Annotated in this window: 107 protein-coding genes, 12 tRNA genes, 1 pseudogene and 2 riboswitches (1 of these 122 running past the window's edge); of the genes and pseudogenes, 82 read left to right on the forward strand and 38 right to left on the reverse strand. The window is 37.3% G+C overall.

Translation table 11 applies throughout. From position 1 onward, the window contains the following. Positions 1-637 precede the first annotated feature (637 nt). The 4 genes from M3182_RS00005 to M3182_RS00015 all read left to right on the forward strand — a co-directional run bounded on the left by M3182_RS00005 (position 638) and on the right by M3182_RS00015 (position 4,139). Entirely contained in the window at positions 638-1,624 is a 987-nt protein-coding gene (locus M3182_RS00005; protein ID WP_251429834.1) for a ring-cleaving dioxygenase, read from the forward strand. 103 nt (positions 1,625-1,727) lie between these two features. Continuing rightward, a complete protein-coding gene (locus M3182_RS26040; RefSeq protein ID WP_285866467.1) occupies positions 1,728-1,856 on the forward strand; it encodes an RAxF-45 family protein in 129 nt (42 codons plus the stop codon). Between the two features lie 158 nt (positions 1,857-2,014). After that, entirely contained in the window at positions 2,015-3,895 is a 1,881-nt protein-coding gene (gene abc-f, locus M3182_RS00010; RefSeq protein WP_251555663.1) for a ribosomal protection-like ABC-F family protein, read from the forward strand. A 61-nt stretch (positions 3,896-3,956) separates the two neighbouring features. Then, positions 3,957-4,139, forward strand: coding sequence for a hypothetical protein (locus M3182_RS00015; RefSeq protein WP_251429828.1), 183 nt, complete (start codon positions 3,957-3,959; stop codon positions 4,137-4,139). 49 nt (positions 4,140-4,188) lie between these two features. Here the strand turns inward: M3182_RS00015 and M3182_RS00020 are convergent, their stop codons facing one another. Next, positions 4,189-4,350 carry a YbbN family protein gene (locus tag M3182_RS00020; protein WP_251429825.1) on the reverse strand — a complete coding sequence of 54 codons (162 nt, stop codon included), beginning with the start codon at positions 4,348-4,350 and terminating at the stop codon, positions 4,189-4,191. Between the two features lie 921 nt (positions 4,351-5,271). Beyond that, complete coding sequence (locus M3182_RS00025; RefSeq protein ID WP_251555664.1) at positions 5,272-5,907, reverse strand: hypothetical protein; 636 nt, start codon at positions 5,905-5,907, stop codon at positions 5,272-5,274. 282 nt (positions 5,908-6,189) lie between these two features. On the opposite strand from M3182_RS00025, the gene M3182_RS26045 reads away from it, so the two are divergent. The 4 genes from M3182_RS26045 (at position 6,190) to M3182_RS00040 (ending at position 8,682) form a co-directional block, all read left to right on the forward strand. After that, positions 6,190-6,312, forward strand: a complete 123-nt coding sequence (locus tag M3182_RS26045) for a hypothetical protein (protein ID WP_285866473.1) — start codon at positions 6,190-6,192, stop codon at positions 6,310-6,312. 258 nt (positions 6,313-6,570) lie between these two features. Continuing rightward, on the forward strand, positions 6,571-7,116 hold the full coding sequence (locus tag M3182_RS00030) for a helix-turn-helix domain-containing protein (protein ID WP_251555665.1): 546 nt from the start codon (positions 6,571-6,573) through the stop codon (positions 7,114-7,116). Between the two features lie 127 nt (positions 7,117-7,243). Then, positions 7,244-8,011 carry a YhfC family intramembrane metalloprotease gene (locus tag M3182_RS00035; protein WP_251429816.1) on the forward strand — a complete coding sequence of 256 codons (768 nt, stop codon included), beginning with the start codon at positions 7,244-7,246 and terminating at the stop codon, positions 8,009-8,011. 104 nt (positions 8,012-8,115) lie between these two features. Then, positions 8,116-8,682 (forward strand): chloramphenicol phosphotransferase CPT family protein, encoded by a 567-nt coding sequence (locus M3182_RS00040; RefSeq protein WP_251429814.1) that lies wholly within the window; start codon positions 8,116-8,118, stop codon positions 8,680-8,682. A 165-nt stretch (positions 8,683-8,847) separates the two neighbouring features. Here M3182_RS00040 and M3182_RS00045 read toward each other — a convergent pair whose 3' ends face one another. Together M3182_RS00045 and M3182_RS00050 are read right to left on the reverse strand one after the other, a co-directional pair. After that, positions 8,848-9,645: an HAD family hydrolase gene (locus M3182_RS00045; RefSeq protein ID WP_251429810.1), complete on the reverse strand. Its 798-nt coding sequence runs from the start codon at positions 9,643-9,645 to the stop codon at positions 8,848-8,850. 185 nt (positions 9,646-9,830) lie between these two features. Continuing rightward, positions 9,831-11,879, reverse strand: coding sequence for a peptidoglycan D,D-transpeptidase FtsI family protein (locus M3182_RS00050; RefSeq protein WP_251429806.1), 2,049 nt, complete (start codon positions 11,877-11,879; stop codon positions 9,831-9,833). Between the two features lie 53 nt (positions 11,880-11,932). Between M3182_RS00050 and M3182_RS00055 the strand changes: the two genes are divergently transcribed. Together M3182_RS00055 and M3182_RS00060 are read left to right on the forward strand one after the other, a co-directional pair. Further along, positions 11,933-12,697 (forward strand): TatD family hydrolase, encoded by a 765-nt coding sequence (locus M3182_RS00055; RefSeq protein ID WP_251429803.1) that lies wholly within the window; start codon positions 11,933-11,935, stop codon positions 12,695-12,697. Between the two features lie 51 nt (positions 12,698-12,748). After that, a riboswitch (Lysine riboswitch) is annotated at positions 12,749-12,933 on the forward strand. Positions 12,934-13,076: 143 nt separating this feature from the next. Further along, positions 13,077-14,657: a Na+/H+ antiporter NhaC family protein gene (locus M3182_RS00060; RefSeq protein ID WP_251429799.1), complete on the forward strand. Its 1,581-nt coding sequence runs from the start codon at positions 13,077-13,079 to the stop codon at positions 14,655-14,657. Between the two features lie 102 nt (positions 14,658-14,759). Here M3182_RS00060 and M3182_RS00065 read toward each other — a convergent pair whose 3' ends face one another. Continuing rightward, on the reverse strand, positions 14,760-15,656 hold the full coding sequence (locus M3182_RS00065) for a VanW family protein (protein WP_251429796.1): 897 nt from the start codon (positions 15,654-15,656) through the stop codon (positions 14,760-14,762). A 180-nt stretch (positions 15,657-15,836) separates the two neighbouring features. Between M3182_RS00065 and M3182_RS00070 the strand changes: the two genes are divergently transcribed. The 8 genes from M3182_RS00070 to M3182_RS00105 all read left to right on the forward strand — a co-directional run bounded on the left by M3182_RS00070 (position 15,837) and on the right by M3182_RS00105 (position 22,973). Then, positions 15,837-16,226: a GntR family transcriptional regulator gene (locus tag M3182_RS00070; RefSeq protein ID WP_251429793.1), complete on the forward strand. Its 390-nt coding sequence runs from the start codon at positions 15,837-15,839 to the stop codon at positions 16,224-16,226. After that, on the forward strand, positions 16,219-17,121 hold the full coding sequence (locus M3182_RS00075) for an ABC transporter ATP-binding protein (RefSeq protein WP_251429790.1): 903 nt from the start codon (positions 16,219-16,221) through the stop codon (positions 17,119-17,121). The genes M3182_RS00070 and M3182_RS00075 overlap by 8 nt, the downstream gene beginning before the upstream one ends. Next, positions 17,093-19,063 carry a DUF6449 domain-containing protein gene (locus tag M3182_RS00080; protein ID WP_251429786.1) on the forward strand — a complete coding sequence of 657 codons (1,971 nt, stop codon included), beginning with the start codon at positions 17,093-17,095 and terminating at the stop codon, positions 19,061-19,063. Before M3182_RS00075 ends, M3182_RS00080 begins: the two co-directional genes overlap by 29 nt. Before the next feature lie 362 nt (positions 19,064-19,425). After that, positions 19,426-19,947 carry an RNA polymerase sigma factor gene (locus M3182_RS00085; RefSeq protein WP_251429784.1) on the forward strand — a complete coding sequence of 174 codons (522 nt, stop codon included), beginning with the start codon at positions 19,426-19,428 and terminating at the stop codon, positions 19,945-19,947. 378 nt (positions 19,948-20,325) lie between these two features. Then, on the forward strand, positions 20,326-20,505 hold the full coding sequence (locus tag M3182_RS00090; protein ID WP_251429781.1) for a hypothetical protein: 180 nt from the start codon (positions 20,326-20,328) through the stop codon (positions 20,503-20,505). A gap of 110 nt (positions 20,506-20,615) precedes the next feature. Then, positions 20,616-21,707: a metallophosphoesterase gene (locus tag M3182_RS00095; protein WP_251429778.1), complete on the forward strand. Its 1,092-nt coding sequence runs from the start codon at positions 20,616-20,618 to the stop codon at positions 21,705-21,707. A gap of 154 nt (positions 21,708-21,861) precedes the next feature. Next, positions 21,862-22,344, forward strand: a complete 483-nt coding sequence (locus M3182_RS00100; RefSeq protein WP_251555666.1) for a hypothetical protein — start codon at positions 21,862-21,864, stop codon at positions 22,342-22,344. Positions 22,345-22,616: 272 nt separating this feature from the next. Next, the gene (locus tag M3182_RS00105; protein ID WP_251429774.1) at positions 22,617-22,973 is read left to right on the forward strand and encodes a hypothetical protein; all 357 of its coding nucleotides are present in this window, start codon (positions 22,617-22,619) and stop codon (positions 22,971-22,973) included. Between the two features lie 91 nt (positions 22,974-23,064). On the opposite strand, the gene M3182_RS00110 is transcribed toward M3182_RS00105, so the two are convergent. Further along, positions 23,065-23,712, reverse strand: coding sequence for a YwaF family protein (locus tag M3182_RS00110; RefSeq protein ID WP_251556005.1), 648 nt, complete (start codon positions 23,710-23,712; stop codon positions 23,065-23,067). 519 nt (positions 23,713-24,231) lie between these two features. On the opposite strand from M3182_RS00110, the gene putP reads away from it, so the two are divergent. From putP to menE (M3182_RS00230), 24 genes are all read left to right on the forward strand, one after another. Further along, positions 24,232-25,710, forward strand: a complete 1,479-nt coding sequence (putP, locus tag M3182_RS00115; RefSeq protein WP_251429770.1) for a sodium/proline symporter PutP — start codon at positions 24,232-24,234, stop codon at positions 25,708-25,710. A gap of 241 nt (positions 25,711-25,951) precedes the next feature. Continuing rightward, on the forward strand, positions 25,952-26,590 hold the full coding sequence (locus M3182_RS00120) for a TetR/AcrR family transcriptional regulator (RefSeq protein ID WP_251555667.1): 639 nt from the start codon (positions 25,952-25,954) through the stop codon (positions 26,588-26,590). Positions 26,591-26,701: 111 nt separating this feature from the next. Beyond that, on the forward strand, positions 26,702-27,844 hold the full coding sequence (locus M3182_RS00125) for an acyl-CoA dehydrogenase family protein (protein WP_251555668.1): 1,143 nt from the start codon (positions 26,702-26,704) through the stop codon (positions 27,842-27,844). 16 nt (positions 27,845-27,860) lie between these two features. Beyond that, positions 27,861-29,498: an AMP-binding protein gene (locus M3182_RS00130; protein WP_251555669.1), complete on the forward strand. Its 1,638-nt coding sequence runs from the start codon at positions 27,861-27,863 to the stop codon at positions 29,496-29,498. A 17-nt stretch (positions 29,499-29,515) separates the two neighbouring features. After that, complete coding sequence (locus tag M3182_RS00135) at positions 29,516-30,874, forward strand: acetyl-CoA carboxylase biotin carboxylase subunit (protein ID WP_251555670.1); 1,359 nt, start codon at positions 29,516-29,518, stop codon at positions 30,872-30,874. A gap of 13 nt (positions 30,875-30,887) precedes the next feature. Continuing rightward, complete coding sequence (locus tag M3182_RS00140) at positions 30,888-31,100, forward strand: acetyl-CoA carboxylase biotin carboxyl carrier protein subunit (protein WP_251429760.1); 213 nt, start codon at positions 30,888-30,890, stop codon at positions 31,098-31,100. Positions 31,101-31,112: 12 nt separating this feature from the next. Next, complete coding sequence (locus tag M3182_RS00145) at positions 31,113-32,030, forward strand: hydroxymethylglutaryl-CoA lyase (RefSeq protein WP_251429758.1); 918 nt, start codon at positions 31,113-31,115, stop codon at positions 32,028-32,030. A gap of 8 nt (positions 32,031-32,038) precedes the next feature. Further along, on the forward strand, positions 32,039-32,821 hold the full coding sequence (locus M3182_RS00150) for an enoyl-CoA hydratase (protein WP_432806680.1): 783 nt from the start codon (positions 32,039-32,041) through the stop codon (positions 32,819-32,821). 130 nt (positions 32,822-32,951) lie between these two features. Then, complete coding sequence (locus tag M3182_RS00155; protein WP_251555672.1) at positions 32,952-34,490, forward strand: acyl-CoA carboxylase subunit beta; 1,539 nt, start codon at positions 32,952-32,954, stop codon at positions 34,488-34,490. Positions 34,491-34,564: 74 nt separating this feature from the next. Continuing rightward, the gene (locus tag M3182_RS00160; RefSeq protein WP_251429751.1) at positions 34,565-35,254 is read left to right on the forward strand and encodes a CoA transferase subunit A; all 690 of its coding nucleotides are present in this window, start codon (positions 34,565-34,567) and stop codon (positions 35,252-35,254) included. A gap of 12 nt (positions 35,255-35,266) precedes the next feature. Then, on the forward strand, positions 35,267-35,920 hold the full coding sequence (locus tag M3182_RS00165; protein ID WP_251555673.1) for a CoA transferase subunit B: 654 nt from the start codon (positions 35,267-35,269) through the stop codon (positions 35,918-35,920). 342 nt (positions 35,921-36,262) lie between these two features. Further along, the gene (locus tag M3182_RS00170) at positions 36,263-37,621 is read left to right on the forward strand and encodes a sigma-54 interaction domain-containing protein (RefSeq protein ID WP_251555674.1); all 1,359 of its coding nucleotides are present in this window, start codon (positions 36,263-36,265) and stop codon (positions 37,619-37,621) included. A gap of 193 nt (positions 37,622-37,814) precedes the next feature. Then, entirely contained in the window at positions 37,815-38,585 is a 771-nt protein-coding gene (locus tag M3182_RS00175) for an enoyl-CoA hydratase/isomerase family protein (protein ID WP_251555676.1), read from the forward strand. 48 nt (positions 38,586-38,633) lie between these two features. Next, positions 38,634-39,776: an acyl-CoA dehydrogenase family protein gene (locus M3182_RS00180; protein ID WP_285866488.1), complete on the forward strand. Its 1,143-nt coding sequence runs from the start codon at positions 38,634-38,636 to the stop codon at positions 39,774-39,776. A 35-nt stretch (positions 39,777-39,811) separates the two neighbouring features. Next, positions 39,812-40,651 carry a 3-hydroxyacyl-CoA dehydrogenase family protein gene (locus tag M3182_RS00185; RefSeq protein ID WP_251555678.1) on the forward strand — a complete coding sequence of 280 codons (840 nt, stop codon included), beginning with the start codon at positions 39,812-39,814 and terminating at the stop codon, positions 40,649-40,651. 12 nt (positions 40,652-40,663) lie between these two features. Further along, positions 40,664-41,440, forward strand: a complete 777-nt coding sequence (locus M3182_RS00190; RefSeq protein ID WP_251555680.1) for an enoyl-CoA hydratase/isomerase family protein — start codon at positions 40,664-40,666, stop codon at positions 41,438-41,440. Between the two features lie 12 nt (positions 41,441-41,452). After that, a complete protein-coding gene (locus M3182_RS00195; protein ID WP_251555682.1) occupies positions 41,453-42,634 on the forward strand; it encodes a thiolase family protein in 1,182 nt (393 codons plus the stop codon). A gap of 187 nt (positions 42,635-42,821) precedes the next feature. Further along, the gene (locus M3182_RS00200; protein ID WP_251555684.1) at positions 42,822-43,604 is read left to right on the forward strand and encodes an enoyl-CoA hydratase/isomerase family protein; all 783 of its coding nucleotides are present in this window, start codon (positions 42,822-42,824) and stop codon (positions 43,602-43,604) included. A gap of 37 nt (positions 43,605-43,641) precedes the next feature. Further along, positions 43,642-44,688: a TRAP transporter substrate-binding protein gene (locus M3182_RS00205; protein ID WP_251555685.1), complete on the forward strand. Its 1,047-nt coding sequence runs from the start codon at positions 43,642-43,644 to the stop codon at positions 44,686-44,688. A gap of 81 nt (positions 44,689-44,769) precedes the next feature. Next, complete coding sequence (locus M3182_RS00210) at positions 44,770-45,291, forward strand: TRAP transporter small permease subunit (protein ID WP_251555687.1); 522 nt, start codon at positions 44,770-44,772, stop codon at positions 45,289-45,291. Beyond that, positions 45,291-46,604, forward strand: coding sequence for a TRAP transporter large permease (locus tag M3182_RS00215; RefSeq protein WP_251555689.1), 1,314 nt, complete (start codon positions 45,291-45,293; stop codon positions 46,602-46,604). Before M3182_RS00210 ends, M3182_RS00215 begins: the two co-directional genes overlap by 1 nt. A gap of 25 nt (positions 46,605-46,629) precedes the next feature. Then, positions 46,630-48,198 carry a class I adenylate-forming enzyme family protein gene (locus M3182_RS00220; protein ID WP_251555691.1) on the forward strand — a complete coding sequence of 523 codons (1,569 nt, stop codon included), beginning with the start codon at positions 46,630-46,632 and terminating at the stop codon, positions 48,196-48,198. A 13-nt stretch (positions 48,199-48,211) separates the two neighbouring features. Beyond that, positions 48,212-49,882 (forward strand): class I adenylate-forming enzyme family protein, encoded by a 1,671-nt coding sequence (locus M3182_RS00225; protein WP_251555693.1) that lies wholly within the window; start codon positions 48,212-48,214, stop codon positions 49,880-49,882. Between the two features lie 80 nt (positions 49,883-49,962). Further along, on the forward strand, positions 49,963-51,507 hold the full coding sequence (menE, locus tag M3182_RS00230) for an o-succinylbenzoate--CoA ligase (RefSeq protein ID WP_251555695.1): 1,545 nt from the start codon (positions 49,963-49,965) through the stop codon (positions 51,505-51,507). An 81-nt stretch (positions 51,508-51,588) separates the two neighbouring features. On the opposite strand, the gene M3182_RS00235 is transcribed toward menE (M3182_RS00230), so the two are convergent. Beyond that, a complete protein-coding gene (locus M3182_RS00235; RefSeq protein WP_251555696.1) occupies positions 51,589-52,755 on the reverse strand; it encodes a pyridoxal phosphate-dependent aminotransferase in 1,167 nt (388 codons plus the stop codon). An 86-nt stretch (positions 52,756-52,841) separates the two neighbouring features. On the opposite strand from M3182_RS00235, the gene M3182_RS00240 reads away from it, so the two are divergent. Beyond that, complete coding sequence (locus M3182_RS00240; RefSeq protein ID WP_251429706.1) at positions 52,842-53,630, forward strand: carbon-nitrogen family hydrolase; 789 nt, start codon at positions 52,842-52,844, stop codon at positions 53,628-53,630. Between the two features lie 260 nt (positions 53,631-53,890). On the opposite strand, the gene M3182_RS00245 is transcribed toward M3182_RS00240, so the two are convergent. Beyond that, positions 53,891-56,023 carry a sigma 54-interacting transcriptional regulator gene (locus tag M3182_RS00245; protein WP_251429703.1) on the reverse strand — a complete coding sequence of 711 codons (2,133 nt, stop codon included), beginning with the start codon at positions 56,021-56,023 and terminating at the stop codon, positions 53,891-53,893. Positions 56,024-56,347: 324 nt separating this feature from the next. On the opposite strand from M3182_RS00245, the gene M3182_RS00250 reads away from it, so the two are divergent. From M3182_RS00250 to M3182_RS00310, 13 genes are all read left to right on the forward strand, one after another. After that, on the forward strand, positions 56,348-57,133 hold the full coding sequence (locus M3182_RS00250; protein WP_251429700.1) for an enoyl-CoA hydratase/isomerase family protein: 786 nt from the start codon (positions 56,348-56,350) through the stop codon (positions 57,131-57,133). 20 nt (positions 57,134-57,153) lie between these two features. Next, positions 57,154-57,372 (forward strand): acetyl-CoA carboxylase biotin carboxyl carrier protein subunit, encoded by a 219-nt coding sequence (locus M3182_RS00255; RefSeq protein WP_251429697.1) that lies wholly within the window; start codon positions 57,154-57,156, stop codon positions 57,370-57,372. A 21-nt stretch (positions 57,373-57,393) separates the two neighbouring features. Further along, the gene (locus M3182_RS00260; RefSeq protein ID WP_251429694.1) at positions 57,394-58,758 is read left to right on the forward strand and encodes an acyclic terpene utilization AtuA family protein; all 1,365 of its coding nucleotides are present in this window, start codon (positions 57,394-57,396) and stop codon (positions 58,756-58,758) included. A 3-nt stretch (positions 58,759-58,761) separates the two neighbouring features. Then, positions 58,762-59,127 carry a nitrogen fixation protein NifZ gene (locus M3182_RS00265; protein WP_251555697.1) on the forward strand — a complete coding sequence of 122 codons (366 nt, stop codon included), beginning with the start codon at positions 58,762-58,764 and terminating at the stop codon, positions 59,125-59,127. Then, the gene (locus M3182_RS00270; RefSeq protein ID WP_251555698.1) at positions 59,117-60,265 is read left to right on the forward strand and encodes an acyl-CoA dehydrogenase family protein; all 1,149 of its coding nucleotides are present in this window, start codon (positions 59,117-59,119) and stop codon (positions 60,263-60,265) included. The genes M3182_RS00265 and M3182_RS00270 overlap by 11 nt, the downstream gene beginning before the upstream one ends. Before the next feature lie 18 nt (positions 60,266-60,283). Further along, positions 60,284-61,459, forward strand: coding sequence for an acyl-CoA dehydrogenase family protein (locus M3182_RS00275; protein WP_251555699.1), 1,176 nt, complete (start codon positions 60,284-60,286; stop codon positions 61,457-61,459). A gap of 35 nt (positions 61,460-61,494) precedes the next feature. Beyond that, positions 61,495-63,024: an acyl-CoA carboxylase subunit beta gene (locus tag M3182_RS00280; RefSeq protein ID WP_251555700.1), complete on the forward strand. Its 1,530-nt coding sequence runs from the start codon at positions 61,495-61,497 to the stop codon at positions 63,022-63,024. Positions 63,025-63,059: 35 nt separating this feature from the next. Further along, the gene (menE, locus tag M3182_RS00285) at positions 63,060-64,577 is read left to right on the forward strand and encodes an o-succinylbenzoate--CoA ligase (protein WP_251555701.1); all 1,518 of its coding nucleotides are present in this window, start codon (positions 63,060-63,062) and stop codon (positions 64,575-64,577) included. Between the two features lie 14 nt (positions 64,578-64,591). Beyond that, entirely contained in the window at positions 64,592-65,029 is a 438-nt protein-coding gene (locus tag M3182_RS00290) for a MaoC/PaaZ C-terminal domain-containing protein (protein WP_251555703.1), read from the forward strand. 20 nt (positions 65,030-65,049) lie between these two features. Continuing rightward, positions 65,050-66,597 carry an AMP-binding protein gene (locus tag M3182_RS00295; protein WP_251555707.1) on the forward strand — a complete coding sequence of 516 codons (1,548 nt, stop codon included), beginning with the start codon at positions 65,050-65,052 and terminating at the stop codon, positions 66,595-66,597. A gap of 88 nt (positions 66,598-66,685) precedes the next feature. After that, positions 66,686-68,041 carry an acetyl-CoA carboxylase biotin carboxylase subunit gene (locus M3182_RS00300; RefSeq protein ID WP_251555709.1) on the forward strand — a complete coding sequence of 452 codons (1,356 nt, stop codon included), beginning with the start codon at positions 66,686-66,688 and terminating at the stop codon, positions 68,039-68,041. 63 nt (positions 68,042-68,104) lie between these two features. Further along, entirely contained in the window at positions 68,105-68,881 is a 777-nt protein-coding gene (locus M3182_RS00305) for an enoyl-CoA hydratase/isomerase family protein (protein WP_251429669.1), read from the forward strand. A gap of 129 nt (positions 68,882-69,010) precedes the next feature. Further along, positions 69,011-69,084: transfer RNA gene (locus M3182_RS00310), tRNA-Arg, on the forward strand. Between the two features lie 78 nt (positions 69,085-69,162). Here the strand turns inward: M3182_RS00310 and M3182_RS00315 are convergent. After that, complete coding sequence (locus M3182_RS00315; protein ID WP_251429667.1) at positions 69,163-69,981, reverse strand: GDSL-type esterase/lipase family protein; 819 nt, start codon at positions 69,979-69,981, stop codon at positions 69,163-69,165. A gap of 224 nt (positions 69,982-70,205) precedes the next feature. Here M3182_RS00315 and M3182_RS00320 point away from each other — a divergent pair, with 224 nt between their 5' ends. Continuing rightward, on the forward strand, positions 70,206-70,622 hold the full coding sequence (locus M3182_RS00320; protein ID WP_251429665.1) for an acyl-CoA thioesterase: 417 nt from the start codon (positions 70,206-70,208) through the stop codon (positions 70,620-70,622). Between the two features lie 210 nt (positions 70,623-70,832). Further along, positions 70,833-71,546 (forward strand): RNA polymerase sporulation sigma factor SigH, encoded by a 714-nt coding sequence (gene sigH, locus M3182_RS00325; RefSeq protein WP_432806596.1) that lies wholly within the window; start codon positions 70,833-70,835, stop codon positions 71,544-71,546. Between the two features lie 73 nt (positions 71,547-71,619). On the opposite strand, the gene M3182_RS00330 is transcribed toward sigH, so the two are convergent. Then, the gene (locus M3182_RS00330) at positions 71,620-71,856 is read right to left on the reverse strand and encodes a helix-turn-helix domain-containing protein (protein ID WP_251429663.1); all 237 of its coding nucleotides are present in this window, start codon (positions 71,854-71,856) and stop codon (positions 71,620-71,622) included. A 339-nt stretch (positions 71,857-72,195) separates the two neighbouring features. Between M3182_RS00330 and M3182_RS00335 the strand changes: the two genes are divergently transcribed. After that, complete coding sequence (locus M3182_RS00335; RefSeq protein WP_251429661.1) at positions 72,196-72,432, forward strand: hypothetical protein; 237 nt, start codon at positions 72,196-72,198, stop codon at positions 72,430-72,432. A gap of 40 nt (positions 72,433-72,472) precedes the next feature. On the opposite strand, the gene M3182_RS00340 is transcribed toward M3182_RS00335, so the two are convergent. Beyond that, positions 72,473-74,158, reverse strand: a complete 1,686-nt coding sequence (locus M3182_RS00340; RefSeq protein ID WP_251429659.1) for a glycoside hydrolase family 55 protein — start codon at positions 74,156-74,158, stop codon at positions 72,473-72,475. Positions 74,159-74,239: 81 nt separating this feature from the next. Next, positions 74,240-74,341, forward strand: a riboswitch (TPP riboswitch). A 72-nt stretch (positions 74,342-74,413) separates the two neighbouring features. Here M3182_RS00340 and thiM point away from each other — a divergent pair. The 4 genes from thiM (at position 74,414) to M3182_RS00360 (ending at position 78,167) form a co-directional block, all read left to right on the forward strand. Continuing rightward, positions 74,414-75,223 carry a hydroxyethylthiazole kinase gene (gene thiM, locus M3182_RS00345; RefSeq protein WP_251429657.1) on the forward strand — a complete coding sequence of 270 codons (810 nt, stop codon included), beginning with the start codon at positions 74,414-74,416 and terminating at the stop codon, positions 75,221-75,223. Further along, positions 75,210-76,019: a bifunctional hydroxymethylpyrimidine kinase/phosphomethylpyrimidine kinase gene (thiD, locus tag M3182_RS00350; protein WP_251555711.1), complete on the forward strand. Its 810-nt coding sequence runs from the start codon at positions 75,210-75,212 to the stop codon at positions 76,017-76,019. The genes thiM and thiD overlap by 14 nt, the downstream gene beginning before the upstream one ends. A gap of 35 nt (positions 76,020-76,054) precedes the next feature. Next, positions 76,055-76,720: a thiamine phosphate synthase gene (gene thiE, locus M3182_RS00355; protein ID WP_251429653.1), complete on the forward strand. Its 666-nt coding sequence runs from the start codon at positions 76,055-76,057 to the stop codon at positions 76,718-76,720. 113 nt (positions 76,721-76,833) lie between these two features. Continuing rightward, positions 76,834-78,167, forward strand: a protein-coding gene (locus tag M3182_RS00360) for an IS3 family transposase (protein WP_432806679.1) whose coding sequence is annotated in 2 segments (ribosomal slippage) — positions 76,834-77,244 and positions 77,247-78,167 — 1,332 coding nt in all. Because the reading frame shifts where the segments join, the coding sequence is not laid out codon by codon here. Between the two features lie 70 nt (positions 78,168-78,237). Here the strand turns inward: M3182_RS00360 and M3182_RS00365 are convergent. From M3182_RS00365 to M3182_RS00380, 4 genes are all read right to left on the reverse strand, one after another. Continuing rightward, the gene (locus tag M3182_RS00365; protein WP_251429651.1) at positions 78,238-79,212 is read right to left on the reverse strand and encodes a bile acid:sodium symporter family protein; all 975 of its coding nucleotides are present in this window, start codon (positions 79,210-79,212) and stop codon (positions 78,238-78,240) included. 328 nt (positions 79,213-79,540) lie between these two features. Beyond that, positions 79,541-79,654: a protein YhfH gene (gene yhfH, locus M3182_RS00370; protein ID WP_251555714.1), complete on the reverse strand. Its 114-nt coding sequence runs from the start codon at positions 79,652-79,654 to the stop codon at positions 79,541-79,543. Between the two features lie 68 nt (positions 79,655-79,722). Continuing rightward, a complete protein-coding gene (locus tag M3182_RS00375) occupies positions 79,723-80,802 on the reverse strand; it encodes a DUF3231 family protein (protein ID WP_251429647.1) in 1,080 nt (359 codons plus the stop codon). Between the two features lie 57 nt (positions 80,803-80,859). Beyond that, complete coding sequence (locus M3182_RS00380; protein WP_251429646.1) at positions 80,860-81,744, reverse strand: YitT family protein; 885 nt, start codon at positions 81,742-81,744, stop codon at positions 80,860-80,862. Positions 81,745-81,966: 222 nt separating this feature from the next. Here M3182_RS00380 and M3182_RS00385 point away from each other — a divergent pair, with 222 nt between their 5' ends. From M3182_RS00385 to ppc, 3 genes are all read left to right on the forward strand, one after another. Continuing rightward, positions 81,967-83,721, forward strand: a complete 1,755-nt coding sequence (locus tag M3182_RS00385; RefSeq protein WP_251429644.1) for a SulP family inorganic anion transporter — start codon at positions 81,967-81,969, stop codon at positions 83,719-83,721. A gap of 20 nt (positions 83,722-83,741) precedes the next feature. Further along, positions 83,742-84,077: an ArsR/SmtB family transcription factor gene (locus M3182_RS00390; protein ID WP_251555716.1), complete on the forward strand. Its 336-nt coding sequence runs from the start codon at positions 83,742-83,744 to the stop codon at positions 84,075-84,077. A 294-nt stretch (positions 84,078-84,371) separates the two neighbouring features. Next, a complete protein-coding gene (gene ppc / locus M3182_RS00395) occupies positions 84,372-87,134 on the forward strand; it encodes a phosphoenolpyruvate carboxylase (protein ID WP_251429639.1) in 2,763 nt (920 codons plus the stop codon). A gap of 49 nt (positions 87,135-87,183) precedes the next feature. Here ppc and M3182_RS00400 read toward each other — a convergent pair whose 3' ends face one another. From M3182_RS00400 to M3182_RS00420, 4 genes are all read right to left on the reverse strand, one after another. After that, a complete protein-coding gene (locus tag M3182_RS00400; RefSeq protein ID WP_251429859.1) occupies positions 87,184-88,140 on the reverse strand; it encodes a DMT family transporter in 957 nt (318 codons plus the stop codon). A gap of 136 nt (positions 88,141-88,276) precedes the next feature. Then, positions 88,277-88,399 (reverse strand): DUF6254 family protein, encoded by a 123-nt coding sequence (locus M3182_RS00405; RefSeq protein WP_251429637.1) that lies wholly within the window; start codon positions 88,397-88,399, stop codon positions 88,277-88,279. 134 nt (positions 88,400-88,533) lie between these two features. Further along, positions 88,534-89,073, reverse strand: a complete 540-nt coding sequence (locus M3182_RS26050) for a UGSC family (seleno)protein (RefSeq protein WP_273701398.1) — start codon at positions 89,071-89,073, stop codon at positions 88,534-88,536. A gap of 63 nt (positions 89,074-89,136) precedes the next feature. Continuing rightward, positions 89,137-90,174: a hypothetical protein gene (locus tag M3182_RS00420; protein WP_251555719.1), complete on the reverse strand. Its 1,038-nt coding sequence runs from the start codon at positions 90,172-90,174 to the stop codon at positions 89,137-89,139. A 1,434-nt stretch (positions 90,175-91,608) separates the two neighbouring features. Between M3182_RS00420 and M3182_RS00425 the strand changes: the two genes are divergently transcribed. Further along, positions 91,609-92,271, forward strand: coding sequence for a CAP domain-containing protein (locus M3182_RS00425; RefSeq protein ID WP_251429856.1), 663 nt, complete (start codon positions 91,609-91,611; stop codon positions 92,269-92,271). A 79-nt stretch (positions 92,272-92,350) separates the two neighbouring features. On the opposite strand, the gene M3182_RS00430 is transcribed toward M3182_RS00425, so the two are convergent. From M3182_RS00430 to M3182_RS00440, 3 genes are all read right to left on the reverse strand, one after another. Next, entirely contained in the window at positions 92,351-92,545 is a 195-nt protein-coding gene (locus M3182_RS00430) for a hypothetical protein (protein ID WP_251429629.1), read from the reverse strand. A 105-nt stretch (positions 92,546-92,650) separates the two neighbouring features. Beyond that, the gene (locus M3182_RS00435; protein ID WP_251429627.1) at positions 92,651-93,568 is read right to left on the reverse strand and encodes an aldo/keto reductase; all 918 of its coding nucleotides are present in this window, start codon (positions 93,566-93,568) and stop codon (positions 92,651-92,653) included. Between the two features lie 97 nt (positions 93,569-93,665). Next, the gene (locus tag M3182_RS00440; protein ID WP_285866513.1) at positions 93,666-95,150 is read right to left on the reverse strand and encodes a potassium/proton antiporter; all 1,485 of its coding nucleotides are present in this window, start codon (positions 95,148-95,150) and stop codon (positions 93,666-93,668) included. A 398-nt stretch (positions 95,151-95,548) separates the two neighbouring features. On the opposite strand from M3182_RS00440, the gene M3182_RS00445 reads away from it, so the two are divergent. From M3182_RS00445 to M3182_RS00510, 14 genes are all read left to right on the forward strand, one after another. Beyond that, positions 95,549-95,624 (forward strand) — tRNA-Val (locus tag M3182_RS00445). A gap of 35 nt (positions 95,625-95,659) precedes the next feature. Next, positions 95,660-95,732: transfer RNA gene (locus tag M3182_RS00450), tRNA-Thr, on the forward strand. 10 nt (positions 95,733-95,742) lie between these two features. Beyond that, positions 95,743-95,818: transfer RNA gene (locus M3182_RS00455), tRNA-Lys, on the forward strand. A gap of 123 nt (positions 95,819-95,941) precedes the next feature. Beyond that, positions 95,942-96,016 (forward strand) — tRNA-Gly (locus M3182_RS00460). 21 nt (positions 96,017-96,037) lie between these two features. Beyond that, positions 96,038-96,114: transfer RNA gene (locus M3182_RS00465), tRNA-Arg, on the forward strand. Between the two features lie 7 nt (positions 96,115-96,121). Next, positions 96,122-96,197: transfer RNA gene (locus M3182_RS00470), tRNA-Ala, on the forward strand. A 27-nt stretch (positions 96,198-96,224) separates the two neighbouring features. Next, positions 96,225-96,301: transfer RNA gene (locus M3182_RS00475), tRNA-Met, on the forward strand. A 7-nt stretch (positions 96,302-96,308) separates the two neighbouring features. Then, a tRNA-Ser gene (locus M3182_RS00480) sits at positions 96,309-96,401 on the forward strand. Between the two features lie 106 nt (positions 96,402-96,507). Next, positions 96,508-96,584, forward strand: a tRNA-Met gene (locus M3182_RS00485). A 70-nt stretch (positions 96,585-96,654) separates the two neighbouring features. Then, positions 96,655-96,728: transfer RNA gene (locus M3182_RS00490), tRNA-Gly, on the forward strand. Positions 96,729-96,899: 171 nt separating this feature from the next. Beyond that, positions 96,900-96,974 (forward strand) — tRNA-Asn (locus M3182_RS00495). 213 nt (positions 96,975-97,187) lie between these two features. Next, a complete protein-coding gene (locus M3182_RS00500) occupies positions 97,188-97,946 on the forward strand; it encodes a YybI family spore inner coat protein (protein WP_251429625.1) in 759 nt (252 codons plus the stop codon). Positions 97,947-98,028: 82 nt separating this feature from the next. Next, positions 98,029-98,520: a staygreen family protein gene (locus M3182_RS00505; protein WP_251429623.1), complete on the forward strand. Its 492-nt coding sequence runs from the start codon at positions 98,029-98,031 to the stop codon at positions 98,518-98,520. 609 nt (positions 98,521-99,129) lie between these two features. After that, entirely contained in the window at positions 99,130-100,035 is a 906-nt protein-coding gene (locus M3182_RS00510) for a tyrosine-type recombinase/integrase (protein WP_251555720.1), read from the forward strand. Positions 100,036-100,081: 46 nt separating this feature from the next. Here M3182_RS00510 and M3182_RS00515 read toward each other — a convergent pair whose 3' ends face one another. From M3182_RS00515 to M3182_RS00535, 5 genes are all read right to left on the reverse strand, one after another. Continuing rightward, positions 100,082-101,554 (reverse strand): tyrosine-type recombinase/integrase, encoded by a 1,473-nt coding sequence (locus M3182_RS00515; RefSeq protein ID WP_251555722.1) that lies wholly within the window; start codon positions 101,552-101,554, stop codon positions 100,082-100,084. Positions 101,555-101,692: 138 nt separating this feature from the next. Beyond that, a complete protein-coding gene (locus M3182_RS00520) occupies positions 101,693-102,142 on the reverse strand; it encodes a hypothetical protein (protein ID WP_251555723.1) in 450 nt (149 codons plus the stop codon). Positions 102,143-104,201: 2,059 nt separating this feature from the next. After that, positions 104,202-104,402, reverse strand: a complete 201-nt coding sequence (locus M3182_RS00525) for a hypothetical protein (protein ID WP_251555725.1) — start codon at positions 104,400-104,402, stop codon at positions 104,202-104,204. 585 nt (positions 104,403-104,987) lie between these two features. After that, positions 104,988-105,182 carry a hypothetical protein gene (locus tag M3182_RS00530; protein ID WP_251555727.1) on the reverse strand — a complete coding sequence of 65 codons (195 nt, stop codon included), beginning with the start codon at positions 105,180-105,182 and terminating at the stop codon, positions 104,988-104,990. A 347-nt stretch (positions 105,183-105,529) separates the two neighbouring features. Next, positions 105,530-106,216: a nucleotidyltransferase family protein gene (locus tag M3182_RS00535; RefSeq protein WP_251555729.1), complete on the reverse strand. Its 687-nt coding sequence runs from the start codon at positions 106,214-106,216 to the stop codon at positions 105,530-105,532. Positions 106,217-106,306: 90 nt separating this feature from the next. Between M3182_RS00535 and M3182_RS00540 the strand changes: the two genes are divergently transcribed. Further along, a complete protein-coding gene (locus M3182_RS00540; protein ID WP_251555733.1) occupies positions 106,307-107,101 on the forward strand; it encodes a restriction endonuclease in 795 nt (264 codons plus the stop codon). 269 nt (positions 107,102-107,370) lie between these two features. Here the strand turns inward: M3182_RS00540 and M3182_RS00545 are convergent, their stop codons facing one another. From M3182_RS00545 to M3182_RS00595, 11 genes and pseudogenes are all read right to left on the reverse strand, one after another. Further along, positions 107,371-107,724, reverse strand: a complete 354-nt coding sequence (locus tag M3182_RS00545; protein WP_251555735.1) for a hypothetical protein — start codon at positions 107,722-107,724, stop codon at positions 107,371-107,373. Positions 107,725-107,756: 32 nt separating this feature from the next. Next, entirely contained in the window at positions 107,757-107,972 is a 216-nt protein-coding gene (locus M3182_RS00550) for a hypothetical protein (protein ID WP_251555736.1), read from the reverse strand. 74 nt (positions 107,973-108,046) lie between these two features. Then, positions 108,047-109,225, reverse strand: a complete 1,179-nt coding sequence (locus tag M3182_RS00555) for a phospholipase D family protein (protein ID WP_251555737.1) — start codon at positions 109,223-109,225, stop codon at positions 108,047-108,049. Between the two features lie 12 nt (positions 109,226-109,237). Continuing rightward, complete coding sequence (locus tag M3182_RS00560) at positions 109,238-109,675, reverse strand: hypothetical protein (RefSeq protein WP_251555739.1); 438 nt, start codon at positions 109,673-109,675, stop codon at positions 109,238-109,240. A 187-nt stretch (positions 109,676-109,862) separates the two neighbouring features. Then, positions 109,863-110,408, reverse strand: a pseudogene (locus M3182_RS00565) (histidine phosphatase family protein); the annotation flags it as partial. A gap of 261 nt (positions 110,409-110,669) precedes the next feature. Further along, on the reverse strand, positions 110,670-110,900 hold the full coding sequence (locus M3182_RS00570; protein ID WP_251555740.1) for a DUF4230 domain-containing protein: 231 nt from the start codon (positions 110,898-110,900) through the stop codon (positions 110,670-110,672). Between the two features lie 105 nt (positions 110,901-111,005). Continuing rightward, positions 111,006-112,502, reverse strand: coding sequence for a hypothetical protein (locus M3182_RS00575; protein ID WP_251555742.1), 1,497 nt, complete (start codon positions 112,500-112,502; stop codon positions 111,006-111,008). Beyond that, positions 112,495-113,355, reverse strand: a complete 861-nt coding sequence (locus M3182_RS00580; protein ID WP_251555744.1) for a hypothetical protein — start codon at positions 113,353-113,355, stop codon at positions 112,495-112,497. The genes M3182_RS00575 and M3182_RS00580 overlap by 8 nt, the downstream gene beginning before the upstream one ends. Before the next feature lie 216 nt (positions 113,356-113,571). After that, positions 113,572-114,690 carry an SAVED domain-containing protein gene (locus M3182_RS00585; RefSeq protein WP_251555747.1) on the reverse strand — a complete coding sequence of 373 codons (1,119 nt, stop codon included), beginning with the start codon at positions 114,688-114,690 and terminating at the stop codon, positions 113,572-113,574. Between the two features lies 1 nt (position 114,691). After that, positions 114,692-115,237, reverse strand: a complete 546-nt coding sequence (locus M3182_RS26055) for a Mov34/MPN/PAD-1 family protein (protein ID WP_349775409.1) — start codon at positions 115,235-115,237, stop codon at positions 114,692-114,694. Next, positions 115,164-115,343: the 3' portion of a ThiF family adenylyltransferase gene (locus M3182_RS00595; RefSeq protein ID WP_251555751.1), read on the reverse strand. 1,665 nt of this gene lie beyond the right edge of the window; only the last 180 of its 1,845 coding nucleotides appear in the window; the start codon falls outside the window, past its right edge — the gene reads right to left on this strand; the stop codon is at positions 115,164-115,166. Before M3182_RS00595 ends, M3182_RS26055 begins: the two co-directional genes overlap by 74 nt.

The following is a 115,343-nucleotide window of genomic DNA, read 5'->3' on the forward strand; positions in this document are numbered from 1 at the left end:
CTTAATGAAAAGGAATAAAAAAAGAAAAGGAAAAAGGCAATTTTCCGCTTGAAAAACAGGTGGAAAATTGCCTTTTTGTATTCATTTGAATTTGCAGAATAAAAAACGTAAGTTTTTCAGTGCCCTCATTTGGACGAGGCTAGATTTTAGTTGTTTTGCATAGTTTCCCATTCTTCACGCAAAAGACCAAATTTTACGTTGTAATAATGTTTCCCACGATAAAGACGACTATTAGGGATACGGCCTTCCAACATCATCCCAAAACCCTTGCAGATCGTTAGCATAGTTCTCCATTTAGTTTCATCCTGAACACCTCCAATTATGGAATTCTTTATTTTTCTACAAAAACAAAAAATTCACGAATAACGATATTTGGTGTTGACATTAGTTAACTATTTTAATACTTTATTTACTTATTAAAGCAGGGTTAAGGACCGAGAAGCTATAATTAGTAATTGAACACTGTGAGTGATTCTTACGATAGTATTAAAGAGTCCATAATATATGGATCTTTAAAAAAAGGCGAAACAAAATTAACTTAGTTTACAATTGAAAGTTAATAAAGAAGCATGTACCTATATCAGGAAACGATTCTAGATTCTAAAATCGTTAATCAATCCATATAGGAGGGCATCAAATGGAATTAAAATCACTAAAAGGACAACATCATGTTTCTGCAATTACGAAAGATGCAAAAAAGAATTATGAATTTTACACGCAAACACTAGGTATGAGATTAGTGAAAAAAACAGTTAATCAAGATGAAACATCAATGTATCATTTGTTTTACGCCGATGAAAGAGGGAATCCTGGCACCGATTTGACCTTTTTTGAAATACCAATGGCAGGGCGCACTTATCCAGGAACAAATAGCATATCGTTAACAACTTTACGAGTTCCAGGAAACGAATCGTTGCAATTTTGGAAAAAACATTTTGATAAACTTAACGTAACACATGATGATATCGTCGAACTGAATGGACGAAAAGCGTTGCCTTTTAGAGATTTCGAGGATCAAAGGCTTGCGTTAATATCCGATGAGCATAATTCTGGTGTGCCAGGAGGAAAGCCGTGGAGGGGAAGCCCAATTCCCGTGAAACATGCAATTATCGGCCTAGGACCAGTGATGCTGACGGTGTCAGACATTAATCCAACTAGGAAAGTTTTTACGGAACTACTAGGATTTCGAGACAGCGGGAAATATCGAATGCCAGGTAGTGATCATGAGGTCATTGTTTTTGAAACCGGAGACGGCGGCAATGGGGCAGAAGTTCATCTAATCGAGAGACCTGACCTACCACGAGAGCGACCAGGGAGGGGAAGTGTTCATCATGTTGCTTTTCGAGTGGATAATGAAGTGGAATTACAAAAGTGGGTATCCCTTTTAAAAGAAAAAAGAATTCCAAATACAGGTTTCGTTGAGCGGTTTTATTTTCGTTCTTTATACTTTCGTGAGCCGAATGGTATCTTGTTTGAATTAGCCACCGACGGTCCTGGATTTGAAGAGGACGAGGACTTTGAACATCTGGGAGAAACCTTGGCCTTGCCACCATACTTTGAAGATCAGCGAGATGCAATAGAAACGAGCTTAAAGCCATTAGATACAAAACTAAATAATTATTAGACTACCTCGTCAAAACTTGGCTTAAAAGTCAAAATCCGGGCTTGCAAATAATTTTCGGAACAATTAAACTATAAACAACTATATGTGAACGGAGGTGGAGAGGATGTTTAGTCTAGCTGTTTTAGTGCGCGGTTTCTGGAATGATTTTCTTTATTTTTACCGTGCGAAATTTGCGATTGTAGTTGTTAACGGGATAAGTATGCCCTTTTTTAACAACTCAATAGCAAGCTAAAACAGTGAAAACATCTTTTACCATTGTATAAATGTACGAAAAAAGAGAGCTTTTTCATGCTCTCTTTTTTCGTACCGTCTAAATGACTTTAATCATTTGCCATGGGAAGATATGTCTTCTCATGGCTTTTTTATATTCATTTTTAAGGAGGAATACTAATGATTACGTGTAGTGTGAACAAAATTGCAAAAATGTATGGTGGGAATATCGTATTTGAAAATATCTCATTTGAAATACATGAAAAAGACAGAGTCGGATTAGTTGGGCGAAATGGAAGTGGAAAATCGACATTATTTCGATTACTTGCTGGAGCGGAACAAATCGATTCAGGACAAATCCACTGGAGTAAGGGGTTGAAAATCGGTTATCTTGAACAAATTCCAAGTACTTCAAACAATATTATAACGCTGGATTATTTAAAAAGCGCTTTTCAGGAACTACTCTTATTAGCGGAAAGGATTGAAAAGCTAGAAGAACAAATGGGGCAGGTAAACCAAGACAATCAAATGCAAAACTTGATTGATGAATATGGCGCGCTTCAGGATCAGTTCATCGTAAACGGTGGATATGAAATTGATGCATCTATTGAAAAAATCGTTAACGGTTTAAAGATAACAGAGCTATTGTATAAGCCTTTCTCAAGTTTAAGTGGTGGAGAAAAAACAAAGGTTGGTCTTGCACATCTTCTTCTTCAATCCCCAGATTTATTATTGTTGGATGAACCAACGAACCATCTGGACATAATGGCTGTTGAATGGCTCGGTACCTTTTTAAAAGAATATAAGGGTCCGGTCGTCATTATTTCTCATGACCGTTATTTTCTCGATGAGGTTGTAACTAAAATCATTGATTTAGAAGATGGTGAAATCGATCTTTATCAAGCGAATTTCACTGAATTTCTGAAAGCCAAGGAAGAAAAGGTATTAAAAGAATTCCAAGCATATGAAGAACAACAAAAGAAAATGAAGAAAATGAAGGAAGCGATTAAGCGTCTCCGCGAGTGGGCAAATCGAGCCAATCCACCAAATGAAGGACTTCATAAGAGAGCAAGAAATATGGAACGAGCATTAGAAAGAATGGAAAAACTTGAGCGTCCAATCTTGAATCGCCGGAAAATGAATTTACAGCTAAACTCGTCTGAGCGAAGTGGAAAGGACGTGATCATGTTATCTGGGGTTTCAAAATCATTTAAGAAAAAACTTCTTTTTGAAGAAGTAAACATCCACATCCAACACGGAGAGCGGGTAGCCATTGTTGGAGAAAATGGATCCGGGAAGTCGACGTTAATTAAATTAGTTCTTCAGGAGTTCCATGCTGATAATGGGCATATTCGGATTGGAAGCAATGTGAAAATTGGTTATTTATCTCAACACACTTTCCCAAACCATCAAAATGAAAGTGTCATTAACATTTTTAGACAAGAAATAAAAGTAACAGAGGGAGAAGCAAGAAAAATTCTTGCCAGGTTTTTGTTTTTCGGTCATATGGTGTTTCGTAAAGTTTCTCAGCTTAGTGGTGGCGAAAGGATGAGACTTCGTTTAGCGCAACTGATGCATCAAGACATTAATTTATTGATTTTCGATGAACCCACCAACCATTTAGATATTGAATCAAGAGAGGTCCTTGAAGATGTGCTAGAAGATTATAATGGTACCCTTCTTGCGGTTTCGCATGATCGTTATTTCTTAAATAAACTTGTTGGGAAAATTTATTGGATCAGGGATAAAAAAGTTCATGCTTTTGTCGGCAATTATCATTATGCAAAAAAGAAATTGGAAGAGATGAAATCCATGCAAGAGGCAATTAATAATAAGAAAGTGGAAAAAAAACGAAGTATGTCTTTTTCTCGTTCAGATAAGAAGTCTAAGCAAGGTAGTATTAAAAAGGAGCTAGAAAGAATAGAAATGGAGGTTGCTGAACTTGAAGAAAAAATGAAAACTGTCAATAGGTGGGAAGAATTGCAACAATTGAACTCTGTAAAAGGAGACCTAGAACAGAAATGGGAAGGGCTATATGAGAAATTGGATAATATAAGCTAAAAATGACCGCGAATATTTCCCTATCAATAATAAATAATAACTTTGAAGGGGGGATTTAAGAATGGCAAAACGGACGAAAAAGAACGATGCGGCTCAAAAAAACAAGCAAGGATTTGATTCGAGTAAAACCGACTCAGAGTTTTCGAAAGAACTTGGAAGTGCTGCCGCTAATAGAGCGCATAAAGAAAAAGCAAAACAAAAGAAATCATCCAAAAACCAAGGGGAATGGAAAGGTATGCATTAATATAAGTAGAAAGAAGCCTTCGCTCATATCAGTGAAGGCTTTTTTGCTTCTATATCGCATGATAAATTTTATCGATTTGCTCATGGAACCTTTCTAAATGGACCATTCTTGCTTTTCGGAGAATTTCTTTTCCATCAAGATATAAAACAAGAACAGGGACTGTGAACGCCATTAAATAACCTGCGATTTCAGGTACATTCGCAGCATCCACGACTCCAATTTTAATTCTTGGGTACTCTTTTAAAATGTCCTCAACCTGAGGCAGTAAACCATGACAAACACTTCAACTTTCCATCAGTACATATATAAAACTGAGTTGATTTTCCTTGATAAAAGTTTCTACAGCCTCCATTGATGATAAATTCACGTATTTTCACCTCCATGTGGTTTTCAAAAATTACTATCATTGTACCTTTATAGTAACCGTTTGCCATTTAAGGATACATAAAAGGTCTTGTTAATAGGAAGTGTAATTATGGGAGGATTTAATGAAAAATCATTGGGATGAACGGTTTGAATCGAAAACTTATGTATAGGGTGAGGGGCCAAATTGGTTTATTAAGTCAAATATTCATTACTTAGACGGTATAAATAGAATAGTAGCTTTCGCAGAAGGAGAAGGGAGAAATGCGGTTCTTCTTGCTAGAAAAGGTTTTGAAGTGACAGCATGGGTTTATGCTAAAAATGGATTAAAAAACAACACAATTAGCTTCTCAACCTAACGTGCAAATCCAAACAGCGCAAGTAGATCTGATTCAGGATTTCATACCTACAAACAAGTTTGCTGGTGCCTTTATGGCCATTTTCCGAAAGAACATCAACAAAAGGTTTTTAATAAGTTGTTTCTACTGTTCGTCCAGGGGGAATTATTTTATTCGAGGTGTATTCAGAGGAACAGCTAAGCTATCAAACTGGGGGCCAAAAACAATAGACGTGTTATACAACCCACAAGATGTAATAAGTTGGCTACAAAAATTCAATTGCTTAGTAAAGCATTTTTTCTTTGGCGAACAAATCCGTGAAGAAGGAATTTTACATACTGGTACCGGGCATGTAATTCAGGGATCGTCAAGGAATTATAGTAATGAATAAAACCAAAAACATACTATAGTTGTTAAGATGTTTCTCGTTTTTATTTCAGCTTGAATTTGTCGAATAATTTACTCATTAGTGTTAGTCGTCGGTTGGTGGGTGAAGGATTGGTTCTTTCGTATTGGATAATCATCCACTGCTCGTTCAATTCAGTAACATCACTTAAAAGATCAACTTGAAAATGCAGGCAAAAGGACTGCATTTCATTGTAATCAAAAACATAGGAAGGCACTGAGTCAGTTCCGATATTTTTACCGATTGGTAATTTTTCAAAAGAAAACGGCCTTCCTTTTTGCTCAACTTCAACATTATCATCTTCATATGAGATTACCCTTAAAAGGATACCGTGTTGATAGACGCTTAAATAATAATTGTCCACCGTGCTTTGTCCGAGTGCATGAATTACCATTGTATTAAAGAAGTTCGACAGCATTTCAGTAAGTTCATTCAAATGGTCAAAGGAGTCATGAAGAACCGTAACCCAACCTTCGTGTTGTATACTAACCGCAAACATGGTCGGAATTTCATGCGTAAAGAAATTAATAGATGTTTTCTCAACTAATTGAATTATTACACTTCGATTATTGGTTTGTTGTTCAAGGTAATGAACCAACATCTTTTCAACTTTATCTTTTTCAGTCGTTTGGATATGAATTTGATATAGGTTAATCGACATAATCCACCTCGAAATTAGAATATATTTATTATAATCTTTTTTCTCTTCAAGCCACCGTATAATCAACAAAAAATTCAGACATAACTCATCTTAGTTGATTTGTTTGTTATATGTAGTGCGTGGTTAATTGATTTTCATTAATTACGAATTAATTTAGATATTAGCAAGCTTCAGTGTAGATGTATTTAGCATTGGGTAATAAGAATAATTAATCAAAAAGTTAGCAAACTAAAATCGGTGCTATGAGGCTGTACCAGCAGCATAATATATGGAGGTGAAAAAATGGCCAAAAATAAAAATAAGCAACAAAATAAAGAAAAAAACTTGTCCAAAACAGAGCCAGAGTTCGCTGGTGAGAATGGATTAGAAAAAGTCGCAGTTAGAGCTCAGGAGAAGTCGAAGTAAAGAAGTATATGCACTTGTTTCCCTCATTGAACTGGTTGCACTTTTCTCACATGTGTATTTTTGCAACATAAAAGGGAAAGTCGTCGAAGAAAACAGATGGTATAACTGTGTTGTTGACAATGAATGATAACGGGTATATTATCATTATTGATAATGATAATATACCCTTTTCCTATACCAAGAATGTGGTTTTTTTTGCAGAACTATTATCATTATTGATAATAATGATGATTTTATAAAGAGGTGATATGGAAGGTCATGAAGGAATCCAAAGCAGATCTTATTTTACATCCAGTCCGAATGAGAATCGTTCAAACCTTAATTAATGGAAAAACACTAACTGCACAGGAAATTGGGGAGAGACTCAAAGATATCCCCCAAGCAACGCTTTATCGGCAATTAAATAAGCTAACCGAGGGAAATGTTTTAGAAGTAGTAGCAGAAAATCCAATCAGGGGAACAGTTGAAAAGGTCTATTCATTAGCAGAACAATCGGCCACTTTATCAGAAACAGATGTAGAATCTTGGAGTAAGAATGAGCATCGTGAATATTTTATGAAGTTTATATCTACCGTTATTGCTGATTTTGAAAAGTACTTAACTCAACCCAAATTCGATATGAAAAAAGATGGTACAGGGTATCGTCAAGTATCTTTCTATGCTTCAGATGAGGAGTATCTAGAGTTTTTACAAACTTTGCAGCAGGGGATTCAAAAATTGCTAGAAAATGATGTTACTCCGACAAGACGAAAACGGACATTATCCACTATTGTTACATCCGAGAATAACAAGTCTAGCCTTTAGGTTTGATAAATAAAATATGATAACAACATGGGTGTGAATGTCGGGATTAAAGTAGAGAAATAACTATTTAGCACAAATGTTGCTATTTTTCGAGGGGTATATATTTGTTTATGGGGAGGAATCGAAAATGGTTAGCGATGTAATAATTGGTTCAATGATTAGTACGATCGTATTCTCAATTTTACTTTTCCCAGCGTTTATTTTATATTATCGGAAACGGGAGGGAATTGCGGTTAAGCCATTAATTATAGGGAGTATTGGCTTTATCATATTCACTCAGGTGTTAGAAAAGATTCTGCATGTCGTTGTTATTACGAATTTCTCCAATTATGCTGAACATCCTTGGGCATTTGGGTTATACGGGGGATTGGCTGCAGGTATCTTTGAAGAGATTGGCCGATTTATTTTATTTACCTGGCTGTTAAAGAAATACCAGGATTATAGAAGCGGCTTGTCATTTGGTATTGGATGGGGAGGTATTGAAGCTGTTGTGATAACATTGATGCTGATTGCACCTAATCTCGTTTTTGCATTAATGTTAAATTCCGGTACATTTGATACAGCGATGGCAAGTCAATTGCCGCCAGATCAAATCACAGCTATAAAAGACATGTTGCTAACGCAAGGACCAGGTAGTTATCTATGGGGAATTCCTGAACGCTTTTTCGCGGTTTTCATGCAAATCGCGTTCAGCTTACTGGTATTATTAGCTATAGTAAAAAGGAAATTTATTCATGTGATTTATGCGATTCTTATCCATGCGGTTATTGATTTTCCGGCTGTTTTTTATCAAACCGGCCATTTGAAAAGCCTCTGGATTATTGAATTATATTTTGCCGTAATTGGGATCTTATCGCTGTTTTTTATTCGCAGAATACGGGATCATTTTAATTAATCGCCAAACTTCCATAAATTTTGATTGAGTTTTTGGTTTTTAAAATGAAAGCCGGCTAGTAAACTAGTAAACTTACAATAGAAGAAATACCGGAGGGAAAATGGATGGAGAAAGGGAAAATAATTCTACTGAATGGGGTATCGAGTTCTGGAAAAACGACCTTATCAAAAGAATTGGTGAAGATATTACCGGACTATTTTCACTTTAGTGTGGATGAGTTCGATTTTTTGATTGAACAGATGGAAGACAGAGAGAATAATCGCTTAATACATGTTTCCACAGAATATTATTTTCATCAAAATATTAAAATGTTTTCTGATTCTGGGATAAATTTAATTGTGGATCACGTACTTCATAATGAGGAAACCTTATTAGATTGTTTAAATTCACTTAAAGACAATCCTGTATTCTTTGTTGGGGTTCACTGCCCAATAGTAGAGCTTGAAAAAAGAGAAAAAGCTAGAGGCGATCGTCAAATTGGATTATCTAGAAAACAATTAAACTATGTCCACAACCAAAACGAAAGCTATGATGTTGAGGTAAATACCTTTGATAATAGTTCTGAAGAGTGCGCTAAAAGTGTGATTAAAAAGTTGGCGGATGTTGAGCAGTGGGCAGGATGGTTAACGAGTATAAACAATATTAACCTTGCTTTTGAAGGAAAAAAATAAGTGGCGATGGTGCGTTTATAGGTGCGTTTGCCTTTAATAATTAGAATCATGGAAATAAACTGGAAGGTGCCAGGCACCTTCCAGTTTATTTCCATTTTTACGTTATATTGTTTCATGTGCCGATTACAAAAAATGTATGGAGATCCATTGCCTTTTTTGTGATGGTTACTTATTTAATAAGTGACGGATGGCGTGTGCAAACCCGTCTTCATCGTTTGTCTTTGTGACAATATCCGCTTTTTGTTGGATGTTTAATGGTGCATTACCCATCGCTACTGAAATATCTGCCACTTCAAATTGAGCGAGATCATTGCCACCATCACCGAAAGCAAAAATTTCTTCAAAGTTAAGATTCATTATTTTTTGATAGCGAAGAAGCGCTTTCCCTTTATGAGCTTCTCCAGAAGTAATCTCAATATTATTTGGAAAGGAAGAAGCCATTGTCAAATCAAACTTCCCAAACAAGGCTTTCTTCACCTTTTCAATCTTAGCGAGTTGATCATAATGTACCAGTGCAATCAATTTATAAATCTTAAGATTATCCTTTTCAAAAATAACATCGTAGTTGAAGTTGCTGAACATATCATCAAGTTCTTCCTTCGATTTCTCATGAAGGGGTGGGAGAGTAGAAGGAAGTCCTCCATCATTTGTATAAACTAAGATTCCTACTCCCATTTCTTTTAAAAAAGGGAATAGATCTTTATAAACTGGCAGGGGAATCGTGGCTTCATACAAAAGTTTTCCAGTGTCTGAATACAATACGGAACCGTTGACACAAAAGATTGGTAACTGCATCCTTTTGATGGCATCAATTTTAATCACATCTGCGTATGCACGTCCTGTGTTTAGTATAACAGTATGACCTTGCGCTATTAACTCTGTGAGTACTTCTTGATTGGCGCGTGAAATTTCATGGCTTGAATTTAATAAAGTACCATCTAAATCAATTGAGAAACATTTCATAGGTTGTGATATCCTTTCTACGTATCCTAAAATAATACTATATCAGAATTTTTTCATTCGTGTTAGTTCTCAGCTTACTTTAGAATAAGATCCTCTTTTAAGGGTTAAAAAATTAGAGGGAATAAAGAAACTGATTTTCCCAAAAACAATGAGGTTGTACGTTTTGAAGTACAACCTCATACAAATCAATTTTGAAAATAGACGTCTAGAACTCGACGGCCAATTCTAAGATTGGCTTTATGGTCTTCTTTCCCTTGGAAGGCCCACGGAACCATCACTGCCATCGCAACCTTAGGTGAGTGCGAAGGCGCATAAGCAACAAGGCTAAGATTTAACACTTCTGGTGGAATTCTTCCGTATTTATTTCGTAAAGGTCCATCGTAAAATGCTTCTGCAGTACCTGTTTTTCCCGCTGGAGAATACGGGGCACTTCCAAAAAAGTTATACCCTGTTCCTCCATGCTCCGTTAAAGCTTTTTTAAACCCAAGTTGTACACGTTGAAGCCATTCTGTTTTCACATCTATCGTATTGAGAACTTTCGGTTTAAAAGAAAAATAAACTGGTCCTTTTTCACCTAGAGCTACTTCAGGTTCTAAAATCTCTTTTACCATTCTAGGTTGGATTCGATAGCCACCATTTGCGATTGCAGAAACATATTGCGCTAATTGCATCGTTGAATAGGTATCATACTGACCGATAACGAGGTCAAGCGCATAACCTGGTAAACGACTAGTACCTTGATACCCGGATTGTTCGTTCGGAAGGTCAATCCCTGTTCTGACACCTAACCCGAAAGAAGCAAACGAATTTCGAATCGTATCAAATACATTGTCATCTAAATCAATCGGCTCGTTATATTGGTATTGGCCGTTGCCGATTTTAATTGCTGTATGAAACATATAGACGTTTGAAGATTTTTTTAACGCATCAACTTCATTTAATACTCCAAGGTATGCATAGGACGCTTTTACTGGTGTTCCTTTAATTTTCAAACCTTTATCGTCAAAAAAAGTACGAGGGTGAATAGCACCTGTCTTGTAACCAGTTAAAATAGTGGCACCTTTTACAGTTGATCCTACATTATAGGTCGTTGTAATGTTTCCGAGTGCATCATCGATGATTTCTCTTTTTCCGGTCTCTTTATCTGTGATGATTCGTTTACCAGACATCGTTAACACTTCTCCAGTATATGGATCCATTAACACTACATAGGCCCGATCAAGGAGGTGAGTTCCTTGCTTTTTTTTGGCCGACAACAACTCTTCCTCAATTATTTTATCTACTTTTTTCTGCAACTCCATATCAATTGCTAGGACAATATCCTTCCCGCGATCCCCAGAGTATGTCGTTTCTGTTTGGAGAAGATGTCCTTTCTTATCTGTAATATGTATCGTTTTCTCATCTTTTCCATGAAGGATGTCTTCATATTGGTTTTCTAAATAGCTCTTACCTACGCGCTCATTTCTACGATAGCCGCGTGACAAGAACGTATCGAGTTGATCAGCTGGCAGGCCTTCTTCAGTAGAACTTACGGCCCCTAATAGCGAGCGGATGGTTTTATCATATAGATAAGTCCGTTCCCAATCAATTGTTGTATTGATTCCCGGTAATTTCTCAAGATGTTCACTTACTGCAGCAAATTCTTCTCGGGTTACATTTTCATTTTTGATAATTTGTGGGGAAAACCTTGTTCCAATATTTAATAATCGGAAGATCGCAAGTTCTTCTAGATCTTCTTTTTTGAATTCTTCCAACTCTTTTTTAGTAATGCGATCTAGTTTTCGTTGATAAATTTGTTCATCAGTTAATTTCTTTTCTTTAAATAACTTTCTTTCTTCAGCGGAAATAAGATTTTCCGCTCGGTCTGGATTCTTTAAAATCCAGTAATCCTTCTTGTCCCGCTCGCGAATATGATCTGTTTCTTTATCAATTAATTTCGCCAATTCTTCGGCTATTTTAAGTTTTTGATTTTGATCGTGTCCTTCGTTCGTATAGGTAATGGCTTTTTTCGCTTCATTGTCAACAACGATCCTGTAGTCGCGATCAAGCATTCGGCCACGAGGAACAGGGTTATGTACAGCGTAATTTTCCTTCCGATTAATTTCCCGTTGATAGTCTTCACCGTGAACAATTTGGATGATTCCCAGTCTTAAAATCAACAAGGAAAAGAGGATAAACACCAGGAAGAATAGAATATTTATACGTATCATTAAGGGTGTTTTTTTAGGCGACATGTTAAACTCCTTCGAAACAATCAATATGAGTTAATAGTATGGAGGAACAAATTTTGAATAAAATAGTCGATTCTCATATACATTTAGATAAATATTTGGATGATGAAATCAAAAAGATAACGATGGATGCAGAGATGTTGATTTCCGTTTCTATGAACTTACATTCGTGTAAAAGAAATTTGGAGATTACAAAAGAATATTCTACAGTCTATTCAGCTTTCGGGTTTCATCCTGAACAATTGATTCCATCCGAGGTGGAACTTTCCAAATTATTTTCGTGGTTAACAGAAAATCACGAGCATGCAATTGCAATAGGGGAAGTTGGTCTCCCCTTTTACTTACGTGAGCAAGGCAAACTAAAGCAATCTTATGATCAATATATTGAGCTATTAGAAGGTTTTATCCAATTTGCCAAGCAATACAATAAACCAATAGCCTTACATGCTGTCTACGATGATGCCCATATTGTATGTGATTTACTGGAAAAACATACAATGGATAAGGCTCATTTTCACTGGTATAAAGGAGATAAACAAACAATTGAAAGGTTAATTAGTAACCGATATTTTATCTCGATTACTCCTGAGGTGCTTTATAAAGAGAAAATAAGAAAGATTGTACGTGAGTATCCGCTTGATTTAATGATGGTTGAAACCGACGGGCCATGGCCGTTTGAAGGACCATTTGTTGGAAAAAAGACAAGGCCAAGGATGATTCATAGAACGATAGCAGACATTTCGAAGATAAAAGGTTTACCGTTGGAATTCGTATATCAACAAATTTATTTGAATACGAATAATTTTTATGTTGTCAAATAGAATAAGAATTGATATATTAATATAGAAAATTTGATATTAACCTTATCATTCCGATGGGGTAGAGGCGCGGGCTTTAAAAGTATACTGTGTGAGGATGACAACGTTGAGCACAGTTGAAAGGAAAGACTGCCGAAGTAATTCTAACTAGTCAAGGTTGAATTATTGGGGTTACTTTTAATAGGAGTAACACTGTCATTATAGAGAGATACTTTCTATAATGAGGAGCTACAGATCGTGATGGAGAAATTAGTTGCTTACAAGAGTAACGGTAGATTTTCTCTATCGTTACTCTTTTTTATTTGGAGTTAAGAGCACTTAATAATTTATTCTCTTTCATGGTAGGTTCCCCCCTTCAAATATTAGGAGGAGGACAACAGGAATGGAAAACACAATTTTTTCTATCGTACCGCCAATTGTGGCGATACTGATGGTCATCATCACAAGACGAGTACTACTATCATTAGGAGTAGGGATTGTTGTCGCGGCACTACTTCTTGCAGAGTTTGAAATTGGTGGAACGATTGCGATTATTTGGGACGCTGTTAAAGGTATCTTTGTTTCTGAAGAGGCCATAAATACTTCAAGTGTTTATATTATTCTCTTTTTACTTTTGCTTGGGGTCATTACGGCGTTTATTTCGATTTCCGGTGGAAGTAGAGCTTTTGGTGAATGGGCGATGAAGCGAGTTAAAACACGAGTTGGTGCACAATTCGTCGGGTTTGTACTAGGAATTATCATTTTCATTGATGATTATTTCAATGCGCTTGCCGTTGGTCAGGTTACTCGACCTATTACAGATCGAAAAAAAGTATCTAGAGCGAAGTTAGCTTATATTATTGATTCTACATCCGCACCAATTTGTGTTGTTTCACCGGTTTCTAGCTGGGGGGCAACAATTATTGTGTTAATTGGAACCATCCTGTCTACACATGGTGTAACCGAAATTAGTGCATTTTCAGCGTTTATGCAGATGGTGCCTATGAACTTTTACGTATGGGCAGCCCTTGGAATTGTACTCATTGTCGTATTGAAAAATGTAAACCTAGGACCAATGAAGGCTCATGAAGAACGAGCAATGAAAGAGGGACAGGTTTATAATCCAAGTAAACCTGTACCAGGTGAATTAAAAGATGATTTACCAACAAGTAGTACAGGAACGATAGGAGATTTAGTTTGGCCTATTATTGCCTTATTTGTAGGAACGGTCGGTGCGATGTTGTGGACTGGAGCACAGGCAGTTGAAGGGGATGTGACCATCCTAAAAATCTTTGAAAACACTAATGTGACATTATCGTTGATTATTGGTGGATTATTTGGCTTTATTATGTCAATGATTTTATTTTTAAGACAAGCAATGGTTTTACGTGGTGTTAACAGTAATGTCTTTGGAAAGGGAATTATTGCAGGTATAAAATCCATGCTTCCAGCTGTTTACATTCTTATTTTTGCATGGTCAATTGGTGAATTAATCGGCAGACTAGAAACAGGAACATACTTAGCAGGTGTGGTTGAAAACGCGAATATTAACATGGCTTACTTGCCAATTATCATGTTTATCCTTGCTGGTTTTATGGCGTTTGCGACTGGAACATCTTGGGGATCATTTGGAATTTTACTTCCAATTGCTGGTGAGATTGCTGCGGTTTCTGATATTAGTCTAATCTTGCCTGCGCTAGCTGCTGTTCTAAGTGGTGCGGTATTTGGAGATCATTGCTCTCCGATATCAGATACGACAATTTTATCTTCCACAGGTGCAGGAGCGAATCATATCGACCATGTGATGACACAGTTACCTTACGCGCTAATTAGTGCCGGAATGGCGGCAGTGGGTCATTTAATTGTTGGTTTTACTGGAAATACATTCATAGGACTTGTCGCTGTCATAGTTCTGTTAGTAGGATTCTGGTTCCTAAACGGAAAATCTACCGGTCAAGTATTAGAAGAAAAAGTTATACAATAATTATTTTGGGCCCCTTTTGTATACAAAGGGGCTCAAAAATGACAAAAAAGGGAAGTGCCAGGCACCATCCAAAAATGGATGATGTTTGGCACTTCCCTTTTTTTATTGGAAATAGCTCATACTCGGTACTTTTCGTGGTTCAACATTGATGTCATCCGAGGAAAAAAGCATCACGGACATGATGCCATGTTTAGCATGAGCTCTTATAAGGACAGGCTGATTATATTTATTCCGAAAAGTAAAATCAGGTCCATACCAGCTTACAGTTGCATCTCTTCCGGGTGGTACATAAGGTACACGTTTACTATGAGAATATCGTTTTAATATTTCAAGCCCAGATCGGTCTGCAGCGTTATAGAGAGTAGACGACACTTGACAAATCCCACCACCTATACCTTCTGATAATTCCCCACGAACAATAATCGGAGCTGGAAGATACCCTTTTTCTTTCGTTCTCATGCCGACCGTCTGATTAAAAGAAAAAACTTCCCCAGGGAAAACGACCGCATTATTAATAGCTGCCGTCGCAAGCTCAATATTATGTGACCGTTCCTTATTCCCACTATTAAAATATGTGACATAATGGCCAATTAATTTCGTTCGTATGTTTGCAAGTGTTTCACTATCCACACGCGGATAAATGCTTCTTAATGGAAGTTCTAAAGTAGCTTGTTTTTCGCTATGAAAGTATTCATAAAATTGTTTTTGAAATTGTTCGCGGTTCAATTCGATTCCTGCTACCTCTGATACTATGTTTCCACTTTCATCAATGAATGCGTCTTTTGCTGGCAGACGAACATGTTTATCTAATTCTTGTGTAAGTTGATTAACCTCATCAAGTTCAATAAACGGGTAGCCTACCATCGGTAGTGAAAAATCAGTCCGATTGATTCGGACAACCGGTTCCTGATCATGAAGGATAATTAGTGAAGCAGCTGTATGTATCGGAGCCCACTGTAGAGCGATTAATAGCAGGGTAAAAGTCAAAACAATTTTCAATTTATTCACCTCAAAATTAGTATGAGGTTTGTTGTTTTATTTCATGTGTAAATTCAAAGATTAAATAAAATATGGAAAAAGCTCTTTACACGAACTGAAAAGATACATATAATCAAACTGTATTAAGTATCATAGTACAGTAAATACAGTTAGTACACTTAGTACAGATTGGGGGTCCGTATGTTTGAGCTTGATACGAGGAGTCGAAAACCCATTTACGAACAGCTTGTTGAAAAGTTAAAAGAGTTGATTATGAACGAAGTGTTGAAGCCTGATGAACAACTTCCTTCTGTACGTATGCTGGCACAACAGCTCACGATTAATCCAAATACCATTCAAAAAGCATACAGAGAATTAGAAAATCAAGGGTTCATCTATTCACAAAAAGGGAAAGGAAGCTTCGTTAATCCAAGTGAGGAATCAAAGGACTCTGAAAAAATAACAGCTGTAAAGGGAGAACTTGACAAACTTATTCTTGAAGCACTTTACCTAGGAATAACAGTAGAAGAGTTAATTCAGTTAGTAAAAGATAAGGACGCTTCAAAAAGGGGAGGCGCAAAAGGTGATTGAAGTCCAAAAAGTGAGTAAAGTATTTGATCGTTACGAGGCAGTACAAGAAGCACAAATATCTATTCAAAAGGGCTCTATTTACGGATTGATTGGTTCAAATGGTGCTGGTAAAACAACCTTAATTAAACTCGTAGCAGGTATTTATCAACCAGATTTAGGAAGGATAACCATTGACGGACAAGATAATTTTGAAAATACAAAGGTAAAGAAAAAGATGTTTTATATTCCAGATCACCCATATTTTTTAACGCATTATACAACATTACAAATGGCCCAATTTTATAGAAGTATTTACCCAAATTGGAGTCAGGAAAGATATGAAACATTAGTTGCTTCATTCAAGGTAAATGTCAAAAAGAAAATTCATACCTTTTCTAAAGGATGGCAAAGGCAAATCGCTTTTATTCTGGCCCTTTCAACAAGACCTGAGGTACTGATTTTGGATGAGCCGCTTGATGGTTTGGATGCGGTTGTGAGGAAAAAAGTGAAAAACCTCTTAATTCAAGATGTGTCCGAAAGAGAAATGACCATTCTCATTTCTTCTCATAATTTAAGAGAACTAGAAGATATTTGTGACCATATCGGTATTATCCATCGGGGGAAAATTCTCATCGAAAAAGAACTTGATGAGTTAAAATCAGATATCCATAAAGTTCAAGTTGCCTATAAAGGGGAAGTACCAGAGCATGTAATAAAGAGATTGAGTGTGCTTCATACAGAAAAACGTGGAAGTGTATTCCTTTGCATTGTTAAAGGAAAGGAAGAGGAAATATCGGAACTAATCCTTAACACAAACCCAGTCATCTTTGATTTATTACCGCTCACCCTAGAAGAGATTTTTATTTATGAAATGGGGGATAACGGTTATGCCATTGAAAACATCATGGTTGAATAAAGAATTAATTCTGCAAATCATCAGGAGTACGAGTTGGATTTCGATTTTGTATTTTTTTGGACTCTTATTCGCATTGCCAATCAGAATGCTGATGATGTATACGGCAGAAGAAGAATCCATTGCCCAATATAACCCGGTAAATAGTCTTTTTCATTATGAATTTGTCATTCAATTGGGTTTAACAATCATTATACCGGTGTTACTCTCAGTCTTCTTATTCCGTTATCTTCAAGTAAAACAGTCTGCGGATTTAATGCACAGTCTGCCCATTAGAAGAGAGAAATTATTTCATCACTATGTCCTAAGTGGAATAATTTTACTTATTTTACCAATAATATTCGTCGCATTCATCATAATGGGTGTTCACGCTGCGTTTAACTTAAGTTCCTTTTTTCATTTAAAAGATATTGGATACTGGGTTGGCACAACCATTGTTTTGGATCTTCTCATCTTCTCTGCAGGTGTTTTCGTCGCCATGATTACCGGGATTTCTGCTGTACAAGGGGTACTAACCTATATTTTGCTACTTTTTCCAGCAGGGATGACAGTTCTCATCTTTTATAATTTACAAATGCTGTTGTTTGGCTTTCCAACTGACTTCTACTTGCATCGCAATTTAGAAACATTGTCGCCATTAACGTATGCAACCTTGCTTGACGGTAGGCCACTTCAGAAGATAGATGTTATCCTTTATTTGTTTTTTACCTTTCTATTCTATGTGTTCTCCATTTTGCTTTATAAAAAAAGAAAAGTGGAAAGTGCTTCCGAGGCGATTGCGTTCACCAAGCTTCGTTCGATTTTTAAATATGGTGTGACCTTCTGTACGATGTTAGTAGGCGGCATGTATTTCGCTGAGGTCCAAAATGAAAGCTTCGACTGGATGATTTTTGGTTATATTGTTGGATCAATTATAGGCTACTACATTGCAAATATGTTGCTCGAAAAGTCGTGGCGAGTGTTCCACAAGCTAAAGGGGCTCGTTATTTACGGAGTGGTCATTGCATTTGTTTATATTGGCATCCAAGGGTTTGGTTTTTATGAGAATAATGTTCCTGAACAAAGTGAGATTAAGAAAGTTTACCTTACAGATTCACCACGTATGAACCTTGATCCGAAATTATATGGGTATACGTTTACCCCAGATGCGCTACAAGAAAAAAGCAATATTGAATTAGTTCGCAAATTACACCAGCAAATTATTAATGATAAAAAGATAAATGCTCAACTTCCTGAAAATGAATTCATGCGTACGGCCTTTTTCTTATACGAGTTAGAGAACGGGAAAATAGTGACCCGGCAGTACCGTGTCGATGATCGAATTTATGAACAGCTCTTTAAACCTATCTATGAATCAACTGAATATAAAATGGCTTCAAATGAAATCTTTCATATCGACGCTGATGAAGTGGAATATCTGAATATAATTGGAAATGGCCCAGGAAAATGGACTGTTCCTTTTAGAATTGAGAAAGATTTGAAAGAGATTATAGAACTGTTACGTGCTGACATCTTAGTTGAAAGCTATGAGGATCAGAATTATTATAGTGGTCGAGGTTCGAATATTGAGATTTTTCTAGGGAAAGACCATTATGTTTATCTAGATTTTAAACCAACCTATAAAGGTTTAGAGAAATGGCTGAAAGATCGAGAGTTACTTAATCAAACAACGATAGTACCTGAGGACATATCTTCCATAAAAATAATTGAATGGGATTCGAAAGAGATGACTCATCCGGACCTAATTGAAGAAAAGATTGAAAACAGTACGGAAGTGCTTGAGATCAAAGACATAAAACAAATTAAAGAAGTCTTGACTAATGCGGGGTGGGGAAGAACACATCATTATATAGCAATTTTTCATTTTAAAGAAGGTAATTATTCAGAACGTCTCTACTTAGATGAGGAGCACGCTCCGGAATTTGTAAAAGCGTTTTTTAAATAGGCTCTTTTCTCAAACTTTGTTCCTTCTCAGCAAAGGTTACTTCTGAATCTACTAGTTTATTTTAAAAATAGATGTAGTCAATGAGATAAGCGCTTGCAAACTAATTTTAAACATACAAAATGGATATTATTACATTAAAATCAGCTTTAGGATTTTAACAAGGAATCTTGACGAAAACAGCCTTTAAATAAAATGTGAGTTTTTATGTAAAAGGACCAGGGGTGTCTAGCACTAGTTAAAATCTAGGACTAGACACTAATTTTATGTAAGGCTGCCTTGAAAATACTTTATGAGTTTGATGTACTTACATAAAATTTGAAAGGTTCTCAGTGAAAAGAGCAGTTGAAAAAGGGGGAATAGACGTGGGAAAGGTTGATTTTGAAGAACTTTTCACAACGTATTCTAAGCGGTTAACTTTATTAGCTTACTCCTACACAAAGGATTGGCACACGGCAGAAGATGTTGTTCAAGAATCATTTATCAAGGCTTTCAAAAAAATTGACACAATTGAGTATACAGAAAAAATCTGTGCTTGGCTTTCTGCGATTACTGTAAGGACAGCTATAGATTACCTTCGAGCAGCAAAGCGACATAATCGGTTAACAACAGATTCCGAATTATTGGAATATCTTCAATGTCAGTTGAATACAGGAACAAGTACGGAAGAACAGGTGGAAATGTTACTTTTTAAAGAGGTTGTATGTCAGTCTATGTTTCAGATATCAGAGGATTACAAACAAGTACTGTTTTTGAAAATTGAACTTGGATTAAAGGAACAAGAGATTGCTAGTGTATTACAATTAAAATCAACAACTGTAAAAACAAGGCTTCATCGTGCAAGAAAGCAGTTAAAGCAAGTAGTAACGGAAAAATTTTCAGCATAGTCTAAGTTTTGTTTTACCGTTTGTTTTTTTGATATTTAAAATGTATATGAGAGACTTTGAGGTAATGGCCTTATTTCTATTTTTTAGATAGGAATCGCTGAGGAAGTACACCTTGAGAAATTCTTATTCATATCCCATTATATTGCGTATTCAATAACTAGTTCATTGATTTAAGACCTTTTATTTGAGTAATAGACGTAGATGGAATCGCATGCAAATACCAGAGAAATTTAAGACTGCTTGTAAACAGTAAAGAAGTTGAATGGAAGTTTAAGAATTGGTTAATAAACGTTAAGTTTAGTGAAATAACCTTCCTCTCTGCAAAATAACTTGTATGATTAACCTTGTAAGACAATTCGAACAAACGGGAGGAAAAGAATGAAAAATTTTAAACAATGGCTGTTTGTCTTGATGGCATCTTTCATGTTTGTTACGGTTGCAACAGGGTGTAGCAATGCTGAATCGGAGAATGAAGAAACAGATACGGAACAAACAGAAACGGAGGAGATTGAGACAGAAGGGACAGAACCTGATGAAGGTTCTGAAGAGGATGAATAGAGTTTAATCTTTGAAAATTACAGTGCACACTTTGCTAAACTTACGAAAAAAGCTACAATGAAGAGTAGCTTTTTTCTTTTTATGCGTTTTTTAACGAAAGGTAGGAAACCATGTCATTATTATACGTCTTTGTCATTCTGCTGTTTCTGCTTATCTATTCGACTATTTGTTTTTATGTTGGATATAATGGCTGGGTGTGGATCAATATGACTCGCCTTCATGTGAATAAATGGTTTTATGTAGGCTTTATTAGTTTGTTATCGGTAGCCATGTTTATCGGTCAATTTAGCATGTTCCTGCCCATAAAAATAATCGGTTATCTCTGGCTTATCATTTTAGGGTACAGCCTTATTTTGTTGCCGATTGCGAATTTGCTAGTATCCTTGATTAAAAAGAGAAGTGCATTTTGGATTGGATGGCTGATTGTTTTATTCTTTCTCGCGATCTTTATTGTGGGCTCTTATAATGCTTGGTCACCAGTAGTTCGTACGTATGATGTCCATATTGAAAAAGGACCACCTACTAATGAAATAAAGGTTCTAATGGCTTCTGACTTGCACCTTGGGCAAATAGTTGGCAAAAAGCACCTACAACGTTTAGTTGACATCGCTTCTGAAACCAAGCCAGACTTGATTTTGATTCCGGGAGATTTGATTGATGATTATATCGATCCATACTTAAATGAGAATATGGGAGAAATCCTTGGGCAATTACAAGCACCACTTGGGGTATTTGCCGTTTCCGGTAACCATGATTATTATGGCAATGACCTTGAAAAATTGGTTACGGAAGTTGAAAGCGTAGGGGTCCAAATGTTAATGGATGAAGCTGTATTGATAAATGATCAATTTTATTTGATTGGAAGAAATGATTTAACTGATGACAATCGGAAAGAGGTCGCAGAATTAGTTAGAAATTTCGATCGATCAAAACCAATCATCATGATGGATCATCAACCAAAGGAATTTGCTACAGCTGAAAAAATGGGTGTCGACTTATTGCTTTCGGGTCATACTCATAGAGGTCAAGTGGCGCCCGCCCATTTAATTACTAGTAGAGTTTTTGAAAATGATTGGGGTTATTTGCAAAAGGGAACATTCCATTCAATTGTGTCTTCAGGATTTGGTACCTGGGGTCCACCGCTTCGGATAGGAAGCCGAGCGGAAGTCGTAATCATTCATTTATCGTTTGATGAGAACTAAGACGTAGGTCTTAGTTCATTTTTTTGCAAAAAAAAGACAATTAATTGAGGAAATTTGAAAAAATAACAGGGTTTTCAGGGGTAATTGTTGAATTAACCATTATCAAAAATTTGACGTACCATTTAACTCCAATGAAGAAGGTGGGTATCTAAAAATGAGCAATCGCTTTTTTGCTGACTACAAGAAGTATATCGTCATCCCTAGGGAAGAGCATAAGTTTAGTGATAAAGGCTTTGACCCTCACGAATTTGCCTCTCACTTCATCCTCACGTTGTCCATTTTTGATCCTGTAATTTCTAGTTGGAAGCAAGCAAGTAAACATGACATTAACGTTGAAGAAAGTATCACCAAGGTTTTGGAAGTATTTAATCAAAGGAATCATGGAACCTATCATCTAAAATTACTAGAAATGGAAGAGGATAAAACGTATTTCGTGTTAGCGCTTTCTGTTAAAGAGAGAATTAAACCAGAACATGCTGAATTTGAGATTTCCGACATTATTGAAAAACAAATATCCAATCCATTTTATATTGGGCAATCATGGTACAAATTCACCAGTGAAAAGGGTCGTGTTGAACGTAAATTATTTTGCTTTTCTTTTAAAGAATATGTCTATCAACTTGCTGCGGAAAAATAATAGGATTTTTGTGAGGGCTGCCGGTATATGGCGGTTTCTTTTTTTGAAGTCAGTATTGCGGTTGGATTAGCACGAATGGAGGCGATTTAAAAAGTTGCTTACATAATAGTTTGTGACTTAGAGGGAAACTTCAAGGCTATTACAATAAATGTTATGGAGGAAACCTAAACCCTGTTAATACTCAAAAAGGTTGAATTGAACCTTTAATAATAACTCTAGAAGATTGAACATACCTATTTTATACATTCTAATTTAATCAATGGGGGGATGATATGGAACTAGAACGACAAAAAGCGATTTTGCTGGCAAATAACATTAAGGAATTTGTAAATCTGGTGAATAAAAGTCATGTTTACGATCAATTTATGGATCCTAATAAAAGTTATCGTTTAACCTTGATTGTTGAAGAATTTCGAATAACGACAATCAGTGATGAATTACTACGTATCAATCAACATACTTATGAAGAACGTTCGTCTCGTATTTTAATAGACCGATTTCGAACAGCGTTCAAACAGATTGCAGAGTATGTCGGTCAAAACGAAGATGACTTATTTCTGTTTACTGGAAGGATTGACACTTTAGTACATGACTTGGATTTATTTCCAAAAAATGAAGATGAGTTGTAAGTTTTAAATGCTGTATCATTCAAATAGAAAATAACTTAAAAGCTAGTACTATTGGCTAGCTTTTTTCTTATTTTGTAAAGGTTTTTTATCTTTAAAGATAATCCATACTAAAACACTGGAAACTAAGAGTAAGGGCTTCTAAAGACAAGATATACCAAGGGTGTGGCCCAAGGTAATCTAATAAGCTTGGTGTGTTTGGTTTATGGCTTAAAAACATATAATTACCATCTACAAGCCTGTTGACAACCAGTACAAGCGGAAGAAATGCATTTAAGAAAACAAACACTTTGAATATGGACCAGATTGTTGGTCTGTAGCCCTTTACCCAAGTAAAATAGAGAGCAACCCAAATCATCATTAAATGGGTATAAAAGAAGTGGATAAATCGAAAATGAGGGAAGTCAAAATAAAGGACTGGGCTGAACAAAGCTTGTGATGCCCCTAAAAGCGCTGTAAACAGGAGCAATTCATAAATCCACTTTTTTGCTGTTATAAGTAAAAAAATCGTTAAAAACAGGCTAAGGCTACATAACTCGAGTGGAATAGAGTCACTGGTATGCCAATATCCCGTCTTTAGGAGCCAATAGGTATAAGCGGCTTCAGCTATAATTAACGAAAACGCAATGCCAATTTCTATGGAGCGTAATTGCAAAAGCTTCAGACGATTACAGTTAAGAAATAGGAAGAGGGCTATTATAAATAAAAGGGAAATTCCAGAAAGGTGGCTGATAGAGAACATTTCAAAAACAAAATTTTCATTGTCCTTAGAAAACAAACTGATTTAACCCCACCTTCCCCCTAAGTTCGTGGATCAGAACAATAATCAGAATTATAGCATTTTTTTGAAAAAAGGTAAAAGCCTCATGGATTTGTTAATTTATAGTAATTCCGAATTGTTGGCTTCTAAACGTAATAATTGATCGATATAAGGAATATAAAATCCTAATAAGACTTTAACCACTGGGGATTCTGTCAGAAGAAAACACGAACATATTATTTTTAACAATTACCGAGTGCGATCAGAAAGGAATTAAATAAAATATTCTCTATATTATATAGTTAATACTAAGAAAAAATAATTATTTAGTAAAGCGCTTACATTCTTGTATTCGTGGGAATGACTCAACCTTAGTCAATAGAAAATCAAACCTAGATTCCTTGAATAAGATTTGAATCCCTGTTAGTGTAAATAAAGTCAACTGGTTGACAAGACCAATTTTCACTATTTTACAAGAATAAAAACAAAGGGAGAGATTTGGTGCAGGTAGAGATTTTGGTTTCGTTAGGTATTTATTTTCTAGTTATGTTACTTGTAGGCTATTATTCTTACAAGAGGACGTCTGATCTTAGTGATTATATGTTAGGTGGCCGAAATGTTGGTCCAGCGGTTACCGCACTATCAGCGGGTGCCTCAGATATGAGTGGCTGGATGATGATGGGTCTTCCTGGTGCCATGTTTGTTGCGGGTTTATCTGAAGCATGGTTATCTATTGGTTTATTTGTTGGAGCGTATGTCAATTATATTATTCTAGCCCCTAGATTGAGGACGTACACAATCGTTGCAAACGATTCAATTACAATTCCTGACTATTTAGAGAATCGATTTGGGGATCGGTCAAAAATCCTTCGAACCGTATCCGCAATCGTTATTTTGATCTTCTACACGCTATATACATCTTCAGGTCTTGTTGCTGGCGGAACACTATTTGAAAGTTCGTTTGGTACCGATTATCGATTTGGTTTATTAATTACCGCTGGTGTAGTGGTGGCCTATACATTATTCGGTGGATTTTTAGCAGTTAGTATGACAGACTTTATTCAAGGCGTCATCATGTTTACGGCCCTTATCCTTGTTCCGATTGTTGCCTTTACGGAAGTCGGCGGTGTATCTGCTACAATGGCCGAAATAAGAAGTATCGACCCTACAATGCTTGATTTATTTAAAGGAACAACATTTGTTGGGATTATTTCTTTATTAGCTTGGGGACTTGGGTATTTTGGTCAGCCACATATTATCGTTCGCTTTATGGCTGTAGGTAGCTTGAAACAGTTAAAATCAGCACGTAGAATCGGAATGAGCTGGATGGGAATCTCGCTGATTGGAGCGATGTTAACAGGTTTAGCCGGTGCCGCTTATCATTCAGTTAATGGTACAACTCTTGATAACTCCGAAACTATTTTTATTTATTTCGCTGATGTGTTGTTTCATCCATATATTACAGGGTTTTTACTAGCTGCTGTTTTAGCTGCGATTATGAGTACGATTTCGTCTCAGTTACTAGTTACATCAAGTTCATTAACTGAAGATTTCTATAAAACTTTCTTAAAACGCAATGCTAGTGATAAAGAATTAGTATTTGTCGGCCGTTTAGCAGTATTGATTGTTGCCATTGTCGGTGTAGGGTTATCTCTAAACCCTAATGATACCATATTAGGACTTGTTGGATATGCATGGGCTGGTTTTGGTTCTGCCTTCGGACCTGCATTATTACTTAGTCTTTATTGGAAACGTATGACAAAATGGGGCGCATTGGTCGGAATCATTGTCGGATCCTTAACCGTTCTTATTTGGTCTAATATTAAAGTGCTTGCAGATTATATGTACGAAATGATACCAGGGTTTTTCCTAAGTCTACTTGCTGTTATTGTAGTAAGCTTACTTACGAAAAAACCTGATGAGAGCGTCGATCAACAATTTGATCAGATGGAGAGGGTACTGCAAGAAGAAAAAGAATAGTCTTCAAAAGCCGGGTGATTGTTGCTCGGCTTTTTTGTATTCAAAAATATAAGTGTCAAAAAGTACATTTTAGTATTCATTATTTAAGTTAGTCTATCTTCGTAAGATATATTCTTCTTTGTAAAAATCAATGAAAATAAACTGATTGCAATAAGAGTGTTTTAAATAGAGATATAATTCAGAAAAATATGTTGTTTTCATACAATCCATATGATACTATTTTTTCAAAGGGATGATGCAAATGAAGAAGACTAATTTGAAGGAAAGAATTGTTGAAACCGCTCTCAACCTATTTGAACAGCATGGCTACCACGGAGTGACGGTTGACCAGATTGTTTCTGAATCTGGAACATCAAAAGGGGGATTTTATCACAATTTTAAATCAAAAGATGAATTACTCTACTACATCCACGATGTTTTTATCTCCTATGTTCTCGAGAAAGCGCGTGAAGCATATGATAATTATGACACGCCCGTTTCACAGCTTTGTGCCATCATACAATCCTTCACCAAGGTATTTGACTTATACAAACCACATATCACGGTATTTTATCAGGAAAGCACGTATTTAACCGGAGAATTTAATCTTAAAATCAATAAAAAAAGGGATGAATATAAAAACCTTTTAATTACCGTCATTCGTGAGGGTCAGCAAAAAGGGGAATTCCGGTCCGAGGTCCCAGCGCAGATTTCCGTTATGGCGATTATCGGGATGGTCAATTGGACTTATAAATGGTTTAAAAAAGATGGGCCACTAACTATTGAAGCAATTGCTCAGATTTTTAATGATTTGTTGCTCCATTCACTCCTAACCGAAAAGGCAATGAATCAACAAGAAGTACAATCGTTTTTATTAAAAAGTCAGCCTCTCCACAAATAGCTGGCTAAAATTATACAGTAAACAGACCGACTGGTCGGTATGAATCTTATTCAGAGTCCTTTTTGTAATTAAAACAGACCGACTAGTCCGTCTAATTGAGGAGGAAAATAGATGAACTTCGAACTGACAAATGAGCAGAAAATGCTGCAAGAAATGGTAAGAGACTTTGCAGAAAAAGAGATTAAACCTTTTGCACGAGAAGTAGATGAAACTTCAACAATGCGATACGAGACATTTCAAAAATTGGGTGAATTAGGGCTACTTGGAATTCCGTTTCCGGAAAAGTATGGTGGCGCTGGCGGCGATACCATCTCTTATATTATTGCTGTTGAAGAAATCGGAAAAGCTTGTGGAGGTACTGGCTTAAGCTATGCAGCAAACACAAGTCTGGGTGCAAGTCCAATTTATTATTTTGGAAGTGAAGGTCAAAAGCAGGAATGGTTGGTACCAATGGCGAAAGGAAAAACAATGGGTGCGTTTGGATTGACGGAACCGAATGCAGGATCTGACGCTGGCGGTACACGAACCAAGGCTGTCTTAGACGGGGACGAATGGGTTATCAATGGGGAAAAGTGTTGGATTACGAATGCAGGGTACTCAAGGCAAATCATTGTAACCGCTGTCACAGGGAAACGAGAAGATGGTCGAAACATTGTTTCAGCCATTATTGTCCCGGCAGATGCTAAAGGGGTAACCATTTCTTGTAATTATGACAAAATGGGCGTGCGTGGTTCAAATACTTGTGAAATCATTTTAGATAATGTTCGTGTTCCAAGAGAAAACCTTCTTGGAGATGAGAAAAAAGGATTTAGTCAATTCTTATATACTCTAGATGGGGGACGGATTTCGATTGCAGCTTTGTCTGTGGGAATCGCTCAAGCTGCATTCGATAAAGCGCTACAATACTCAAAAGAGCGAGTGCAATTTGGTCAGTCCATATCTAAGTTTCAGGCGATTCAATTTAAATTAGCGGATATGGCAATGGAACTTGAATTGGCTCGAAACCAAGTCTATAAAGCAGCTTGGTTAAAAGACCAAGGAAAGCCATTTGGCAAAGAAGCTGCGTTCGCTAAGCTTTTTGCATCCGAAGCAGGGTTCCGTATTTGCAACCAAGCGATCCAAATTCATGGTGGCTCAGGCTATATGAAAGAATATGATGTAGAAAGATATTTACGTGACATCAAATTAATGGAAATAGGCGAAGGAACTTCGGAGATTCAACGTTTAGTCATTGCTCGCCACTTAGGATGCTAAAAGTAGGAGGGAAAGAATGACCGAGTTAATTCGTAAATCCGTAGGGGCACTGTTAGCTGATCGAGCTTTAGAAATGCCTGATCATGAAGCACTCGTATATCCAGACCGTGGACTTAGGTACACATACCGAGAATTCAATGAAGTGTGTGAACAGGTTGCAAAAGGACTAATGGCGATTGGGATTGAAAAAGGAGAAAATGTTGCAGTTTGGGCATCGAATATTCCAGAATGGGTTAGCTTGCAATATGGTACGGGAAAAATGGGGGCCGTACTTGTTACAGTAAACACCAATTATCGAGCTGCAGAGTTAGAATACTTATTGAAACAATCAGATTCGACGACAATCTTCCTAATTGAAGATTACAAAGGTAACTCATATATTGACACGATTTACGAACTTTGTCCTGAACTTGAGTATTGCCGGCCAGGGGACCTTCAGTCTAAACGGCTCCCCAAGTTGAAAAATGTGTTTGTTTTTAGTGAAAAAGATTATCCCGGAACTTATAAGTGGTCAGATGTTCTCTCATTGTCAACACAAGTGACAAATTCTCAATTAGAGGAACGGATGGCAGAGCTAAAACCTGATGATGTTATTAATATGCAATATACATCTGGAACAACAGGATTCCCTAAGGGAGTTATGTTGACTCATAGCAATCTTACAAATAATGGATTTAACATAGCCAAGTGTATGAAATTAACTGAACAAGATCGACTATGTATTCCAGTGCCATTTTTCCATTGTTTTGGTTGTGTGATTGGGACTCTAGCGGCCGTCAGTGTTGGGGCAACAATGGTACCTGTCCAAGAATTTGATGCCGAAACAGTCCTACGAACCGTCGAGCAAGAAAAATGCACTGCACTTCATGGGGTTCCTACCATGTTTATTGCCGAGTTAAATCACCCAAATTTTGAAAATTATGACTTGTCGACGTTGAGAACGGGTGTAATGGCCGGTTCCAATTGTCCTGTAGAAGTAATGAAAAATGTCATGAACAAAATGAACATATCGGAAATTACGATTTGTTACGGTCAAACAGAATCTTCTCCAGTGATCACACAAACACGTACGGATGATCCAGTCGAATTAAGAGTAGAAACAGTGGGCAGAGCTTTGCCAAACGTTGAAGTGAAAATTGTTCAACCTGGGACAACACAAGAACTACCTTACAATCAGCAGGGTGAACTTTGTACACGTGGCTATCACGTGATGAAGGGGTACTACAAAAACCCAGATGCTACTAGGGAAGCAATTGACGAAGATGGCTGGTTACATACTGGAGATTTAGCCATTATGGATGAAAACGGTTATTGTCGCATCACTGGTCGGTTAAAAGATATGATTATTCGCGGTGGTGAGAATATTTACCCACGTGAAATTGAGGAATTTCTTTATACCCATCCAAAGGTTTTAGATGCCCAGGTAATTGGTGTTCCGGATGAAAAATATGGGGAAGAAGTAATGGCTTGGATTATTTTAAAAGAAGGGGCGACTGCAACTACTGATGAAATAAAAGAATATTTCAAAGGAAAAATCTCCCATCATAAAATACCAAGGCACATCTTCTTTACAGATGAGTACCCAATGACTGCTTCAGGAAAAATTCAAAAATACAAATTGCGCGAGCAGTCAATTAATCTATTAACCCCATAAGTTAAGGAGTGATTTACTTGTTTACAAAAGTATTGATTGCCAATAGAGGAGAAATCGCCTTAAGAGTCATTCGAACATGTCAAAAAATGAACATTCAAACTGTGGCGATCTATTCAGAAGCAGATGCAGACGCACTGTTTGTACGTGAGGCCGATGAAGCTTATTGTGTGGGTAAACCACCCGTTAATCAGAGTTATTTGAATGCGGAAGAGATTATTGCAGTGGCAAAGAAATCGGGTGCTGAAGCGGTTCATCCTGGATATGGACTTTTATCTGAAAACGCTTCGTTCGCTACGAGATGCATAAATGAAGGATTAACGTTTATCGGTCCCTCTCCAAACATTATCGCATCAATGGGAAGCAAAATTGAGGCACGTAAAACAATGAAGGAAGCCGGAGTCCCAATTATTGAGGGAATTAACACCTCGCTTGAAAGTGAGGATGAAGCCAAACTGGCAGCAAAGGAAATCGGTTATCCCCTTATGTTGAAAGCCTCTGCTGGTGGAGGTGGGATCGGGATGCAACTAGTCAACTCTGAAGAGGAATTAGTGAAAGCTTTCGCAGGTAATAAAAAACGTGCTGAGTCCTTCTTTGGAGATGGCGCGATGTTTTTAGAAAAATATATCGCGGAACCGCACCATATTGAAGTGCAAATTCTAGCCGATTCTCACGGCAATGTCGTTCCACTTTGGGAAAGAGAATGCTCGATTCAAAGACGAAATCAAAAAGTTGTTGAAGAGGCTCCTTCTCCATTTATAAATGAGGAAACTCGAAACAAAATGTTGGAAGCCGCTATAAAAGCTGCACAGCACATCGGCTATACAAATGCTGGAACGATCGAATTCCTAGTCGATCGAGAGCAAAATTTCTATTTTCTTGAAATGAATACGAGATTGCAAGTAGAACATCCCGTTACAGAGGAAATTACGGGGCTAGATTTGGTCGAGGAACAATTGAAAGTCGCTTCAGGTGCCGACCTTTCGTTTACCAGGGAAGAGGTTGCCCGTAATGGTCATGCGATTGAAGTTCGGATTTATGCAGAGGATCCTAAGACATTTTTCCCTTCACCAGGAAAAATTACTGAATTCAAACTACCTGAAGGAGAAGGGATTCGCAACGAGTGTGCGATTGAAGCTGGTTCTCAAGTAACCCCTTTTTATGATCCTATGATTGGCAAACTTATTGCCTGGGGACAAACTAGGGAAGAAGCGTGCTCACGTTTAAAGCAAGCACTTGAAGATTATAAAATTGTGGGAATTAAAACAAATATCCCAATGTTAATCAAAACTGTAAGCCATGAACAATTTCTCAAAGGTTATACAACAACACAATTTGTAAATGAATACTATTTACCCCTATTAACTTCAACAAAGTAAAGGAGAATGCAAAATGGCAAAAGTAGAAGCAGGCATGGCAGGTAATGTTTGGAAGGTCCTTGTGAAAGAAGGAGACGAAGTCAAAGCAGGTCAAGAGGTCGTAATACTAGAATCGATGAAAATGGAAATCCCAGTTGCTGTTGAAGCGGACGGAAAAGTGACAAAAGTGCATGTCCAAGAAGGGGACTTTGTCAACGATACGGATGCAATAGTGGACGTTGAGTAAGGAGTTGATTCTTTGAAACTACCAAAACAGGTGAAAATCAAAGAAGTTGGTCCTAGAGATGGATTGCAGAATGAAAAGCAACCGATATTAACCGCTGATAAAATTGCATGGATTGATTCTCTTTCTGAATCAGGTCTCTCTTATCTTGAGGTTAGCTCGTTCGTAAACCCGAAGTGGATTCCACAGCTTGCGGATGCATCTGAAGTTTTAAAAGGGATTAAACGAAACAAGAATATCACTTATGCTGCACTCGTTCCAAATCTAAAAGGACTTGATCGCGCACTAGAAGCAGACGTGGATGAGATTAGCGTGTTTATGTCTGCAAGTGAAGGGCATAACCGGAACAATATCAATAAGTCGATTCAGGAAACTTATCCTGTGTTAGCTGAAGTGGTTAAGGAAGCTAAAATGGCTGGAAAAACGGTTCGTGGCTATGTGTCTACGGTGATTGCTTGCCCCTATGACGGGAAGGTTGCGCCAACTCAAGTGCGCGAAGTAGCAGATCATTTATTCTCAATGGGTGTTAATGAGCTATCCTTAGGTGAAACCATAGGCGTTGGAGTACCTAGTCAAGTCGAATCCTTACTTGAAGAATTATTAGGACATTTTGAGGTTGATAGACTTGCCATGCATTTCCACGATACACGGGGGACGGCTTTGGCGAACGTTGTGAAATCACTAGAAATGGGGATAACAGCATTTGATAGTTCTCTAGGTGGCCTCGGTGGATGTCCATATGCTAAGGGAGCTTCAGGGAATGTGGCGACAGAGGATTTAATCTATTTGCTCCATGAAATGGGTATAAACACTGGTATAAATTCAGATAAATTAATGAAATCGGCGTTAATGATCGAAGAAAAGTTGGGAAAACCTCTTAAAAGTCGTCAATTAGAAATTTTGCGTGCGGAAGGAAGGGAGCGAATCTCATGAATGAGACCATAGTTGAAACAGTAAAATTGGAAAAGCGAAGTGATGGCGTTGCCATTGTAACGTTAAATCGACCTGAAGCCGCAAATGCACTTTCTAAAAAAATGTTAATTGATTTCCAATCTATTTTAGCTGAACTTAAACTTGACAATGAAGTTCGTGTCGTCATCTTAACAGGTGCAGGGGACAAAGCATTTTGTGCTGGGGCGGATTTAAAAGAGCGTCGAGGAATGACCGATACGGAAGCAATACAAACGGTCCGTTTGATTGGAGCAACAATCACAGAAGTTGAAGCTCTTCCGCAGCCAGTCATTGCTGCGATTAATGGGGTTGCATTTGGTGGCGGACTGGAACTAGCTTTAGCATGTGATTTGCGAGTTGGAGCAAATGAGGCGAAAGTGGGATTAACTGAAACTTCCTTAGCCATTATTCCTGGGGCGGGGGGAACACAGCGACTACCTCGTTTAATTGGACCAGGAAAGGCAAAAGAACTGATTTATACCGCTCAGCGACTAACTGCTGAAGAGGCAGAAACAATTGGAATTCTTGAATATGCAGTCCCGAGGGCTCAATTAATGGATAAAGCAGTAAAGCTAGCCAAAGCGATGGCCAAAAACGGTCCACTTGCTCTTGTTCAGGCGAAAAAAGCTATTAACAAGGGGTTAGAAGTGGATTTAGCCACAGGCTTGAAAATTGAAGAACTCGCTTATGATGTTCTAATTCCAACAGAGGACAGGATAGAAGGCCTAACCGCTTTTGCTGAAAAAAGACCTCCAGAATACAAAGGACGCTAAAGTCGAGCTTTAAATGGAAATTTACTGGATGGTGCCTGGCACCATCCAGTAAATCCCAACAAAAATATGCATAGTAGCAAGGGGACGGCTTGTGGCCTTCTCCTTTTTCAGAAAAGGAGGAATCAATTTCATGACAGAGACGCATACAAAATCAGGTTATGAACTGAAAAAAGAATCCATCCTAAAGGGCGGAAGCGAAAAATACCACCAAAAAAACGCAGAACAAGGAAAGATGTTTGTTCGTGATCGATTAAATTTATTATTTGATAATGGGTTACAAGCTGAAGATGGCATGTTTGCGAACGTGCTTGCTGGTGACCTCCCAGCTGATGGTGTCGTCACAGGTATTGGAAAGATCCATGGTCGTACGGTTTGTGTAATGGCCAATGACTCCACCATTAAGGCAGGCTCTTGGGGAAAACGGACAGTTGAGAAAATTATACGCATTCAGGAAACGGCTGAAAAACTACGCTGCCCAATGCTTTATCTTGTTGATTCAGCAGGAGCGCGGATTACTGATCAATTAGAAATGTTCCCAGGACGTCGAGGTGCAGGAAGAATTTTTTATAATCAAGTAAAGATGTCTGGGAAAGTCCCGCAAATCTGCTTATTATTTGGACCTTCTGCGGCTGGGGGAGCCTATATCCCTGCTTTCTGTGACATCGTAGTGATGGTTGAAGGAAATGCTTCGATGTACCTTGGCTCGCCACGAATGGCAGAAATGGTGATCGGTGAAAAAGTAACGCTTGAACAAATGGGTGGAGCAAAAATGCATTGTTCTGTTTCTGGTTGTGGAGATGTGCTGGTTCAATCAGAAGAGGAAGCAATCGTTTATGCTCGAAAATATCTAACTTATTTCCCAAATAACTTCAGTGAAAAGCCAGTAAAAGCGGAAGCGAAGGAACCACGGTCATTTGAAAAATCAATTGAAGAGATTATCCCCAAAAATCAAAATGCCCCATTTGATATGTATCAGTTGATTGAGCGTTTAGTCGATAAGGACTCAATCTGTGAAATTAAAAAATTATTTGCACCGGAACTAATTACCTGCTTAGGACGCATTAATGGGCAACCAATTGGAATTATTGCGAACCAACCACGCGTTAAAGGTGGCGTTTTGTTCCATGATAGTGCGGATAAAGCGGCAAAGTTCATCAATCTTTGCGATGCTTATCATATTCCGCTTCTTTTCTTAGCGGATGTTCCGGGATTCATGATCGGAACAAACGTAGAGAAAGCTGGAATTATCCGCCACGGAGCCAAAATGATCTCAGCGATGAGTGAGGCTACGGTTCCGAAAATGACGGTAATTGTGCGAAAAGCATATGGGGCTGGATTATATGCGATGGCAGGTCCAGCATTTGAACCGGATTGCTGTATTGCCCTACCTTCTGCAGCCATTGCTGTAATGGGACCGGAAGCTGCGGTGAACGCTGTATATGCAAATAAAATTGCCGCCCTTCCAGAAGAAGAACGTGCCGCGTTCATCGCTGAGAAACGAGAAGAATATAAAGAAGATATTGATATTTATCGATTAGCTTCTGAATTGATTATTGACGATGTAGTAGAACCAAATTCTCTAAGAGAGGAATTAGCGGAGCGTTTGGAACTCTATATGTCTAAGTATTTAGTATTCTCTGAGCGTAAACATGGAGTATATCCGGTATAAAGTTCTAGTAAAGAAGTGTGTTCTCAAAAGAAACCCAAAGGGTAACCGACTTTGTTTAACAAGGAGGGAAAGACATGAAAAAAATTTATACAGACTTTTCAGAAGCGGTTGATGGAATTAAGGATGGAATGACTTTAATGGTCGGTGGATTTGGTTTATGTGGCATCCCAGAAAACCTGATAAAAGCATTAGCAGAAAAAGGAACGAAAGACCTCACAGTCATCTCGAATAACTGCGGTGTAGATGAATGGGGACTAGGTTTATTATTAAAAAACAAACAAATTAAAAAGGTAATTGCCTCATATGTTGGCGAAAACAAGGAATTTGAACGTCAATTACTTGCAGGTGAAATTGAAGTCGAATTAACACCTCAAGGAACGTTGGCAGAAAAAATCCGTGCTGGGGGCGCAGGTATTCCAGCCTTTTACACACCGGCGGGCGTTGGAACCCCGATTGCGGAAGGAAGAGAAGTTCGCGAATTCAACGGCAAAGAATATTTACTTGAACCATCCTTACGTGCAGATTTTAGCCTTGTTCGGGCTTATCAGGGCGACAAGATGGGAAACCTTGTTTTCCGGAAAACGGCGAGAAATTTTAATTCAATGATGGCAACCGCTGGTAACACTACAATTGCCGAAGTAGAAAATCTGGTTGAAGTAGGCGATTTAGATCCGAATTTTATCCATTCGCCGGGAATTTATGTTCAGTCTTTAATTCAAGGAGAGCAAGAAAAAAGAATCGAACGAAGAACAGTTAGGACGTAAGGAGGGGAAATCATGAATACTAGGGAAAAAATCGCAAGACGGGCCGAAAAAGAAATTGAAAATGGCAATTACGTAAATCTAGGCATCGGCATGCCGACCATGGTAGCAAATTTCATAAGTGAAAATAAACAGGTTGTCCTCCAATCTGAAAATGGACTTCTTGGGATTGGTCCTTATCCAACTGAAAATGAGGTGGACGCGGATTTAATCAATGCTGGAAAAGAGACCGTTACCGTGATTCCAGGTTCCGTTTATTTTGATAGTGCAGAGTCGTTCGCAATGATTCGCGGCGGTCATGTCGATGTAGCAATCCTAGGCGGAATGGAGGTTTCGGAAACTGGAGATCTAGCAAACTGGATGATTCCCGGAAAAATGGTCAAGGGTATGGGTGGTGCAATGGACTTGGTGCACGGAGCGCGCAAGACGATTGTTATTATGGAACATGTAAATAAACAGGGAGAGGCGAAAATTCTTAAAGAATGCACTTTACCTCTGACAGGAAAAGGGGTAGTAGACTGTATTATTACCGACCGAGCCGTTATGCAAGTTACTGACAAAGGGTTAAAACTAGTGGAAGTGGCAAAAGGGTTCACGGTTGAACAAATACAAGAATGCACTGGGGCCGAATTGATCGTCGCTGATGATGTAAAGCTCGAAGCGTTTTAATGACATAATGGCGAACAGATTTGGTTCTGTTCGCCATTATTTATATCGGTTCACTCTAATAAAGTGAAACTTGAAACTTCATTCAGTGTATTTTTCATCCCGCACTGAATGTTAGTTACACCAAAGCTGACTTCTAAGGTCTAAAATCCTAAAAAAAGCTTATTTCACCAATAAGGCTTTTGAATTTCAGTTAGTCCCCACTTATCCTTTTAGGACCTTCCTCAAGTCTTGAAGTGGAGGTCATACTGCCAGTTAATGCAAGATAAATTGTAAGATTTTTTATCACTTTTAGATATCATTCTTTTAAGATGAGAATTAGCATTTGGGGAAGGAGTGAGCACTTTGAATCAAACGGTTGATTCTCGAGTAGATATGGAAATTCTACTCCAAGCTGTGGAACAATCCTATGAGGGCTTTTTATTATCCGATCGAAGTGGCAGAATCTTTTATGCGAATCAGGCCGTTGAAAACATTTCAGGAGTACCCCTACAGGATATAGTTGGGAAAACAACGAAAGAAATGGAAGCAGAAGGCATCATTATCAGTCAATCCTTGAAAGTCCTAAAAAAAGATCCATTGACGATTTCGCAAAAGCTAAGTACTGGCGTGGATGTGTTTATAACTAGTAAGCCAATTTATGATACTAGCGGCAAAATTATTTGTTATGCGGCTAACTATCGTGAACTTTCTTCCTTAAATGAGTTACATAAAGAGCATCATAATCAATTAAACATCAATTATAATGAGCTTCAACAATTAAGAGCACAGTTATTAAAAACAGAAGATTGGATTGGAGTTTCATATAAAACGAAGGCCTTAAAGGAAAAAGTATCAAAAGTGGCTAAAACTGAAGCAATCATCCTGATCGTAGGAGAATCGGGAGTAGGAAAAGAAGTGATATCGAAAACAATTCATAAAGTTAGTAATCGACATCATGCGCCATTCATTCAAATCAATTGTGGAGCAATCCCCGACTCTTTGATGGAAGCAGAGCTGTTTGGGTATGAAAAAGGAGCCTTTACTGGAGCTGTTTCTTCCAAACCAGGATTGCTTGAAGTCGCCAATAGAGGAACTGTATTGCTAGATGAAATTGGTGAAATGCCAATACATCTACAGGTCAAATTATTAAGAGTCATCCAAGCGAAAGAAATCACTAGGGTTGGCGGTACAAAAACAAAAAAACTGAATGTACGTTTCCTCGCAGCAACGAATCGGGATTTACAACAATTGGTCAAAGAAGGAACCTTCCGCGAAGATTTATACTACCGTTTAAATGTAATCCAAATTAGCATTCCTCCATTGAGAGAAAGAAAGGAAGATATCCCTGCTCTCGGTGAACATTTTCTAAAAAAGTACACAAGCAAATACGGTGTTAAGAAAAAATTTTCTGATAAAGCAAAGCAAATATTAATGGAGTATTCTTGGCCTGGAAATGTCCGTCAGCTTGAAAACACCATTGAACAATTAGTCATTCTTTCTGAAGGAGAAACGATTACTTCAAGTGATTTGCCAAAAGAAATGAATAAAATTAACACAAATGATTTGGAAGAAGTTGTTCCGCTAAAAAAGTTACGAGTACAGGTAGAAAGAAAAATGATTACACTTGCTCTTAAAAGATATAAATCAATTAGAGAAGCATCAAAGTACTTAGAAATTGACCATTCTACTCTCGTAAAAAAGATAAAAAAATATGAGCTTTAAGTAACGGTGAATTTTTTCACCGTTTTTTTAATGGAAATAGTAAGCTGGTGAATTTTTTCAATATGATTGGTGAAATTCTTCACCGTAGGGATAGGAAGGGCATTCAAACCTTTGATAAATCAACACTTTCGTATTTGGCACGTTTCTTGCAATATGTTAAATAAGTGATTTTTATTAGGGTGGAGGAGGGAGAATGGATCGCTATAAGTATCTTACGGTTGATATAAAAAATAATAAGATTGCGATTGTAAAAATGAATAGTAATCAACCGCTAAATTTATTGAGTGCAGGATTTATATCAGAATTAATGACCGTTTGTTTGGATCTAAATGAAAATGAGGCAATTCATGTTGTAATCTTAACAGGGGGAAAAACGAGCTTTATCGCAGGTACGGATATAAAAGAGTTGACCGGACTCTCAGTATCACAAGCGTTTGATTTAGTAACGAAACTAAAAGCTCTACAAGAAATCATCATGGAATCTTCTAAGCCGTTCATCGCAGCCATTAGCGGATATTGCCTTGGTGGAGGATTTGAACTTGCTTTGGTTTGTGATTTCCGTGTTGCAAGTACCGATGCTGTTTTTGGACTTCCACAAATTAATCTAGGTATTATTCCTGGAGGTGGAGGAGTGACCCGGCTTGTAGAAATCTCTGGTCAAACAGTGGCACGAAAAATGGTGTTAACAGGAGACCTGATTTCTGCTACTCGAGCTCTTGATTGGAACATCATTAGCGATCTAACAGACTGTCCAGTTGATGGAGCTTTAGTAATCGCTCATTCATTAGCTTCCAAAAGTAAACGGGCGTTAGCAACAGCAAAAAGATTATTGAATCAGAAGATGTTGAGTTCGAACCAAAACCATGCCTACCAAGAAATGCAAGCGTTTACTTTGTTATTTGATTATCCTGATTCCGTTGAAGGAATGGGGGCTTTTCTAGAAGGTAGGAAACCAAGTTTTTAAATTTGTAAGTTTTGAGTTACCAAGTTTACAAGAATGGAGGAATGAATCTTGTTATTAACAGAGCAGACGGAAATGATTCAGAGTGTCGCTAGGAAAATTGCGAAGGAACAAATTGCTCCTCAAGCCAAGGAGGTGGATGAGAAGGGAGAAACACCATGGGCAAATTTAAAAGTATTAGCTGAGAATGGATTTTTTGGCATCAATGTCCCAGAGGAATACGGTGGAGTTGGTTCAGATATGGTATCACATGTTGCTGTAGTTGAGGAGATTGCCTCAGTTTGTGCTTCTACGTCGGTTTCTTTATCAACTCAAGCTTTGACAATCGCTCCCTTCCTTTTAGCTGGTACAGAAGGACAAAAAAAGAAATATGTGACTCCGTTAGCAACAGGTCAGGTATTAGGATCATTTGGTATCACTGAACCTGGGGCAGGTTCAGACGTAGCGAGTATTAAGACTTCTGCGGTTAGAGAAGGGGATTATTATCGAATTAATGGACACAAAGTGTTTATTACCAATGCTGGAGAATCGGAGATTTACGTTTTTGTTACGCGAACATCTGAAAGTCGGACCAATGGGGTCTCGCTTTTTATCGTAGAAAAAGGAACACCGGGTTTAACCTTTGGTAAAAAGGAAGAGAAAATGGGTATCAGAGGTTCAGTTACGAGAGAAGTATTTTTAGAAAATGTGAAAGTACCGGTAGAAAACCGGATTGGTGAAGAGGGTGAAGGATTTAAAATTCTTATGAATGTGTTCAACGAAACAAGGCCAGTGGTTGGGGCTCAAGCAACAGGGATTGCTCGCGGTGCTTATGAACACTGCTTAAATTATGTAATTGAAAGGCAACAATTTAACAAACCACTTCATCATTTCCAGATGGTTCAAGCCATGCTTGCTGATATGGCGATGAAGATAGAGGCCTCTAGATTGCTCGTCTTAAAAGCCGCAATGATGCTAGATCAACATGACCCCAATGTGATTGCAAATTCGTCAATGGCTAAATGCTTTGCTTCTGATGTTGCGATGGAGGTCACCACGAATGCGGTTCAACTATTAGGGGGGTATGGTTACGTAAAAGATTATCCACTGGAACGAATGATGCGAGATGCAAAAATCACTCAAATTTATGAAGGAACAAATCAAATTCAAAGAGTAATTATTGCCAAGCAAATTATTGAAAATGCGAAAAAATAAAGTGGCTTAAAACGAAAAGGAGATGAGATTTTAAAATGAATTTTACTGTAATTGGTGGGGGATTAATGGGTTCAGGAATCGGCCAGGTTGCTGCCCAAGCTGGATATAAGGTCACGATCATCGATGTTTCGAACGAGGCACTAGAAAAGGCACAAGATAGAATTTCTCTGTCAGTGAAAAAGTTTGCACAAAAAAACATCATTCCAAATGAGGAAGAAGTTCTGTCGAATCTACGTTTTTCAACAAATTGGGATCCTATTTCAAAAGCTAATGTAATCATTGAAGCAGTCCCTGAAAGGCTGGAGCTGAAAAAGGAAACCTTTAAAAGATTAAACCAATTGGCTAAACCCGATTGTTTGCTAGCAACGAACACCTCTTCATTGTCGATTACAAATATCGCTAGTGTAACATCAAGACCAGAAAAAGTTATTGGCATGCACTTCTTTAGCCCAGTCCCGATGATGCCATTGTTAGAACTCGTTCGGGGCTATAAAACTTCAAATGAAACGTATGAATTTGCTAAAGAAGTGGGCGAAAAACTTGGAAAAAGAATGATTACCGCTGAGAAAGATTATCCAGGGTTTCTAATGAATCGAATTTGGTTACCGATGGTTAATGAGGCGTGTTTTGCCGTAATGGAAGGAGTGGGAACACCAGAAGAAATCGACCAAGGATTTATCGATGGATATGGCCATACAATGGGACCTCTCAAAACCATTGATATGGCAGGAATTGATACTGCACTGTGGGCAATGGAAGCTCTTTATGAGGGGTTCAATGACCCTAAATACCGCCCATGTCCATTGTTAAAGAAAATGGTGGAAGCAGGAGACTTAGGTAGGAAAACTGGAAAAGGATTTTATTCTTATAACTAAGGAGGTTACAAAATGGACGACGTACTTTTATGTAAAATTGAGGGAAAAGTTGCAACGATGGAGATTAATCGACCACCTTATAATCCATTGAATCCAGCAGTCTTTGAAAAGATGATAGGATTTTTAGAAGAATTGTATCGAAACGAAGAAGCACATGTGCTTGTGATCAAAGGGACAGGAGAAAAAGCATTCTCGGCAGGAGCGGATATTAACCAATTTGTACCAAGACTCGGAAGTAAAGATATTTCTTTGACAGCAGGTTTTCATAAAGCATTTGAATTGCTAACTCAGTTGTCTATTCCTGTGATTGCCGCATTAAAAGGTCATGTTCTGGGCGGGGGATTAGAACTAGCACTTGCATGCGATTTCCGAATCTGTGACGAAAACACCAAAATGGGTTTGCCTGAAGTAAATCTGGGACTCTTTCCCGGAGCAGGAGGTACCCAACGTCTTCCTAGATTAATAGGAAAGTCGAAAGCAATGGAGATGATTATGTTTGGAACTCCAATTGAGGCAGAAGAAGCAAAACAATTGGGATTAGTAAACAAAGTGGTACCCGCAGGGCTAGTAGAAGAGGAAGCGATGTCTTGGGCAAATACACTTAAGGAAAAGCCAAGGGTAGCAATTCAAAAAATCAAAAAGACTATCCAACACGGAAGTAATCTCCCGTTATCAGAAGGACTTCGATATGAGATGGAGATGTTTGCAGAAATGTTTGTTAGTGAAGATACCACAGAAGGGGTAACAGCCTTTCTAGAAAAAAGGAAACCGAATTTTAATAGGATATAGGAGGTATGAAAGTTGAAAAATGTCTATGTAATTGAAGGAGCCCGAACTCCATTTGGAACATTTGGTGGAAATTTAAGAACTACAGAAGTTACGGATTTAGGTGCTATTGCTACAAAGGAAGCTCTTAAGAAAAGCAAAGTGCCCGTTGAAGAAATGAATCAAACTTTTTTTGGGAATGTCATTCATTCTAGTACAAATTCTCCGTATTTAGCACGTCATATTTCTTTAAAAGCAGGGATTCCAGAAACTTCACCAGCACTTACTGTGAATCGCCTTTGTGGGTCTGGTCTACAAGCAGTAGTAAATGCTGCACAAGCAATCCGTTTAGGGGAAGCAAGTGGCGCTGTTGCAGGTGGTGCGGAAAACATGTCAATGAGTCCACATGTTGTTAGTGACCTCCGATTTAATCCAATAAAAATGGGAGTTCCACACTTTGAAGATACACTCTCAGCTGCATTAATTGACCAATATTGTGGTTTAGGTATGGGAATGACAGCGGAAAATCTAGCGGAGAGATATGAGATTAGCCGTTCAGAACAAGAAGAGTACGCAGTTCTAAGCCAAGCAAGAGTTGCAAAAGCGAAAGAAAAAGGTGTATTTACAGAGGAAATTGTCCCCGTATTGCGTGAAAATGGTGAAGTTCTATTAGCAGAAGATGAACATCCAAAACCGAATACAACCATAGAAAAAATTAGCAAATTACGCCCGGCATTTAAAAAAGATGGCACAGTTACAGCTGCAACAGCAAGTGGAATTAACGACGGTGCTGCTACAGTAGTGTTAGGAGATGAGCAACTTGTCAACAAGCATGGAATCAAACCTTTAGGTAGAATTGTGTCTTGGGGCATTGCCGGAGTTGATCCGAAATATATGGGGATAGGTCCTGTTCCAGCGACTAAACAAGCATTACAGAGAGCAAATTTACGAATGCAAGATATTGACTTAATTGAAGTCAACGAGGCATTTGCGGTCCAAGTCTTATCTGTAAAAAAAGAGTTAGGAATTGACCTTGAAAAATTAAATGTTAACGGTGGAGCAATTGCCATTGGGCATCCCGTTGGTGCAAGTGGTGCACGGCTATTGTTAACATTAACATACGAATTACAAAGAAGGAATAAACGTTTTGGATTAGCTAGTTTATGTATTGGTGGCGGCCAGGGCATATCGGTCATCATTGAAAATATGAACATATAGTTCACTAATAGGAAAAGCTAAATGACAACTTAGTAGTTTGTTTACTATTAAGTTGTCATTTGTTAAGAAAGATGTACAGTTGTAATACTAGATTAACGCAGATCTATTAAAATAGACTGAAAATTAAAATTTATTATTGGCACAGAAATTGCATATTCAAAAGAAAAGGAAAAAGGGAGGAGGAATAATGATGGGAGAATCAGTCCTTTTTGAAATCGATAGACGGGTAGCAAAAATCACATTAAATGAGCCTGAACATTTAAATTCGTTATCTAGAACAATCACCGAAGGCCTTGAAGAAGCTCTTGATCGAATTGAACAAGATACTAATATCCGTAGTGTTATATTAACAGGAAGCGGAAAAGGTTTCTGTGTGGGTGGAAATATTAAAGAATTCCCAACAGAAATGAATGCACTCCAAATTAAAGATTGGATGAAATCAGCTTCAAATTTAGCTTTAAAACTTAATAAGATTGAAAAACCAGTTATCGCAGCCGTTAACGGTTTTTCAATGGGTGCAGGTTTTAGTTTAGCGCTTGCGGCCGATTTTATCATTGCCTCAGAAAATGCCTCTTTTGGGATGGTTTTTAATAAAATTGGTGCTGTACCAGATATGGGCGCTCACTATTACTTGCCTAGAATTGTTGGACTACAACTGGCAAAGTATTTAATGTTTACAGCTAAAAAGATAACTGCCCAAGAAGCCAAAGAATTAGGGATTGTTTTAAATGTGGTTCCAGAAAGTGAATTGAATACTAGAGTATTCGAAATAGCTCACCAAATGTCTGAAAGCGCTTTATCAGCTATAGGGCTGTCCAAATCAATCTTAAATAGAAGTTTTACTATGTCTCTAGAGCAAATTTTATATGAAGAAGGGATAGCACAGGGGCTAGCATTCTCTACTGATGAACATAAAGAAGGTGTCCGAGCCTTTGTAGAAAAAAGAAAACCGGATTTTATAGGGATATAAAGGGTTTGTAAGCCAATAAATAATTGGGGGAAAGAGTATGAAAAAGCAGAAAAAGTTCTTCTTGGGTGTAACAGTTGTTTTATTCCTTGTATTTTTATCAGCATGTGGTGGAGGTTCAAGTGAAACTTCTTCAGATGGAAATACAGAAGAAACTTATAAGCTCACAATGAATGTAGCCTATCCACCGTCTAAAGTGGACGACGATGTTTTAATGAATGGTACTAAGAGATTTGCAGAATTAGTGGAAGAAAGAACTGATGGTAGAGTAAAAGTTGATGTATTCTATAGCAATCAACTCGTTCCTCAAGATCAGCTCTTAGACGCTTTAAAGACAGGTACTGTCGATTTTGGATATTCCGGTCCTCAATATTATGGAGATACGATTCCAACCGCATTCTTTACAAATCTACCATTTTTCGGAAAAGATATTGATCATATGATGTCATTAATTAGAGAAAAGGGAATTGATAAAATTGTAGACGAGGAAATGAAAGCAAATGGAGTAAAGCTTTTGTTCTACGGACCAACTGGTGAATATGGCTTAATGGGAAAAAAACCAATTCGCAGTATTGATGACATCAAAGGCATGAGTTTAAGGGCAGCAGGTGGATTATGGACTCCATGGTATGAATCATTAGGTGCTTCTCCTGTAAACGTAGCGGCTGCGGAAATTTATGAAGCGCTACAACGTGGAACAGTGGATGCAGTACCATACCCGTTCTATACATTGAATGACTATAGCTACCATGAAGTTGTTGATTCTATTACGACTCCTGGAGTTATTCCAAGTGCGGTAACCGCAAGTTTTATGAGTTTAAAAACATGGAACAAGCTTCCAGAGGATATCCAAAATGTGATTACTGAAGTTTCCCAAGAAATAGAATTAGAAAATGTTGAGAAATATAGATTGGTACAGGAAAAAGCCCTACAGTTTGCTAAGGAAAATGGAGTTGAAGTAATTGAATTATCAGACGAAGAATACAACCGGTTTGTACAATCTAGTCAAGTTGTATGGGATGAGTTCGCTAAAATGAACGACAACACAAAGAAAATTGTTGAAATTATGCGGGAAGATATGGAGTAGCAAGATATAGATGAAACAATTTCTAACCCATCCTTTGGTTATTCTCGTGGATAGCCAAGGGAAATTGGGGAAAGGAGGGAAATGATGAAAGGTATTTTAAAAGGTATTCAACGACTTAATGAAACCATCATGTGGATAACCGGGACGATTATTTTTATCATGGCCATATTATTGTTCTATGCCATCATTATGAGGTACTTTTTCGAGAAGCCACCTGCTTGGTCTTTCGATTTAACAAGTTGGTTTACAGGCTTATCTGCTTTTCTTGCAGGAGGATATGCACTAGCTCAAGGAGCACATGTAAGGGTCGATATTTTCTATGAAAGGTTCTCACTGCGTATACGTAGTTTCATAGATGCACTTACTTCGGTATTTATGTTTTTAATTGTATTTGTTCTCATTTGGAAAGGGATGGAACAGGTTCTAGCCAACTATGAAACAAATGCAATGGCCTCAACTGGTTTGAATGTTCCTATCTGGCTTAAATGGGTCATGGTTCCTATTGGAGGGATTCTTCTCGGTCTTCAGGGTATCGTTCATTTAATAAAAGATATTTATGCTGTAATAACAGGAAAGACACTTGAAGAGGGGGAATCGAATTAATGGATGCGGGTATTATTGCTTTACTATTATTTGGCTCCCTCCTTGTACTGTTATTCCTTGGCGTTCCGATTGCATTTGGGATGGGAGGGATCTCACTCATATTTGGGTTCATCTTTTGGGGTGGGTTGCCTAGCTTTGAAGCTTTTTCTCTGGGTGCATATGGAAAAGTAACAGAGTTCGTTTTATCAGCAGTGCCTCTATATTTATTGATGGCGGCTATCTTACAATATAGCGATCTAGCAGACGATATGTATGAAGCAGTCTATAGATGGTTTGGGGGCCTACGCGGTGGTCTAGCTGTAGGTACGACGTTGATTTCTTCTATTTTTGCGGCAATGGTTGGAATTGCAACAGTAGCAACTGCCACTTTGGGATTAACTGCTCGACCTTCAATGTTGTCTCGAGGGTATGATGATAAGTTAACCACGGGAACGATCATTGCAGGTGGAGCATTAGGAATTCTTATCCCACCAAGTATCATTATGATTATTTATGCTTCAGAGGCAGCGGTTTCTCCTGGAGCAATGTTCATGGGCGGGATCGTTCCAGGTATTTTGGCCGCGGTTATTTTCATAGGATATGTGCTAATAAAATGTGGAATTAATCCTGAAATGGGGCCGGCCATTAGAAAAGATGAGCGATTTTCATTGGGGGAAAAGCTAGAATCTATAAAATCCATCTTTTTACCGTTGTTTGTGATTGTTTTAGTTTTAGGTTCAATCTATACTGGCGCTGCAACTCCAACAGAGGCTGCGGCAGTTGGCGTAGTTGGTGCATTAATCAGTGCAGCGATAAAAAAGAAGTTAACAAAGGAGAACATCAAGAAAATTTTTGCTATGAGTGTTCGGGTAAACGCTATGGTTTTTTGGATCTTGATCAGCGCGGTTGCTTACTCGCGAATTGTTTCTGTTACAGGTGTAGGTAGTTGGTTTGCTGATTTTGTTACAAGTTTTGAAGTGAATGCCTGGGTTACTTTGATTGCGATGCAACTTGTGTTTTTTGTACTAGGAATGTTTATTGACCCTGCTGCGATCATTTTAATGACAGGTCCGCTTTTTCTACCAGTGGTGACACAACTTGGTTTTGACCCCGTTTGGTATGGAGTCATTTTTGTCATTAATATGTGTATGGCTTATATGACACCGCCTTTTGGTTTTAATTTGTTTGTTATGAGAGGGATAGCGTCAGATCTTAATATCAACACAATTTACCGATCAGTGTGGCCGTTTGTCGGTTTATACGCTTTGGTAATTGTCATTTGTATGTTTTTCCCACAGTTAGTTTTATGGCTACCAAATCTCATGATTAAATAACGTTTGTAAATATAGGAGGTCTAATGTGAAAAGAATAGGTGACATCCTTCAAGAAGCGATGCAGTATTGCCCTGAAAAACCATTTTTGATTGAAGCAAACAAAAGAATCACTTATAAAGAGTTAGATGAAGCCACTGATCGATTAGCCAATGGATTACTATTGCATGGATTGAAGAGAGGAGATCATATAGCCATTCTTGCTTTAAATCAATTAGAATGGCTAATTACCTTTTTTGCTGCGGCTAAGGTAGGGATTGGGGTTGTTGCGTTAAATGTAAGATACAGGGAGCAAGAACTTGAATATATGCTAAACCATGCCGAAGTTAAAGCTTTAGTATGCATTGATGAACATGCAGGGTTTAATTTTTCTGAATTTTTCAATAAACTCCATTCCAAAGTGCCCTCTGTTAAAAAGTACATTTTTATTGGAGAGGGTTTTGAAGGGAGTTTATCTTTTTCAAACTTATTTTCGACTGATTTGAATTCAACCATGTTAGAAAAAGCTAAAATTCAGGTTAAAGCAGATGACATGGCCATCATGATTTACACTTCAGGTACCACGGGGAAACCAAAGGGAGTCATGATTACTCACCAAAGTATCTTAGCCTCTGGTAAAGCTCAAGTAGACCATTTCGCTGTAACCAATCAGGATATCATCATTGCCGGCCTCCCCCTTAATCATGTAGGAGGGATAACTTGTTCAATCACTGTCACTTTAATAAGCAAGGCTACAGCTATACTTATACCGGAATTTAAACCAAAGCTTGTCCTTGAGGCAATCGATAACCATAAGGCCACTATCTATAGTGGAGTTCCAACAATGTACCACATGCTATTTAATGATCCTGACTTTTCTTCCTATCATTTAAAATCAGTTAAGCTCGCGATTGCAGGTGGCTCAAATGTTGAACCTGAATTATGTGAGAAAATTAATACTTTTATGCCTAATGCAAGATTGGTAAATTTATATGGCTTAAGTGAAAGTTCTGGCGCATGTGTGATGTCAAGAATAACAGATTCAATAGATACTGTACAAAGAACAATAGGTGTCCCAATTGGAGATTTCCAAGCAAAGGTTGTCGATGATAATAGACAAAATGTTTCAGTCGGAGAAATCGGTGAACTAGCGATAAAAGGGGATGGCATCGCAAAGGGCTATTATCGTGATCCTGAAAAAACAATGGAAACATTCACTGATGGGGGCTGGCTATTTACTGGTGATATTGTCTCGCTTGATGAGGATGGGTATATTCGCTTTCAAGGTAGGAAAAAAGAAATGTACATCCAAGGTGGGTTTAATATTTTCCCGGTAGAAATTGAGAATCTATTAACCTCACACCCAAAAGTTTCCATAGCAGCTGGCATTGGGGTACCTGATGAATTTTTTGGAGAAGTAGGACGGTATTATATCATACCTGCTCCAGGTGAAAAACCAACAGAAGAAGAATTGAAAGAGTTTTGTCGCCGACGGCTTGCTGATTATAAAGTTCCTAAAAGGATTGTATTCGTTGAAAAGGTTCCAACAACACCAGCAGGGAAGATTCAAAAAGTAAAGTTAAAAGAAACCTATCTGAAATCGAAAAAGCAGAAGTAGAAAGGAGATTGTTATGTTATTTGAGAGAATCGCCAATAGAAGTTGGAGTAAACAAACCATTCCTGAATTATTTCATGAAACATGCCAATTACGAAAGAATAAAGTGGCACTAGTTTTCCAGGGTCAAAAAATCACTTTTAACGAACTAAATGTAAATGTACAAAAAGCAGCTTCGATGCTAATTGGAATGGGAATTAAGCCAGGAGATCGTGTTACTTTACTGCCAACAACACGGCCTGAATTCATCTATTTATATCTCGGAATCATTCATGTTGGTGCGGTATACAATGTCCTCAATCTGTTATGGGGTGAAAATGAAATTCGTGCAATTTTAGAGCGCAATGATCCAAAAGTAATCGTAACCATAGATGAATATAAAGGAAAGAACTTTATCGAATTAATTAAGAATTCAATTCCTGAACTCTCTATTAATGAGAATGAAGTTACCTCTAAAAATATCCCTAGTCTTACTCACATGATACAGGTAAGTGAACAAGGTGAAAATTATATTGGTTTCCATGCTTATGAGGAAGAAATTAGTAAAGTTCGTATTCGTCCGGATGAAATATTAGAAAGAGTTAAATTACAAAAAGGGACAGACACTCAAATCATGTATCAAACATCAGGATCAACCGGTGTTTCTAAAACCGTTTTATTAGATCAGCGAACCCCGTTAGCGGCGATTAATTTTGGTGCTAAAAACACAGGGTTTACTGAGGAAGATTCCTATATAAATTTTTCACCTATGTTTCATGTGGGAGGACTATTTGCCATTAATTTAAATCTCGTCTATGCAGGTACTACTCTGTATATTATGGATTCCTTTTCTCCGTTAGAAGCATTACAGCTCATCGACGAAAACCACATCACAACTACCTTCGCCTTTGCCGCACACCTACAAGGAATTAAACAATTACCTAAGTTTTATGATTACAATTTTACTATTAAGAAAATGGTTCTAGCAGGTGACCCTAAAGCCTACGATTTAGCGAAAGAAATGTGTCGCCATGATGATGTCGTTGTGAACATGTTGTTTGGTCAAACAGAACATTGCGGTTTGATTGGTCTAGGAGAACATGACTGTTGCGAACCTAAGCTACAAAAATACTTTAATGGCAGACCTCTTCCAGGTGTGGAAGTTATAATCAAGGACATTCACACAGGAGAAATCCTCCCAGACCATCAGCCGGGTGAAATTTGTTATCGTAGTCCGTTGCTTTTTAAAGGCTATTATAAGCAGCCTGATAAAACTTCTAAAGCGATTGACGAGAATGGATTTTTTCATAGTGGTGACTATGGAACATTGGAATTTGGTCATATACGTTTCTTAGGACGATTAGGAGGAGTGATTAAATCAGGAGGTGAAAATGTATCAACCTATAGAGTTAATTTACAGCTTATTGATCTTTTTCCTGATGAAATCGAAGACGTCCAATCTTTAGGAATTCCTGATGACTATTGGGGAACGAAATTAATTGCTTGGATTAGAAAGAAAGAAGGAAATGTTCCTTTATCAACTGAAGATTTGAAAAAAAGGTGTAAAGGGAAGATGGCAGATTATGAGATCCCAAAAGATATTTTGTTTTGGGATGGGGAATGGCCAGTTTCGGCAGAAGGGAAAATCAATCAAAAGCTACTTATACAAAGAGCAATAGAAATCCTGTCTAATAAACCTGTTCATTAGACAGTTGGTTTAAGTTCGAAAAGTTGTTGGCTAAGGTCCAAAGTTCATATTTATTTTATGTAAGTATAGGAGGAGTGGGGATGACGAACGGAATTGGAAGTTGGTTAAGGAAGCATTGTGAACGTGATGAAGATAAACTTGCGATTGTTTTTAAAGATAAAAGATTCACCTATCAACAATTTAATGATCGTGTAAATCAACTCTCGCATTCTTTCTTGGATCTTGGCGTTCGAAAAGGGGATCGGGTAACAGCACTTTTATATAATTCCAATGAAATGCTAGAAATTTTGTTTGCCTGCGCTAAACTAGGCGCGATTTTTGTCCCGGTTAACTATCGACTGAGTCCAGAAGAAGTTGAATACATTGTAGCAGATTCGGGCACACATCATTTTATTTATGATGAAAAGACAAAGCCGATTGTGGATAGCTTAAGGAAATATAAAACTAGGATCACAGACTTTATTTATATTGGGGAATATCCACATAAAATGGACCATAAATATGAAAACCTTCTTAGAAATTCATCTAACGAAGAGCCAAGTTATGAAATTAACCATGATGATATCGTGATGATGATGTATACATCAGGGACAACAGGGAGACCAAAGGGAGCTATGCTTAGCCACGGCAACATCCAGTGGAACACAATCAATTACATCACATTTCTTTCGTTAGTTAAGGATGATACAACTTTCACAGTTGCTCCGCTTTTTCATGTAGGTGGTCTAAATATTTTCACCGTTCCAATGCTGTACATTGGGGGGACTGTCTTTATCGATGACCAATTTGATCCTCGTAGGACATTGGAAACGATTGAAAATGAAAATATAACAACGTTGTTTTTGGTCCCGGCAATGTGGCAGGCCTTAAGTGAGGTAACGAACTTTGATGATTATGAAACGTCTTCGCTTCGATTATCCTTATCCGGTGGAGCACCTTGTCCAATCACAATTATTGAGTTTTTTCAAAAGAGGAAGGTTAAGTTTTATGAAGGGTTTGGCTTAACAGAAGCTTCTCCTTTTGTTTGTTTACTAGATTCTAAAAGTGCAATTCGAAAAAATGGTTCAGTGGGGAAACCACCCGTTCATATTGATGTTCGGATTGTGGACCCAAATAATTATGATGTACCAACAGGTGAAGTTGGCGAGTTACTAGTGAAAGGTCCAAATGTGATGGCAGGGTACTGGAATAAACCAGATGCGACTAGAGAAACGATAAAAGACGGTTGGTTATATACAGGGGATTTAGCAAAGTTTGACGAAGAAGGTTTCATATATATTGTAGACCGTAAAAAAGATATGATTATTACGGGTGGGGAAAATGTTTATCCGATTGAGGTAGAGCAAAGCTTGTACCGACATCCAAATATTAAAGAAGTAGCGATCATTGGCTACCCAGATAAAAAATGGGGAGAATCGGTAAAAGCTGTCGTTTCTTTGCATGATGATACAAAACCATTTACACTTGAAGAATTACGAGAGTTTTTAGATGGAAAACTTGCAAGATACAAAATGCCCAAAAAGTTGAAAATTGTCTCGGCTCTACCAAGAAATGCTACTGGCAAAATACTAAAAACTGTTTTGCGTAGGCTAGAACAAGAAAATGAAACTAAATATGTGAAATAATTCCCTTGTAAATGAACTCAAAAAGGCATCGGCGAAACCCGATGCCTTAATGGTTTTGAATTAAAGAATTTTGTGAGTGATTCATCTGAAAAGTTTTAATTTGTCTATCCGGTCAACTGCCTCGATTAATCGGTCTTCGGACACAAGTAAACCAACACGAACATAGCCTTCACCATATTTCCCAAACCCATTTCCTGGTGCAACAGCGACATCTGCTTTCTCCAATAGCAGGTCAGCAAACTCTTCACTCGTAAAGCCTTTCGGAGTAGGTAGCCAAGCGAAAAAAGACCCTGCTGGTGCATCAACCTGCCAGCCAATTTTAGAACAAGCTTTTATTAGCGTATTTCGTCGGTTCTCGTAAAGCTGTACAAGTTCCCTGACACATTCTTGATCCTCTGTAAGCGCGATAGCAGCGGCTTTTTGAATACCTGGAAAAAGACTGCAATATAAATGGTCTTGGATGAGATTCAACGCTTCAATGATAAGAGGGTTACCAACAGCAAATCCAACACGCCACCCAGCCATATTATAAGTTTTCGATAATGTATAAACTTCAATGCCAATATCTTTCGAACCTTCTACTTCAAGAAAACTTACAGGCTTCTTTCTGTCATAGCCGATAGCCCCATAAGCAAAATCATGTACAATTGTAATGTTGTTTGTTTTTGCAAACCTAACCGTTTCTTCGAAGAAGCTACGATTCGCGATTGCGCCCGTGGGATTATTCGGATAGTTTAGAAACATTAGTTTGGCTCTTTCACGTTGTTCTACAGAAATTCCTTCGTAATTAGGTAAAAAACCATTCTCTTTTAAAAGTGGGAAGGTCTCGTATTCGACGTTTGCTAGTGCAGCGCCAGATAAATAATCTGGATAACCTGGATCAGGCAATAACATTAGGTCCCCATCATTTAAAAGACAAATGGGGAGTTCAACAAGACCTGATTTTGCTCCAAAAAGGATAGCAATCTCATTTTCCGGATCCACTTCAACGCCATATTGCCGTTTATAAAATAGAGCAGCCGCTTCTTTTAACTCAGCTAACCCACGAAAAGAAGAATATTTATGATTTTGCGGGTCTTCTGCTGCTGTTTGTAGCGCTTTTACAATATGAGATGGGGTAGGTTGGTCAGGGTTTCCTTGACCTAGGTTAATGACATCACGACCTTCATTCACAGCATTTGTTACTTTGTTTACAAGATTTGCAAAAAATTGAACAGGTAGGTTTTTTAAACGGTTTGATAGTTCCATTCTTAAGCCACCTTTTTTTAAAAAGTAATTGCGATAATATTTCAAATTTTATAACCTTTATATAAACTTGTCTAGGGGGAGATAAAATGAAAATAGCGATTGTACAAATGAATATTCACTTTGGAGAGCCAAAGCAAAACTTTACAGCTGTTGAAAAATATATTGAAGAGGCAATAAACTCGAATGTTGATGTTATTGTTTTACCAGAAATGTGGAATACAGGATACGCACTAGATCAACTAAATCATTTGGCTGATGAAAACGGGGTAAAAACAAAAATGTTGTTAACAACACTGGCTAAAAAATACAAAATCAATATTGTTGGTGGTTCTGTTGCAACAAAAAAATCGGACGGTTACTATAATACGATGTATGTTGCGAATCGAGATGGAAAAATCATTGCAGATTATGATAAAGCACATTTGTTCAAGTTGATGGATGAGCATAAATTTATGAATCCAGGGCAAAGCAAGAATCTTTTCGAATTGGATGGAACAGTCTGCGGTGGGATCATCTGTTATGACCTTCGATTTCCTGAATGGACAAGAGAACATACACTGAACGGTGCAAAAGTAATTTTTGTACCTGCTGAGTGGCCAGAAGTTAGGATTGACCACTGGCAGATTTTGTTACAAGCGAGGGCAATTGAAAATCAATGCTTTTTGGTTGCTGTAAATCGTGTAGGCTCGGACCCTAATAATCAATTTAACGGCCATTCAATGGTGGTTGCACCGTGGGGAGAGGTCTTGCTTCATAACCATACAAAAGAAGGGATATTTTATGTAAATCTCGAGTTAAAAGAAGTTGATAGTGTACGACAAAGAATTCCAGTTTATGAAGACAGAAGAACAGATTTATACAATACAAAAATATAATCGGCTCTACTCAGGACGGTAATTCCTCCTCTACAATTGAATAACATATTTAGTAAGGTCATATAAACTGATCTCTAGGTTATTAATATTCGCAAACGTCAACAAAATTTGAAAGTAATTTTTAAAAGAACCACATTTTTATAGAAAAGGAAGCAACCAAATAGTTCTCATAACGGTTGCTTCTGTTTCTTATAGGCTCTTTTCTTTAGGATTTTAACAACAATCTGAACGAAAAATCCTTGTTATCTTCTCTGTTTTCGTTAAGAGGAGGTGAACCTATACTCCAACTCTTCCTTTATTCGATACTTTCTCATTTTTTGATAAAGGGTAGTTCTACTAATTCCTAAAAGATTCGCTGCTTTTGTTCGATTTCCACTGGATTTTTTCAATGCCTGTATGATGACATTTTTTTCTGTTTGATTTATGGATTCTTTGCGATTTAAATCTAATTTAGTTTCATCTTGTTGAGTATTGGAATGAAAAGTGTTTGTACTTAAGAATTCTTTTGGTAAATGTTCAACCTCAATCCATTCTGATTGAGAATAGTGAAATGCCCGTTCTAAGACATTCTCCAATTGACGTATGTTTCCTGGCCAAGTATATTGTTGGAATATCCTAACTACTTCAGCAGTGGTTCCCACAATCTCTTTATTTGTTTTATTGTTTATTTTTTCGATGAAATACTTACATAGAAGCGGAATGTCGTCTAAACGATTTCTTAATGGTGGAATTTGCAAATGAATAACATGAATGCGATAAAATAAGTCTTCGCGGAATTTACCTAGTTTTACAAGTTCCGTTAAATCCTTATTAGTGGCAGAAATGATGCGGACATTAACTTTAGTTGTTTTTGTAGCGCCTATCCGTTCGAATTCTTGTTCTTGAAGAACGCGTAATAATTTTACTTGTAAGGAAAGAGGCATATCCCCAATTTCATCAAGGAAGAGGGTCCCATTATCTGCAAGTTCAAACTTTCCAGGTTTTCCTCCTTTTTTTGCCCCGGTAAAAGCGCCATCCGCGTATCCAAAGAATTCAGATTCTAATAATTCTTCCGGGATTGCCCCGCAATTAACCTTAATAAATGCTCCTTTACGTCCAGATAAATGATGGATTCCTTCTGCAAATAACTCTTTTCCAGTTCCACTTTCTCCCGTAATAAGTACATTTGAAAGTGACTTAGCTGCAATGGCTGCTTCTTGTTTAAACTTTTTCATCGTTGCATTCAATGTGACAACCTCAGCAAATGGATCATTTTCTTTGGAAATCCGGTACAATTCACCTCGATAATAGCTAATTTCACTTTCAAGTTTCTCCATCTTTTGGAGAATGTCTTTCCAAGAATCAAGTTGCCTAAAAATAATTTTAAAAATCGCTCCAAGTTTCCGACCGTTCTGTACGATTGGCATTTGGGTAACAATACATTGTTGCCCAGTGATTTTTATCAGTTCTCCATCCATGTTCTCATTATAAATTAAGCTTCTCTCGGCAGGAATTTGTGGTGCAATCTTATTGATTGATACTCCAATGACATCCACTTGATTATTAATTTCGTAGAGTTCCATGAAACCTTTATTCACCATGGTAATCTTACCTTCATTATCCGTAATGACGACACCATCATATGCCAGTTCAAGAGCACTATCCAAAATTTTTTTCAATTTTTTCGTTGACTCAAGTTCATTCGCGATATTCTCGTACGATGTCACATCTCTTAATACAACCATAGCACCCGTAACGTTGTTCACTTCTTTTATCGGGATAAAGGAGGCAATTACTGTCAAGCTTTGAAAGGTGATTCGCTTGGCATCTTGTATTTCTCCTGACTTTATCGTTTCAATTAACCACCTTCTAAAAGGCGGGAGGAAACGGTCAATTGGTGCATCTATTAAATGCTTCCCATTTAAGTCGAGCAAGTCAATTGCTGTGGAATTATAGGTTATGATTTTTAAATGATCATCGACTGAAATGACGGCATCTTGTAGATTCTCAACTAGTGAAGTCATCCTAGTAAAAGCATTGTCTAAGGCTGCCATATGGGAACTAACTAAATCTGATTTAGACATAATGCCATAAACTTCCTGATTGTGATCTAGCACAACAGCTTGGCTAACATTCCCTTTTACCATAATATCCCTTGCCTCATACAAGGTTTGGTCCTTATGAATTGTGACAACGTCTTTAATCATGAGTGATTTAACAGACGTATCTAAAGAGGCGCCGCTAAGGAGTGTTCGGTAAATTGAATTCTTATGTACGATTCCCATAAGCTTAAGATTTTTGGTTATACACCCAAAGTCCACCTTATGTTCAAGAAATGCAGCAATTGTCTCCCGGATTGTACTGCTTGGAGACAAATTTACATAATTTACGGTTGTAAAATTACTAACTTTCAAGAACAGTCACCTCTGATAATTCAGAATATTTATATTATTTACACACCTTAAAGTATATCGTGTTAAAGTTCAAAAGACAAATCGAAACTGTAAACTTTCCTGAACAGTTGTTAACTTTTGTTCCAAATCTAGTACAATAAACGACCTTATACATAAATATGTTTCAAGTTGCCGAAATGAATAAAAAAAGAGACTACCCTGAACAATCAGGGTAAGTGTTCGGTTATTAAGAGAATTAATTTCATTTATGTATCAAAACAAACTTTTGGCACAGTTTTTGCATTGAAAACAGATAGATAACAACAAAAGGAATGAGGTGGAAAAATGTATTATGAAACACTTATCTATGAGGTGATTGGAAAGGTAGCAAAAATCACCCTGAATCTTCCAGAAATGCGCAACCCATTGACGGAAAAATCAACGCAAGAATTAATACACGCCATTCGTACTGCCGATGATGACTCCACCATCCATGCCATTATTTTAACAGGTGCTGGAAAAGCATTTTCAGCGGGTGGAGATTTAAATGAGTTTAAAAAAAATCTTGAGAAGACAGCTCCTGAGCTTTATTTCGAAGGAAAAGCTAGCACAGAGTTGTTCAAACTAGGAGCAGAAGTCACAACCCCATTAATCGCGAGTGTAAATGGTCCAGCTTTAGGAGGTGGAACTGGACTTGTATCTATGTGTCACTTAGCGATTGCTTCGACTGAAGCAAAATTAGGCTTGACGGAGCTTCGATTAGGACTTGTTCCATTCGTCATCATGCCATGGGTCCGCAGAGCTGTTGGGGATCGAAAAATGATGGAAATGATGCTTACCGCTGAAATTCTGTCTGCTGAACAAGCAAAGGAATTAAATTTAGTTCATCGAGTAGTCGAACCAAATTTACTCGAGGAAGAAACAATGAAATTGGCAACTCAAGTAGCGAGTTTTAGTCCGCTTGCTGTCAAATTAAGCTTAGAATCATTCTTTAATACAGAACAAATGGATATTATGAAAGCTTTTGATTATTTAACGAATTTAAGACTTGTATCGTTTATGAGTGAGGACTTAAAAGAAGGTGCCTCAGCCTTTTTAGAAAAACGACAACCAAGCTGGAGTGGAAAATAACTTTAAAAGGAGTGTATAAAATGGTGGAAGTTTTAGCGTCAATGTCAGGAAATGTCTGGAAAATTGAAGTGAAAGAAAACGATGTAGTAAAGGAGGGTGACGTCCTCATCATCTTGGAATCGATGAAGATGGAAATCCCTATCGAAGCCACACATGATGGCGTGGTTACTGCCATTCAGACAGCAGAGGGCGAATTCGTCCAAGAAGGAGACGTGCTGGTAACAATTAACAATGAGTAGAGAAAGGTGGGAGTGGAATAAATGAAAAAGGTTAGAATCGGAGCTGCCCAGGGGTTCTATGGAGATACAATCGAACCTGCAGTAGCGACAGCTGAAAAAGGAAATGTACAATATATTTGTTTTGATGCACTAGCAGAACTCACCATGGCTATCTTAGTGAAAGATAAGCGCAAAAATGAAAATGCTGGTTTTACGAAAGACATTGGGTTGCAAATGCGCGCATTGCTTCCGTATCTAAAGGAAAAGAGAATCAAGTTATTAACGAATGGTGGCGGGATTAATCCGGTAGGTGCCCAAAGAGAAATCCTCAGAGTGGCAAAGGAAATGGGGATCAATGATTTGAAAGTTGCAGTTGTTACGGGGGATAACGTGTTAGATAGAATTCCAGAATTTGAGGAAAAGGGATATAACCTTAATCACATAGATACAGGTGAGGGAATTGAACAGGTAAAAGATCGTTTAGAATTTGCAAATGCCTACATCGGAGCAAGACCAATTGTACGTGCTTTGGAACAAGGGGCCGATATTGTAGTTACCGGGAGGACGACTGACACTGCTCAGTTTTTGGCACCACTCATTTATGAATTTGGTTGGGGCGAAGAAGAATGGGATAAGCTAGCAAGCGGTGTATTTATGGGACATCTTCTCGAGTGTTCAGCGCAATCTACAGGTGGTAATTTTAGTGGGAACTGGCAAGATATCGAGGGATTTGACCGGATGGGCTACCCAATTGCTGAAGTATCTGAGAACGGTGAGTTTGTAATTAGTAAGGTAGAAGATCGTGGAGGATTAGTAACAATAGATACAGTAAAAGAACAGATGCTATATGAAATTCATGACCCCTCAGCATATTTAACACCAGATGTAATCGTGGATCTGACAAATGTAAGGTTGGAAAATATCGGACCAAATCAAGTGAGAGTGACAGGAACTAGAGGCAAACCGAGACCAGACTCTTTAAAAGTTGTCATGGGCTACGAAGATGGTTATGCGGGTCAAGTGATTGTCGGGTTCTCATGGCCTGATGCGATGCAAAAAGCAAGAAAGGTGGATGAAGTGATTCGAATACAACTAGAGCGGAATGGTCTTCGTTATCAAGAAGTTCGTACAGATTTTATGGGCTATAACGCTTTGAGTGGTCCATTAGCACATGAAAATGAAAGTGAGCTAAATGAGGTCTTCTTAAGAATGGTTGTCAAAGCGAAAACAAAGCAAGAAGCAGCTAAATTCAGCCGACTATTTCCACCTTTAGCTTTAAACGGTCCACCTTCAATGAGTGGTTTCTCTGGAAACTCTGCTCCAAGAGCCCTTTTAGGAATGTGGTCAACACTTATTCCTAGAGAAGATATTGAAGCAAACCTAAAAGTTGAAGTTGCGGAGGTGTAAACAATGGCAATTGTAAAGCTGAAAGATATTGCTCAATCACGGTCGGGAGATAAAGGGAATATTGTCAATGTTGGTGTATTTGCTCCTAATCAAGCAATCTATCAAGTGTTCCTTGAACAATTAACACCTGAAAAAGTGAAAGAACATTTTGCAGGACTTGTGAAAGGAGAAGTAGTTCGTTACGAATTACCGAATATCTTTGCTCTTAATTTTGTTTGTAAGGAAGCCCTTGATGGGGGAGGGTCCTCTTCAACCCGCTTAGACAATCTCGGGAAATGTTTTGGTTCGAATATGCTTCGATTGGAAATTGAAGTGGATGATTATTTGTTAAAAGATTTGAACAATGAGGTGAGCAATCATGCCATATGAGCCATATTTTACGGAAGAACACGACCAATTGCGCAGAGTTATTCGAAAGTTTGTGGAAAAAGAAATTCTTCCATTTGTTGATGAATGGGAAGAACAAGGCGAGTTTCCGCGTTCAGTGTTCATAAGAATGGGAGAGTTAGGCTTTTTGGGGTTACATTATCCTGAAGAAGTGGGTGGTCAAGGTGGCGATTATTTTTCGGGAATCATTCTAGCAGAAGAATTGAATAAATGTGGCTGTGGAGGGCTACCAATGGCAATTGCAGTTCAAACAGACATGGCCACTCCTCCAATTTTTAAATTTGGAACAAAGGATCAGCATGAACGGTTTTTAAAACCAGCAATCCAAGGGAAAAAGATTGCTGCGATTGGGATTACGGAGCCAAATAACGGTTCTGATGTAATGGGAATACAGACAAGAGCACGACGGGAAGGAAACGAATGGGTAATAAATGGAACCAAAACGTTTATCACGAATGGGACTCGGGCTGATTTTGTAACCTTAGTAACAAGAACATCGGACGACCCAGGTCCAAAAGGAATCAGCCTTTTTCTAGTAGAGACAGACAGACTAGGATTTTCTGTTGGCAAGAAGCTCGATAAAGTTGGAATGCGTTCGTCAGATACGGCTGAACTAATTTTTGACAATGTTCGGGTTCCTCACGAAAACCTATTAGGAGAGGAAGGAAAAGGTTTTTATCAAATTATGTGGCAATTACAAGGAGAGCGAATGATTGGTGCCGCCGGTGCCATCGGGGGTGCAGAGTATGCGTATGAATTGGCATTAAATTACGCGCAAACTCGTGAAGCGTTTAATCAACCGATTGGAAATTTCCAAGTGATTGCCCATCTTCTTGCTGAGATGAAGACCGAGATTGAAGTTTGTCGTGAACTAACATATGCAACCGCTTACCGCTTTTCGAATGGCGATGTAGCACCTAAGGAAATCAGCATGACAAAATTAGCTGCAGCACAAATGGGGCATTGGGTTGCAGATCGGGCACTCCAAATTTTTGGTGGAAATGGTTACATGGCAGAATATCCGATTGAGCGGGCTTGGAGAGATAGTCGATTACCGCGTATTGGCGGGGGAACGGATGAAATTATGAAAGAAATCATTTCGAAGCAAATTGGTATTTAACAGGAAGGAAGGGATAATATGAGCCACTGGATATTTTCGGAAGAACATCAAATGTTTCGGAAAGCAGTCCGGTCTTTTTTAGAAAAAGAAGTTGAACCTAATATTGAGTTATGGGAAAAAGAAGGTGAAACTCCCCGAAGCCTTTACAAAAGAATGGGGGAATTAGGCTATTTAGGAATTAAGTTCCCTGAGGAATATGGAGGCAGTGGTCTGGACTTAATCATGGAGGCAGTTTTTACTGAGGAACTTTCCCGCTCAGGATCAGGTGGTGTTGGTGCTGCGATTGGTGCCCATACAACCATTGCAATGACGAATATTTGGAGATATGGAAACCACGAACAAAAGCTAAAATACCTTGTTCCGGGTATTAAAGGGGAAGCAATCTCTGCCTTAGCCGTTACCGAACCAGGCGGTGGATCAGATGTAGCTAATATTAAAACCACTGCCAAAAGAGATGGGAACTATTACGTTCTTAATGGTCAAAAAACGTTTATTACAAATGGGGTTAACGCTGATTATGTGATTGTCGCAGCAAAAACAAGAGAAGAACCTACCCATCGTAATATTAGTTTGTTTATTGTTGAAACCAACTCAGAAGGTTATTCAGTCGGCAAAAAGCTCAAAAAATTAGGGTGGCGCTCCTCAGATACAGGTGAACTATTTTTTGAGAATGTAAGAGTGCCAAAAAAGAATCTAATCGGAACCGAAAATGAGGGTTTCCGATATATTATGCAAAATTTCCAGTATGAAAGAATGACCTTGGCTTTAGGATGTATCGGGGTGGCAGAAAAAGCGCTTGAACTAGCAATTAAATATAGTAAGGAAAGAATTCAGTTTAAAAAACCCCTTTCTGAATTTCAAGTTCTTCGCCATAAAATGGTTGATATGGCGGTGGATATTGAGAAGGCAAGGAATATCACATATCGTGCTCTCTACCTGTATAACAGCGGGAAAGATTGTGTGACTGAAGCGACAATGGCCAAAGTTTACGCCTCTGAAATGTTGAATCGGGTAACCGACCAGGCACTTCAAATCCATGGTGGCAATGGCTATATGATGGAATATTCAATCCAAAGACTTTGGCGTGATGCTCGAATCCAGACAATTGGGGGCGGCACAACACAAATCATGAATGAAATATTAACGAAGCAATTAGGAATACTTTCCCGACCTAATAAATTACAAACTCAATAAGCAATTAGGATATTAAAAATAAAGGATGTGCTGATATGGAACGTGAACAAAGAATTCTGGCAGAAAGAGAGCGAATTCAAAAAGGTGGGCCTGACCATGAAAAATTAAAAAAAATTGGAAAGTTATTTGTCCGAGATCGTTTAAAACTTTATTTTGATCATGAAGAACCTTTCTATGAAACAGGTTTGTTTGCAAATGCGAATAAAGAAAAGCTGCCAGCAGATGGCGTTGTCACAGGCACGGGAAAGATTAATGATCGGTTAGCGTTCTTTATGGCGAGTGATTACACAGTAAAAGCAGGTAGCATGGGGAAATATCATAGTGAAAAAATCTTGCGGATTCAACAAGCAGCTATACGTGGGAAACGGCCGATTATTTACATGATAGATTCCTCCGGGGGACGAATCGATGAAGCAGGTGGGTACCATGTAGAAAAATACTCTGGTGGTAGAATTTGGTATAATCATAGTTTACTTTCAGGACGGGTACCTCAAATAGCTGTTCTTTATGGACCATGCTTTGCAGGAACAGCTTATATGCCTGTATTCTCTGATTTTTGTATTATGGTCGATAAGATCTCGGGAATGGCTATTGCGTCTCCAAGGATGGTTCAAATGGCAACAGGACAAAAAGTTGATATTGAGGAGCTGGGCGGAGCTACGATGCACGCGACAAAAAGTGGTTCAGCAGACTTTATTGCAAAATCGGAAGAGGAGGCTGCTGAGATTGTAAAAAAACTCTTATCCTATTTGCCAGATTCATATGATGCAAAAACACCGGAGTTTGCGCCTATTGAGCCTTCAAGAGATCCAAGTGAGATCGATAAGATCATTCCAAAGGAACCAAACCGTGCTTATGATGTTCGTAAATTAATAGAGGCAATTGTCGATGGTGAAAGTTTCCTAGAAGTCAAAGCAAATTATGCTAAGGAACTTGTAACTGGTTTTGCTCGGTTAAATGGAAAGACCGTGGGGATCGTAGCAAATCAGCCAATGCAAAAAGGTGGAGCAATCTTCCCTGAGTCTTCAGATAAAGGGGCAAAGTTTGTCTGGACTTGTGATGCCTATAATATCCCACTTCTATACCTATGTGATACACCAGGTTTTATGGTGGGGACAAAAGTAGAGCAGGAAGGGATTTTACGAAAAGGCCGCAACTTTATCTTTGCTAGTTCGAGTGCAAACGTGCCAAAGATGTGTGTCATTGTCCGCAAAGCTTATGGTGCTGGAATCTATGCAATGGCTGGTCCAGCATACGAACCGGATACAACAATTGCTTTGCCATCTGCAGAAATTGCCATCATGGGACCAGAAGCGGCCGTAAATGCTGTTTACTATAATAAAATTCAGGCGGTTGAAAATCCTGAAGAGCGGGCGGAATTAGTAAATAAATTAAGAGAAGAGTATAAAGCGGGTTATGACATTGTCAAACTGTCAAGCGAGCTAGTAGTTGACGATTTGGTAGTCCCAAGTGAACTAAGGAAAGAGCTAATAAGTCGTTATGAAACTTTTGAAAACAAAGATATGCCCCTTCCTAGTAAAAAACACTCAACGATTCTAAGTTAAGAATAGAATCTTACTCTTATGGGAGTTGATAAAGAATGGGAACAGGGATTGGAAACTGGCTGGTAAAACATAGTAAAGTTCGACCCGAGACTTTAGCACTTATTTACAATGATCGAAGGTTTACTTATGTTGAACTGAATGAAAGGGTTAATATGTTAGCAAATGCATTCCTACAAATTGGCATAAGGAAAGGGGACCGAGTAAACGCCCTGTTATTAAATACAAATGAAATGATTGAGTCGATGTTTGCTTGTGCAAAGATTGGTGCCATACTTGTCCCGATTAATTTCCGGCTAAGTGTAGATGAAGTTCAATATATTGTAAACGACTCCCGAGCTTATCATTTTATCTATGACGGAAGAATGAAACCATTAATAGATAAACTTAGGTTGATAGAAACAAGTATCCAAACCTTTATTCATGTAGGCAGTCAACCTCACCCAGAGGATGCTGTCTACGAGGAGTTACTAACGAATGCTTCAATATCTGAGCTGGAGTTCGATGTTAAACTAGATGACGTCCATTTAATGATGTATACATCTGGTACAACAGGTAGGCCAAAGGGTGCGATGCTTACTCACGGGAATACTCAGTGGAATGCGATTAATTCGATTCACAGTACCCCATTTGATCATACAGATATTACTTTGTCAGTAGCGCCATTATTTCACATTGGTGGGATGAGCGTTTTTACAACACCGTTATTGTATAAAGGTGGGACGGTCATTTTAGATGATGTATTTGACCCAGTTAGGATTATGCAAAAAATACATGATGAGAAAATAACTTGTCTTTTCCTAGTACCTGCAATGTGGCAAGCGCTAATGAATGTTCCAAACTTTGAAAGTTATGATATCTCCTCGCTTAGGTTTGCTGTATCTGGAGGAGCTCCATGCCCAATAACAGTCATTGAGTTTTTTCAGTCTCGGAATATCCCTTTTTATGAAGGTTTTGGTTTAACCGAAACAGCTCCGTTTGTCAGTATTCTCGATAAGGAAAATACCTTGCGTAAAAACGGGTCCGTCGGGAAAGAACCTATGCACACTTCTGTACGGATTGTGGATCCGAATGGCCGTGATGTTCCTCCAGGTCAAGTTGGGGAATTAATTGTAAATGGGCCGAACGTGATGGCAGGATATTGGAATAAACCGGAGGAGACACAGGAGGCAATTAAAAATGGTTGGTTCTACACTGGGGATTTAGCAAAATTTGATGATGAAGGGTTTATATACATTGTTGATCGGAAGAAAGATATGATTATCACTGGTGGGGAAAATGTTTATCCAATTGAAATTGAACAAGTTTTATATCGACATCCAAATATTAGTGAAGTCGCAATAATCGGTTATCCAGATGAAAAATGGGGAGAATCGATTAAAGCAGTGGTAGCTTTAAATGACCAAAGTAAAACTCTATCTGTAGTAGATGTCGCGGCATATTTAGAAGGAAAGATTGCTAGGTTTAAGATTCCGAAGCAGGTAGAAGTAGTGGACGCATTGCCACGAAATGCAACCGGCAAAATCCTAAAAACGGTTTTACGTCAAAAACCTTAAGAGGGGGAATAAAAGTGTACGATAAGTATTTTGAATATTTCGAAATAGGAGAGAGATGGAAGTCTAGAGGTAGGACTATTACGGAAACTGACTTGGTCATGTTTTCTGCGTTAACAGGAGATTATTATCCGCTCCATACAGACATTGAATATGCCAAAAACACACCTTTTAAACAAAGAATAGCTCATGGAATGTTAGTGCTCTCATTTGCAACAGGTCTGACTAAAATGGATCCAGATATCATTGTCGCAAACTACGGTATTGATAAGCTACGTTTTATTAAACCAGTATTTATTCACGATACTATCCATGTAGAGTTAGAAGTATTAGATCTGCAAGACAAAGGGAACGGTACAGGGGTTGTAAAGGTTAAACAAACAACGGTCAAACAAACCGGAGAAGAATGTATAGTTGGGATTGCCAAAGGTTTAGTGAAAAAAGAAAAAATTTAAGGGTGGAGGGAAAAGATGGCATGCAGAACCTAATTAATCGGGTTGCGATTGGAGATATCATTAGGAGAAATGCATCAAGATTCCCTGAGAAAATAGCCATTGTGGATGGTTTACGAGAAATTACTTATCAAGAATTGGATGAACTGACGAATCAATTTGCCAACTTTTTATTAAATTCAGGTTTTAAAAAAGGGGATACGATTGCCTCTATTTGCGGAAATTCATGGGAATACGTAGTAGCATTTAATGGGATTGCCAAAGCAGGACTCATTTGGGTTCCGATGAACCCAGGTATTTCAGTTGCTGAAAAGCTCTATATCTTAAAGCAGGTTGAAGCAAAAATGATACTTGCAGACGCTCCTTTTGTTGAGAATGATTTACAAGAAATAAAACAGGTTTGTTCAAACATCATGAGTGTTAGAGGCAACCTAGGAGATACAAACACTTTCTTATTAGCCTTAGACGGACAGTTGAAAAAAGAGCCGATTGTTGAAATCCAAGATCGAGATGTTGCTCAAATCATGTTTACAAGTGGTACGACCGGAAACCCAAAGGGAGTCATGACAAGTCATATTGCGGTCTATATTGCAAGTTTAGGAAATATTATTGAATCTGATTTCAGTGAAGATGAAGTTATATTAACCATGATGCCATTATTCCATTGTGCACAACATACGTTCACAATGTCTGCTTTGCACAGAGGAGCAAAAAGCATCATCATTAATGGTTTTGAACCAGAAACCTTAATGAAAACAATTGATACACAAAAAATCACGAATATGTTTGCTCTTCCTATGATGTACAAAATGATTCTTGATCACCCAAAACGTTCACAATATGATCTTAGTTCGTTAAGAAGATGTACCTATGCAATGGCACCAATGGATAAAAAGTCATTACAGCGATGCATCAATGAAATTTGTCCGAATTTTGCCCTAGGAACGGGGCAAACAGAAATGTACCCCTCAACAATGGTGTTTAGACCGGAAGAACAATTACGCCGTTTTGGTTCCTATTGGGGCACTTCTTCCCTTATTAATGACACAGCCATCATGGATGATGACGGGAACATTCTGCCAAAGGGAGAAGTGGGGGAAATTGTCCACCGTGGGGCAAATGTGATGAACGGGTATTTTAAAAATCCAGAAGAAACAGCTAAAGCTCAGGCCTTTGGATGGCATCATACAGGAGACTTAGGTTACTGGGATGAAGATGGTCAATTAGTGTTTGTTGACAGAAAAAAAGACATCATCAAAACGGGTGGGGAAAATGTGGCTTCCATAAAAGTAGAAGGCACACTTTTAATGCATGATGATGTGGCCAATGCAGTCGCTGTTGGTTTGCCACATGAGCACTGGGCCGAAGCTGTAACGGCATTTATCGTTTTAAAACCCGGGCGCACTAGTTCTGTAGAAAAAATCATCGAGCATTGCAAGCAACATTTGGGTGGATTTCAAGTGCCAAAATCGGTCATTTTCCTAGAACAATTACCAATGACGGCAACTGGAAAAATCCAAAAACATGTTTTACGCAAAAAATACGAAAATCATTATCAAGTAATCAACTAATTGTAAACGCTTTTCTAATGGGCGACCGTCAGAAGTGAGTATATTATTTTGACGGGTGCCCTATTTAGTTTGAAGGGAGATAATTCTAATGTTTTCAAAGATCTTAATTGCGAACCGTGGTGAGATCGCGGTCCGCGTCATTCGTACTTGTCAAAAGCTTGGAATAAAAACGGTCGCAGTCTATTCAGAGGCAGATACTGATGCACTTCACGTCCAAATGGCAGATGAAGCCTATCTTATTGGTGGAGCAAGGGTAAATGAAAGTTATTTAAACATGGAAAATATAATAGAGGTTGCAAAGCAATCGGGAGCTGAGGCCATTCATCCAGGTTATGGTCTATTATCTGAGAATGCTAGTTTTGCAATGGAGTGCGAACAAGTAGGGATTACTTTTATTGGCCCATCTCCTGATGTCATAAGCAAGATGGGAAGCAAGATTGAGGCCAGAAAAACGATAGAGGAAGCGGGCCTCCCGATTGTTCCCGGTATTGCCTATCCATTATCGGATGCTGAGGAAGCTTCGATGATAGCAAGTCAAATTGGATTTCCAGTTATGTTAAAGGCATCCGCAGGTGGTGGTGGCATCGGAATGCAAATTGCTCATAATGAAGAGGAAATGAAGAAGGCGTTTGCAGGAAATCAAAAGCGTGCGAACGATTTTTTTGGAGATGGCGCGATGTATGTAGAAAAGTTTATTGAAAATCCAAGGCATATTGAAATACAGCTTTTAGCGGATAATAGCGGGAATGTCATCTATTTATGGGAACGAGAATGTTCAATTCAACGCCGTCATCAAAAGGTCGTTGAAGAAGCTCCATCACCATTTCTCGATGAAATAACAAGAAGGAAGATGGGGGAAGCAGCTGTTACAGCTGCCAAAGCTATTGGTTATAAAAATGCAGGAACCATTGAGTTTTTAGTAGATGAACACAGAAATTTTTATTTTCTCGAAATGAACACTCGACTTCAAGTAGAGCACCCTGTGACAGAAGAAATTACGGGCTTGGATTTGGTAGAATGGCAATTAAAAATTGCTTCAGGCGAGCCGTTGACTCTGCAACAATCAGAAGTAAAAAGAGAAGGTCATGCGATCGAAGTCCGAATATATGCCGAGGATCCAAAAACCTTCTTTCCTTCACCAGGACAAATTAGTAAGTTACAAGTACCTACAGGAGAACGAGTTCGTAATGATTTAGCAGTACATGAAAAGTCAAAAGTGACTCCTTTTTACGACCCAATGATAGCCAAGTTAATTGTGAGTGGGGAAAACAGAGAGCAGGCAATTCAAATTCTAGAAAAAGCCCTTAAGGAGTATACCATTGAGGGAATTAAAACAAATATTCCAATGTTACAGGACGTGGTTGGACACGTTGCGTATAAACAAGGCCGGACTACAACAAATTTTGTTGCCGAATATATTCAAACAAAGAAAATTAAACAGTAGGGGCGGAGAAATGAGAGATCAAGTAATAAACCACAAGTATTTCTAAAAGAGGGGGAATGAAGGATGGAACAGCCTGTATTATATCGGAAAGAAGGCCATAAAGCATATATTACGTTTAATCGACCCGAGGCGATGAACGCAATGACGCCTGAAGGGTTTGAAATGCTTGGAGATTATTTTCTTAGAGCTCAAGATGATGATGAGGTTCGTGTCATTATTCTAACAGGTGCGGGTGAAAAGGCATTTTGTTCTGGCGCCGACTTAAAACAGACAATCCCACAAATTATGGAAGGAAAAGTGGATCCGGAAAAGACAGATGCAGCGATGCTAAAGAATACTCCTGTATGGAAGCCTATCATTTCAGCTGTGAATGGTTTTTGCCTTGCAGGTGGAACTGAAATTCTACAAGCAACCGACATTCGAATTGCCACTGAAGATGCTCGCTTTGGCTTACCGGAACCAAAGTGGTCTATTATGGCTGCAGCAGGGTCACTTGTCCGCTTAGTAAGGCAAATCCCATATTGCCGGGCAATGGAAATTTTACTCACAGGCGAGCAATTCTCCGCTCAAGAAGCAAAAGAAATGGGTCTTATTAATAAAATAGTTCCTAAAGAAAACCTTCTGGAAGAAGCAGAGAGATACGCGAATATTATCTGTAAAAATGGTCCAATTGCAGTTCAAAGTACAAAGAAAGCGGTTTTACGTTTATTAAATCACCCAATGGACATTGGTTTTAGAGAAGAGTGGAGTTATTCACGAGATGCATTTACGAGCGAAGATGCGAAAGAGGGTATTCGTGCATTTATTGAAAAAAGGTCTCCTGAGTTTAAAGGACAATAAAGGAAAAGGCGAACAGTGTGAATCTGTTCGCCATTAAATAGAGTAAAAAGATTAAATTACTATTCTGCCCAAATTTATCCTTGAAAATTTTTAAATTGCATTTTATAATAATATAGTCGTTAAGAAAATGTCTCAGTAGCTCAGTAGGATAGAGCAACAGTTTCCTAAACTGTAGGTCGGGGGTTCGAATCCCTTCTGGGACGTAAAAAAGCTGTATTTACTTTATTGTAAATACAGCTTTTTTTATTCATTACACCCAAAAAAAGGAAGGGTGTGTGAGATTATACAGCTTGCTTCCGATATTCTTTTGAAAACTGTATCATCATTTGTTCTGTGATTGCGGCATATCCAGCTGAGTTTGGGTGAACACCATCTTCCGAAAGGTGTTGAGGGTTTTTACTATTGATTACTTTTGTCGTTTGAACAACAATGGATGTGGGAATTGTCTGGGCAACTTCATAAATTTTAACATTCCATTTTGGCAATAGCGTATCCGCTAGATCAGAAAATTGATGATCCGCTGGTAATGGATTGTAGAGTTCCAAGAACACAATTGTTGCTCTTGGATTTATTTCATTAATTTTTTTTGTAATGTCAGCTAAATTTTTTGTGAAAATGGATTGCAGTGTATCAAAAGAATTAATAGCTTTAGAATAATCTTTTTGTTTGGCTGTTTTTAACACATCATTCCCACCTATATTTACGGTAATGATATCGGCTTTCTTTATTTGATCGTTAAAAGCCCCTTTTTGAATCATTTCATTTAAACTTGTACTCGTTATTCCATTTTTTCCTTCATTTATATAATGAACGGTCTTGTTAATTTCTTGTCCTAATTGATCAGAGAACTTGTACACTAAGTTTTCAGTTTCTTCTACACCAAACCCATGAATAACAGAGTCCCCAAGAGCAAGATGATTAATCTCACCTTTATCAAATTGACGATAATAATCTAAATATGTCTCACTACTCATATCTCTGCCAACTTCCCTTGTTTCATCTTGCAGTTTTTGAATTTGATAATGGGGGTAATATATCCAAAAAGCAGAGATAATGACAGTGGAAATTATGATGAAAAAGATATATTTTAGCGTCTTCATAATGAAAATCTCTCCTTTATGTTTAAATATTATATCAAGAGAAATTTAACAAATACCTAGGTAGTATTTTCCTGTAAATAAAAAAACATGCAGGATAGAACAAAATTCTATTCTTAGCCGACATTTTGAAATCAGTTAAAAAACTCAATTCGTTTTACAAAAAAAGAAGGTTTTTTCATTTTGAAGACGAATAACAAAGAATAAAGGAATATGGGGGAAAAACCATGGCTTATTCAGAAATGAAAATTGTCGCAAAAACCAACAAAGCGCACGTAAATAATGTTTTGTTGTTTGAATACTTAGACCAAGCGCGCCAAGATTGGTACCGTTTTAGTATTAAAACTGGTGTGGAATCAGTGGTTGTCCATGCAGGTGTAAGTTATAAAAAAGAAGTATTTAATCATAATCAACTTTTGATTCAAACGACATTGGATCGGATTGGAAATACTAGTTACACGTTAAAGCAGAACATGATCAATCATTTAAATGAACTCGTTGTAACAGCTGAAGTCGTGTTAACGACGATCAATCGCCAAACTCGAATGAAGGTAAACGTACCAGAAGCATTTCATACGTTACTAAAAGAAAATATCAATTTAAATACTAGCCAAATACCAAATATACTTTCAATAAAAGAATAGAAAAAAAGAATAGAACAATATTTTTTTACTTTTATACCAAAAATCGTCCGAGGAAATTCGACAAATTCATTAAATACAAAACAACAAACGCTGCCAAAGTGTTTGTTTTCTTTTTATACTTTTTGGTTTCTACCGATTCGTGTAAAAAAAAGTCGATAAGTTTAAATTCCTTTTATGCCCAGTCTACGTTACTATTAAAATATATGTCAGGTGTTCATACTTTTAGGAATAGTTTGGAACATCAAATCAAATAATATTGTCGGAGGTAACAGTGTGAGTGTGGTCATCAAAGAAAAACTGATGCAAGATTATGCCGAATTGAATGATGAAATTTTAGTCCAGCTGTTCCAAGATGGTGATGGAGAGGCCTCAGAATATTTAATGAGGAAATACCGTAGTTTTGTTCGTGCAAAAGCGAGTCGATATTTTCTAATTGGTGGGGAACGAGAAGATATTATTCAAGAAGGAATGATCGGGCTTTATAAGGCAATACGAGATTTTAGAGTAGACAAGCTGTCTTCTTTTAAAGCGTTTGCAGAACTTTGTATTACGAGACAAATTATTACAGCAGTTAAGTCTGCAACTCGCCAAAAACATGGGCCACTAAATTCCTACATCTCATTAAATAAACCTATTTATGAAGAAGAGTCCAATCATACGCTGATGGATGTGATTACCGGTCCGACAAATATGGACCCAATGCAAATGATCATTGATCAGGAAAAGGCGAGTGATTTGGAGCGAAAAATGTCAGAAAAGTTGAGTGATTTAGAAAAGCGAGTTTTGGAATTGCATATCGCAGGCCATTCTTATGTTGAAATTTCTCAGAACGTAAATACCCACGTTAAATCAATCGACAATGCCTTACAACGAATAAAACGGAAAATGGAACGGTATTTAGAAAGAAAAGAAGCAGTGCTCTAATTGCTAGGAACAAAGGGGAGATGGAGTTGCGTTTAAATGCAACTCTTTTTTTTACGCAAAAAATACCGCAGCATCACATAAATGGCGGTATGCCTTCTCCCAGGCTTTTGATTATAGCTGCGATAGACTGAATTTGACTTTCATCGAGGTCAAAAGCTTCTTTCACTTTTTTTTCCAAATCCTCAGTTACTCTTCTTTTTCCGACTTCTACTAGTGCGATTAAGGCATAGCTGCAATTTACAATTCTAGCAAAATCTCGTTGGTTTAAATTATGGCTCTTTCTCAAGAACTTAATAATCTCTTTGTTCAAGCATACCACACCCTTCTTACAATATATTTAAATTAACTTATACAATGAATGTTGTCAAAGTGTTTTTGGTAGAAAAAAATAAGTTAGGAGAATTCATATTAAAATCTAGGAAGGTTAATATTAACCTATTGGATTCTTCAAGGTCATCACGAGCAAACAGACAAATATTAAGTAATGTTAATATGTATAAGCCTGATTTTCAGGGATTTATTTACATTTGAAATGGTGAATCCATAGACTGTATAGAAAAGTGTTTAAAAAGGTCATTTTAAACAAATCAGTGTAAGGGTTCACATACATGTTGATGCTGTTAACCATACACTATTGGAGGTGAAGGGGTTGCAGTGGGGGAAAGTTGGTCTTGCTGTTGTTGTACTCAATTTGTCAGTTTATTCCATAATAGCCGAACATCAATTTGCTTTCACCTGGACACAAATTCTTATTGCGATATTAATATTTATTCTCGGCTATGCTGAATATAAGGAAGAAAAAATGATTTCTGGTATGTTCGCGATGGCATTAGGGGCGATCCTGATTTTGTTATTATTCGGTACGTTTTTTGTTATTAGGGCTTAAGAGATAGGGTGACCTTTCCTAGCCACCCCACTTAGCACAACTATTTAAATGAATGATCGGGTTCGTTATTGATTAAAACGGGTGTAGTATACCCTTTAAATGAAGCATTCATGATCTTTAATGGACGCTTAGCAGCTTTAAGAGCGTGCTTGCCATTTACAGCTATTGCTGTGAAATCCTCTACGCTCACGTACTTTACATTTTTACCAATATCTAATGAAATTGGTGCTGAATCTTCTACTATTATATTTTTTAAATATACTTGATCAGCATGTTGGTGACCACCAAAGACTCGAATATCCGTACTACCTGTTTTGAAACCTCGACTATAGACGTTCTTTAAACATATGTTTCGAGCTTTATATTGGATCGCAATAATCGGATTTTTTTTATAATCATAATTTTTTTTACCGATTAGCGTAAAGTGGTTCACAATTACATGAACATACGCTGATATGACCATCGCTCTAGGTGTGGAATTTTCATATAAATCGGTAAACATCGGTTCAATGCTAATAAGATTAGTTGCACGAATATAGAAGGCTGTTTTTGAATTTGGGTCAGTACTCTTGTGATGGCCGATGTGGCGGAAGTTGTAACTTCGATTATCATGAATGGAGAGATGACCGATGATTTGGACATTGTTTCCGGCAGATGAGTTATGATGGGCTTTCACTTCAACCCCACCAAAACATCGTGTAGTCGAGTTATTAACAAGCCAAACATTTTTTGATCCATCATCCACTTCTATTCCATTTGAATTGGAATAGCCTTTCTTGTGAGCACGACCGCTCGGATCACATAAATGGGAGTTGGAAATCAAGATATACTCACTATGATGAGTTGTGATACCATCATCGCCAAACCCGTAGGCATTTAATTGATCAAGCCATATATATTTACTGCCACCACGAGCCTTATTGCCATCACCAGAATAATCATATAATGTTGCAGAAACATCAAAACCATGAAGACCAGCATTCATTGCTTCTACATCTTTGACCCAACCGTAAGTAACATTTGCATACGTTAAACAACTTGAATGATTTCCCCATGTACATGTTTTTATCGCTTCTCCAAACCTTTCGACATTCCAATCCAAACTCATTCCCTCAATAAAAACATGATGGTTCCCACGCCAATGGTTCATATTGGTTACTAACCTTGTTCCTTTCGACGCCTGATCATGTAATTTCAAAATGGTTTTTCCTTTCCCAGCGCCAACAAGGTGGGTCCATGAGGGAAGGCGAATTCCTTTTGTCACAAAAATCCCTTCCGGAATGATGACTTTTACTTGACCAAGTCCAATTGCTTTAATAAATGCTTTAGTACAATCTGTTTTCCCGTCCCCGACGGCACCAAAATCGGTTACGTTTACTTCTTTTTTGAGCTGAGAAAGCAATTGTTGATGTTCATTATCCAGGTCCAGTTTCCAGTCTGGAAAAATAAAATCATGTTCATTAATTATTGTTTTATTCGTCGAAAGTTGAGGGTCCGCTGTATTCGCCAAACACAAGCGCGCAAAACTTACAGCTAATTTTCGGAACAATGTTGCGGTCGATGGTCGAGGCTCAGGTTGTATGCTTTTTATAGGTTGATGAATCAGTTTTGAAAAAGCTTGATCTGTATCCGAAACAGCGCTTTTAATTTGTGGCTTATAATAAGACAATTGCTTAATTAAGGCAGCATTCTTGAGCGGGTTATGTTTGCGACCTAGTTGAAGCATGTAATTCCCACCTTTAATAAAACAGACATTTTAAACTTTACAGATTATTCATTTATAGCTATGATAATATAAAATGAATAAGAACACTACTAGGGGTGCCGTTTGGCTGAGAGGAAAGAAAATTTCTAACCCTTTGGACCTGATCTGGATTATACCAGCGGAGGAAAGTAGTCAAAAACAAAGCTCTTATGTTTTTAACTATAAAGCCAGGTCCATTTAGGATCTGGCTTTTATCAATTTTTAGGAGGAGTACAGATGAGTTTTATCCCAATTCTAAGAAAAGTAAGACAACAAAAACCGCTAATACATAATATTACCAATGTTGTAGTGACTAATTTTACCGCAAATGGACTGCTAGCGCTAGGAGCTTCTCCAGTAATGGCATATGCAGTAGAGGAAGTGGCTGAAATGGCCCAACTCGCTGATGCATTAGTATTAAATATTGGTACATTAAATTCAAACATTGTGGAATCGATGATCATTGCTGGAAAAGCAGCTAATGAAAAAGGTGTTCCAGTCATACTTGATCCCGTTGGAGCTGGGGCGACATCTTACCGAACAAAAACGGCGGAACGGATTTTAAATGAAGTGAATGTCTCAGTAATACGAGGGAATGCTGCGGAAATTGCCAATGTCGCCGGTCAAAGTTGGAGAATAAAAGGAGTTGACAGCGGAGGAGAACAAGGGAATGTTGTTAAATTAGCGCAGACCACTGCCCAAAAATTCAATATGGTTGTTGCAATTACTGGACAAGAAGACATTATTTCGGATGGTATAAGAACCAATATTGTAAAACATGGACATATTCTGTTGACACAAGTGACAGGAGCAGGTTGTTTATTGACGTCAATTGTTGGTGCATTTAATGCTGTTGAGCAAGATAGGTTGACTGCCACAACAGCTGCTATAACTTATTTTGGTATTGCTGGAGAAAAAGCAGCAATGATGACAGATTCGGTTGGCCCAGGAAGCTTCCAAATCGAACTCTTGAATCAATTATCAGCTAGTAATCTAGAAGATTGGACAACTACTCATTTAGGAGGGACCAAGATTGAAACCGTATAAAGCTTTGACAATTGCAGGATCAGATAGTGGAGGAGGAGCTGGTATCCAAGCGGATTTAAAAACATTTCAGGAACTACATGCGTATGGAATGACAGCCCTTACTGCAGTAACGGCTCAGAATACACTTGGAGTTCAAGATGTCTATCCTTTATCTGCGAAAATGGTTCAGAAGCAAATTCAATCTGTAGGAGAGGATATCGGGGTTGACGCATTAAAAACTGGCATGCTTTTTAATGCTGAAATTATTACTGCTGTAGCAGAGTCAGTTCGCTATTATAACTGGAATCAGCTTGTTGTGGATCCTGTAATGATTGCCAAGGGAGGGGCTTCTCTACTTTTAAAACAGGCTGTAGACGCGTTAAAAAAAGAGTTACTACCATTGGCTATGGTGGTTACACCCAATATCCCTGAAGCAGAAGTATTAACAGGAATAAATATACGCACAAATATAGACAAGCAGGACGCAGCAAAACGAATATTCAATATGGGGGCTAAACATGTCATTATTAAGGGGGGGCATGATGAAGATTCTTCAGAATCGGCAGATCTTCTATATGACGGAAGTGAGTTTACACTGTTCACAAATAAAAGGATTCCTACAAATAATACACATGGAACGGGTTGTACCTTCTCGGCTGCTATCACGGCTGAATTAGCAAAAGGGGCTACGGTAAAAGAAGCTATATCAACAGCTAAACACTATATTCAGGCAGCCATCGAAAATCAAATATTCATTGGACAAGGGCATGGACCAACAAACCATTGGGCCTATAAACAGCTTGTTAGAGAAAGATAGAAACATAGAAACTTTATCGAAGGGATCGTTTTGGTATGAAGCAAACAGAAAAACAGAGAATAAGCGAGTTCCTACAAGTTTATTTTATTATGGGAAGTGTCAATTGTACAAGAGCTCCTGAAGAGGTACTGAAAGAAGCGATAGATGGGGGCATCACGATGTTTCAATTTCGTGAAAAAGGAAATGGTTCGCTTCAAGGACAAAGAAAGCTTGAGCTAGCGCTCAAATTAAAACAAATTTGTCACAATTATAATATACCGTTTATTGTAAACGATGATATTGACCTTGCTCTAAAAATTGATGCAGATGGTGTACACATCGGGCAGGAAGATGAGTCTGTTGAATTGGTACGAAAAAGAATCGGAGATCGTATCTTAGGAGTATCAGTCCACCAGTTATCAGAGGCTGAAGAGGCCATAAATAAAAGAGCAGATTATTTTGGGGTAGGTCCTGTGTATCCCACAAGTACGAAAACTGACGCGAAACCGGTTCAAGGTGTTTCTTTCATCGAGGAATTGAGAACGAATGGATTTCAAGTTCCAATTGTGGGGATTGGTGGAATTTCGGCCAATAACGCATCTGCTGTTACGCATGCAGGTGCAGATGGGGTCTCAGTCATAACAGCGATAACCAATGCCAATAACATTCAGACAGAGGTTAAGAAGTTAAAGTCAGCTGTTCGCAAAGGGTTAGTCTACTAAACAAACCGCCTGTAGTTCTAAACTGTACCCTGTGTAGTAGACACTTTAAAAAAGTCCACTGCACAGGGTCTTTTTATGTAGAATAGATAATAAATGGGGACGGGAGAACAACTATGAGTAAAAAATTATTCACGGCAAAAGAAATTCAAATACTTTCTAAAAATACATATGTCAAATCAGTATCCTCAAAGGGGATTACTTATACTGATGAGTTCAAGGAGCTATTCATAACACAAAATGAACAGGGAAAGACGCCTAGAGAAATTTTTGATAAGTGTGGTTTTGATGAAGAAGTCATTGGTATTGACCGTATTCGTTCTTCAGGAAAAAGATGGCGTGAAGCCTATCGTAAGAATGGAGTGCTTGGCCTTCGTGATACAAGGCCCGGAAACACAGGTAGACTAAGGGATCGAGAGCTTTCCATTGAAGAAAAATATGCAAGGTTAGAGGCAGAAACTAACCTTTTGAAAGCAGAGAACGAACTATTAAAAAAGATACGATTCGCCGAAAGGGGGATGAAGAAGAAATAAAGTTATCGGCTGACCAGAAATTCAACCTTATTCATACCGTCATCGAGAAGTACACTCTAACAAGGATGGTTTCCCACCTCTGTAAAGTCGCTGGTGTATCCCGACAGGGTTACTATAACTACTTTTCATCCAAACAAGTTGAGAGAAGGAAGGATCAGGAGAATAAGGATGAATCCCTACGGGACCTGATTTTAAAAGCATACAATTTCAAGAACCGTAAGAAAGGGGCTCGCCAAATTAAGATGGTATTGGCAGGTCAGTTTAGTGTTGTCTTCAATCTTAAGCGAATCAGAAGAATCATGAAGAAGTACGGAATTGAGAGTCCTTTTAGGAGAGCGAATCCCTATAAGCGCATCATGAAGGCTACCCAGGAGCACAAGGTCGTCCCGAACCTGCTTAACAGGGAATTCAAACAGGGCATCCCATACAAGGTCCTTCTTACTGATATCACCTACCTATATTTCGGAAAAGGAAAAAGGGCTTATCTATCAACCATTATTGACGCTTCCAGCAATGAAGTCTTAGCTCATCAGGTCTCTGATCGAGTTACTCTTGATATCGCCACGGATACGCTTAAGAAGTTAAGGAAAAACAGGAGAATCAAACTGACTAAAGGGGCCTATATACATTCTGATCAGGGAGGTCACTATACCAGCCCTGTTTATCAAAAGCTGGTGAAAAAATTCAGATTGGGACAATCCATGTCTAGGAGGGGGAACTGTTGGGACAACGCCCCACAGGAATCATTCTTTGGTCATTTTAAAGACCTGGCTGATATAAAATCATGTGAAACCTTGCAAGAGCTTAAACAAGAAGTGAAAGCTGCCATTCACTACTACAATCACTACAGATATCAATGGAATATGAAAAAGATGACCCCTGTTCAATACAGAGATCATCTACTTAAAGTAGCCTAGCCTTTTTTAAACATGTCCTTTACAAGGGGTACAGTTTAGTTCACAGGCGGTTTGTTTATGGTTGTTAAATTTATACTTTTACATTTGTCTCGTTGTTTGAAGGTGCTTTGTTTGTTTGAATTTCTGCTTTCTTTCCCCAGTAATTAGCGAGCAGCGAGCCTGAAACATTATGCCAAACACTAAAAATGGCACCTGGCACTGCAGCAAGTGGAGAGAAATGGGCTGTTGCTAAAGCAGTAGCAAGACCAGAATTTTGCATTCCAACTTCTATGGAAACTGCTTTTTGATCAGCATAGTTCATTTTTAAAAGTTTTGCTGCAAAGAAACCTAAAACGTAACCGATGAGATTGTGTAAAATAACAACAGCTAAGATTAATAGTCCGCTTTCGAGAATTTTTTCTTTGCTTCCACTTACAACAGCTGCAACAATTCCAACGATTCCGATAACAGAAACTAGCGGTAAGGCTTTTATACTTTTTTCAACTTGCTTCTTGAATAACGCTTTAACTAACAGCCCTAATACAATTGGCACTAATACCATTTTAACAACAGACATAAACATATCAGCTGCTGAAACTGGTAACCATTGACTAGCTAGTAAAAGCGTAATAGCTGGTGTTAATATCGGTGCTAAAAGAGTTGAAACTGAAGTAATTGAAACGCTCAAAGCTGTATTTCCACGTGCTAAAAAAGTCATAACATTTGAAGATGTTCCTCCAGGGCAGGTTCCAACAAGGATTACCCCTACAGCAATTTCAGGAGGAAGTCTAAGAAGATGAGCTAATCCAAAAGCAATTAAAGGCATCAATACATATTGTGCAGCAACACCAATTAACACAAACTTAGGATGACTAAATACTTCTTTGAAATCATTCGCGGATAATGTCATCCCCATACCAAACATGATGATTCCGAGTAATACGGAGATATAAGCTCCTATCCACGTAAAGCCTTGTGGGAAGAGGAGAGCAAGAGCTGCAAATAATAAAACCCAGTAAGCAAACGTATTTCCAGCAAATACGCTCACCCTCTCTAATGTTTTCACTTGATGTTTCCCCCTTATAAAAAATATAAATTTCATTATACTCGGAAAATTATAATTTTCAATATATTTTAATTATAAAAATAATCATGTCCATAACTTTTAAATAATATGGTTGAAAAAAATTAATTGTGAATCTCTAATTCAACTAAAGTAAAAATCTGCATGTAATGGAGAGTGATAAGCATTTATGGTAAAAATCATCTTTTAAAAAACTTCAGAACCAAAAGAATTCATTTGTTCCAATAAGGATACTTTATTAATAAAAAACGCAATCTGTTATACAACAAAAAAATAAACCTCCTCATAGTTGAGGAGGTTTGGTTGAGTTTTAATCATCATGACTACAGATACAGCGCTCGCATTCGTACAAAAAGGACTCCTGCTTTTCTTCAATCTTACATCCACATTCACGGCATTCTTTTACAGTCGGATTCATTATCATTAAATATTCCCCCAGTCGGTTTGTTGTTAAATTCAGTGTACTATAACAGATTGCAAAAATCAATACTGTTATATAAAAAATAAAAAATAAAAAAGCAATGGTCCTTTTATTAGGGCCATTGCTAAGCTTTTACCCTTTTGCCAGATCATTTCGATCAGCAGAAAGTGGGGGTTGTTCAAGCCATTTATCATGATGTTGGCTCCATCCTCCGAGTATTTCAAAACCTCTACCATGATCCGGGAGTAGTCCATAACTAAATCACTTCTTTGACTCTCAGATATTGAGACGCCGAAATTTCCAATTCCAGCGTAAATCTTTAAACTAAAATGAAACATCATCAATTTCTCCGAAAAGGGAGGATCTGTTGAAATAGTAACCTCTTGATCAAGGGACATTGGAATAGGCAGGGAATAATTTTCAAGATATGAACGAAAAACTTTAATATGCTTTATGGCAATTTCTTTACCACGTTGGAGATATTGACGCACCTTACCTGTTTTAGATGCTTGAATAAACCCTGTTGCACTACTTGAACCAAGGGTATTGGACTGAATATTTGCGTAAAGATTGGTAACCTCAGTTCCTGTAAGAGCCGGGCGCCTGCCTAATCTTTCTAACACGAAAAATTGCTTTTGAACAAACTCCACTTTCTCAGGATACGGGATGGTAGGTGGTCGTGTGGCAAGTCCTTTTTCTAAGAGAATCCTCGTCGCTTCCGTGTCTAATTCAGTGGACGATGTAATTCCTTTTGCGTAGAACGACCGAATATCATCTCGGTAAATATTCGGTAGCATCCTCCCATAGGTCATTAAACCTCCTTTTGCCATATTTTTAATGTATTGCAAATAAAAAATATCGGAAAAAAGGCGTTCCGCATTTAGGTTGACGTCTTCTTTTGTGAAACCTTGTGGAATTAGAATCTTTTCTTCTGTAAAAATACTCTTGATGATTTCAATATGTTGTTGTGAAAGGTCAAGGGCATGTAGGATTAACTTTTTAATATCTTGATCATCTATATGCTTTAGGTAATACTGAAATACACATATTGACATGCTGTCCGATAAATAAGTTGTCCATAAATAGGAAACCTCTGCAGCAGTTAGTTTAACGGATTTGTTACTATTTCCCAGTATCAGCACCTCCATCATAGAATTAATGTGACCAAATAAGGATTAGATATGACGAATAAAGTATTTGATAAATGTCTAATGTATATCTTTCTTTTTGAATTGACCTCCACGAACTTCCGCGATATCACCTATGGCTAGAAAGGCATCAGGGTCCCAGTATTGCACGATACGAGTTAGTTTTGATTCTTCAATACGGTTAATCACAACAAAAATTACACGTTTGTCATCCCCACTATAAGCACCAGTTCCTTGTAGAAAAGTCACTCCTCTACCTAACCGAGCATTGATGCTATCCGCAATTTCTTTTGAAAAGTCACTGATAATCCAAACTGATTTAGTCTGTTCGAAACCTTCTACAACTGCATCAATGGCTTTTGAAGCGATATAGTATGTTAGCAATGAGTACATGGCACGATCCCAAGTAAACACAAATCCTGCTGTACCAAGAATGAAGAAATTAAAAAACATAACAATATTCCCTACAGATAAAGGGGCCTTTTTACTGATTAAAATGGCGAGTATTTCCGTCCCGTCTAAGGCCCCTCCACTGCGAATTACTATACCGACTCCAATACCAATCAGCATCCCCCCGAAAACGGTTGCTAACAATACATCGTCTGTAAAAGCTTCAGCATGGTGCAGTATGACGGTAAAGAATGACAACATTGTAATGCCGTAGGTTGTAGAAATAGCAAAAGTTTTTCCGATTTGTTTGTAACCCAAATAAACGAAAGGAAGGTTTAAAAGAAAGAGGAAAACACCAAGTCGTAAGCCCGAAAGATGGGCAAGCATGATGGATATACCAGTAATCCCACCATCAACAACATAATTTGGAACCAAAAAAACCTCTAAACCTACAGCCATTAGCAATGCACCTAAGGTAATCAAAACGACTCTGGCAATCACTTTAATGAGCGAAAGTTTTGGATGTTCAATATTCTCTTCAACTGTGTTTTTCATAACATTCCTCCACAATTTCTCATTATGGACAACAATTATAAGTTGCATAACAAAACTAAAAGACTGTTTTCGGCTAGCATCCGATTTAATGTCATTAATGAACTTTTATAGGTTTGCTAAATAAAAACCTTTGACAGATTTTACAAACAGGTGTAGATTCATATAGTAGTATATTCAAATAATCAGATATATTAATATAAGGAGAACGGAGGATTTGTTGCTGTGTTGCAAAAGGGGTTTTTTCGTGGGAGATATAAGGGTTATTCCTTACAATCGCTTCAAAAAGATTTGATTTCTGGTATTGTTGTAGGGGTGATTGCCATTCCATTAGGGATGGCATTTGCGATTGCTTCTGGTGTAAAGCCTGAGTACGGTATTTATACTACGATTATTGCGGGAATTCTTATTTCGCTTTTTGGGGGGAGTAAATACCAAATTGGTGGCCCTACAGGAGCTTTCATCCCAATTTTGTTTGGTGTAGTAGTAACCTACGGATTTGAAAACCTCTTAATAGCTGGGTTTCTGGCTGGCTTGATCTTGGTGTTGATGGGTTTGTTTAGATTAGGCTCATTGATAAAATTTATCCCAAGGCCAGTTACAATAGGTTTTACATCAGGAATTGCTGTCATCATTTTCACTGGGCAAATCTCAAATTTCCTCGGTCTCACTGGAGTAGAGAAACATGAATTATTTCTTGATAACATGAGAGAAATTGTTATTCACCTTGATACGATGAATCCTTATAGTATTTTGACGGCTATAATTTGTTTGATTACGATTATTTTCACACCAAAGTTTTTTCCAAAGATACCGGGCCCATTAATTGGTCTATTAATTTCGACATTGTTGGCTAGCATGCTTTACCCTAATCAAGTTTCAACAATCGGATCAACCTATGGAGAAATTTCAAATACGCTACCTACGTTTTCATTCCCCGAAATTACATGGGAAAAGATTCAGTTGTTAATTCGGCCAGCATTTGTGATTGCAATTCTCGGTGCGATTGAGTCCTTATTATCAGCTGTTGTTGCAGACGGAATGACCAATAGCAAACACAATAGCAATCGGGAATTAATTGGGCAGGGAATTGCCAATATGGTAGCACCCTTGTTTTCAGGAATCCCGGCTACGGGAGCGATTGCGAGAACAGCAACAAACATTAAAAATGGTGCAGTATCACCATTCTCAGGAATCATACATGGAATTGTCGTTTTACTCGTTTTACTGATGTTTGCTCCATTTGCTTCAAAAATTCCATTAGCAAGCATGGCTCCTATCCTCATGGTTGTTGCTTGGAATATGAGTGAACGGCATGTCTTTTATCATTTATTAAAAACAAAAACAGCTGATTCACTTATTCTAGTGGTTACATTTTTATTAACAATCTTTGTGAATTTAACAGCAGCTGTTGAAGTAGGGCTTGTTTTAGCAGTGATTATATTTACGAAACGTATGAGTGATGTAATGGTGACAACGAAAGTGCTCCCGCACCCTAAAAATAAAAAAGTGGACAGTGATATCGTAACCAATAAACATGATTGTCCGCAGATTAGTATTTATAATGTAGAAGGACCACTTTTCTTTGGTGCGGCACAAACATTTGAACATTCAATCATGAGTACCATTCATTATAAACCAAAGGTACTCCTGCTAAGAATGGGAAAAGTTCCTTTTATGGATACAACTGGAGAAGCGAATTTTTCCAGCATTGTTCGTCATTTTTCTCAACATGGCATTGTTCTGATTTCTGGTATCCAACAACAACCTAAAGGACTATTAATAAAAACAGGTTTATTTGATATTATTGGTAAAGAGCACTTTTTCAATCATACAGGAGAAGCGATTGAATATGCTTTAAACCAAATTAATCAGCAGAAATGTTTAGGTTGTAAACATTTTGCGTTTAGAGAATGTAGAGCATTTTCGGATGTAAAGCAAGACTCAGTAGATAAACGACCAGTTGTAACTAGCTATTAGTTGAAAGAGGGGCAAAAGGATTGAATCTTGAAATGCAGCGTTTTAAAGCAGACTTTTTCAAAGCATTGGCCCATCCTCTAAGGATACGTATTCTAGAGTTGTTATCCGAGGGGGATAAAAATGTAAATGAAATGAAAAATTTAATAGGCAGTGAAGGTTCGGCTGTCTCACAACAATTAACCGTTCTCCGTAATAAAAACATTGTAATGGGCAGAAAAGAAGGGAATCAGGTCATTTACTCGCTTAGAGATCCCATGATAGTTGAACTTCTTGGTGTCGCTCGGCAAATCTTTAACAATCATTTAGTCGATACGATTTCAATGCTTGATAAAATCAATGATGAACAAAATTTTTGAGAAATAAGGGAATGGAATTTGTTAACTACGTTTAAGACTGTAGGTAAACTTGATCAAAATCGAGTTATCTGCAGTCTTTTATTTTACGTAAGTAAATAGCTATTAATTTTTGTTTACTATCGTCTAATTGAAATTAAACAATATAGATTTTTGCTCATGTCTGCTTTAATAGAACGGTTTAGTAATATACCAAAAAACACGAAAAAAATTATATAATTTTACTATCCCTTTCCTTTAAGTTATGTTATATTATTTAAAAATTCGAAGAACTGTACTAGTTAGGAAGGTGAAAGAATGACAACAGGATTAAAAATAAATGACAGTAGTCTTCCACTGCGTCGTGATGTAAAAATGTTAGGTGATATGTTAGGTGAAATTTTAATGTATCAAGGTGGTTCTTCACTATTAAATAAGGTTGAGAAAATTCGACTTATGTGTAAAGAACTTCGAAATGATTTTAAAACAGAAGTATATGAAGAACTGAAACAGGAAATTTCTAATCTAAATCCCCCGATGCGAAAACAGGTGATTCGCGCGTTTGCTGTTTATTTTCATCTTGTAAATATCGCTGAACAAAATCATCGAATAAGAAGACGTCGCGAATATCAACTTCAGGCGGAAGGGAATGCTCAACCAGGTTCAATTGACCTCGCAATTCAATCGTTAAAGGAGAATAACATTTCTTCTGAAGTAATACAGAATGTTTTAGAAAAAATATCTCTGGAGTTAATTATTACAGCACATCCTACTGAGGCTACAAAAAGATCCATTCTTGAACTGCAGAAAAGGATAGCGGATTTATTGAAAACATTAAATAATCCACTTCTTTCGCAGAAAGAACAAAAGCAACTGAAGGAAAGTCTTTTTAATGAGATAATGGCTCTTTGGCAAACAGACGAGCTTCGTCATCGTAAGCCTACAGTCATTGATGAAGTCCGTAATGGTTTGTATTATTTTGATAAAACCTTATTTGATGTTCTACCCGAGATTCATCAAGAGGTTGAGGAAAGATTAGAAGCTCATTATCCTGAAAAAGAATGGGAGGTACCGAACTTCCTTTGGTTTGGATCATGGATTGGTGGGGACCGCGATGGGAATCCACATGTTACTCCTGAAGTCACTTGGGAGACTTTAAATAAGCAAAAACGACTAGTAGTGAAAAAGTATAAAAAAGTCCTTGTTGAATTGATGAAGCGAATGAGTCATTCCACAACACGTGTAAATGTTAGTGAGGAACTCGTTAAGTCGCTACCAAATGAAGAGAGTAGTTACCTTGAGGATGATCAAAAGTGGCCAATTGAAAACGAGGTATATCGTCGCAAATTTGCTGTTATCATTACTCGTTTAAAAGCTGTAGGGGAATCCGAGATTGGATACAAATCTGCGGACGAACTATTAAAAGACTTATATATGGTTAAACGAAGCATTTATCAACATCATCCGAAAAATCACGAATTAAAAATGCTTCAAAAACTAATCCGTCAAGTTCAGCTGTTCGGTTTTCATCTTGCCACATTAGATATTCGAAATCATAGTGGGGAACACGAAAACGCAATAACAGAAATTTTACGGAAAGCAAGAATTACACAAGATTACCAGTCTTTATCTGAGGATGAAAAAGTGAAGATTTTACAGGATACGCTACGGGATCCTCGCTCTTTACTTCTTCTTCATGAAGATTATTCAAAAGAAACTCAACAAATGTTAGATGTATTCAAGTTAATAAAAAGAGCTCATCAAACATTTGGAAAAAGATCGATTTCAGTTTATCTGATTTCCATGACGCAATCACCTAGCGATATTCTAGAGGTTCTAGTTCTGGCAAAAGAGGCAGGAATCTATCGCTTACATGTCGATGGTTCTGTTGAAAGTGATTTAAATGTTGCTCCACTTTTGGAGACCATTGATGATTTAACTGCAGGGCCAAAAATTATGGAAACTCTATTCCAAATGCCAGTTTACCGTGAACATTTAAAAGAACTGAATAACCAACAAGAAATAATGCTTGGCTATTCAGACGGAAGCAAAGATGGTGGAACACTCACAGCAAACTGGAAGCTATATAAAGCCCAGGTTGAAATCCATGAGATGGCAAAAAAATATCAAATTGGATTAAAGTTTTTCCATGGTCGTGGAGGCTCACTTGGACGTGGGGGCGGACCTTTGCATCGTAGCTTAATATCCCAACCACTGGAAACATTAGGAGAAGGAATTAAAATTACAGAGCAAGGGGAAGTGCTTTCTTCTCGATATTTAATTGAAGATATCGCATTCCGTAGTCTTGAACAAGCTACCTCAACCTTATTGCAAGCAGCGGCTCATGTTTTAAAAGATTCGGAGCAAGCGCACCATCGTGATTCCCGTTGGGTTGAAGCAATTGAGGAAGCGACGAATATTTCCTTAAAGAAATACCAAGATCTTGTGTTTAAAGACCCAGACTTCCTTACTTATTTTAATGAAGCTACACCACTAAATGAAATTGGTGAATTAAATATAGGTTCTCGTCCGATGAGCCGAAAAAACAGCGCTCAATTTGAAAATTTAAGGGCAATCCCTTGGGTTTTTGCTTGGACACAAAGTCGTCAACTCCTACCAGGGTGGTACGCAGCAGGCTCTGGCTTAGAAAATTTTGCAAGTAAAAGTGAACAAAACATGGAACTTCTGCGCGAAATGTACGCAGAATGGCCTTTTTTCCGTTCTACAGTTGATAATTTACAAATGGCTCTAATGAAGGCGGATTTAACAACTGCTAAAGAATATTCGCAGCTAGTTAAAGATAAAGAAGTCTCTGAACGTATTTTTTCGAATATCGTAGATGAATATAATCGAACGAAAGATGTTCTTTTAAAAATAACAGAAGATGAGGAATTACTAGATCACACGCCAAACATTAAAGAATCGGTACACCGAAGAAATCCTTATGTAGATCCATTAAATTTTATTCAAGTCGAACTCATCAAAGAAATCCGTAACGTAGAAGAACCAGATGAAGAACTTATGACACAAGTTTTATTGACCATTAGCGGTGTGGCTGCAGGCTTGAGAAATACTGGTTGATGAAAATGAAAGCAACAGCCTTTATAAGGGCTGTTGCTTTTTTTATTCCTTAAAGGTTCAAGGCTTTCTGTGTGGTTTCCTCTTTTTTCCGAGATACATAACTGTGTGCAACCATTCCTAGGATGACAATGAACATTCCAATCCAAGATAAAGGAGTAGGAAGAGGCAGGGATAAAATAAACATTTCGCCAATTAATGCAAACAATACTTCAATTGATTGAGTGGCTTCAACTGCAGCTAATTGTTGCATATTTCCTCGGACAAGGTCAGTTGCCATAAAAAAGAGGATTGTGGCTATGACACCTGAAGAAATCGCTACAATTAAGGATTGGATACTCTGTTGTACGGAAGGAGGACCAACTGTCATAATTCCATAAATTGAGAGGACGAGCCAAAAAGGTAAACTTGCAAGTGTCATACCGAGAACTCGTTGATAGGCGTCTAGACGTCCATTACAAATTTCCATCATTTTTCGATTTCCTAGCGGGTAAGCAAAAGATGCGATCAGCACAGGTAGAATCCCTAGCAGAAAGCTTGTTATCGGAATACTTTGAGCATGTTCAATTTGCATCAGTACAATTCCCAATAAAATCATCATAGACATGATTAGACCTTTAAGAGGGATTTTCCCTCTAATTTTTTGCTTCCCGACAGTTTCCCAGAAGAGCGGAGCAAGTAAAGAACCAGAAATAATGGTGATTTGCCAAGTTCCTGCAATAAGCCACCCTGGTGAATAAGCAGCAGCGAAGCAGAGAGGGGCATAAAACATACCAAACCCAACAAAACTCCACCCAAACCAACTTATAGGTTGTTCTTTCATCACAGCAAACAAAGTACGTAGATTTTTACGAAATAAAACTATAATGACTAAAAAAGGGACCATAAATATGTAGCGAAGTGAAGCGCTCCAAATCCAACTGCCGCCGGATAAATCCATCGCACGATTGACAACAAAGGTAACAGCGAAAAAAAGAGCTGATAAAACACCTAGTAAAATTGGTCGTATTCTGAACACCTCCTATTAAGGAATTGCTGAATCATAAAAACACTATAGCTAACTTTGAAAGAATATTCAATAAGTTTAAAACCATAAAAAATAATCCACCATTGTTGGAGGATTATTTTAATGTATCCTAAGAGGATCATTTATGGCGTTTTGTTGTTTCCTCAGCAAGTTGATCTAAGGATTTAACTTTCCCGTGGGGATTTTGTTGTTCTTTGCGTTGTCTCCATTGTCTTTCACGCTGATTCTGAGATTGGGTCATTTCCTCTTCCCCTTTCTGTGTAGTTTTCACTTAGTAGAGTAACCACGGAAAAGATTTTCATCCAATTATCCTTAACCAAATACAGGGAGTGAAGTCTCACCATTTTTTAAAGCTTGTTTCTTTTTGATTATGAGTTAGCACTCTTTCACATCTGTTAACAGTATTTTCTCAATTTCATTCATTACGTCATCGACTCTTTGATTAAGAACAAATTCCTCTGTTGCAGCAATCGGATGGGGAATTGCCACAAAAGGATAATCTGGAATTCCTTGGGAAACCGCCATTGCCTTACCCGAGGTAATGAAGGGAGTTGTCACAATAACAACAGTAGGAATACCTTGTTCTTCCAATATCACTCCATCGAGCAAACTGCCCGAACTACAGGAACCTCAATCACCTACACCAGTAATAATAAAATCGCATTTCTCAGCTAACATTTTAGCTTCATCTTTCGTTAATCCATGTGAGAAAGAGGATTTTTTATGATAAATTATCCCTTTTATATGGTATTTTTCTCGCAATTTTTGTGCTACGTGTTGAACAACTACATCAGAATTTTTCTTTCCATTATCAATTAAACCAATGATGGAATCTTCGAACGACTGAAGTCTTTTAGCCATTTTCTTTTCTGTTAAACTAGGGCCATTTGAAGGATTATATACAGTAATGCTCATATCCATAGCTCCTTTCTAGAAAAATTGAGAACCAATCACCGATTGGTATCAACCACATTCACTTCATGTAAAACCTGTAGCAGCTTGGATTGGTAGTGTAACGGCTTTTGATTGTTTGTAACTAAACCAACCTGGCATGCAAGCGGAAAACCTTCCTGCTTCTCCTCCTGCTACCGTTAGTAATATGTGGTCTGGAGAGGGAATTGCGTGTTTCACAATGTTTTCATCATTTGAAGTAATGGGGTCTTCAAGTATCCCGCCAAGTTTCATTTCCTTAACTGTTTTAACAGCATGTTTATACAAAAATTCTTGTACATCTTCCTTTGCCCAACCTTCGCTCTGTAAGTGGTGATAATGCTCCGGGCATAGAGTGACAGCCATTTCTGTTTCACTCGCAATATTAAAACTTCCAAGCGGGGACATTCTTTCAGCTAAAGTTTTTAAAATATTTTCTCCTTTAAGAGCACTATGATTTTGAATTTGATTTGGTCCTTCACAAGCAAAGACCGTTACGGTACTGTCTAATTTTTGATAACCTCTTTGGACATGTAACTGTGTCCACTCTGTCTCTTTTTCAGCAAAACAAAAACTATATTTTGCAGGTGTGCCAAGTGTTGAACGATCAAATTCCGGTGAACCACCAGAATTGATTAAGAGAAGTCGAATGGCCCGTCCAATCGTCGCATTAGCTCGATTTCCAGGTCCAAAAGCATTCGCCCCATGATTCATGCCAATCTGTTGGGTAATAGGCCCATTAACAATAATCATAATTGCAGCCCCGTGTGTACTTGCACTTGGACCGTGTAAACCAAAGTCGGGCTCAGATATTGCCTGAGCAGCAGCCATTACAACAGGGAAATAACCAGGCAAACATCCGGCCATTACAGCATTGATGGCAACAAGTTCTGCGGTGAAAACCCTGCCACGTTCTGGGATAGACCCGATAATTGTTTCTGGATCCATGTTAACACTCGCAAGCATTTCATAAATTTTTTCTTTAGTCGGAGGAACTACTGGCAAACCATCAGTCCAGCCTTTTTGAAAATAATATTCAATAGCATCTAGAGCATCTTCCCTGACAACCTTTTCAGATCGAAGCATAAATTCACCTCCATTAATTAATAAACTATTCATGTATATTCGTTTTCTATCTATTAAATCCTTTGATTACTCAGAAAATTGATGGAAAGTGTTCATCATCATTTCCAAATCTACTCCAGTAGCAAGGGGTATTAATTGTTGTTTAAATCCTAAAGCGGATATTAGTAGCGATTGGTATGTTTAAAATTAGTTTGCAAGCTCTTTTCTCATAAAAGGTATCTATTTACTTGAATAACCTAAAATAATCTGAGTCCTTTTTGTTGAGAAAAAAGTCTATTTATTTGAGGTTATCTTGCCACCATTTAGTAATCCAAAATAGGAAAGCTTCTGTAATTCTTTTTACATTACTTCCAGGAGAAGCAAAGTTGTAGTTTAATCATCAATCGATGATTAAACAGTGGTATTGAGAGCAAAATATTACATGTTGTCCAACGTGAAAGTTTTTAATAGTGGAATAGCGGCTTATAAAGAAGATAAAGGGAAGGGAAACGGATAATTAGCATTTTTTATTGGAAGGGATGTTTTTCACTATCTGTAAAGGGATCGAAGCTTTAAATATGTATGAATGAAATGGTGTGGCTTAATTTTAGTATGATATGAAAACACACCTTTACTTGTATGTAAATATAAAAAGCCACTATCATTTGAAAGAGATCGATACGACATATCAAAAACATCTTTGAGTAAGAATTTATCTGTGTCACTAATTACACAGTCGTGATAGAGATAAAGATACTTTTTTATTTCGGTAATTTGTTGTTCGTTTTCTTTTATTTTCCGGGTTATTATAATGTATGGGTGTGAAGTGACCATATGACACCAGCCTTTCTCAATAGTTGATTCTTAAATTATCCTAAATTTTCTATTTACGCAAAGGATATGCTTCTTATCAGTATTTCCCATCTATATTTTCTTGAAAAAATTAAAAAATAAGAAGGATAACTGATAAAGGAGGTAAGACAAATTGTGTTAAAAAAGAAAATAGGCATTTTCACTGTTGGTGTATTAACGGTTGGATTGGTAGCATGTGGTGCAGGAAATGATACTGCAAATGATGGTAATAACCGGATGGGGACCTCTAGTACAAGTAATCAAGTAGGTACGTACGGGAATCAAACTGATACCCGTGAAAGAGGAGAAGACAAAAACGGGGTCGATAATGTAGGTCCATTGGTAGAAGATTACAAAAAGGAACCAGGTGATTTGAACTTTACAGGTACAAATCGAAACCGGGTTAATATACAAAACAATAACCGTGGCAATGGAATCGACAACGATCAAAAAAATGACCATCGCAAAGTAAATATAAATAGCAAAAGCAATAAGAACGACAATGATGATAATTTGTCAAGTTATCGAACCAATCAATCAAGTAATGAATATCCTCATACTAGAGCAATTCTCATAAGAGAAGCACAGTATAAATATCTCCCTATGGATGGGGAAGATGCACGTAAAAATGCTGAAGAACTGAAAAGAAGACTTGAACAAAGGTTTGCTCAAGGAAATCAGGGTCAGGAACAGGATCAGGGTCAAGAGCAAAATCAAAACCAACAACCTGAACAAGCAACACCTCAACAAAACGAGCAGCAGGCTACTCCTAAACAGGAACAACCACCGGCTACGCCTAATCAGCAACCTACAAACCAAGATGGAGCAGGGCAACAGGAAGCACAACAGCCTGAACAAGGGAATCAAAAACAAGAAGCACCCGCTGGAATTGGTGAAATTGCACAGCGAGTGATAGACTTGACGAACGAACAGCGAAAACAAAATGGTTTACCGGCTCTTCAAGCAGATCCGAAATTAAGTGGAGTAGCTCAAAAGAAATCCGAAGATATGCGTCAGAATAATTACTTTTCACATACAAGCCCAACCTATGGGTCGCCATTTGATATGATGCGCGACTTTGGGGTTTCCTACAAAACGGCAGGGGAAAACATTGCCCAGGGGCAACCAACACCTGAAGCAGTTGTTCAAGCTTGGATGGATAGTCCGGGACACCGTGAAAATATTTTGAAACGTGAATTTACCCACATTGGGGTAGGTTACGATGCGTCAGGACATCATTGGACACAAATGTTTATCGGAAAATAATCTCATCAACCAATGATGGTTGCTAAAAAGAACCTTAGTTAAAAGCCGCACTCTATAACGAATGCGGCTTTTATGCTTTTTAAAATCTCAAAGAGAACCAACTTAACAAAGGGTGCTTATTTTTATCGATGATTTTAACATCTTTCATGGATAGACGATGTTCATGTTCAGCTATCCACTTTTTTACTTCAGCTTTATCCTTGCAATGGGTATAGTAGGTTTCTCCACCTTTTCCTAGAGCGTTGATAACATACCTACAAGAAGTCTTTCCCATAATGCCCACCTTTATAATGATATATTCAATAAATCTTCAATCATTATAACAAGGATTTTAGAGAATACTAGTGGTTTTTTTTGTCGAAAAAAATTTTATTTGATTCTACGCTATATTTTGAGGGTGCTTCCCGGTTAATAAGTCAGCAGCTTTTGCATTTGCAATGACCTGTTCAGGGTTTTTACAACCCGGAATGACAGTTGTTACTGCTGGATGGTTAAGGCACCATGCCAATGCCCAAGTGGCCATTGAGACGCCAGAAGGGACTTCTGTCTGTGCGATTTTTTCTACTTCTTCTAATGTTTTTTGCAATGTTTCTTTCTCATTTCTTGCTCGAACGTCACCTTTGTCGAAAGTTGTGCCCGGTTTGTACTTTCCACTTAAGAAACCACTTGCCAATGGAACTCTAGCTAATATTCCTAAGTTTTGTTTTTGAGCTGACGGAAAGATTGCTTCCTCAGGTGCCCGGTCTAATCGGTTATAAACCACTTGTAATGCTCCAATATTGAACTCAGTTGCTCTTTTTGTTTGATAATCTTCAACATTGGTTTTTAAAGAAACCCCAAGATGCCGAATTTTCCCTGACTGTACTTGCTTATCAAGCATGGTCCATAAATCGTCATTATTGAACTCTTCGTCCGTACAAGAATGAGCTTGATAAAGGTCTATGTAATCTGTTTGTAAAGCTTTTAATGACGAATCTAATTGGCGAAGAACCTCTTGGGGGTCCCAATGTCTACTTCGATCTAAGTGTCCATGAAATTGATGGCCAAATTTTGTAGCAATGACCCAATCTTCTCGTCTTCTTTCTTGAAGATAATCTCCTATAAAACGTTCAGAAAGATGATCACCATAACATTCGGCCGTATCAATAAAGTTAATCCCCGTTTCATGCGCTTTGTCTAATATTTCATTCACTTCGTGTTGTTTAAAGTCTTTTCCCCATTCACCACCATATTGCCAAGTACCAATTCCAACGACAGAAACTCTTAGATTTGTTTTACCTAATTTACGATATTTCATTACAATCACCTCAATGTATTTTAGCATGAAGGAAAGGAAAGAGAAAAATATAGAAAAAGAGCGCCCAATTCTTATTAATTGAATTGAGCGCTCTCTATTAACCAGCTTGCTCCGAACTGCTATCTTTTTTCTTCTCTAAAAGTTGCTTAATTTGTTTTTTATGTTTTCTTGGAGCCAGAATATACAAGAAGTCTCCGCCCATTAGTACGGTATTTCCTGTTGGAGGAATCAGCTTATCTTCTCTAATAATAGCATTTACAAGGGACCCTGACGGGAATGGAATATCTAGTAAGGTCATGCCAACAATCTCTGCATCATGTTCCATTCGGTATTCAAGCATTTCCGCATCCGCTTTTCCAAGAGAAATCAATTCAAGAGAATGGGTAGGCTCTGAAACTTTGGGTCCCACTAAATCCAACCTTTCGGCTAGTTGTGTAATGGTTGACCCTTGTACTAAACAGGAAGCTAAAACAACGAAAAATACAACATTAAAAATTTGATAACTGCCATCAATATTAGCTAATAATGGAAAAGTAGCTAATACAATTGGAACAGCTCCCTTTAGTCCAGCCCATGATAGAAAAATTTTCTCTTTATGTGAGTACTTCATATTAATTGTTGATAAATAAACAGCGATAGGTCTTGCAACAAGAATAAGAATGGCCGATATTAAAATACCGTTAAGAAGATTTTCACCAGTGAATAATTCATTTGGGAAAACAAGGAGGCCTAAAATAACAAACATGGTTATTTGCATCATCCAAGCTAGTCCTTCAGAAAAACGGAATATAGAGTGTCGATAGGCTATATCAGTGTTTCCAATCATTATTGCTGCAATATAAACTGCTAATAAACCACTACCTTGGAAGAAGGCTGTAGCACCATAGGTAAGCAGTGCGAAAGCTGTAGCAAAGACCGGATATAGTCCTCCGGAGTCGAGATTGACTCGATTTAACCCCCATATAGCAAGTTTCCCAAAAGCAAGCCCAAAGAAAATTCCGACAATCATTTGAACGAAAAAAGAACCGATCAATGAAAAAACACTAGAATCGGATATCGTAATCATCTCAATCATTGCAACTGTTAAAAAAACTGCCATAGGATCGTTTGACCCAGATTCAGCTTCCAACGTTGAACTGAGCCTAGATTTAATATTCTGTCCTTTTAATACTGCGAAAACTGCAGCAGCATCAGTGGAACCAATAATAGCCCCGAAAAGGATTGCCTCAAGCCAACCAAATTCAAGAATGAACTTAGCGGCAACAGCTACAATGCCTGAGGTGATTAATACCCCAAAGGTTGCAAGGGATAAGGAAGGGATGATAACGGGTCGTAAGGAAGACCAGTTAGTTTGGATACCACCTTCAAATAAGATAATTACAAGTGCTAATACACCAATCATTTGAGCGACTTTGGCATTATCGAAGTAAATAAAACTGCCCATCAGCATACCAACAATCATGAAGAGAACGAGAGAGGGGACGCCAAGACGCGAAGAAAATTTCGTGGTCAAAACACCGACAATTAGTAGCAATCCCGCTAATAATACAATCGCATCGGTGGTAACAGCATTATCAATCAATAGGTTAGCCTCCTTTGTTAAAAATTAAATAATGTAACTAAAATAATTATATCATCAATTTAAGTAACATATTAATGTTAGTTCAGATATTTATAATAATAAAAAAGAAAAAGATTATTTGTAACTCGATAATAATCTTCCTCAAAAGTAGAAAAATACTTAGGAAATGGACTTAAATCTAGAATATAAAAAATTGTTAGCCGCAGTCTAAGAAGTAATTGTACGAAACTGATTGAAGTGATTTTTTGAAGAGCGCGGATAAATTTAGAGATTGAAACTTCAAATCAAGAATATGTTGACTTCAAAAAAGTTTTTCAGTAAGATAATAAAAGTCGCTTATTAAAAAGGCCTACCAGCTAACAATATTTTTTGCTATGGTGGGTAGGATTGTCATTTTAGGAGGATTAGCTCAGCTGGGAGAGCATCTGCCTTACAAGCAGAGGGTCGGCGGTTCGAGCCCGTCATCCTCCACCATGATTTATTGTTTTATTAAAATAATCTCAATAATTGCCGGCCTAGCTCAATTGGTAGAGCAACTGACTTGTAATCAGTAGGTTGGGGGTTCAAGTCCTCTGGCCGGCACTTATTTTATGAGCCATTAGCTCAGTCGGTAGAGCATCTGACTTTTAATCAGAGGGTCGAAGGTTCGAGTCCTTCATGGCTCACCAAAGTTTTTTCACGATAGTGAAAATAACTTTCTACTTTTCACGATAGTGAAAATAATCTTCCTTTAAATCGCTACAGCGAAAAAAAACTTAATTTATTGTATTAAAATTGAGTTTACCCTATGTGCGGAAGTAGTTCAGTGGTAGAATACAACCTTGCCAAGGTTGGGGTCGCGGGTTCGAATCCCGTCTTCCGCTCCATCTTATAAAGAAACAATGTTTGCGCCCGTAGCTCAATTGGATAGAGCGTCTGACTACGGATCAGAAGGTTATGGGTTCGACTCCTTTCGGGTGCGCCACTATATCGGGGCCTTAGCTCAGCTGGGAGAGCGCCTGCTTTGCACGCAGGAGGTCAGCGGTTCGATCCCGCTAGGCTCCACCAAACTCAATAATTTAATGTTTATATCCCGGCGGTGTAGCTCAGCTGGCTAGAGCGTACGGTTCATACCCGTAAGGTCGGGGGTTCGATCCCCTCCGCCGCTACCAATTCAATGGAGGAATACCCAAGTCTGGCTGAAGGGATCGGTCTTGAAAACCGACAGGCGGGTTAAACCGCGCGGGGGTTCGAATCCCTCTTCCTCCGCCATTTTGTAAGTTCTTAGTTCTAAGTATTACTTGGTAGTACTAACGATGCTGCTTGGTTTGTACTTCCTGAGACCTGGGCTTGAATAATCTCGGTAAAATAATATTGTCGCGGGGTAGAGCAGTCCGGTAGCTCGTCGGGCTCATAACCCGGAGGTCGCAGGTTCAAATCCTGCCCCCGCAACCAATAACTCAGAAAATCTGTTCAGGCAAGAGGGAAGGCAACGTACTGATTCCGTCATTCCTAGCTCCATTTTGCGGGTGTAGTTTACTGGTAAAACCTCAGCCTTCCAAGCTGATGTAGTGGGTTCGATTCCCATCACCCGCTCCATATATGATTCAATATCTACATGGCCTATAGCACAGCTGGTTAGAACGCACGCTGGTTAAGCGTGAGGTCGGTGTTTCGAGTCCAATTATGCCCACCATTATTTGCGCAGTTACTCATTGGTAGAGCTACGAATCATACTTCTTTACTTCTTATAGAAAACTTTATTAATGTTCCGCAGTAGCTCAGTGGTAGAGCATTCGGCTGTTAACCGAACGGTCGTAGGTTCGAATCCTACCTGCGGAGCCATATTTTTCAGTTATTTCATTTATACGACATACATAAAAAAGACAACCGATATGGGTTGTCTTTTTTTGTTCTTTTGGCTCTATAATTACTCTATAATTTTTACCCAAATTGGGAGTGTAAATTGAATTTACATGTTTCCCTTAGAGACTATTCATTTTGTATAAGATTGGCAAAAATGGGCAATTTAAAAATTAAAAAGGAAGGTGGAAGATAATGAATAAAAGAATTATAATTTCAATCATCTTCATGCTTTCAATCTCGGTTCTTTCAGTTGCGGCAAAAGAACCCCAACAAACCCCAGAAATCATCTTCACTAAGAAGCTTGATTTGACCGGAGATAAAATAGAGGATGTTGTGAAAATCGTGGGTACCCCTCTTAAAACCAAAAGTCCACTATTAAAAGAAATATTTTTGGCCGTCAAAACATCTGAAGGCACTTCAATCAGATATCCACTAGATGCTGGGTATAACCCAACTGCAACATTTCATGATTTTGATCATGATGGTAAAAAAGATATTTTCATCAACCTAGAAACCTCCGAAAAAGGGGGCGAGATCAAAAGTTATCTTTTTACTATTAAAAACGCACTTTTAGAAGAAGAAAATAGTCCGAACTCATTAACGGTTTTCAGCCATTTTGATGAAGACTACAAAGCCACAATTAAGATTGATGAAACAGGAAAATCCTATCATTTTGATTTATCTGATCGAAGACTGCGTTACAATCGATTAGGATTATACCAAGATGGGAAATTAAACGAACCAATGGAGCTTAAAGTATATTCGTACGGTTCCTTAAAGCCTACTGAAACAACCTCCGGGAAAACCATTCTAAAGGGGCTTCAAAGAATCAGTGGGGTATCTGAAAAGGATACTATTGGCTATATAGAATCGCAATGGGAACTAATTGATGGAGAATGGAAATTAATTCATACAAAGATTAAGGAGAAGAAAGAAGAGAAGAAGAAATAATAGGCATTTGTAACGTAATTCCATTTTGGTACATAGGTTATGGTAAGAAAAGGTATTATTTCCTGAAAGGGGTTTTTCTTCCATGACTAAATTCAATCCAAACCGATTGAATGTTAAATATATCCCACCTGTTAATTCATATGTGCCAATTGAGGGAAGGAAATACACATTAACACATTCTGATGAAACCAGTGAGTTATTTTTAACAATTGGAGCGAAATATGATCATTCAGCAATAAATTTAAAGTTACGTGATGAAGTTTTTGCTGAATGGCAAACAAGAAATGGAGAATACCTGTTATATGCAAAAGTATATGTTAGCGGGGGAGAGTTTGACAAAAAATTTTCTCAAGTTCGCTATATGATCTTCAAAAAAGAATTAGAATTAGCTTTGACAGGTATAATATATGGAGATCAACAGTTTTTAATGAATTCTCCATGGCTTTTGGATTGTCCGATTTTTGTTCATTTTGAAAGCATCTATCCAGAGTTTAATGAAGTGCAATTTTACGGAACACCTAGACAATATTTAAAGAAAGCCATAAACCGAGTTGTAAGTAAAACACAGGCTTAGTCTGTGTTTTATTTTATGGGTAAGTATCGACTAAAAAGGTAAGTAAAACATAAATATATTATGGTAACTAATAAAAATAACTTGTAATTCCAACTAAGTAATAAATGGTTCACATAATGTTAAATACCATTTTAATATTATTTGAGTTCTGGTAAATTTACTAAATCAATGTATTGATGAACCATTTAAATTTTAAATTTTAAAGTAGGCTGGGTTCGTGTATTTATATTTTATATATTTGCTTTTATACAAATAACAAGTCCAATTATTTTTTCATTAAAAAAGACAAATTTAGATTTTACTCAGTTTTTTGATTCCGTCTCACTATTTTAAGTATACTTAGGTATTGAGACTAGAACACTCTGTATTTATCTAACTTCCGAGAATATATATTATGTAAACTAGGAAAAATTATCGGTTTTATAAGCTTTTCTCCTTTAAGTCCCCATAATACTTGATATATGGAACTTCGTTCCCCTAAGTTCCTCATAATAGTTGTCTCCTTTCGGGTAGTTATCGTTTCATGATTTGAACCAAAGTTTATGGACTTGAACCATAACTCTACATTTGTTTATTATTTTGTATTTCATTTTTCTAGGAGGTATTAATATGTTGCTATCACAAGCCATTGATGAATTTTTACTGTATTTACAGATCGAACGAAACTACTCCCAAAATACGTTAGATAGTTATGAATATGATTTGAAAACGCTCCAAGACTTTCTGGTCCGCCATAACCGGTCATTACAACTTGATGACTTAATTCCATCGATCATTCGCCGCTACATTCAAGAAATGGTTCAAAAATACGAACTTAAACCAAGGACAATGGCACGAAAAATTTCTTGTTTAAAATCATTATCGAGGTATTGTTTAAAAGAGCGTTTCATTGCTGCTGATTTCATGGCTGGAATTGAAACACTAAAACAGGATAAAAAACTTCCCGTATATATGTCTCTATCTGAGTTAAAAAAGCTCTTTCATTTTTTGGAGCAAAATCAAGGCCGTTTTGCCTTACGGAATCATTTGATGTTTAAACTGTTGGCGAGTACCGGTATGAGACGGCAAGAGTTAGTGGATCTTACCTGGCAGCAAGTGAATTTTGATAATATGACGATCAAAGTGTTTGGGAAAGGAAAAAAAGAACGCCTCCTCCCCCTCCACCCGATTATTCATCAATTGTTTATGGATTACCGGGACAGTCTGCTTAGTTATCAAATTCATCCCGAAGAGCCGATCTTCCGGAATAAAAACGGTGATCAATTAAATGCTCGAGGCCTGCATAAGATCTTTAAGGAAACTCTTGAAAAAGCAGGACTTCCACCAAAAAGGTTTTCGCTTCATCATTTAAGGCATACGTTTGCTACCCTTCTTCTTCAAGAGAATAAAGAGAACATTGACATCCGGACGCTACAAGAACTGTTGGGACATGAAAGTTTGGCAACTACTTCCGTCTACACCCATGTTGATTTTGAACAAAAGCGTAAGGCCATCAACAGTTTTAAATTAGAATGATAACCTCAAAGCTCCCGATTCGGGAGCTTTGTTTCTTTCCTCTTTGTTATGAAACAGGAGGAAACATCGGGGGGTGTTGCATATATGATTGGCTTGAGGATGGATGACTGTACTGTCCCCCAGAATGGAAAACAGTCTGTTGTTGTTGATTCGTGTTCACTTGCATCATTTGATACAGCTGTTGAATCATCACCCCAATCATATTAGGATCCATTTGATACGAATTAACACTTGGTGCATTTGACCCTGGTTGATTTATAAATGGATTAGACCCTTGAAAAGATTGAAGGAGTTGAGGTGCTCCAGTCTGCATAGATGATTGACCTTTCATATTCATCATCTCCATTTGTTTATTCCTTTGTGCCAACTCAATTAAATTAAATTTAAACTGTGTAATGCTTTGTTCATTCCTTAACGCATGCTGATAGAGATCAGGTAGTTCTTGATAGAGCTGTTTGATGTTTACATTCATAAGATGATGTTCTTGAAGCATAAAAAGTGTTTCTAACACTTCTTCCAAAATCGTCTGGGCAATTCGTATTTCCTTTTTATATTTGTGGTCCATTCGGACATATCTTGCAAGACTTCCCTTCGAGCTGCTAATTCCGTGACCTAGAGCATAACGTATGGCATCATCAGATACACCCATTTCACCTAACATAGTTGCAAACGTATAGCGAAAAGCGTATGGTGTGATTTTCTTATCATCATCCCACTGTAGCGTATTGCATAACTTCTTGACCATATGGTTAAACTGTTTATTTGCAAGTGGTTTTCCTTGAACCCCATAGAGTAAAGCATTTTTCCCTGTTAGGTTCATATCTTCTACATACTGATTTACCTTCTGAAGTAGGACTGGAGGTAATGGGATAAATCCTTTTTTGAATTTTGATGTATTTAATTCAGTGATCGGTTCATTCCCATTCTCTTCTTCTAATTCCCCGTATTGAATGCCTTTCTCTACATTCGAAATCGAATCAGCGGTTAGCTTACACAAAGTAACATTCCTTAACCCCGTCATTAAATCTAGGTGGATCGGTAGTTCCGATTCCATAAGTTCTGGTTCTGTTCTCACACTTGAATAAATGGTAAATACTTCTTCAAAGTTCATTACGCGAGAATGATGTCCAACATCTGTCGTTTGAACCTTAATTGCTAGAAATGGATTGGCTCCAAAGACCCCTAAATCTTTGAAGAATGAAAAAATGGAAGACATAGTAGCGACTCGTTGCTTAATTGTTTTTGGTTTATCCCTTTTTTTCTCTCGCAAAAACTTGACCCATTGTTGTACCAATTCAAAATCAATGTTTTCAATGATTGGTTCAATGTTATTCTCAACCATAAAGTCTTCCAGAATTGAAATATTTTTACCATAGGAAGACAATGTGTTCTCGGACCACGAGCGGGCACCTTCCATGGTTTCATAGGCTGAACGTATGGAAGAGGTTCCATTAATTCGATCTTTGATTTTACCTGGAGTTGTAGCATTCTTTTGATTTGAAAACTGTTGTGATTGCATTGTTTATTCTCCTTTGAAATGAATTTGATTACTAATGCAGATAAATGTGTACTCTAGTCCATAAAAAGCATACAAAAAATTTATAGAAGGTTTAATCCATGAGCACATGTCCATTTACTCTTAAACAGTAACGAATACCTATAACTCAATTAGTAAAATGTTCATTTGTTCATAGCACCTTACAAATGGGTTGTAAAGAATAATCCCCAAATCGTTTAAATGTGAGAAAAATGAAGTGATTGTGATTATTTTCATGATAATTGTCTCTTTGTTTTGATTCTCCTCCTCCAATGAATAGAGCCAGCGTTCGCAGATTTCAAGATTGGTATTATTAATGTCGGGTTTTACACCATTATGAATTAAAAATTCTATGAATCCACTTACTGCCCACTCAAATGAATTCATCAGGTCAATAGAACAGGTTTGATTCTCTTTGATTAATTCAAGAACTTCCCGTAACCGTAATGTATTTTGCTTTGTTACGTCACTTAGATGAAGATTCTGTATTACATGATCCAATCCAATATTCCCGACACTTAAACCAGGTCTTTTTTGTGTCACCTCATTAACAGTTGTTATATTAATCATGTTTAATTCCTCCAATTAATAAGTTTTAATAAAAACAATTATTTACTTTCTTCTATGACACTTGGATTTTCTTGTTTCATGAAGTGTTCTCATAAAACAACTGATAAGGAATGCACTTTTAAGTATTAATTTGTAAGCTGCAGGATCGTTATACCTCAGCTTTAAGAACATATAAATATGTTTCTATTGGTTTTAGAATTTAATGTGAAAACACCAATTAAAAATCCCTTTTTACAAAAAGTGAAAATTTTACAATAAAAAAAGCAAACGGATAGTGAGGATCACTAATCCATTCGCTTGGTGCTTCCAACTCGAATGCATTGACATTGGGTAAAACTTATTAAGTTAACTATAATCTAACATTTATAACGGTAATACGGCAATTATAAGGGATAAAGATATTTTTTTCTTTTTTCATATTTATTATATTATCTTTAAGAACTATTGGATATTACAAGTGATAAGTAATAATCCTCCATTTTGAATCACCATTTTGGAGTTACTTTCCAAGCCCCCTATAATATTTTTTTCATTTCGTTATGGAGGAAAATCCATATAAAAATTTTCCTTTAAGTTTCAAAACAGTGGTCAGAACAGCTATATCCATGCTTGAAATACCTTCAAACTATTAAATCTTCATAAGGATTATTTGTTGATGCCCCCCTATTTTGAAACTTGTTAACCCCCACTTAAAACGGATTAAACAATTAATTACTGTAAACCTTTGCATAAGTTCTCTATTATATTCTAATTTAATTTCCACTTATAAATAAATAATTCACCGTTATCTTGGCTATAAAGCTTTTTCTAGATTGCAACGAAATTTCTAAACTGCTACATTCATTTGAGCCAAAGCTGAAGATATAATGAGCGATCTCTCTCTTTAATATAAATAATTTTGAAACTCCTAGTTTATAGTCCTTATTCTAACTTTCAGGCCCGTCTATTGTTTGGGTCCTGTTCGTAACTGTAATATTTTTAACACTTATTTCTAGAATTACTAAAATACCCCTTCTTAAATGCCAAAGTCGAAGAAGAAATCTACCAGCAAGATTTTTTTACGGACTTTATTATAGGGGGATGTATACCAGGTATGAACTTGTTACGGAACATATACTTCCATTTTTCATAAAATCATATCTTATCAAATTAGCCTACAATATGGTCTTTTTCCAATTTTTTTCATTTTGTTTATTACCTTTTTAAAAAATTGTGGGTCATTTGTGGGGAGTTAGTGAGTGTTTTTGAGGGTAAATACATATGTTAGCTACTATTTTTAAACAAAACTTTTTACAATTAATTTTTTCGGTTATTTCATTGAGACAAAACCCGTAGAGGAGCTTTTCTACGGGTTTCCTTTATTATTATTAGTTTTGTTATCTTTCCTTAAGTGGATCTGCTAATTATACCTGATTTTCAATAAAAAAAGCCTCTAGTTACTTCTAATTACCTGATATAAGGATTTGCCTATAGATTGCGTTTCCATTCCATTTTTCTTGTTATGGAAGTATCATCACTTTTTTTGTAATTAGTTGTGTGATTACAGCCACAAGAATGTACCACCTCTGCCATGTTTTGTACCATCAGTTGCCACGGAATTTACCACATGCTGTCAACGTATTTTCAATAGAAAAACTTTAGAGATATTGAATTGAAAAAAAAGCCTAATCCTTCAATTTTACCTAGGAATTAGGCTTATGGCTTTCCACAATCGCGCCAAATTGCAGACTATCATCTTTTATTGCACAGTATACTTGTACTGTGCAGTAATTATTTTCTTAAATTTTAGTCTTTCTCATTACACATAAGCCCCCGTAGTATTATAAGATTAGCCCCTTAATACCAAATTATCGTCCCCTTTCTTGCATAAAAAATAAGCCTTTGAAAATAAGGCTTATTTTTTATACTTATTCCTCAAACTATTATAAAAGACCTCAGTACTTTCCTTGTGACTAGTAAGCCCATCTCTATAAATTTCCATGATATCTCGATATAACTTATCCTTTTCAAGATATGCTTGTACTTTTGAATCCTTAATTTGGCCATTCGCTCTTTTCCACTATGCTTTAAAATAAACTCTTAAAAAATCCTTAAAACTATTTATAGACTTTTCTTGTGCAAGTAAATAATCAACGTCATAATATTTACCCATTCCATCTGCTATTTCTAAGATATGGTTAACCATATAATCTATAAACTCATTATTACCACTCTTATCTGGTCCAAAATATAGAGTTAGCAGTGTACCCTTTTCTTTCAATTCAGCCTCGCTAACTCCTGATCCTTTTCAATTCTCTCAATTCTATTTGTATGGTCTGGATTCCTAAAATAATCATAATCAAACTTTATAAAAAGAGGAAATAAATGCAACACTTTGTTTCCTTACTTCTTGTATCCATTCAATTCTTGATTTTGAAACAATATTACTTTTAAAATTAGATTTATTTGTTTTATAAACATTATATAGACTTACTAATGCAGCAATTAAAGCAACAAATGCTGCGATACTAGCCCAAACAAAATTTCCTTTATCATCAAAAAAAGATATTATATAAATTCAATACAATTACCCCTTACCAAATAATAGCAAAGAGGTGAACTATTTAAAACTAATTATTTCATCAACTGATACTCGATATTAATCCATTAACCCTTTTTTATTTGTATTATTCAATACCATAAATTATTTCCCTTCTTTTTTCTAATTTACCGGTGTGAATAACTTCGTATTTCTCTGGAACTTCCGTAGTTTTTGTTTGATATACGAGATGTCAATTATCTGTGTTACTTTAACTTATCAACTTTTGCTTACTTATATCCTACTGAATTCTAATTTCCATTCTGATTAGGGTTCTATGTTTTTAGTCATCATGTATATAGTTTTTATTGCACCTTCAGCAATAATATCATCATTAGTTTTTAAATAGATTGATATACATTCAATATAATCCTTTAATTTATCATCAGTCATTAAACCAATTTTCATGTATTCTTGTTTTAGAATTTCTGCAAGTAGCATGCACTTTTCCTCATTAGACATAAAATCCCCCTTATCCTAAACCGAAATCAATCGATGAACACACGGTACAGATATTATTACTAACCCTCCACTAATAATCAGCTGATGATTAAAGCATACTCTATTTATGCTCGTGTTCTTCAATTATCTTGAGGGTCCTTTTGATACCCACATTATAAATAAGTAGTTTTAAAAGGCTTTCTCGCTCTGAATCGGTAAAAAATATATTCCCATCCACAATCTCCATTGGTACGGGAGAAAATTTACTATACAGGTCGTAATCAACTGGTTGCCCCTCTTTTTTCAGCTTTAAATCACTACACATGGGATCACCCTCTGTTCTTAAAAATTTTTAAGTGCCAAGTTTATTATTTCACATTGTCCAACCACCACTGTGAACCATGAAACTCAGGTCCAATTGCGTTTATTATTTCTTTTCTTTTTTTGTAACCCTTTGAACTTAATTCTTGAAAGCGTTCGTAGAACCTTTGAGAATCCTCAAACGCCTGACATTTTTTACTATCACCACACTCACAAGCTTTTTCGGTGACAAATCCTTGTCCTCCTGGCTTTGAGTAACAAAAAATCGATCCTTCTATTAAGTGGCTGTTTTCAACATTTTTGTTTGCTGTTTCATTAAAATCATTACCACATATCCCATTGGTTAACTGATACAAAGAATTATTCTCTTTTTGCTTCGGTTCTAATCTATTTACAAGTTCTTCTACTTTCTGTTTAAACTTTTTAGACACCCTATCTGTATATTCATCAATAAAAACAACTTCGTTTAATACTTGTTCACGGATTGCTGGTTTTAACATTTCTTCCGTTGCTAGATCCACCTTAATCCCTAACCAATCTTCTAAGAAAAATTTTACTTCTAGAAACTCCAGCCCAATTTCTGCTTCGAATTCAACTAGTATATCTAGATCGCTTGTTTTAGTTTGCTGATTTCTTGAATAAGAGCCGAATATCCCTAATTTTTTAATACCATATTTCTTCTTCAAGAACCTCCTTGTTGCTAATAACTGTTCCTCAATAAACTCTCTATCCACTTTGCTTTTCTCCCTTATTATAAATGGTATAATTTTACTCCCTCTTGAGAAAATAAACATATCAAATTGTTAGTGTGGTGACTATTATTCATGGGAATAATCTCAAAAAAAACATCAAAAAAATTAGAGGTTAAACTTACAATTTTATTAGCACTGGGCTTCTATACTGCTGAGTATCACTGGTTAGGCCTTTTTCTAATTATTTACATCGCAAGTCTATTTGGCTTAGGTTTACAACACATTGTTGATATTAAAAAATTTAGATATTGGAGTTTTAAAGACAAGGCAAAATTAATAACCTTTATTTATCTTTTGTTAATATTCTTTGTTGGCTTATTTCCAAAAGATTCACCCATGAATGCTTTTGCAAGTTGGTTCCTTACCCTTTCCTTTTTGTCACTAATATTTATGTTTTTATATAAAACAGGAAAAGCAATAATTCAATTCCTTTCTAACTCATCACAATATAAATCATATCAAAATACACTAGATGAAATCGATAACATGAATGGTACAGAATTTGAAAAGTTCTTATATCATCTTTTTAAACACCAAGGTTATTTTGCTAAATTAACCCCAGATAACGGAGATTTTGGTGCTGACCTTGTTTTACAAAAGGGAAATCAAAAAATTGTTATACAAGCAAAAAGGTATTCCAATAAAGTCGGTGTGGACGCAATATATGAGGTTCTAGGAGGTGCGGGATATTACAATGCCAACAAAAAGTGGGTTATAACTAATAACTACTATACTGACAAAGCCATTGTACTGGCACACAAAAATAATGTTAAATTATATGATCGTGATGATTTAATAATCATGTTGAAAGAATACAATGAACCCCGTAAAACCAAGAATAAAATGAGAAGATCTAAAAATGCGTAAAAGAGTTGGATGGAGTATTCCTTTTTAATAATTCCATCCAACTCTTTTACTTCATTTACTGGTTTTTTTAAGCATCGTCCCTTTACTTTAAGTAAGTTTAACAAAAATAAATGTCGTAAATGCGCAGTATCGTTGTACTGCGCAGCAAAAAATTCTGCACTGTTACAGAAACTCTCCTGCTCGTAATATGAGGCAACCTAGATAGGTTGAATTTATTTAAATCCAAGTTACCCTCCAAACTATTTAAAAACTAATACCAAACAAAGTCATCATTTAATGAAGACGACATATACCTTATCCAACGTCAATTGAGTTTGATAAGTATATAATTCAACTTTCCCCCTATATTCAGAAGGGATGTTATTGATTAGATGTTCCGTAGCTTTTAAAGTGTGTTCACCAAAATCATATATTACTAGGAATTTATAAGCGGATTCCGGGTCAAAATTCACCTTCGTCTTTCCTTCTAGCAAACCCTGAATGTCCTTAATAATACCGTTCCTCTGTGCAGAGCCAAACTTAAACCCACTGTTAATAGGCTTGTTACACTTGATTTCAGCTATGATATTTACATCACCAGTCACCATGATATCGTAGCCATTACCACTTGGCTTTGCTCTCAATACCTCATTTAAATAAACCTGATAATTAGCATCTACATAAGAAAATATTCTCTTAACCAGTCCATAAAACGGATTGTGGTTTTGTATGTAATAATATTGTTAATATCGCTTAACGTTGTTTTTATATCTACAAAATCTTCTATTGATAGTTTTGAATAATAGTCTATATTTTCACCAGTCACTTTGGATGAGATGAACTGGTTAAATCGTTCTTTAAGTTCATCTTCTCTGTTGTACGTTTGAACCATTCTAAACCTCCTCTACTCCAACTGGTTTTCCTTACATTTCGCGTTTACGTTCCTATAGAACATATTCGGCGATTCTATCCCAGTTTTATTTCTCCATATGTACTTAATAGCTTGTTTAACTCAACCATTAAATAATCATGAGCCTCTTGTGTGATACGAATATGCGACCTTCTAAAGTGCATACTTTGTAAAGTTCTTTGACTAACATTTTTTCTCTTTTTCAAAGATGGAAAGGTTGCTTTACCGATGGTGTTGTATAAATCAACTAAACGAATGCCAGTTTTAATAGGTGCATTTATAACTTTTCCATCAGTAAATTCAACATAATGAGGAAAACGCTGTTTCCAAGGTGCATCTTTAATGTCATCATCATCAACAACATTTGTGCTGTTAAACCCGTCTGTCTTTGCATACCCCACTATCATTGGAGTAGGTCGACCTTGTTCATCGTAACTAACGATTGTTAAGAATAAGGTATCCTCTTTTACAATTCCACCAGGTCTTCGAGGGAAGTAAGTAGTGTTTAAGTCCCGTTTCCTAATACCCTTCATGTGTTTGTAATTTAAATCGCTTGGAATTCTGTCCGCTCCCGTTCCTTCAAACTTTAACCAGATACCTGTAACCTCATCTGCTTCATCTGAATTTTCAAGGATTGATTCAAATAAATCAGGGTGGACAATTTTCTTTAACTCAGCCCCCCTCTTTTTATTGTTTGAGTAGGTAACTGTTTTATGTTTTTGATTAGCTGCTAATTGAGGTACATGTATTTTCTCTTCATCAATCCACTCTTGAGTAACTTTCCCTGCATTACCAGTAGCTTCAATTTGTTCAAGTAAGTCAAAGAAATACTCCTGTGCTTTTTCAGCAATTTCATGCTCATCATCCATAAGTACGCAGATTTCATGGTTAGACACAAAGCCACCCTTTGTAAAGTTTGCTGATCCAATAATGGTAGAATGTGTATCAAATAAATAGAGTTTGGAGTGTAAGTCTACTAGAGCAAAGATATTTGCATTTGCATGTAAAAGACGCTCAAGTCCGTAAATACTACTTACACGTTCAACGAAATCTTCCCGATAAAATCGAGTAATTACATTACATACTACCGAAGGGTTATCCTTTAGCCAGTCTGCTAACATATTAGCAGTTTGAGTCCCGATAAATGGAGATATGATATTTAATTCACCCTCGGTTTTTTCTAATAGTTCTTGAAACTGATTCAACAAATCTTTTGATATCAGGTTTACAGGCATTTTATCTCTCCCCTAAATAAATAAAGTAAATTCTTTCCTGTCTAAAAGCTCAGGTTGAACATGGAACTCCTTTTCATTTCCTTGGACTTTTATAAAATTACCCCAAACATATAACTTCCAATGTTCACCCTCCTTTGGGTTCCTTAGCATTATATCTGGTGTCATTAACTTTTTAAGCTCCTTAAAGTCAATATAATAGACTTTGTAACCCTGTAGACGAACTGCTAGGATTGGAATATCTGAATCATCTAGTAAGTCTATTTGTAGTGTGGTTAAGTCGAACCACCCCTTGCCGTTTACATGTAACTTTGACTGTGGAGTGCAAAGAACTAATTTCTTCTCATTGCTTGTCCCTTCATACATGATTTGCTTCCTTTTGATATTGGACAATATGCAGTTATACTTTTCGCTGACCGCTTTAACCACAATGTGTTTTTCAGGAATCGACAACACTAAATCCCCCATATTTTTCTATTTTCTTCATATTACCATATGAGTGTGTAGCCTGTACTTAGCAATTTCATGGCTAACAACGGTCTTTAAGCATGGATGGTTAAATGATGACTACAAAGCAAACAGTGCCAGGCAACCTCCAGTTTCTCCCATCCAGTACCTACCCGTTAGACAAGAAACAAAATCAAGTTCTTTCCCAACATCTTTTTACACTCCTTAACTCTTTCCCCTCAAACGTTAATTTGTAAATATCCGGCATATAAAGACTCTTCCAAAACGAGAAATCATATTGTTAATCAAAGAAATTCATAATTAAAACCATAAGATTGCCATGTGTACCGATCACGACGTTTTTTCCTTTGTACTTATCTAACACATCATAAGTGGTATCTACACCCCTTTTTTGAGCAACAATATTGGATTCTCCTCCTTCCCAAGAAAAGTTTTCATCCTCCCATACCTTTGTGATAGCAAGAGTAAAGTCTTGAGCAGGGCCAACAGTTAACCTTCGTTCTTTAAACCCATCAACCATTTCAACCTCTGTTTTTATATATTCGGCTATCCCACTTACCGTTTGAACAGCTCTTTTATATGGACTTGAAACAACAATGTCAATTCCCTCTATTTTTAATAGCTCCGTAACATTTGTTGCATCAGCCAATCCTCTTTCCGATAAAGGCCTGTTGATTTCATCAGGTGTATAGGTAGAGTGTGCATGTCTAACTAAGTACTAATTCGTCAATTACAATCAACCTCTCAAATACTATAATGCTATTTTACCATTTCTTGGTCGTCTATTCTTCCACGAGGAAATCTGTTATATCCCTTGAACTAAAGCCTATGAAAAGAGCAAAGGGTAGATATGGGGACAGGTTCACTGTTCCAGACCCACATATAAATCTCTTATCATGCTTACCCGATAACAGTTCAAGAATTACAAACGTAACAATGCCGCCTACTAATTAGTTGGCGGCCACAGGCAGAACTATTATTAGTTAAACGTGACATTTACCGTATAACCAATATTCTTAAAAAATTCCTTTAACGCTTTTTCTGCATTTTTCTCCGCAGTAACTAATAAACCGACAGAGATGGCATCTTGACGGATTTGCTCTTGTGCCTTAGCGGTCAGGTCAAACCCCTCATCCCATTTAACATCGCCACGGAAAATCCCACTATTGTCAATTGCTTGAAAGACATCGGGACGGTTCTCAGGTCCCATTCGGGAGTCGAAGTAATGGTGAGATGGAATGTGGCTTTAAACATTTTGCCCATTTTTATTGATGGTCGTTTGCGGGAACATATCCAACTCGTGTGTGGGAACCAATCAACATAGAAAGTATTCATCAATTTCATCTTCATTTTTGAGAATACTTTTCTCTGGTACTCCTACTGACTTCGCTAAATTAATAGAAGAAACAAATCTTAGCTGAACATTGATATTGAAGTCAAACGAGTATTGCTGCAATTCCCCGAATTTATGATATTTATTCAAAAGCTCATCTAGTTTTACTTGGTATTCTTTTTCCAATTTATCAACAAATGCATTAATTTTTTCTTGATAAAGATTAATAACTTCTATTTCGTGTTTGCTTAGGACACCTTTTCCAAGACTAAGTGCTGTGGTTGCAACGATTGAGCCAACCAAAGCACCAACAACTGGAATTGGTATAACTGCTTGTCCTATAGCAGCACCAATAGCAGCCCCAGTTGCATCAATGGCATTTAGTGTTACTAAATCAATAAATCCATCTCTATCAACATCACCTTTTCTATATTTGACAATGGCATTACTTAACCCAAAAGTTCCTGAAGTAATTGCACCAGCACTAGGTGCAGCAAGGTGACAAACGTTGGTTAATCCATATATTGCATATCCAGAAATTCCACCTTTAATAGCACCTTTAGCTGTACTGACTCCACACTCTTTCCAATCTTCAATATCAAAATCCCAGACTTCTTTTCCATCTTTATGCTTTTGATAGACAAAGATCCCTAGATTGAACCCACCTTGTACTGCTGCACCTATTCCAGCAACTTTAGATGCTTCTCCGAAACTTGGTTGTGCTTCTTGTTGGGCGCTTAATCTATCGCTATCCGCTTCTTTTTTAATATCAGATTTTTGTTGAGCAGTTTGCTTATTTATGTCATTTACTTCCCCTGATAACGTTTGGTCAATTGTTCCTTTTTGAACATCTTTATATTCAAGAACTGATGATTCCAACCATTTATCATAAGAAACGCCACGCAGAGCACTCTCATCTTCAATGGCTTTTCTTATATTATTGATTTGGGAGTTAGACAAGATATTTCCATTAAATTCTACAGATTTTGCTCCGCTCATAATTTTTTCTATGACTTCCACATGGTCTTTTGGAAAAATCATACTCATTTTATCATAATTGGATGCTTGCTTAATCTCTTCTAAGATATTGGCATAAAACTTCATTTGCACTTCTTTGCCTTGAAGTAGAATATCTGCAGGTCCATTATCATTTAATAGGACTACACTTTTCTGTAGTCCTTGATAAACATCTCTTGCATTTCTTATACCCGTTTCAGCAAACTCTGAAATAAAACCATGTACTCCAGTATCTCCACCACGATTAATATTGATAAGATTATCGATTTCTGTTTTCGCCCAATCTAAATTTAATAATGCATTTGCTGATTTAGTAGCTAAGTCTGATAATTTATCTGTTTCACTAGTAAGAATTGATTCTAATGTATTCATCAGATCTGTTAATCGGATATTATTTAAATAATCGACATATGAAGCAATCCCTTGTTCAACATTATTATCAATAGACTGTTCACTAAGCATCTAATTTTAGCTCCTTATTGATTAGTTGTGCCAAAGTTAAAGTTGAATTCACAAGCAATCCAGCTTGTAGTTTTTCATCTTTGGAGAATTGACTATAATCACTTCCAATCAAAGCTTTCTCTGCTTTAGATACTCCAGTTATTTGAGTGTTGGTTGTTTCCACCAATGCCTTGACTTCTGAGTTCATATTGTTAAATTTTCTAATTATTTTCTCGAGATTTTCTCTCTCAGCAATTAGCTTATTCGCAGTTTTTTTGTTTTTATGACTGGCAAACAAGCCTGAACCAACCGAACCTGCAAGCATAACACCAGCAATTGTCCAACCTACTGGTCCTGCTAGTGCGAGGAACGCACTACCTGCACTCATTCCACCACCACCAGCTGCTAATGCACCACCACCAAGCCATGCCAATGCAGCATTAGTCGCAGCGGCTCCTGATAAAGTAGAGATAGCAGTACCTGTTGATGCAAGACCAAAAGTAGTGGCAATGCCCATTGCTGCTGTTGGACCCATTGTAGCTACAGCAACTCCAAGAGCACTTAAAGTTGCACCCGCTCCAGAACCTCCAGCAGCTGCTTTTGCTTCAACTTCTGCCTTTTTAATTTCTTGTTGTTTTGTCTTAAAATTTTCCACTTCAATTTCAACTTTTTTAAGTGTTACTTTGAATTCCTTTGGAGTGTTTGCTAATTTATTAATTCGTTCTTCTATTAATTTAACAAGTTTTAAAGCTTTTTCACGCTCTTTATAAAGAACATTCGTATTTCCACCTAAATCCTTGGCCACTTTTTCATAACGTTCAACCGCTGCATTATAATTGTCGATTGCATTTTTTCTTAACTTTGCATTGAACATGTTATTACCTTCCCTCAAAGTTTATTTACTGTAGTAGAGTTTTAATCTTCTTTGCTTGAGTCAAGCTTAAGAACCTTATCTATACACCAATATGTAGTTGCCCCTTTTAACGGCACAATATCATTCTGCTCAAGATATTCTTTCAATAAGCTACGCTGTTTACCTTCTGGGACAGTCCTAATAACATGCAATTAAGCTAAGATTGTACTGGAATTTTCAGATTGATAAAGCATACTGATACTTAGGAGTCCATCGCTTATTGTATTCATATAAACATACTTCACTCCACATTTTAGGGTTAATACCTCTTCCTATTTCTATTGCAAGTCCCGCGGGGCCAGCATAGAATAGATGAATCTTATTATAATCTTGATGTTGCATTAATTTCTCAATTTCGTATTTTAATTTCGCCTGTATATTTATTACATCTTCTCTGTATAAGACTTTTTTTACGTCAGGATCATCTACTTCGACACAGAGAGAATCAAATTCTTCTCCTAACACTTCTTTAACCGAATTCATTTTAACCTTCCCGCTTATCGATACAAGAACTGCCAGATCATCACAATCTTTTATATCTTTTTTAACAGTTAACACGATATCTTTATTTACCCCAGGATTTTCAGAAACCCAAAACCCCTTTTCTCTATCAAATTGATAAATAGAATATGAAACCGTATCAGTTAACAAGGAACCTAAATGGATTAATAAAGGTATAGCAGACAAAGGGAATATTTCACCTACCTTTGCCTCTTTTTCTTTAATTTTTTCAATGAACTTCTGATAAAGTATTTCGTTGCTTTTCTTTCCTTCTTCCCAACCTTCTGGTGTAAAGTCATCAAACACAGTTTGGTCCTCAACAGCATCAAGAAGTATATATGGAGCTGGGCTATCATATTCTATATCGAATAGCGGCCCCCCCATTCTTTTGTGTATAAGAGCAATACTTTTCTTTTTATCGACTGACCAAGAGGAAACCCATTTTTCGTGTTTTTCTTTCATTGCAAATAGTATATCCGGCGGAAATTGATCTCTAGTTTTTTTGTCATCAATTATTTTAGAGTGGTCATAACACATTAACATAAGATTTTCTACATTTTCTAACGTTTCATAGGTAAAACCATATTTCTCCATATATTCGTGACGAGCAGAGCTTTTGGCGTGACCAATAATATGTGCTTTTATTCCAACATTCGTTAATTCCCCTGACGTAGATTCTATTAATTTCTTTTTACACCCATCAAATGAACACATACCACCACTAACAACCCAAAGGTGATAGTTTTCTGCTGCCGTAAGGTCTCTTCTTTTTCGTTCTTCTTTAGAGTTGGCCAATTTAATTTCTCCTTTTAAGTTCGATTATTTTATCCTCCGTACCATACCAAACTTTTAATTCGTCTATTCCTAATATAATAAAGAATAGACAACCAGTTTCATAACCTAAGTTTAATAATCTGCTCCAATCTTTTCTGTCAATAGAAGAAGGAACCGGCACACTCTCCGGATGAGTATGCCATTCTCCAAGGTAAAAGCATCTTCCATTTTCTCTTTTCCAAACATCGTTAAAATACTCTTGATGACCTTCCTGTTTCCTACTAAAACGAGTTCGGGACCTTTTATCGGTTGGCATTGGTTCCGTCACATCATCTACTATATAGTTCCCGTCCTCCATTAACACCCTTCCTATTAAAATCCCACCAGCTTCAGTATCTGTCCATCTTATTTGTCTGTAATGATTGATTTTTTCTATAGCTTCAGGACGGATATACAATATTCTATTGTTTGGCAAAATAAATAATTCTTTTTGGTTATTGATGCATATCCCTTCCTTCTTTTGAACAAATAGGGCAATGTTCATCTTTATAGGAGTATTTGGTATCATCTAATTTCTCAGTTTTGAATGTATAACGGAACGTTGTATTGTAACCATATTTTTCAAAAAGGTCATCCTCCCCCTTCCAGGATAGGAGCGGGTTACCTTTCATATT

The sequence above is a fragment of the Mesobacillus maritimus genome (assembly GCF_023715205.1).
GTDB classification, from domain to species: domain Bacteria; phylum Bacillota; class Bacilli; order Bacillales; family Cytobacillaceae; genus Mesobacillus_B; species Mesobacillus_B maritimus_C.

Excerpts from the sequence above, each read along its gene's own strand:
- M3182_RS00520 (WP_251555723.1), bottom strand. The coding sequence starts at position 102,142 with ATGATTAATATAACAACTGTTAATGAGGTGACACAAAAAAGACCTGGT.
- yhfH (WP_251555714.1), bottom strand. The coding sequence starts at position 79,654 with ATGATAATGAATCCGACTGTAAAAGAATGCCGTGAATGTGGATGTAAG.
- M3182_RS00210 (WP_251555687.1), top strand. The coding sequence starts at position 44,770 with ATGATGAAAGGTATTTTAAAAGGTATTCAACGACTTAATGAAACCATC.
- M3182_RS00295 (WP_251555707.1), top strand. The coding sequence starts at position 65,050 with ATGCAGAACCTAATTAATCGGGTTGCGATTGGAGATATCATTAGGAGA.
- M3182_RS00050 (WP_251429806.1), bottom strand. The coding sequence starts at position 11,879 with ATGTCGCCTAAAAAAACACCCTTAATGATACGTATAAATATTCTATTC.
- M3182_RS00575 (WP_251555742.1), bottom strand. The coding sequence starts at position 112,502 with ATGCTTAGTGAACAGTCTATTGATAATAATGTTGAACAAGGGATTGCT.
- M3182_RS00405 (WP_251429637.1), bottom strand. The coding sequence starts at position 88,399 with ATGACCCAATCTCAGAATCAGCGTGAAAGACAATGGAGACAACGCAAA.
- M3182_RS00375 (WP_251429647.1), bottom strand. The coding sequence starts at position 80,802 with ATGATGGAGGTGCTGATACTGGGAAATAGTAACAAATCCGTTAAACTA.
- M3182_RS00005 (WP_251429834.1), top strand. The coding sequence starts at position 638 with ATGGAATTAAAATCACTAAAAGGACAACATCATGTTTCTGCAATTACG.
- M3182_RS00110 (WP_251556005.1), bottom strand. The coding sequence starts at position 23,712 with ATGTTCTCTATCAGCCACCTTTCTGGAATTTCCCTTTTATTTATAATA.
- M3182_RS00045 (WP_251429810.1), bottom strand. The coding sequence starts at position 9,645 with ATGAAATGTTTCTCAATTGATTTAGATGGTACTTTATTAAATTCAAGC.
- M3182_RS00255 (WP_251429697.1), top strand. The coding sequence starts at position 57,154 with ATGGTGGAAGTTTTAGCGTCAATGTCAGGAAATGTCTGGAAAATTGAA.
- M3182_RS00155 (WP_251555672.1), top strand. The coding sequence starts at position 32,952 with ATGACAGAGACGCATACAAAATCAGGTTATGAACTGAAAAAAGAATCC.
- M3182_RS00165 (WP_251555673.1), top strand. The coding sequence starts at position 35,267 with ATGAATACTAGGGAAAAAATCGCAAGACGGGCCGAAAAAGAAATTGAA.
- M3182_RS00550 (WP_251555736.1), bottom strand. The coding sequence starts at position 107,972 with ATGGTTCAAACGTACAACAGAGAAGATGAACTTAAAGAACGATTTAAC.
- M3182_RS00240 (WP_251429706.1), top strand. The coding sequence starts at position 52,842 with ATGAAAATAGCGATTGTACAAATGAATATTCACTTTGGAGAGCCAAAG.
- menE (WP_251555695.1), top strand. The coding sequence starts at position 49,963 with ATGACGAACGGAATTGGAAGTTGGTTAAGGAAGCATTGTGAACGTGAT.
- M3182_RS00175 (WP_251555676.1), top strand. The coding sequence starts at position 37,815 with ATGGATCGCTATAAGTATCTTACGGTTGATATAAAAAATAATAAGATT.
- M3182_RS00580 (WP_251555744.1), bottom strand. The coding sequence starts at position 113,355 with ATGTTCAATGCAAAGTTAAGAAAAAATGCAATCGACAATTATAATGCA.
- M3182_RS00270 (WP_251555698.1), top strand. The coding sequence starts at position 59,117 with ATGCCATATGAGCCATATTTTACGGAAGAACACGACCAATTGCGCAGA.
- M3182_RS00540 (WP_251555733.1), top strand. The coding sequence starts at position 106,307 with ATGGGAATAATCTCAAAAAAAACATCAAAAAAATTAGAGGTTAAACTT.
- M3182_RS00200 (WP_251555684.1), top strand. The coding sequence starts at position 42,822 with ATGATGGGAGAATCAGTCCTTTTTGAAATCGATAGACGGGTAGCAAAA.
- M3182_RS00160 (WP_251429751.1), top strand. The coding sequence starts at position 34,565 with ATGAAAAAAATTTATACAGACTTTTCAGAAGCGGTTGATGGAATTAAG.
- M3182_RS00235 (WP_251555696.1), bottom strand. The coding sequence starts at position 52,755 with ATGGAACTATCAAACCGTTTAAAAAACCTACCTGTTCAATTTTTTGCA.
- M3182_RS00105 (WP_251429774.1), top strand. The coding sequence starts at position 22,617 with ATGGAACTAGAACGACAAAAAGCGATTTTGCTGGCAAATAACATTAAG.
- M3182_RS00435 (WP_251429627.1), bottom strand. The coding sequence starts at position 93,568 with ATGAAATATCGTAAATTAGGTAAAACAAATCTAAGAGTTTCTGTCGTT.
- M3182_RS00100 (WP_251555666.1), top strand. The coding sequence starts at position 21,862 with ATGAGCAATCGCTTTTTTGCTGACTACAAGAAGTATATCGTCATCCCT.
- M3182_RS00035 (WP_251429816.1), top strand. The coding sequence starts at position 7,244 with ATGGTTAGCGATGTAATAATTGGTTCAATGATTAGTACGATCGTATTC.
- M3182_RS00120 (WP_251555667.1), top strand. The coding sequence starts at position 25,952 with ATGAAGAAGACTAATTTGAAGGAAAGAATTGTTGAAACCGCTCTCAAC.
- M3182_RS00190 (WP_251555680.1), top strand. The coding sequence starts at position 40,664 with ATGGACGACGTACTTTTATGTAAAATTGAGGGAAAAGTTGCAACGATG.
- M3182_RS00420 (WP_251555719.1), bottom strand. The coding sequence starts at position 90,174 with ATGCTTCGATCTGAAAAGGTTGTCAGGGAAGATGCTCTAGATGCTATT.
- M3182_RS00080 (WP_251429786.1), top strand. The coding sequence starts at position 17,093 with ATGCCATTGAAAACATCATGGTTGAATAAAGAATTAATTCTGCAAATC.
- M3182_RS00265 (WP_251555697.1), top strand. The coding sequence starts at position 58,762 with ATGGCAATTGTAAAGCTGAAAGATATTGCTCAATCACGGTCGGGAGAT.
- M3182_RS00505 (WP_251429623.1), top strand. The coding sequence starts at position 98,029 with ATGACTAAATTCAATCCAAACCGATTGAATGTTAAATATATCCCACCT.
- M3182_RS00530 (WP_251555727.1), bottom strand. The coding sequence starts at position 105,182 with ATGTCTAATGAGGAAAAGTGCATGCTACTTGCAGAAATTCTAAAACAA.
- M3182_RS00305 (WP_251429669.1), top strand. The coding sequence starts at position 68,105 with ATGGAACAGCCTGTATTATATCGGAAAGAAGGCCATAAAGCATATATT.
- M3182_RS00320 (WP_251429665.1), top strand. The coding sequence starts at position 70,206 with ATGGCTTATTCAGAAATGAAAATTGTCGCAAAAACCAACAAAGCGCAC.
- M3182_RS00280 (WP_251555700.1), top strand. The coding sequence starts at position 61,495 with ATGGAACGTGAACAAAGAATTCTGGCAGAAAGAGAGCGAATTCAAAAA.
- M3182_RS00260 (WP_251429694.1), top strand. The coding sequence starts at position 57,394 with ATGAAAAAGGTTAGAATCGGAGCTGCCCAGGGGTTCTATGGAGATACA.
- M3182_RS00250 (WP_251429700.1), top strand. The coding sequence starts at position 56,348 with ATGTATTATGAAACACTTATCTATGAGGTGATTGGAAAGGTAGCAAAA.
- M3182_RS00430 (WP_251429629.1), bottom strand. The coding sequence starts at position 92,545 with ATGGGAAAGACTTCTTGTAGGTATGTTATCAACGCTCTAGGAAAAGGT.
- M3182_RS00225 (WP_251555693.1), top strand. The coding sequence starts at position 48,212 with ATGTTATTTGAGAGAATCGCCAATAGAAGTTGGAGTAAACAAACCATT.
- M3182_RS00340 (WP_251429659.1), bottom strand. The coding sequence starts at position 74,158 with ATGCTTCAACTAGGTCGCAAACATAACCCGCTCAAGAATGCTGCCTTA.
- M3182_RS26040 (WP_285866467.1), top strand. The coding sequence starts at position 1,728 with ATGTTTAGTCTAGCTGTTTTAGTGCGCGGTTTCTGGAATGATTTTCTT.
- M3182_RS00125 (WP_251555668.1), top strand. The coding sequence starts at position 26,702 with ATGAACTTCGAACTGACAAATGAGCAGAAAATGCTGCAAGAAATGGTA.
- M3182_RS00425 (WP_251429856.1), top strand. The coding sequence starts at position 91,609 with ATGGATGGGGAAGATGCACGTAAAAATGCTGAAGAACTGAAAAGAAGA.
- M3182_RS00205 (WP_251555685.1), top strand. The coding sequence starts at position 43,642 with ATGAAAAAGCAGAAAAAGTTCTTCTTGGGTGTAACAGTTGTTTTATTC.
- thiE (WP_251429653.1), top strand. The coding sequence starts at position 76,055 with ATGAAGCAAACAGAAAAACAGAGAATAAGCGAGTTCCTACAAGTTTAT.
- ppc (WP_251429639.1), top strand. The coding sequence starts at position 84,372 with ATGACAACAGGATTAAAAATAAATGACAGTAGTCTTCCACTGCGTCGT.
- M3182_RS00025 (WP_251555664.1), bottom strand. The coding sequence starts at position 5,907 with ATGTCGATTAACCTATATCAAATTCATATCCAAACGACTGAAAAAGAT.
- M3182_RS00140 (WP_251429760.1), top strand. The coding sequence starts at position 30,888 with ATGGCAAAAGTAGAAGCAGGCATGGCAGGTAATGTTTGGAAGGTCCTT.
- M3182_RS00515 (WP_251555722.1), bottom strand. The coding sequence starts at position 101,554 with ATGCAATCACAACAGTTTTCAAATCAAAAGAATGCTACAACTCCAGGT.
- M3182_RS00095 (WP_251429778.1), top strand. The coding sequence starts at position 20,616 with ATGTCATTATTATACGTCTTTGTCATTCTGCTGTTTCTGCTTATCTAT.
- M3182_RS00570 (WP_251555740.1), bottom strand. The coding sequence starts at position 110,900 with ATGGGACCTGAGAACCGTCCCGATGTCTTTCAAGCAATTGACAATAGT.
- thiM (WP_251429657.1), top strand. The coding sequence starts at position 74,414 with ATGAGTTTTATCCCAATTCTAAGAAAAGTAAGACAACAAAAACCGCTA.
- M3182_RS26055 (WP_349775409.1), bottom strand. The coding sequence starts at position 115,237 with ATGATACCAAATACTCCTATAAAGATGAACATTGCCCTATTTGTTCAA.
- M3182_RS00040 (WP_251429814.1), top strand. The coding sequence starts at position 8,116 with ATGGAGAAAGGGAAAATAATTCTACTGAATGGGGTATCGAGTTCTGGA.
- M3182_RS00315 (WP_251429667.1), bottom strand. The coding sequence starts at position 69,981 with ATGAAGACGCTAAAATATATCTTTTTCATCATAATTTCCACTGTCATT.
- M3182_RS00275 (WP_251555699.1), top strand. The coding sequence starts at position 60,284 with ATGAGCCACTGGATATTTTCGGAAGAACATCAAATGTTTCGGAAAGCA.
- abc-f (WP_251555663.1), top strand. The coding sequence starts at position 2,015 with ATGATTACGTGTAGTGTGAACAAAATTGCAAAAATGTATGGTGGGAAT.
- M3182_RS00380 (WP_251429646.1), bottom strand. The coding sequence starts at position 81,744 with ATGAAAAACACAGTTGAAGAGAATATTGAACATCCAAAACTTTCGCTC.
- M3182_RS00215 (WP_251555689.1), top strand. The coding sequence starts at position 45,291 with ATGGATGCGGGTATTATTGCTTTACTATTATTTGGCTCCCTCCTTGTA.
- M3182_RS00185 (WP_251555678.1), top strand. The coding sequence starts at position 39,812 with ATGAATTTTACTGTAATTGGTGGGGGATTAATGGGTTCAGGAATCGGC.
- menE (WP_251555701.1), top strand. The coding sequence starts at position 63,060 with ATGGGAACAGGGATTGGAAACTGGCTGGTAAAACATAGTAAAGTTCGA.
- M3182_RS00030 (WP_251555665.1), top strand. The coding sequence starts at position 6,571 with ATGAAGGAATCCAAAGCAGATCTTATTTTACATCCAGTCCGAATGAGA.
- M3182_RS00015 (WP_251429828.1), top strand. The coding sequence starts at position 3,957 with ATGGCAAAACGGACGAAAAAGAACGATGCGGCTCAAAAAAACAAGCAA.
- M3182_RS00300 (WP_251555709.1), top strand. The coding sequence starts at position 66,686 with ATGTTTTCAAAGATCTTAATTGCGAACCGTGGTGAGATCGCGGTCCGC.
- M3182_RS00070 (WP_251429793.1), top strand. The coding sequence starts at position 15,837 with ATGTTTGAGCTTGATACGAGGAGTCGAAAACCCATTTACGAACAGCTT.
- M3182_RS00555 (WP_251555737.1), bottom strand. The coding sequence starts at position 109,225 with ATGCCTGTAAACCTGATATCAAAAGATTTGTTGAATCAGTTTCAAGAA.
- M3182_RS00130 (WP_251555669.1), top strand. The coding sequence starts at position 27,861 with ATGACCGAGTTAATTCGTAAATCCGTAGGGGCACTGTTAGCTGATCGA.
- M3182_RS00500 (WP_251429625.1), top strand. The coding sequence starts at position 97,188 with ATGAATAAAAGAATTATAATTTCAATCATCTTCATGCTTTCAATCTCG.
- M3182_RS26045 (WP_285866473.1), top strand. The coding sequence starts at position 6,190 with ATGGCCAAAAATAAAAATAAGCAACAAAATAAAGAAAAAAACTTGTCC.
- M3182_RS00090 (WP_251429781.1), top strand. The coding sequence starts at position 20,326 with ATGAAAAATTTTAAACAATGGCTGTTTGTCTTGATGGCATCTTTCATG.
- M3182_RS00510 (WP_251555720.1), top strand. The coding sequence starts at position 99,130 with ATGTTGCTATCACAAGCCATTGATGAATTTTTACTGTATTTACAGATC.
- M3182_RS00060 (WP_251429799.1), top strand. The coding sequence starts at position 13,077 with ATGGAAAACACAATTTTTTCTATCGTACCGCCAATTGTGGCGATACTG.